This window comes from uncultured Lacinutrix sp. (genome assembly GCF_947500325.1).
Classification (GTDB): domain Bacteria; phylum Bacteroidota; class Bacteroidia; order Flavobacteriales; family Flavobacteriaceae; genus Lacinutrix.
Genome location: NZ_CANMRQ010000008.1, coordinates 57,672 through 173,014, shown reverse-complemented (window position 1 = coordinate 173,014; position 115,343 = coordinate 57,672). Strand labels below are relative to the sequence as shown.

80 protein-coding genes, 2 tRNA genes and 1 riboswitch (2 of these 83 cut by a window edge) are annotated in these 115,343 nt (G+C 31.9%); of the genes, 55 read left to right on the top strand and 27 right to left on the bottom strand.

Translation table 11 applies throughout. The features are described 5' to 3' along the window. Positions 1-153, bottom strand: partial view of a Co2+/Mg2+ efflux protein ApaG gene (gene apaG / locus Q0997_RS11850; RefSeq protein WP_299889123.1) — the 5' portion only. It extends 234 nt beyond the left edge of the window; the window shows 153 of its 387 coding nt (coding positions 1-153); it begins with the start codon at positions 151-153; the stop codon falls past the left edge of the window. Between the two features lie 98 nt (positions 154-251). After that, a complete protein-coding gene (locus Q0997_RS11845; protein ID WP_299889121.1) occupies positions 252-1,502 on the bottom strand; it encodes a DUF5103 domain-containing protein in 1,251 nt (416 codons plus the stop codon). A 181-nt stretch (positions 1,503-1,683) separates the two neighbouring features. On the opposite strand from Q0997_RS11845, the gene Q0997_RS11840 reads away from it, so the two are divergent. The 10 genes from Q0997_RS11840 (at position 1,684) to Q0997_RS11795 (ending at position 21,903) form a co-directional block, all read left to right on the top strand. Then, positions 1,684-3,039: a Na(+)-translocating NADH-quinone reductase subunit A gene (locus Q0997_RS11840; protein ID WP_299889119.1), complete on the top strand. Its 1,356-nt coding sequence runs from the start codon at positions 1,684-1,686 to the stop codon at positions 3,037-3,039. A 38-nt stretch (positions 3,040-3,077) separates the two neighbouring features. Further along, on the top strand, positions 3,078-4,289 hold the full coding sequence (locus Q0997_RS11835) for an NADH:ubiquinone reductase (Na(+)-transporting) subunit B (RefSeq protein WP_299889117.1): 1,212 nt from the start codon (positions 3,078-3,080) through the stop codon (positions 4,287-4,289). A gap of 2 nt (positions 4,290-4,291) precedes the next feature. Next, positions 4,292-5,038: a Na(+)-translocating NADH-quinone reductase subunit C gene (locus Q0997_RS11830; protein ID WP_299889115.1), complete on the top strand. Its 747-nt coding sequence runs from the start codon at positions 4,292-4,294 to the stop codon at positions 5,036-5,038. Between the two features lies 1 nt (position 5,039). Next, positions 5,040-5,684 carry an NADH:ubiquinone reductase (Na(+)-transporting) subunit D gene (locus Q0997_RS11825; RefSeq protein WP_299889113.1) on the top strand — a complete coding sequence of 215 codons (645 nt, stop codon included), beginning with the start codon at positions 5,040-5,042 and terminating at the stop codon, positions 5,682-5,684. A 34-nt stretch (positions 5,685-5,718) separates the two neighbouring features. Next, positions 5,719-6,432, top strand: coding sequence for an NADH:ubiquinone reductase (Na(+)-transporting) subunit E (nqrE, locus tag Q0997_RS11820; RefSeq protein WP_299889111.1), 714 nt, complete (start codon positions 5,719-5,721; stop codon positions 6,430-6,432). A gap of 1 nt (position 6,433) precedes the next feature. Beyond that, positions 6,434-7,741, top strand: coding sequence for an NADH:ubiquinone reductase (Na(+)-transporting) subunit F (gene nqrF / locus Q0997_RS11815; RefSeq protein ID WP_299889109.1), 1,308 nt, complete (start codon positions 6,434-6,436; stop codon positions 7,739-7,741). A 349-nt stretch (positions 7,742-8,090) separates the two neighbouring features. Then, the gene (locus Q0997_RS11810; protein ID WP_299889107.1) at positions 8,091-12,305 is read left to right on the top strand and encodes a M36 family metallopeptidase; all 4,215 of its coding nucleotides are present in this window, start codon (positions 8,091-8,093) and stop codon (positions 12,303-12,305) included. 182 nt (positions 12,306-12,487) lie between these two features. After that, complete coding sequence (locus Q0997_RS11805) at positions 12,488-16,666, top strand: reprolysin-like metallopeptidase (RefSeq protein ID WP_299889105.1); 4,179 nt, start codon at positions 12,488-12,490, stop codon at positions 16,664-16,666. A 138-nt stretch (positions 16,667-16,804) separates the two neighbouring features. Continuing rightward, positions 16,805-20,995 carry a reprolysin-like metallopeptidase gene (locus Q0997_RS11800; RefSeq protein WP_299889103.1) on the top strand — a complete coding sequence of 1,397 codons (4,191 nt, stop codon included), beginning with the start codon at positions 16,805-16,807 and terminating at the stop codon, positions 20,993-20,995. Between the two features lie 131 nt (positions 20,996-21,126). Then, entirely contained in the window at positions 21,127-21,903 is a 777-nt protein-coding gene (locus tag Q0997_RS11795) for a T9SS type A sorting domain-containing protein (protein WP_299889101.1), read from the top strand. A gap of 71 nt (positions 21,904-21,974) precedes the next feature. Here the strand turns inward: Q0997_RS11795 and Q0997_RS11790 are convergent, their stop codons facing one another. Beyond that, a complete protein-coding gene (locus Q0997_RS11790; RefSeq protein WP_299889099.1) occupies positions 21,975-22,424 on the bottom strand; it encodes a Na(+)-translocating NADH-quinone reductase subunit F in 450 nt (149 codons plus the stop codon). Between the two features lie 111 nt (positions 22,425-22,535). Here Q0997_RS11790 and Q0997_RS11785 point away from each other — a divergent pair, with 111 nt between their 5' ends. The 10 genes from Q0997_RS11785 (at position 22,536) to Q0997_RS11740 (ending at position 36,391) form a co-directional block, all read left to right on the top strand. Continuing rightward, on the top strand, positions 22,536-23,399 hold the full coding sequence (locus tag Q0997_RS11785; RefSeq protein WP_299889097.1) for a DUF4846 domain-containing protein: 864 nt from the start codon (positions 22,536-22,538) through the stop codon (positions 23,397-23,399). A 68-nt stretch (positions 23,400-23,467) separates the two neighbouring features. Continuing rightward, positions 23,468-23,845 carry a Na(+)-translocating NADH-quinone reductase subunit F gene (locus Q0997_RS11780; RefSeq protein ID WP_299889095.1) on the top strand — a complete coding sequence of 126 codons (378 nt, stop codon included), beginning with the start codon at positions 23,468-23,470 and terminating at the stop codon, positions 23,843-23,845. Next, positions 23,846-24,829: an FAD:protein FMN transferase gene (locus Q0997_RS11775; RefSeq protein ID WP_299889093.1), complete on the top strand. Its 984-nt coding sequence runs from the start codon at positions 23,846-23,848 to the stop codon at positions 24,827-24,829. It abuts the gene before it with no gap. A 148-nt stretch (positions 24,830-24,977) separates the two neighbouring features. Then, the gene (locus Q0997_RS11770) at positions 24,978-27,827 is read left to right on the top strand and encodes a histidine kinase (protein ID WP_299889090.1); all 2,850 of its coding nucleotides are present in this window, start codon (positions 24,978-24,980) and stop codon (positions 27,825-27,827) included. A 2-nt stretch (positions 27,828-27,829) separates the two neighbouring features. Continuing rightward, positions 27,830-28,582 (top strand): LytTR family DNA-binding domain-containing protein, encoded by a 753-nt coding sequence (locus Q0997_RS11765; RefSeq protein ID WP_299889088.1) that lies wholly within the window; start codon positions 27,830-27,832, stop codon positions 28,580-28,582. A 91-nt stretch (positions 28,583-28,673) separates the two neighbouring features. Beyond that, complete coding sequence (locus Q0997_RS11760; protein WP_299889086.1) at positions 28,674-32,525, top strand: fibronectin type III domain-containing protein; 3,852 nt, start codon at positions 28,674-28,676, stop codon at positions 32,523-32,525. Between the two features lie 28 nt (positions 32,526-32,553). Next, positions 32,554-33,327: a T9SS type A sorting domain-containing protein gene (locus Q0997_RS11755; RefSeq protein ID WP_299889084.1), complete on the top strand. Its 774-nt coding sequence runs from the start codon at positions 32,554-32,556 to the stop codon at positions 33,325-33,327. A gap of 7 nt (positions 33,328-33,334) precedes the next feature. Next, positions 33,335-35,359, top strand: a complete 2,025-nt coding sequence (locus tag Q0997_RS11750; RefSeq protein WP_299889082.1) for a T9SS type A sorting domain-containing protein — start codon at positions 33,335-33,337, stop codon at positions 35,357-35,359. Between the two features lie 162 nt (positions 35,360-35,521). Continuing rightward, positions 35,522-35,842, top strand: a complete 321-nt coding sequence (locus Q0997_RS11745; RefSeq protein ID WP_299889080.1) for a hypothetical protein — start codon at positions 35,522-35,524, stop codon at positions 35,840-35,842. 21 nt (positions 35,843-35,863) lie between these two features. Further along, entirely contained in the window at positions 35,864-36,391 is a 528-nt protein-coding gene (locus Q0997_RS11740; RefSeq protein ID WP_299889079.1) for a hypothetical protein, read from the top strand. 71 nt (positions 36,392-36,462) lie between these two features. Here the strand turns inward: Q0997_RS11740 and Q0997_RS11735 are convergent, their stop codons facing one another. From Q0997_RS11735 to gpmI, 4 genes are read right to left on the bottom strand one after another with little or no spacing between them, the layout of a single operon-like run. Continuing rightward, positions 36,463-37,227, bottom strand: coding sequence for a class I SAM-dependent methyltransferase (locus tag Q0997_RS11735; RefSeq protein ID WP_299889077.1), 765 nt, complete (start codon positions 37,225-37,227; stop codon positions 36,463-36,465). 3 nt (positions 37,228-37,230) lie between these two features. Beyond that, a complete protein-coding gene (map, locus tag Q0997_RS11730; protein ID WP_299889075.1) occupies positions 37,231-38,049 on the bottom strand; it encodes a type I methionyl aminopeptidase in 819 nt (272 codons plus the stop codon). 6 nt (positions 38,050-38,055) lie between these two features. After that, entirely contained in the window at positions 38,056-38,457 is a 402-nt protein-coding gene (locus Q0997_RS11725; RefSeq protein ID WP_299889073.1) for a BT0820 family HAD-type phosphatase, read from the bottom strand. A gap of 39 nt (positions 38,458-38,496) precedes the next feature. Further along, a complete protein-coding gene (gene gpmI / locus Q0997_RS11720; protein ID WP_299889071.1) occupies positions 38,497-40,017 on the bottom strand; it encodes a 2,3-bisphosphoglycerate-independent phosphoglycerate mutase in 1,521 nt (506 codons plus the stop codon). 347 nt (positions 40,018-40,364) lie between these two features. Between gpmI and Q0997_RS11715 the strand changes: the two genes are divergently transcribed. After that, complete coding sequence (locus tag Q0997_RS11715; RefSeq protein ID WP_299889069.1) at positions 40,365-40,754, top strand: ankyrin repeat domain-containing protein; 390 nt, start codon at positions 40,365-40,367, stop codon at positions 40,752-40,754. Positions 40,755-40,831: 77 nt separating this feature from the next. On the opposite strand, the gene Q0997_RS11710 is transcribed toward Q0997_RS11715, so the two are convergent. The 3 genes from Q0997_RS11710 to Q0997_RS11700 all read right to left on the bottom strand — a co-directional run bounded on the left by Q0997_RS11710 (position 40,832) and on the right by Q0997_RS11700 (position 43,109). After that, positions 40,832-41,599, bottom strand: a complete 768-nt coding sequence (locus tag Q0997_RS11710) for a M48 family metalloprotease (RefSeq protein WP_299889066.1) — start codon at positions 41,597-41,599, stop codon at positions 40,832-40,834. A 30-nt stretch (positions 41,600-41,629) separates the two neighbouring features. Next, positions 41,630-42,358 carry a M15 family metallopeptidase gene (locus Q0997_RS11705; protein ID WP_299889064.1) on the bottom strand — a complete coding sequence of 243 codons (729 nt, stop codon included), beginning with the start codon at positions 42,356-42,358 and terminating at the stop codon, positions 41,630-41,632. Positions 42,359-42,572: 214 nt separating this feature from the next. Further along, positions 42,573-43,109, bottom strand: coding sequence for a GNAT family N-acetyltransferase (locus tag Q0997_RS11700; RefSeq protein WP_299889062.1), 537 nt, complete (start codon positions 43,107-43,109; stop codon positions 42,573-42,575). Between the two features lie 44 nt (positions 43,110-43,153). Between Q0997_RS11700 and Q0997_RS11695 the strand changes: the two genes are divergently transcribed. Then, the gene (locus Q0997_RS11695; protein ID WP_299889060.1) at positions 43,154-43,579 is read left to right on the top strand and encodes a GNAT family N-acetyltransferase; all 426 of its coding nucleotides are present in this window, start codon (positions 43,154-43,156) and stop codon (positions 43,577-43,579) included. Here the strand turns inward: Q0997_RS11695 and Q0997_RS11690 are convergent, their stop codons facing one another. Further along, complete coding sequence (locus tag Q0997_RS11690) at positions 43,580-44,716, bottom strand: gliding motility-associated C-terminal domain-containing protein (protein ID WP_299889058.1); 1,137 nt, start codon at positions 44,714-44,716, stop codon at positions 43,580-43,582. A 9-nt stretch (positions 44,717-44,725) separates the two neighbouring features. Next, a complete protein-coding gene (locus tag Q0997_RS11685; RefSeq protein WP_299889056.1) occupies positions 44,726-50,329 on the bottom strand; it encodes a hypothetical protein in 5,604 nt (1,867 codons plus the stop codon). A gap of 172 nt (positions 50,330-50,501) precedes the next feature. Between Q0997_RS11685 and Q0997_RS11680 the strand changes: the two genes are divergently transcribed. Then, positions 50,502-50,574: transfer RNA gene (locus Q0997_RS11680), tRNA-Gly, on the top strand. A 32-nt stretch (positions 50,575-50,606) separates the two neighbouring features. On the opposite strand, the gene pepE is transcribed toward Q0997_RS11680, so the two are convergent. After that, positions 50,607-51,314, bottom strand: a complete 708-nt coding sequence (gene pepE / locus Q0997_RS11675) for a dipeptidase PepE (protein ID WP_299889054.1) — start codon at positions 51,312-51,314, stop codon at positions 50,607-50,609. A gap of 118 nt (positions 51,315-51,432) precedes the next feature. On the opposite strand from pepE, the gene Q0997_RS11670 reads away from it, so the two are divergent. The 6 genes from Q0997_RS11670 to Q0997_RS11645 all read left to right on the top strand — a co-directional run bounded on the left by Q0997_RS11670 (position 51,433) and on the right by Q0997_RS11645 (position 59,710). Continuing rightward, complete coding sequence (locus Q0997_RS11670) at positions 51,433-52,260, top strand: carboxypeptidase-like regulatory domain-containing protein (protein WP_299889052.1); 828 nt, start codon at positions 51,433-51,435, stop codon at positions 52,258-52,260. Continuing rightward, positions 52,247-53,047 (top strand): hypothetical protein, encoded by an 801-nt coding sequence (locus tag Q0997_RS11665; protein ID WP_299889050.1) that lies wholly within the window; start codon positions 52,247-52,249, stop codon positions 53,045-53,047. The genes Q0997_RS11670 and Q0997_RS11665 overlap by 14 nt, the downstream gene beginning before the upstream one ends. A 62-nt stretch (positions 53,048-53,109) precedes the next feature. Continuing rightward, on the top strand, positions 53,110-53,610 hold the full coding sequence (locus Q0997_RS11660) for a DUF6702 family protein (protein ID WP_299889048.1): 501 nt from the start codon (positions 53,110-53,112) through the stop codon (positions 53,608-53,610). A gap of 66 nt (positions 53,611-53,676) precedes the next feature. Beyond that, the gene (locus tag Q0997_RS11655; RefSeq protein ID WP_299889046.1) at positions 53,677-55,971 is read left to right on the top strand and encodes a M1 family metallopeptidase; all 2,295 of its coding nucleotides are present in this window, start codon (positions 53,677-53,679) and stop codon (positions 55,969-55,971) included. A 258-nt stretch (positions 55,972-56,229) separates the two neighbouring features. Continuing rightward, on the top strand, positions 56,230-58,626 hold the full coding sequence (locus Q0997_RS11650) for a sodium-translocating pyrophosphatase (protein WP_299889044.1): 2,397 nt from the start codon (positions 56,230-56,232) through the stop codon (positions 58,624-58,626). Between the two features lie 82 nt (positions 58,627-58,708). Next, a complete protein-coding gene (locus Q0997_RS11645; RefSeq protein ID WP_299889170.1) occupies positions 58,709-59,710 on the top strand; it encodes an App1 family protein in 1,002 nt (333 codons plus the stop codon). Here Q0997_RS11645 and Q0997_RS11640 read toward each other — a convergent pair. The 5 genes from Q0997_RS11640 to Q0997_RS11620 are packed head-to-tail and all read right to left on the bottom strand — an operon-like array spanning position 59,707 to position 65,853. Continuing rightward, the gene (locus tag Q0997_RS11640) at positions 59,707-62,193 is read right to left on the bottom strand and encodes a hypothetical protein (protein ID WP_299889042.1); all 2,487 of its coding nucleotides are present in this window, start codon (positions 62,191-62,193) and stop codon (positions 59,707-59,709) included. The two genes, Q0997_RS11645 and Q0997_RS11640, sit on opposite strands and share 4 nt — an antisense overlap. Positions 62,194-62,239: 46 nt before the next feature. After that, entirely contained in the window at positions 62,240-62,854 is a 615-nt protein-coding gene (locus Q0997_RS11635) for a deoxynucleoside kinase (protein ID WP_299889040.1), read from the bottom strand. 1 nt (position 62,855) lies between these two features. Then, positions 62,856-63,635: a hypothetical protein gene (locus tag Q0997_RS11630; RefSeq protein WP_299889038.1), complete on the bottom strand. Its 780-nt coding sequence runs from the start codon at positions 63,633-63,635 to the stop codon at positions 62,856-62,858. A gap of 33 nt (positions 63,636-63,668) precedes the next feature. Further along, the gene (locus Q0997_RS11625) at positions 63,669-64,352 is read right to left on the bottom strand and encodes a response regulator transcription factor (protein WP_299889036.1); all 684 of its coding nucleotides are present in this window, start codon (positions 64,350-64,352) and stop codon (positions 63,669-63,671) included. Continuing rightward, the gene (locus Q0997_RS11620; RefSeq protein WP_299889034.1) at positions 64,342-65,853 is read right to left on the bottom strand and encodes an ATP-binding protein; all 1,512 of its coding nucleotides are present in this window, start codon (positions 65,851-65,853) and stop codon (positions 64,342-64,344) included. Before Q0997_RS11620 ends, Q0997_RS11625 begins: the two co-directional genes overlap by 11 nt. A gap of 119 nt (positions 65,854-65,972) precedes the next feature. Here Q0997_RS11620 and Q0997_RS11615 point away from each other — a divergent pair, with 119 nt between their 5' ends. From Q0997_RS11615 to Q0997_RS11590, 6 genes are all read left to right on the top strand, one after another. Further along, a complete protein-coding gene (locus tag Q0997_RS11615; RefSeq protein ID WP_299889032.1) occupies positions 65,973-66,434 on the top strand; it encodes a hypothetical protein in 462 nt (153 codons plus the stop codon). Between the two features lie 22 nt (positions 66,435-66,456). Then, positions 66,457-67,269: a GLPGLI family protein gene (locus Q0997_RS11610; protein ID WP_299889031.1), complete on the top strand. Its 813-nt coding sequence runs from the start codon at positions 66,457-66,459 to the stop codon at positions 67,267-67,269. Positions 67,270-67,291: 22 nt separating this feature from the next. Next, complete coding sequence (locus Q0997_RS11605) at positions 67,292-68,464, top strand: aspartyl protease family protein (protein ID WP_299889029.1); 1,173 nt, start codon at positions 67,292-67,294, stop codon at positions 68,462-68,464. 152 nt (positions 68,465-68,616) lie between these two features. Continuing rightward, positions 68,617-69,597: a GLPGLI family protein gene (locus tag Q0997_RS11600; protein ID WP_299889027.1), complete on the top strand. Its 981-nt coding sequence runs from the start codon at positions 68,617-68,619 to the stop codon at positions 69,595-69,597. A gap of 50 nt (positions 69,598-69,647) precedes the next feature. Further along, entirely contained in the window at positions 69,648-72,401 is a 2,754-nt protein-coding gene (locus Q0997_RS11595) for a TonB-dependent receptor (protein ID WP_299889026.1), read from the top strand. A 105-nt stretch (positions 72,402-72,506) separates the two neighbouring features. Continuing rightward, a tRNA-Tyr gene (locus Q0997_RS11590) sits at positions 72,507-72,588 on the top strand. Between the two features lie 65 nt (positions 72,589-72,653). Here the strand turns inward: Q0997_RS11590 and Q0997_RS11585 are convergent. Beyond that, a complete protein-coding gene (locus tag Q0997_RS11585; RefSeq protein ID WP_299889024.1) occupies positions 72,654-73,496 on the bottom strand; it encodes a hypothetical protein in 843 nt (280 codons plus the stop codon). 151 nt (positions 73,497-73,647) lie between these two features. Continuing rightward, positions 73,648-74,904, bottom strand: coding sequence for a methionine adenosyltransferase (metK, locus tag Q0997_RS11580; RefSeq protein WP_299889022.1), 1,257 nt, complete (start codon positions 74,902-74,904; stop codon positions 73,648-73,650). A 343-nt stretch (positions 74,905-75,247) separates the two neighbouring features. Between metK and Q0997_RS11575 the strand changes: the two genes are divergently transcribed. Continuing rightward, entirely contained in the window at positions 75,248-77,827 is a 2,580-nt protein-coding gene (locus Q0997_RS11575) for a phosphoenolpyruvate carboxylase (protein WP_299889020.1), read from the top strand. A 118-nt stretch (positions 77,828-77,945) separates the two neighbouring features. On the opposite strand, the gene Q0997_RS11570 is transcribed toward Q0997_RS11575, so the two are convergent. From Q0997_RS11570 to Q0997_RS11560, 3 genes are all read right to left on the bottom strand, one after another. Next, entirely contained in the window at positions 77,946-79,169 is a 1,224-nt protein-coding gene (locus tag Q0997_RS11570) for an ammonium transporter (protein ID WP_299889019.1), read from the bottom strand. Positions 79,170-79,195: 26 nt separating this feature from the next. Beyond that, complete coding sequence (locus Q0997_RS11565; RefSeq protein WP_299889017.1) at positions 79,196-79,534, bottom strand: P-II family nitrogen regulator; 339 nt, start codon at positions 79,532-79,534, stop codon at positions 79,196-79,198. Positions 79,535-79,606: 72 nt separating this feature from the next. Beyond that, positions 79,607-80,605: an outer membrane beta-barrel protein gene (locus Q0997_RS11560; RefSeq protein ID WP_299889015.1), complete on the bottom strand. Its 999-nt coding sequence runs from the start codon at positions 80,603-80,605 to the stop codon at positions 79,607-79,609. Between the two features lie 439 nt (positions 80,606-81,044). Here Q0997_RS11560 and gltB point away from each other — a divergent pair, with 439 nt between their 5' ends. The 17 genes from gltB (at position 81,045) to argH (ending at position 107,601) form a co-directional block, all read left to right on the top strand. Next, positions 81,045-85,550 (top strand): glutamate synthase large subunit, encoded by a 4,506-nt coding sequence (gltB, locus tag Q0997_RS11555; RefSeq protein WP_299889013.1) that lies wholly within the window; start codon positions 81,045-81,047, stop codon positions 85,548-85,550. A 2-nt stretch (positions 85,551-85,552) separates the two neighbouring features. After that, positions 85,553-87,019, top strand: coding sequence for a glutamate synthase subunit beta (locus tag Q0997_RS11550; protein WP_299889012.1), 1,467 nt, complete (start codon positions 85,553-85,555; stop codon positions 87,017-87,019). A 206-nt stretch (positions 87,020-87,225) separates the two neighbouring features. Further along, positions 87,226-91,044, top strand: coding sequence for a GEVED domain-containing protein (locus tag Q0997_RS11545; RefSeq protein WP_299889010.1), 3,819 nt, complete (start codon positions 87,226-87,228; stop codon positions 91,042-91,044). 494 nt (positions 91,045-91,538) lie between these two features. Then, positions 91,539-93,215 (top strand): dihydroxy-acid dehydratase, encoded by a 1,677-nt coding sequence (ilvD, locus tag Q0997_RS11540; protein WP_299889008.1) that lies wholly within the window; start codon positions 91,539-91,541, stop codon positions 93,213-93,215. 30 nt (positions 93,216-93,245) lie between these two features. Then, complete coding sequence (gene ilvB / locus Q0997_RS11535; protein WP_299889006.1) at positions 93,246-94,979, top strand: biosynthetic-type acetolactate synthase large subunit; 1,734 nt, start codon at positions 93,246-93,248, stop codon at positions 94,977-94,979. A gap of 2 nt (positions 94,980-94,981) precedes the next feature. Then, complete coding sequence (gene ilvN, locus Q0997_RS11530) at positions 94,982-95,509, top strand: acetolactate synthase small subunit (protein ID WP_299889005.1); 528 nt, start codon at positions 94,982-94,984, stop codon at positions 95,507-95,509. 12 nt (positions 95,510-95,521) lie between these two features. Further along, positions 95,522-97,024 carry a ketol-acid reductoisomerase gene (gene ilvC, locus Q0997_RS11525; RefSeq protein ID WP_299889003.1) on the top strand — a complete coding sequence of 501 codons (1,503 nt, stop codon included), beginning with the start codon at positions 95,522-95,524 and terminating at the stop codon, positions 97,022-97,024. A gap of 2 nt (positions 97,025-97,026) precedes the next feature. Then, positions 97,027-98,289, top strand: coding sequence for a threonine ammonia-lyase IlvA (ilvA, locus tag Q0997_RS11520; protein WP_299889001.1), 1,263 nt, complete (start codon positions 97,027-97,029; stop codon positions 98,287-98,289). A gap of 514 nt (positions 98,290-98,803) precedes the next feature. After that, positions 98,804-99,418: a GNAT family N-acetyltransferase gene (locus Q0997_RS11515; RefSeq protein ID WP_299888999.1), complete on the top strand. Its 615-nt coding sequence runs from the start codon at positions 98,804-98,806 to the stop codon at positions 99,416-99,418. After that, positions 99,415-100,593 carry an argininosuccinate synthase domain-containing protein gene (locus Q0997_RS11510; RefSeq protein ID WP_299888997.1) on the top strand — a complete coding sequence of 393 codons (1,179 nt, stop codon included), beginning with the start codon at positions 99,415-99,417 and terminating at the stop codon, positions 100,591-100,593. Before Q0997_RS11515 ends, Q0997_RS11510 begins: the two co-directional genes overlap by 4 nt. Before the next feature lie 2 nt (positions 100,594-100,595). Continuing rightward, on the top strand, positions 100,596-101,573 hold the full coding sequence (gene argC / locus Q0997_RS11505) for an N-acetyl-gamma-glutamyl-phosphate reductase (protein ID WP_299888995.1): 978 nt from the start codon (positions 100,596-100,598) through the stop codon (positions 101,571-101,573). A 36-nt stretch (positions 101,574-101,609) separates the two neighbouring features. Beyond that, complete coding sequence (gene proC, locus Q0997_RS11500) at positions 101,610-102,410, top strand: pyrroline-5-carboxylate reductase (protein WP_299888993.1); 801 nt, start codon at positions 101,610-101,612, stop codon at positions 102,408-102,410. Continuing rightward, complete coding sequence (locus tag Q0997_RS11495) at positions 102,407-103,531, top strand: aminotransferase class III-fold pyridoxal phosphate-dependent enzyme (protein ID WP_299888991.1); 1,125 nt, start codon at positions 102,407-102,409, stop codon at positions 103,529-103,531. Before proC ends, Q0997_RS11495 begins: the two co-directional genes overlap by 4 nt. Then, positions 103,528-104,463: an acetylornithine carbamoyltransferase gene (locus tag Q0997_RS11490; protein WP_299888989.1), complete on the top strand. Its 936-nt coding sequence runs from the start codon at positions 103,528-103,530 to the stop codon at positions 104,461-104,463. Before Q0997_RS11495 ends, Q0997_RS11490 begins: the two co-directional genes overlap by 4 nt. Positions 104,464-104,465: 2 nt before the next feature. Beyond that, positions 104,466-105,242, top strand: a complete 777-nt coding sequence (gene argB, locus Q0997_RS11485) for an acetylglutamate kinase (protein ID WP_299888987.1) — start codon at positions 104,466-104,468, stop codon at positions 105,240-105,242. Then, positions 105,239-106,303, top strand: a complete 1,065-nt coding sequence (locus Q0997_RS11480; protein ID WP_299888985.1) for a M20 family metallo-hydrolase — start codon at positions 105,239-105,241, stop codon at positions 106,301-106,303. Before argB ends, Q0997_RS11480 begins: the two co-directional genes overlap by 4 nt. An 11-nt stretch (positions 106,304-106,314) precedes the next feature. After that, complete coding sequence (gene argH / locus Q0997_RS11475) at positions 106,315-107,601, top strand: argininosuccinate lyase (protein WP_299888983.1); 1,287 nt, start codon at positions 106,315-106,317, stop codon at positions 107,599-107,601. Positions 107,602-107,637: 36 nt separating this feature from the next. Here argH and leuB read toward each other — a convergent pair whose 3' ends face one another. The 4 genes from leuB to Q0997_RS11455 are packed head-to-tail and all read right to left on the bottom strand — an operon-like array spanning position 107,638 to position 111,954. Continuing rightward, positions 107,638-108,756 carry a 3-isopropylmalate dehydrogenase gene (gene leuB, locus Q0997_RS11470; RefSeq protein ID WP_299888982.1) on the bottom strand — a complete coding sequence of 373 codons (1,119 nt, stop codon included), beginning with the start codon at positions 108,754-108,756 and terminating at the stop codon, positions 107,638-107,640. 40 nt (positions 108,757-108,796) lie between these two features. Beyond that, positions 108,797-109,390 carry a 3-isopropylmalate dehydratase small subunit gene (gene leuD, locus Q0997_RS11465; RefSeq protein WP_299888980.1) on the bottom strand — a complete coding sequence of 198 codons (594 nt, stop codon included), beginning with the start codon at positions 109,388-109,390 and terminating at the stop codon, positions 108,797-108,799. A 1-nt stretch (position 109,391) separates the two neighbouring features. Beyond that, positions 109,392-110,774: a 3-isopropylmalate dehydratase large subunit gene (gene leuC / locus Q0997_RS11460; protein WP_299888979.1), complete on the bottom strand. Its 1,383-nt coding sequence runs from the start codon at positions 110,772-110,774 to the stop codon at positions 109,392-109,394. A 4-nt stretch (positions 110,775-110,778) separates the two neighbouring features. Further along, positions 110,779-111,954 (bottom strand): 2-isopropylmalate synthase, encoded by a 1,176-nt coding sequence (locus Q0997_RS11455; RefSeq protein ID WP_299888977.1) that lies wholly within the window; start codon positions 111,952-111,954, stop codon positions 110,779-110,781. A gap of 148 nt (positions 111,955-112,102) precedes the next feature. Between Q0997_RS11455 and Q0997_RS11450 the strand changes: the two genes are divergently transcribed. Further along, the gene (locus tag Q0997_RS11450) at positions 112,103-113,653 is read left to right on the top strand and encodes a hypothetical protein (RefSeq protein WP_299888975.1); all 1,551 of its coding nucleotides are present in this window, start codon (positions 112,103-112,105) and stop codon (positions 113,651-113,653) included. A 189-nt stretch (positions 113,654-113,842) separates the two neighbouring features. Further along, positions 113,843-113,967, top strand: a riboswitch (SAM riboswitch). A gap of 140 nt (positions 113,968-114,107) precedes the next feature. Next, positions 114,108-115,343, top strand: the 5' portion of a protein-coding gene (locus tag Q0997_RS11445; RefSeq protein ID WP_299888973.1) for an O-acetylhomoserine aminocarboxypropyltransferase/cysteine synthase family protein. Its footprint extends 57 nt past the window's final position; only the first 1,236 of its 1,293 coding nucleotides appear in the window; its start codon is at positions 114,108-114,110; its stop codon lies beyond the right edge, outside the window.

The following is a 115,343-nucleotide window of genomic DNA, read 5'->3' as shown; positions in this document are numbered from 1 at the left end:
ATGTCTTGCATTGAGCTGCACAGAGTCTTTACTCTGGTTTTCAATAGTAACTTGATATCCAAAAGCATAATGTATTTTATAGTTTTTATAAAATGTGCCTTCAAAATTAGTTTCTACCGAAATTTTTATGCCTCTTGTTACTTGTTGAACCATGGGTTAAATAAAAATATCTAATGCAAAAATACTAAATATTCTTTTGTATTTAGCAAGTTTGCAGTGTATTATAGCTAAAATTAATGTTTTAGTCGTCGTTAATTTGTAATGTTTACAGAATTTCCTTCACCAATACCAATTATTCTATCGTAGCGTGTTCCTAAGCCTCTATAGTATACTAATACTTTATAATTATTCTCAGTTTGATGAAAATTACCAGAAATTGCATTTTCGTCAATAACTCCATTTTTATCTTTTACAATATATTTATAGCTATAAAAACCTTGTTTCAAGATTAATGGTAATTCATAAATTTGAGCTTCTTCATTATAAGTCATTTGGGTACTTTCATCTACAATATAATTATTAAAATTACCATAAACATGGATACTCTCTCCATCTAATAACTCATTTGTTTGCAAACTAAAATGAACTTTAGCATAATCTGCATGTGTTTCAGGTGTCTCTGTGTCTAATGCAGTAATTAAAAAATTACCATTAATATCTGGATTATAAGTATATGGTTGATTGTTTCTAGGAACATCAAAATACAAATAACTATTATAAAGGTCTTTCAGTCTTATAAATTGGACGCCTGTATTTGCGCCTCTTAAATCTTTGTTTTCAAAATAATTATATTCATTGCCAGCAAAAAAACTAGATGCTTTAGTATAGCGGTACTGTAGTTCATTGCCTAAAATATATTGCGGTTTTAAATTTGTAATGGCTGTGTTTAAATTGTTGTTTTGAACAATAACAGTTTTAATGGTTTGTTTAGGGTTGGTAAATTGTATTTTATTAGAGTTTATAACAAAATCTACAGATTGTCTACTGTTAATTTCTGAAACATCTCTAGAGCGTTTAATAGATACGCCTACATCTACGAGATCTTCATAAATCATGAATTTTCGTGTAAACTCAATTTCATCATCTTCATTATATATAGTAATAAGATAATTACCAGATTTAGTTAATGCTCTAGTCTGTTCGTTAGGGATAGTTAAAGTGTAATGAGAATATATTTGATAAGTATTAAATGAATTGTCCCATTTTCTAATACGCTGTTCGTTAAAACCTTTTAAATACTCAGATTGCATTAAAACAGAAGGTGTCCAATCAAAATTATAGTGTTTTATTTCATAATAGTAATCGTCTTCATAGCCATTCAACACATCGAATTCTAAAATAAGGTATTCGCCAAGTTTTAAAACAGGTAATTGACTTTCAGGTGTATCTCCTTTAAAAGTAATAGTTTTAATTTCTTCTGAAGGGTTTATTTCTTCAACTTGAGAAAACAATGATGATGAAACTAAAAAAAAGAGTAAAAAATGTTTAACGCTAATTCGCATTTATGTGGTTTTTTGTCGCGTAAAGATAAACAAAATCCATGCCTATTTTTTCGCATTAAATATTCAAACTAAAAATCTCTTAAATTATTGTGAAAACTTTATTATTAATTCGTATTTTTGCACCGATTTTTTACCCTCATTAAATCAGTTCACTAAACTATTAACAAATAGATTTATACACATGTCAAACGACATTAAGATTAAAAAAGGTCTTGATATAAAACTTAAAGGAGCTGCAGAAATGGCAACAGAGAATGCTATTGTAAGTAACTTTTATACAGTAAGACCAGAAGATTTTCACAGTGTAACTCCTAAATTATCGGTAAAAGTTGGAGATAAAGTTAAAGCTGGACAAGCTTTATTTTTTGATAAATCCAATGAAGAATTAAAGTTCGCCTCTCCAGTTTCTGGAGAAGTTATCGAAATTGCACGTGGTGAAAAACGTAAAATCCTTTCAGTAAAACTACAAGCAGATAAAGAGCAATCTCATCAAGATTTTGGTTCTTTAAATGTGGATTCGGCAAAAGCAGAAGATATTAAAGCTAAGTTATTAGCTTCTGGATGTTGGGCATTTGTAAAACAACGTCCTTATGATGTTATTGCAAATCCTAATAATGCACCTAAAGCTATTTTTATTTCGGCTTATGCTAGTGCGCCTTTAGCTGCAGATTTAGATTATGTTTTACAAGGAAAAGAAGCAGAATTACAGGCAGCAGTTTCGGCTTTAGCTAAATTAACTGAAGGTCAAGTACACGTTAGTGTAGGTAAAAAAGGTAACTCACCACTTTCTGGTTTATCTAACATTACTTTACATAAAGTATCTGGGCCACATCCTTCAGGAAATGTCGGGACTCAAATTAATAAAATTGACCCTGTCAATAAAGGAGAAGTTGTTTGGACAGTAAATGCTCAAGATCTTGTTATTATTGGTGAGTTATTATTAACTGGTAAGTTTAATGCGCAACGTATTGTAGCATTAGTAGGCTCTTCAGTTAAAAAACCTAGGTATTTTAAAACCATTATTGGTAGTGAAATAGCGACTATGGTTTACGATAATGGCGTTGATAAAGATGGTAACGATCGTATAATTTCTGGAAACGTTTTAAGCGGAAAACAAGTAAAGCCAGATGGTAACTTAGACTATTACAGTAATGTGATTTCTGTTATTCCTGAAGGTGATGATTACGAGTTTTTTGGTTGGAATAAGCCAATATTTAATAAAGTATCTACATCTAGAGCTTTAACTTTTTCTTGGTTAACTCCAAAAAAACAGTTCGCTTTAAATACAAATACTAATGGAGAGCATCGTGCCTTTGTTACTACAGGAACTTATGAAGAAGTATTTCCTTTAGATATTTTTCCTTTACAAATTTTAAAGGCTTGCATGTATCAAGATTTAGATGAAATGGAAGCTTTAGGAATGTATGAAGTAGCACCTGAAGACTTTGCCTTAACAGAATTTGTATGTGTGTCTAAGCAACCACATCAAGATATTATTAGAAAAGGTTTAGACTTAATGCTTAAAGAAATTGGATAATTATTCATTGAACGAAGAGAAATGAAAAATACTACAAGATGGGTTTAAAAAGTAATTTACATAATTTAAAAGAAAAGTATAAAGGAACTAAAATGGCTCCAGCATTTAATGCAATCCATACCTTTTTATACTTACCTAATGAGACTACACATAATGGTACTCATATAAAAGCAGCTGACGATTTAAAGCGTACAATGAACACTGTTATAATGGCATTGGTTCCTTGTTTAATCTTTGGAATATTCAATGCAGGATATCAACATTATTCAGCAATAGATGCAGCTGCAGGAGTAACTCGCGAAGTATCTTTATTTGGGAACTTTTTAACGTGGGATAATTTTGTTATTGGAGCGTGGACAGTTATACCATTAGTATTAGTGTCTTATGGAGTAGGATTATTAATCGAATTTATCTTCGCTGTAATAAAAGGACACGAGGTAGAAGAAGGCTATTTAGTAACAGGGATGTTAGTGCCATTAATAGTACCTATAGATACACCATTATGGATGTTAGCAATAGCAGTTATTTTTGGAGTTGTAATAGGAAAAGAAGTGTTTGGAGGAACAGGAATGAACATTCTTAATCCAGCATTAACTATTCGTGCGTTCTTATTTTTTGCATATCCTACTTGGATGTCTGGAGATAAAGTTTGGGTACATCAAGCGGTTGAAAAAGCAGGAACACCAGATGCTATTTCTGGAGAAACAATTTTAGGTAGTTTAGCACAAAACAATACTGTTGGTTACGATTGGATGGATATGTTTTTTGGATTTATACCAGGTTCAGTTGGAGAAACGTCGACACTATTAATATTATTAGGAGGTTTGTTTTTGATTTTTGCTAAAATTGGAAGTTGGAGAATTATGGTATCATCTGTATTAGGTGCTATTATAATGGGATTAATATTTAATGGAGTAGTTGCTCAAGAATGGATTTCATCTTCTAGTAAATTCTATGCATTAATGAATACAGATTTCTGGATGCATTTATTACTTGGAGGATTTGCTTTTGGTACAGTATATATGGCAACAGATCCTGTAACAGCATCACAAACTAATAAAGGAAAATGGATATATGGTTTCTTAATTGGTTTCATTTCAATAATGATTCGCGTATTTAATCCAGCATATCCAGAAGGAGTAATGTTAGCGATTTTATTAATGAACGTATTTGCGCCAACTATTGATCACTATGTGGTACAAGGTAATGTTAAGCGTAGAATGAAGCGTTTAAAAGTTAAAACAGCATAATTATGGCAATTAATACAGATAAAAATTCATATACAATACTGTTTGCTATTGCAATGGTATTAGTAGTAGGTTCTTTATTAGCGTTTACAGCGTCTTCTTTAAAACCTACAATTACAGAAAATCAACGTATGGAAAAGCAGCAGAATATCCTGTATGCTATGGGTGTAAATGAAAATGAAGGTACTAGTAGAGAATTTGTTTCTACAGATAAAGTAGCAGGGGAGTTTTCAAAATACATAAAAAAACAATTAATAGTTGATGCTAATGGTGGTTCTTCTGAAGATACCGAAGCTTATTTAATTGATGTTAAAAAAGAACAAGCAAAAGCAAAAAATGGAGGAATAAGACGTTTGCCTTTATTTGTTGGAGAAAAAGATGGTGAAAAATATTACATAGCACCAATAAGAGGGAAAGGACTTTGGGATGCTGTATGGGCTTATATTGCTTTAGATAAGGATATGGTTGTACAAGGTGCATTTTTTGATCACGCAGGTGAGACACCTGGACTTGGAGCAAATATTAACCAACGTTTCTTTATGGACGATTTTACTGGTGAGCGTTTACTTGATGGTGCTGGTAATTTTAAAGGTATTGCTGTTGCAAAAGGAAACAACGATCCTAAAAACTTAATAAAAGATGATCACGAAGTAGATGCTCTAGCAGGAGCAACTATTACTGGTGATGGTATCTCGGCTATGATTAAAGCTGATTTAAAATTATATATACCTTACTTTAAAACTTTAAATTAATATGGGACTACTTTCAAAAAAAGACGCAAAGTTAATTACAGACCCGTTAGCAGATAATAACCCAATTACCATTCAGGTATTAGGTATTTGTTCAGCTTTAGCAATTACAGCAGAACTTAAAGCTTCTTTAGTAATGGGTATTGCAGTACTGTTTGTATTAGGAGTTGGTAATGTTGTAATCTCTTTAATGAGAAACATTATTCCTTCAAAAATTAGAATCATCGTACAACTTATTGTTGTTGCCGCTTTAGTAATTATAGTTGATCAAGTCTTAAAGGCTTTTGCTTATGAATTAAGTAAAACATTAGCTGTATTTGTCGGGTTGATTATTACTAATTGTATTATTATGGGGCGTTTTGAAGCTTTTGCTTTAGGTAATGGACCATGGAAGTCATTTTTAGATGGTATTGGTAATGCTTTAGGTTATGCAGTAATCCTTTTAATTGTAGGATTCTTTAGAGAACTTTTAGGTTCAGGTACTTTATTTGGTGTTCCTGTACTTGGAGATCCAATTGAAAAAACAGGAGTGTACTCTATAGGTTACGAAAATAATGGATTTATGTTAATGCCACCAATGGCTTTAATAGTTGTAGGGTTAATAATCTGGGTACAACGTAGTAGAAACAAAGATTTAATTGAAGACTAATATTCTTTATTAAGAATTAAAAAATAAAACAATAATGGAACACATAGAATTATTTTTCAAGTCAATTTTTATTGATAATATGGTGTTTTCGGTATTCTTAGGTATGTGTTCATACTTAGCAGTATCTAAAAAAGTAGCAACAGCAGTAGGTCTTGGTGCTGCAGTAATATTTGTATTAGCGATTACTGTACCATTAAACTGGTTATTAGATCAATATTTATTACAACCAGGTGCTTTAAAATGGTTAGGAGCAGAATATGCAGATTACGATTTAAGCTTCCTTTCATTTATTATGTTTATTGCTACCATAGCAACAATGGTACAATTAGTAGAGATAGTAGTGGAGAAATTTTCACCGTCTTTATATAACTCACTTGGTATTTTCTTACCGTTAATAGCAGTTAACTGTGCTATTTTAGGAGGATCATTATTTATGCAGTCTCGTGAGATTGAAACTTTAGGTTTAGCACTTAACTATGGTATATCTTCTGGAATAGGATGGTTTTTAGCAATTTTAGCAATTGCAGCTATTCGTGAGAAAATTAGATATTCTAATGTACCAGCGCCTTTAAGAGGATTAGGGATTACATTCATTATCACAGGTCTAATGGGTATAGGTTTCTTAAGTTTTGGAGGAATGTTAACAGGTGGAGATGAAGAAGCAAAAGAAGAAAAAACAGTTGAGGTTATAAAAACTGAAACTGAAGAGAAAAAAGAATTAGCTAATAACACTAAAATAGTAGAGTAGTATGATTTTAGCAGCAGGAACAACAGGAACAGTAATAGCAACTGTAGTAGCGTTTTTATTAATTACGTTAGTATTGGTAAGTTTATTATTATTCGTTAAACAAAAATTATCACCATCGGGTCCAGTAAAGATCTTAATTAATGGTGAGCGAGAAATAGAAGTGGCTTCTGGAGACACATTATTATCGACGTTAGGAGGAAATAAAATTTTCTTACCATCTGCATGTGGTGGTGGTGGAACATGTATTCAATGTGAATGTCATGTATTATCTGGAGGAGGCGAAGCACTTCCAACTGAAACACCTCATTTCTCTAGAAAAGAATTAGCACATGGAGCGCGTTTATCTTGTCAAGTAAAAGTAAAGCAGGATATGGAAATTACCATTCCTGAAGAAGTTTTTGGTATTAAAAAATGGGAAGCAACAGTAGTACGTAACTACAATGTAGCATCATTTATTAAGGAGTTTGTAGTAGAAATTCCTGAAGATATGGGGTATAAAGCAGGTGGTTATATTCAAATTGAAATTCCTGAATGTACAGTTAAGTTCGAAGATATGGACATAACAGCACATCCAGAAGAACATGAAACACCAGACAAATTCCAAGCAGAATGGGATAAGTTTAAATTATGGCCTTTAGTAATGAAAAACACAGAGACAGTTGAAAGAGCTTATTCTATGGCTTCTTACCCAGCTGAAGGACGTGAGATTATGTTAAATGTGCGTATTGCAACACCTCCTTTTGATCGTGCTAAAGGCGGTTGGATGGATGTAAACCCAGGAGTAGCATCGTCTTATATATTTAATCAAAAACCTGGAGATAAAGTAACTATTTCTGGACCTTATGGTGAATTCTTTATTAATGAATCTGAGTCAGAAATGCTTTATGTTGGTGGTGGTGCAGGTATGGCGCCAATGCGTTCTCACTTATACCACTTATTCAAGACCTTAAAAACTGGTAGAAAAGTTACTTACTGGTATGGAGGTCGTTCTAAGCGTGAATTATTTTATCTAGATCACTTTTACGATTTAGAGAAAAACTTCCCTAACTTCAAGTTCTATTTAGCACTTTCTGAGCCTTTAGAAGAAGATAACTGGAAAGTAAAAGAAAATATCGATGCACCTGGAGATGGTTTTGTAGGTTTTGTACATAATTGTGTAATTGATAATTATTTAAACCATCATGAGTCGCCAGAAGATATAGAATTATATTTTTGTGGACCACCATTAATGAATCAAGCTGTTCAGAAAATGGGTGAAGATTTTGGTATTCCAGATGAACATATAAGATTCGATGATTTTGGAGGATAGAAAATAATCTCTTATTAATAAAGTAAAATTTATTAGTTTTAAACAAAAAAGCCAACACTATGTGTTGGCTTTTTTGTTTGTTAATATGTCAATTGCTTGTTTTTTTAAGAGATATAGGTGTTCGTCTATTTTTAAATTTATGCATTCAAAGACATAAAACTCTAAATAATTAAAACACTTAACATCTTGATATATAGGTTTTTATGCGTTTTCCGTATGTTTTTCGTCGAAAACATCGTTAAAAACACATTTAAATCCGATAAAAGGTTATTTTTGTATCGTTTTTTAAATAAAAATCAAAATTTTAACAATTAAACCTATAAATCCTAACCCAAATCACTTTATAGTTATGAAAAAAAAATACTTTTTGTACGAAAGCAAGTTAAAGACAATATTTGCTTTTGCTTTTATATTGGTATATATCAATCAAATTTCTGCTCAAAATAAAAAAATAGAGCTTAAACCATCAGCTAGTACAGTAGTCTCAAAAAAAGCAGCAAAAACTGTTAAAAAGAAAGTTGAGGCTAATAAGGAAGCTATTACAAGAATTAATGCACCAGGCTTTCTTGAAGATTTATTGAAGAGTAGTGACAAATCTAAATATGTTATTACATCAGAGCATGTAAGCTCCATAAGTGGAATTCATCACTCATACATTCGTCAAGCTATTAATGGTGTTGAAGTAATGGGTACAGAATCTAGTTTGCATATCGATAGACATGGAAAAACATTAGTTACACATAATAAATTCATTAAAGATATAAATAACACTGTTCAATCGAGTTCTAGAAATATATCTGCAGAACAAGCTATTAAAAGTGTTTCGCAAATTATGGGTTATGGTGAAGTTGTAGGTTTAAAAGAAATAACGAGTAGAAATGATATAGAACAGACTGAATATCAAAACAGAGTAACTCTTTATAATAAAGGAGGTATTTCCAATACAGATATCCCTGTCAAAGAAATATATTACTATGAAGAAAGTATTGGTACTAAATTGGTTTGGGAATTGTCAATAGAAGACAAAAACTCATCAGATTGGTATAATTTCATTGTTGATGCATCTACAGGAGAAATTCTTACTAAACACAACTTTACGGTATCATGTAATGTTAATGGAGACCACTCAAATCATAATCATAATAAAACAATAAATAATAAAGAGCATAAAAGTAATAAGACTACTTTTAATTTAAGTAAAACTTCAGCTGCATTTGTTGGAGGAGGAAGTTATAATGTATATGCTTTACCTGTAGAATCACCAGGACACGGAAATAGAAGTATTGTTACAGACCCAGCAGACGCAACCGCTTCCCCATATGGATGGCATGATACAGATGGAGCTGCTGGAGCAGAATCTAATTATACTATTGGTAATAATTGTGATGCATATGATGATAGCTCAAGTACAGTAACAGGAACAGGAGATGGTACAAATGCAGAGCGCGCAAATGGAGGAGCTACTTTAAATTTTGATTTTACTATTGATACTAATGTAAATAATAATTCAGGTAGTATTGACGCAGCAGTTACAAATTTGTTCTATTGGACCAACGTTATTCATGATGTTTGGTATTTATATGGTTTTGATGAAGCTTCTGGTAATTTTCAAGTAAATAATTATGGTAATGGAGGTGTAGCTGGAGATAGTGTTAGAGCTGAAGCTCAAGATGGTTCAGGTACATGTAATGCTAATTTTGCGACACCTGCAGATGGAGGTAGAGGTAGAATGCAAATGTATGTTTGTGGAACAAGAGATGGTGATTTAGATAATGTTGTAGTTGCTCATGAATATGGTCATGGTATTTCAACACGTTTAACTGGTGGTGCTGGAAATTCGGGATGTCTTAATAACGATGAGCAAATGGGAGAAGGTTGGAGTGACTTTATTGGATTAGTAATGACTATAGAACCAGGAGATCTAGCTTCAGATCAAAGAGGAGTAGGAACTTGGTTGGTCGGTCAAGGTCCAAATGGAGCAGGTATTAGACCACAACCTTATAGCGTAACAAATACACAAAGTTATGCAGATCTAGGAGGAGAAGCAATACCGCATGGTGTAGGTTCTATTTGGTCTTCTATTTTATGGAAATTGAATTGGGCATTAATAGATGTTTATGGTTGGGACTCTGATGTTTATTATGGAACAGGAGGTAATAATATTTGTATGAGACTAGTAATTGAAGGGATGAAGTTACAACCTTGTAGTCCAGGGTTTGTAGATGGACGTGACGCTATTTTAGCTGCAGATGCAGCTATATATGGCGGAGCAAACACAGATACTATTTGGCAGGTTTTTGCTGGAGCTGGTGTTGGAGAAGGAGCAGCTCAAGGTACTAATAATAATAATAATACAACTTCAACTACAGCACCTGCTCCTAGTGTTCCTACTGTTGCTTTTTCTACTACAACAGGAACTCAGGTTGAAGGTTCAGATTGTACTTATACAGATGTTACAGTGCCATTAATAATTGGTGTTGGAGCTTCTGCAACTGCTACAGCAACATTCTCTGTTACAGGTACTACAGGAACAGATGGTGTAGATTTTCAGCTAATGACAACAGATGCAACCTTTGCTGCTGGAGTAACTGGTTCTCAAGATGTAACTATAAGGGTTTATAACGATGATTTTATAGAAGGAGATGAAACTATGACTATTGGTTTTACTCTTAATGCAAATGGAGGAGATGCTATAGCTGGAGCTAGTTCATATACATTAACTATTACAGATGATGACTTTGATCCTTTAGTTTCTGGCCCTTCAATAACTGTCTTTTCAGATGATTTTGAATCAGGATTAGGGCAATGGACAGTAACAGGGAATGGAACATCAAACTTTGCAATTACAAATAACGCAGGGTTTCCAGATGCAGGATTCTTTAATTCTGATCAATCTAATACAACAAACTATGCTTTTATTAATGATGATGATTGTAACTGTACAATGGATGCAGAACGTATTGCATCAAATGGTGTGGCTTTAATAGGAGGCGTAGAGTATACTATTTCATTCGATTATGCTTTTGATAATCAATACGCAACTGATACGGCTAGAATAGAATTATCATCAGATGGAGGTGCAACATGGCCAATTGGAGCTGATCTTGCAAAAACAGCTACAGCTACAGGACAAGCTGCTGCTAGTGCTGTACCATTTACGACTATTAATTTTACTTATACACCTGTAGCAGATGAGACAACAATTTTCTCATTTCTTTATGGAGATGCTGGTGGATGGGGACAAGGAATTATATTAGATAACTTTAATGTATCTGAACCAGGACCAATAGCAATTCAAACTGCTTTAAACACTACTACAACTAATAATGTTAGTTTACCAAGTGCAGGATTAGTTTATGCTTATGATGACACAACAGGAAACCTAATTACAAATTATAACAATGTTAATGGTTTTGATTATGGTTGTGTAGATACTTCTATATCAAGAGAAGGAGTTAGTACTCAGTCTTATAATGGAAGTGTTTCTCCAGCATTTGTATCAGATAAAGTGTTTACAATAAAACCAACAAACACTACTACAAATACAGCAACAGATGTAACATTCTATTTTACAGCTGCTGAAATTGCGGGACTAGAAAGTTTAGCAGGTGTATCTAGATCTAATTTATTTGCCTATAGAACAGGAAGTAATGAAATAATAGCATTAACAGATGGTGTTTACGGAACAGATATAGGATTAACAGGAACATTTACTGGCTTAGACGGTACATACTATTTTGGGCCAGAAGATGCCTTTAGAGTAAGAGTGTCTCCAAAAGTAGTATTGCAAGGTGCAGCCTTAAATCCAAATACAGGAGAAGAGAGCTTAATGAGAGATGATTTGCGTACAGCATTTCCACTAGCTTTAACATCTAGTCCTTATAGTGATGGATTAACATGTGATGCCTCAGTATTTAATGTAACCGGATCAGATGCAATTGTAGATTGGGTTTTTGTAGAATTACGAGATGCTACAACCAATACAACAGTTGTTGCTTCACAATCAGCATTATTACAACGCGATGGCGATGTTGTTGGAGCAGATGGAACATCAGCTTTAACATTCAATATACCATCTAATAACTATTATGTTGTTATAAAGCATCGAAATCATTTAGGTATAATGAGTGCTAGTACAATCTTGTTAGATGCAACGACAAGAACAGTAGACTTTACTAATGGAACAACAACAACATTTGGAACCGATGCGCAGACCACGTTTGGAATGCAGCCAGGAATCTCAGCAATGTGGGCAGGAGATACTAATGGAGATGGACAATTAAATTATTCAGGAGCGTTATCAGATGTACCAGGAATAAGAAGCCAAGTGTTTAACGATCCTAATAACTCTGTATTTGGAGGGCCACCAGTGGCTAGTTATCAATCACAAGGTTATTACGGAACCGATGTAGATATGGATGGTTTGACCGTTTATTCGGGTGGAACAAGTGATGTTTCACATATAAGAAACAATATTTTTAACAACCCATCAAATTCAGTATTTGGAGGGCCACCAACATCAACATATTTATTTGTACAGCAACTACCAGAAGGCGCTAATTAAGAATAAATAAAAACTGATGAAACAATAACAAAAAAACCAATACTTTAAGTATTGGTTTTTTTGTTAATTCTCTTTCGATTTTTATTAAAACCCATGTATTTTGTCGATTAAATGTATTTTTTTTAAGATTAAGTGTATTTAATTGTTATTTTGTTACCCTAAAACATAAATACCTACTTATTATGAAAAAAATTACCCTAAGAGGTCTTTTTAACAAAATTTTACTATTGAGTTTGTTATTTTCAGTTTCTCAAAGTTTTTCTCAAATAACGAGGGATTCTAAAAGAATATGGACTAAAACAAACAACAATGAATTACAAAGAGATGCCAAAGTGCATCGAAGTTCTCAACCTACAGAATTTCAACTATACTCATTAAACCTGCAAGCTTTAAAAAGTAGACTTGTAAATGCTCCTATGAGAGGAGATGTGGTTGCTAGTAAATCACCAGTTAAAATTACATTTCCTAATGCTGTTGGAGAGTTTGAAACATTCTCAATTATTGAAACACCAGCAATGGAAGATGAATTGGCAAGAAAAATGCCAATGATAAAAGCATATGCAGGACAAGGTGTTGAAGACCCAAGTGCAACAATACGCTTTACAGTAACTCAGTTAGGACTTCATACAATGACATTGTCAGGTACAAAACGAGCGTGGTATATAGATCCATATACAGAGGATAGAGTTAACTATATCGTTTATTCTAAAGGCGCATTAGGTATCGATAAACAAGGTTTCGAATGTTTAACAGATGAAGAAATAGATTTACCATCACTTAATGGAGCGCCGACAAACAGAGCAACTAACGATGATAAACTTAGAACATTTAGATTAGCGCAATCTTGTACAGGAGAATATGGAGCTATATTTGGATTAGGAACAGGAACTATTGCAGAACAAAAAGCAAGAGTTCAAGCTCAGATGACTATTACCATGACAAGAGTAAATGGTATTTATGAAAGAGATTTGGCGACAACAATGATATTTGTAGCTAATAACGATGCTGTTATATATCTTGATGGAGGATCGGATCCTTGGGGTAACGAATGGAATACCCAGACAGCTGTAACATTAGATAATGTAATAGGTGTGAATAATTATGATATTGGCCATAATTTTAATACAACAGGAGGAGGTAATGCAGGATGCTTATTTTGTGTTTGTACTAGTGCTTCTCAATCTGGAACGCATAAAGGCCGTGGATACACAGGAAGAGCCGATCCTACAGGAGATCCTTTTGATGTGGATTATGTAGCACATGAAATGGGACATCAATTTGGTGGTTACCATACAATGAATTCTTGTTCAAGATCAGGTGGAGCATATGTTGATGGAATTGGATCTGAAGTAGAACCAGCATCCGGAAGTACAATTATGGGATATGCAGGAATTTGTTCAACAAATGTTCAAAATAATAGTGATGCATATTTTCATTTTGTAAATATTGCAGATATTTCTGAAAACCTTCAAAACGGAGCTAGTAATGGTTGTGCAGTAGAGACAGCTATAGGTAATGCTGCTCCAACAGCAGATGCAGGACCAGATTTAATAATACCAATTTCTACACCATATGCATTAACAGGAATTTCTACAGATGCAGATGGTACAGCTTCACATACCTTTACATGGGAACAAATAGATAATGAACAAAGAACGCAAGAAGCACCACAATCAACTTATAATGATGGCCCTTTAACAAGGTCTTTTGATGGGACGACTAACCCAACACGTTACATTCCAAGATTAGAAGACTTAAGAACGTCTAATGGATCTACAACATGGGAAGTGTTATCTAGTGTTTCTAGGGATATTAATTTTGCTTTAACAGTAAAAGATAATAATGCTGCGGGAGGACAAACAGCAGATGCCTTAAAGAAATTAACAACAACAACAGCAGCGGGGCCATTTTTAGTAACATCTCAAAATGCAGCTACAACATGGTTACAAGGAGATACGCAAACAATTACATGGAATGTAGCTGGTACAACAGCAAATGGTATAAATACGGCTAATGTGGATATTTTATTTTCTACAGATGGTGGGTTAACTTATCCTACTGTTTTAGCTTCAGCTGTGCCAAATAATGGGTCAGCAAATATTATTGTGCCAGTTGGAGAATCTCCAAATTGTAGAGTAATGGTAAAAGGAACTAATCATGTGTTCTTTAATATTAATACTGCAGTAATTGAAGTTGCTGGAGCTGTTTTTCCTTCTGTTTCGTATTCAACAACAGCGATGACTATTGTTGAAGGGTCAGATTGTACTTATACAGATGTTACTGTGCCTTTAACAATAGGATTGCCGCCTTCAGCTAATGCTACAGCGAATTTTTCTGTTGCTAGTGGTACTGCAACAAATGGTGTTGATTTTGATATTATGACGCCTATAGTATCGTTTGCAGCTGGAGCCACTGCATCTCAAGATTTAATAATTAGAGTATACCACGATAGCTTTGTAGAAAGTGACGAGACTGTAACTGTAGATTTTAACTTGACAACAACAGGAGATGCTGTTGCGAGTACAAATTCTATGACCTTAACCATAACAAATGACGATTTCGCATCTGTAGCAACGCAAGATGTTGTTATATTAAATTCAGATTTTGAAGCTACAGATAATACGGCATGGACTGCATTTGGTAATGATGGAGATACTCGTGAATGGTTATGCTGTTATTCAGGCTTAACTTATACAGGAATAACTGGTTTTTTTGCGGCTTCAGAATCTACAGGAGGATTGTTACCTAATACATCTGGTAATAATATAAAACCAGATAATTTTTATCATAATACAAATGCAATAACTATCCCAGTAACAGCAACAAATGTTAATTTTTCTTTTGGAGTTGGTGGCTATCAAGATGCAGAACCATATGAGGCATATTGGACAACAAATGTTTCTAGTGTTGCAAATATTACAAGTGGAGTGTCATTGGGAAGTGGAACAACACCTAATGGAGGTGGAGTTGTTGTTTCTTTAGATGTTACAAGTATTGCTGGGCAATCTGGTTACGTTGTGTTTAGACATAAAAGTACAGGAAATGGCCCAGCAGGAACATCAGGATTACTATTATTAGATAATGTAAATGTTACAGCAACAATACCTACTTTTATTCAAACTGTGGTTAACAGTGGTTCTACAAACGATCAACTTAATTTATCAGGATCTGGTACGGTTTATACTAGAGATGATTCAGGGAATATAATGTTAGATATTACTAATAACGATACTTTTGATTATGGTTGTCTTGATGTTTCTGTCTCTAGAGCAGGAACAAGTACACAATCGTACAACGGTAGTGTAGCTCCTAACTTTGTAATGGATAAAACATTTACTATTTCGTCAACTAATACAACAACTACTGGAAATGTAGATGTTTCTTTCTATTTTGAAGTAGGAGAATTTACTTCAACAAGTTCTTTGCATGCACTTAGAGAAGGTTCTGGAGAAATAGTTCCAATTTCTGTATCTTCTTTTGGAAGTGATACTGTTTTAACAGGAACGTTTACAGGCCTAAATGGCACATACTATTTTGGGCCAGAAGATGCCTTTAGAGTAAGAGTGTCTCCAAAAGTAGTATTGCAAGGCGCAGCCTTAAATCCAAATACAGGAGAAGAGAGCTTAATGAGAGATGATTTACGTACAGCATTTCCACTAGCTTTAACATCTAGTCCTTATAGTGATGGATTAACATGTGATGCCTCAGTGTTTAATACAACTGGAGCAGATGCAATTGTAGATTGGGTTTTTGTAGAATTACGAGATGCTACAACCAATACAACAGTTGTTGCTTCACAATCAGCATTATTACAACGCGATGGTGATGTTGTTGGAGCAGATGGAACATCAGCTTTAACATTCAATATACCATCTAATAACTATTATGTTGTTATAAAGCATAGGAATCATTTAGGTATAATGAGTGCTAGTACGATCTTGTTAGATGCAACAACAAGAACAGTAGACTTTACTAATGGAACAACAACAACATTTGGAACCGATGCGCAGACCACGTTTGGAATGCAACCAGGAATCTTAGCAATGTGGGCAGGAGATACTAATGGAGATGGACAGTTAAATTATTCAGGAGCGTTATCAGATGTACCAGGGATAAGAAGCCAAGTGTTTAACGATCCTAATAATTCTGTATTTGGAGGGCCACCAGTGGCTAGTTATCAATCGCAAGGTTATTTTGGGACAGATGTAGATATGGATGGTTTAACCGTTTATTCGGGCGGAACAAGTGATGTTTCACATATAAGAAACAATATTTTTAACAACCCATCAAATTCAGTATTTGGAGGGCCACCAACATCAACATATCTATTTGTACAACAATTGCCAGAAGGTGCTAATTAATATATAAAAGATAAAAACACCTAAGCATAATATTCTTGTTTAGGTGTTTAAATTGAACAAAAAAACACGATAAAGTGTTGTTAAATACCGATTAAATACTATATTTAGCATATTATAAATTTATTTCCCCAAATAATCATGAAGAAAATTACTTTTTTAATTTTTGGTTTACTATTTAGTATGTCTTCTAGTTTTGCTCAGAGTAGAACTGTAGATTCAAAAAATATGTGGACTAAAACAAATGAATCAAACCTACAAAAAGAATCTAAAGTGCATCGAAGTTCTCAACCTACAGAATTTCAACTATACGCATTAGATATAGAAAAACTAAAAAGTACATTAAAAAACGCTCCAATGCGAGGAGAAATAGTAGCAAGAAAGTCTCCTGTTAAAGTAGTATTTCCTAACGCATCAGGAGAATTCGAAACATTCTCAATTGTAGAAACACCAGTAATGGAAGATGAATTGGCAAGAAAAATGCCAATGATTAAGGCCTATGCAGGACAAGGTGTTGAAGATCCAAGTGCAACAATACGTTTTACAGTTACACAGTTTGGTTTGCATACAATGACTTTGTCTGGAACAAAAAATTCTTGGTATATAGATCCTTTTACAGAGGATAGACTTAGTTATATTGTTTACTCTAAAGGAAGTTTAGGTAAAGATATGCAAGGTTTTGAATGTCTTACAGATGACGACGTAGATTTACCATCTCTAAGTGGTCAAAGTTCGCAAAGACCTACAAATGATGATACATTAAGAACGTTTAGATTAGCGCAATCATGTACAGGTGAGTACGGAGCTATATTTGCAGGTTCTGGTAGTACAGCAGCTCAGAAAGCTAATGTTCAAGCTCAGATGGCTATTACCATGACTAGAGTTAATGGTATATATGAAAGAGATTTAGCAGTAACTATGATTTTTGTTGCTAATAATGATGATATAATATTTTTAAATGCTGCTACAGATGATTGGACTAATGAATGGAATAGTCAAACAGCAGTAACTATAGATGGTGCTATTGGAATCGCTAACTATGATATAGGACATAATTTTAATACAACAGGAGGAGGAAATGCAGGATGTTTATTCTGTGTTTGTACAGGATCAGCGACAACTAATTCTCAAAATGGATCTCAAGGAACTCATAAAGGTCGTGGTTATACAGGTAGAGCAGATCCAACAGGAGACCCTTTTGATGTAGATTATGTTGCTCATGAAATGGGGCATCAATTTGGAGGGTATCATACTATGAATTCTTGTTCAAGATCGGGAGGTACTTATAATGATGGTATTGGTTCAGAAGTAGAGCCAGCATCAGGAAGTACAATTATGGGATATGCAGGAATTTGTTCAACAAATGTTCAAAATAATAGTGATGCTTATTTTCACTTTGTAAATATTGCTGATATTTCAGATAATCTTCAAAATGGAGCAAGTAGCACATGTGCAGTAGAAACTAATATCGGTAATGCAGCACCAACGGCAGATGCAGGAATAGATTTAACAATACCAATTTCTACGCCTTATGCATTAACAGGAATATCTACCGATGCAGATGGTACAGCTTCTCATACATTTACATGGGAACAAATAGATAATGAACAGAGAGCTCAAGAAGCGCCTCAGGCAACTTATAATAATGGCCCTTTAACAAAATCATTTGAAGGGACAACTAATCCAACACGATATATTCCAAGATTAGAAGATTTAAGGACTTCTAACGGTTCTACTACATGGGAAGTGTTATCTAGTGTGTCAAGAAATATAAATTTTGCTTTAACAGTAAAAGATAATAATGCGGCAGGTGGGCAAACAGCTGATGATTTAAAGTTGCTTACAACAACAACAGCGGCTGGGCCATTTATAGTGACGTCTCAAAATACAGCTACAACATGGGCTCAAGGTAGTTCACAAACGATTACATGGAATGTAGCTGGAACTACAGCTAATGGTGTAAATACAGCAAATGTGGATATCTTTTTATCTAAAGATGGAGGTTTGTCTTACCCAACTGTCTTAGCTACTGCTGTTCCTAATAATGGATCAGCTAATATAATAGTGCCAAATGGAGAAGCTACAAATTGTAGAGTAATGGTGAAGGGAGCAAATCATGTTTTTTTTAATATAAACACTACAGATTTTGTAATTGCAGGATCTGTTGCACCTACAATATCTTATGCAACAACTATAGGTAGTATTATTGAAGGTTCAGATTGTAACTTTACAGATATTACTGTCCCTTTAACAATTGGTCAAGGTCCTTCTCAGAGTGCAACAGCTACTTTTACTGTAGCTGGTGGTGATGCAACAAATGGTGTTGATTTTGATATAATGACTCCTAGTGTTACTTTTGCGCAAGGAGCAACAGCTTCTCAAGATTTAGTTCTTAGAATTTATAACGATTCTTTTGTTGAAGTTGATGAGACAATAACGATTGATTTTGGAATTACTACTACAGGTGATGCTGTTTTAGGTAATAATTCATTCGTATTTACAATAAATAATGATGATTCTGGTGCTCCAACAAGTTCTAGTTCTCAAACGCTTTTTGATGATGATTTTTCTGATGGAGATGCTAGTGATTGGACTATTAGAGATAATAATGGAGTAGCTGCAGATGATTGGGCGTTAGCACAAGAATCAGATTGGACTACACCATTTGGTATTTATACAGATTATTTTTTAAGATCTTATTCATGGAATGGTCAAAATTATAGTCCAGATAATTTTGTAACATCTCCAGTAATTAATATCCCAGATGGAGCATCAAATATAAACTTGAGATATTTTGCCGGTTCTGGTAATGATGGAAACTTTTTTAGTGAAAACTATGAAGTTTATATTTCTACAACGGCTGGTTCTGTTGCTAATATTTTAGCAGGTACACGCTTAGTTGATGCTGTAATTCCTGCAGCAGCTGGAGCTTATTATGACGTAGTAATTCCTAATTCTTTTGCAAATCAACCTGTATATATATCATTTAGACATCATGATACCACAGGGGAATGGGTTTTAGGTGTTGATGAAGTATCTATAACTGCAGATATTGGTGTAGATATAAGAACAGCAGTAAATACTGGAACAACAAATGATTCATTAAATTTATCAGCAGCAGGAACTGTATATACAGCAGACGACTCTGGAGAATTAATGTTGGATGTTGTAAACAATAATGCAGACGACTATGGTTGTACAGACGTATCAGTTTCTAGATCAGGAGTAAATGCTCAAGCTTATAATGGAAGTGTTTCTCCTGCATTTGTAACAGATAAAACATTTACAATTACCCCAGCTAATACAATTGCTTCTGGTAGTGTAGATATAACTTTCTATTTTACTGATGCAGAAATTCAAGGTATAGAAGCCTTGGGAGCTTCTAGGGCTAATTTATATGCTCATAGAGAAGGTAGTAATGATATTGTGACTTTAACAAATGCTACGTTTGGCACAGATGTAACCTTAACAGGAACATTTACTGGCTTAGACGGTACATACTATTTTGGGCCAGAAGATGCCTTTAGAGTAAGAGTGTCTCCAAAAGTAGTATTACAAGGCGCTGCTTTAAATCCAAATACAGGAGAAGAGAGCTTAATGAGAGATGATTTACGTACAGCATTTCCACTATCTTTAACATCTAGCCCTTATAGTGATGGATTAACATGTGATGCCTCAGTGTTTAATACAACTGGAGTAGATGCAATTGTAGATTGGGTTTTTGTAGAATTACGTGATGCTACAACTAATACAACAGTTGTTGCTTCACAATCAGCATTATTACAACGCGATGGTGATGTTGTTGGAGCAGATGGAACATCAGCTTTAACTTTTAATATACCATCTAATAACTATTATGTTGTTATAAAGCATAGGAATCATTTAGGTATAATGAGTGCTAGTACAATCTTGTTAGATGCAACGACAAGAACAGTAGATTTTACTAATGGAACAACAACAACATTTGGAACCGATGCGCAAACCACGTTTGGAATGCAACCAGGGATTTCAGCAATGTGGGCAGGAGATACCAATGGAGATGGACAGTTAAATTATTCAGGAGCGTTATCAGATGTACCAGGGATAAGAAGCCAAGTGTTTAACGATCCTAATAACTCTGTATTTGGAGGGCCACCAGTGGCTAGTTATCAATCACAAGGCTATTATGGAACCGATGTAGATATGGATGGTTTAACCGTTTACTCAGGAGGAACAAGTGATGTTTCACATATAAGAAACAATATTTTTAACAACCCATCAAATTCAGTATTTGGAGGGCCACCAACATCAACGTATCTATTTGTACAGCAACTACCTGAAGGTGCTAATTAACTGGTAAACTTACTATTACCTAAACAAATGATGTTATTTAAGTTATTTGTTTAGGTAATTAATAAAAAGAAGATAAAAAATTATTAAATTAGAATAAAATGATATATTTGTATACCCTAAAACATAAAACAATGAAAACAAAATTACTATTATTACTTGCTTTAACGTTTGGACTAGCATTACAGGCTCAAACATACCAATTAACACTTGTCCAGAATAGTGGCTATAACTATTCTGTAGCTGCAGTTCCAGATTTTAATTCTACTGCACCACATCCATATATTAATGATCAAAATTTTACGATAATAATACCAGACGGTGTTACTCTTTCTAATGTAACAGGAGGTTATTCTGTACCAGTATTTACAACTTTACCAGCGCCTTATACTGCAGATGATGCTATACCATTTAATCTAGTACAAGATGTTGTGTTGCCAGCTCATACAGCAGGTACACCAATTGTTTTAACAACATTTGATGTTGATGGTTCACCAACTTCTGGATCTATAACTTTATTGGATAATTCATCATCGTTAGCGATGGCAGCACCAAGTATTTTTAATTCATTCTTTATAGGTACATTATCAGGGAATCTTGTAGATACAGCAACAGATAACTATGCAGGTCAAACAGGAACAACAACATATAATTTTGCAACATTAGGTACTGTTGAAAACGAATTAACAGGGTATTCAATATTTCCAAATCCAGCAAAAGACGTTGTAACAATTAAAGGTTTAGAAAACAACTTGAAAAGTGTTGAGATTTATAGTATTTCAGGACAAAAAGTAATGACGGCAGTAAATAACTTAGAGACTGTTAATATAAGTACATTACAATCTGGAGTTTACTTTGTAAAGTTAAGTACAGAAGAAGCAAGTACAACAATAAAGCTTATTAAAGAGTAATTTAAATTACTCTTTATAAAATAAAAAAGCCAATTGAAATTTCAATTGGCTTTTTTATTTTATAAAGTATGTTACTCAAAAACTAATAGTGGTACTTTATTTTCGTATTCAAATAATCGTTTGTAGTCCATAATATTATCTATTTGATCTAATTCACATAAATAACTAACAACAGCACAAAGACCATTAAAAAGTATTGCTTTGTCTTTTGGATTATTGGGTTTTTTGTTTTTTCCATCAATAGGTAACTCATAACCACAACCAGCTAAGAAATAAGCTTCAATTTGAAGAAGTTCTAATGGTGAGTAACCATGAAATTTTCTATTGAAGTTTTGATTTACTAAACCAACATAGTTTAATACTACCGAACCGTGAAAATCAGTAAGATATTGCCATGAATCATTATTATCACATATATTACCTACGGCACACTTAGTACAAAATTCTGGGTCTAATTCATCATTATGAAACGCTTTGTATAATTTAGTTAAAGCCGATTCTAATCGTTGAGGGATTTTCATATAGCATTACATTTACTTGATTAAATTACAAATAATAGTTTTTAACTAAATAATAATTTCTTTAAAAGGATGTTTTATTAGTTAAACTTCTCATTTTGTAAAGCACTATATATGAAAAAGATATTACTTATAATTTTATTTGTGGCTCTTATAATTACGTTATCATATCAGTTTAAACCTGTTAAACATGTTGTTAATGCATATGTAGAAAAAACATCTTTAATAAATGTAGATAGCCTTACAATTAAATCTAGAGTTAGTATCCCTGAAGGATATAAAAGGGTTGAATATTCTAAAGATTCTTTTGAAGAGTATTTACGTAACTATAAATTAAAACCTTTTGGAAGTAAGATTATAAACTATGATAATTCTGAATACTTTTGGCAAAAGGGACATATTGGGATTCTAGATATTCCAGTTCCTAAAAATGGTTTACAGCAATGTGCAGATGCTTTAATAAGAATAAGAAGCGAATACCTATGGAATCATAACAGGAAAGAAGAAATAGGTTTTAATTTTACTTCTGGAGACTATTGTTCATGGAAAAAATATGCTGAAGGTTATAGACCTATAATAAATGGTAATAAAGTAACTTTTAATAAAACTAAAAAAGCAGATTATACAAAGACGAACTTTTATAAGTACTTAAATTTAATTTACATGTATTCAGGAACTTTATCATTATATAATGAGCTTGAGTTAATTCATGATGTTAAAGAGTTAAAGATTGGAGATATGTTAATAAAAGGGGGTAGTCCAGGTCATATTGTAATGCTTGCAGATGAAGTTATTAATGAAAACGGTGAAAAGTTGTTTTTACTCTTTCAAGGTAATACACCAGCTCAAAGCGTACATTTAGTAAAAAACCTTGAAGATAATTTAATTTCCCCTTGGTATAATTTAAAAATGAATGCAGTAATACCAGTATCTAACTATACTTTTTCAAATTCAAAATTCGTTAGGTTTAAAGATTAACTTTTGTCTATTTAAACTGAAACACCAGAGCTCTTTTCATTACCAAAGCTTTATTGTATTTTTGTGCTATGAATAAAGCTTTAACATTACAAGAACTGCACAACTTAGCAATGAATCATGTTGGTAAAGATTTGGAGAAACGCGGTTTTGAATTTATAGCTATTAATAGCAAACTAAAAAAACATCCTCAATTTGTATGCATGGATGCTAATAAACAATACTTTTTTGTTATTGTAAAAGCTGTAATACTACCAGATAATGCAAATAATTATGATGTAGTATGGATGGAATCTTTTAAAGAGCACGCTAGATCAAATAATGCTAAAGTATTATATGCTGGTGTTGGTTTAGGCAACCCAAAAGGAGAAGATTTACCTATATATTTAAATGAAGAATATCTTATTGAATATAATGGTATACAAGTGTTAGAAACGAATTTAAACTAAATGCGATATTACTATTTATTACTTAGTATAGTTTTTTTGTTCTCTTGTAAATCTGAACCCAGAAATACTTCGGTTTCGGGTCCTATATTTGGTACATTTTACGAGGTTACATATACTTCTAAAAATAGTCGAAATTATCAAAAGTCATTTGATAGTATCTTCTATATAATTAATAAGTCTATGTCAAACTATCAAGCTAATTCAGATATTTCAAAAGTAAATAAGCATGAACTAAATGTCGTTGATTCTCATTTTGTAAAAGTATTTAATACATCAAAGAAAATATATAAAGAAACAGATGGTGTTTTTGATCCTACAATTGGGAAGTTAGTTAATGCATGGAATTTTGGTTCAGAAAAGAATAAGACAAAACTAGATAGTATTAAAGTAGATAGCTTAATGCGATTTGTAGGTTTCGATAGAATATTGTTAAATAATAATACATTAGAAAAAAAAGAGCCTAAACCATATATAGATTTTAATGCCATTGCTAAAGGATACGCAGTAGATGTAATAGGCGAGTTTTTAGAAGATAAAAACATAAAAAACTATATGGTTAATATTGGAGGAGAATTACGATCTAAAGGTAAGAATATTGAAAAACAAAGTGGCTGGACTATAGGTATCGAAAACCCCAATTTTGATGGGTCTCAAAGCTATGACCAAGTTTTTGTTTTAAAAAACAAAGCAATGGCTACATCAGGAACATATAGGAAGTTTAAACTTGATGATAACGGTAATCGTTATGCTCATATAATAAATACTAAAACTGGGTATCCTACAAGAACTAATATTTTAAGTGTTTCTGTTATTGCAGATAATTGTACGCTAGCAGATGGTTATGCTACAGCATTTCAAGCTATGGGAATTGAAAATGTAAAACAATTTTTAATTAAGCATAATGAGTTAAGTGCTTATCTCATCTTTGAGAACGAACTTAAAGAATTACAAACTTTAGTTTTAAATAATTTTCCTATAAACTAAATACGCGTTTTTAGCAATTGTAATGGGCGTTTTAGCAGTTTTATATGTAATAGTAGTATGCAAAATTGTATTTTAGAATTTTAATACCTTCATACTATTGAATAATAAATTTTTCTTTTTTTATTTATTATGTTTTGCTTCATTTTTAATGAAAGCTCAGCAGTCTGTATATATACATTTTTCTGAAAATGAAGGCTTACCAGATAAGGAAGTCTATAGATTGTTAGAAGATGAAAATGGTTTATTATGGTTAGCTACAAATTCTGGTGTATATAGTTATGATGGAGAAGTTTTTGTGAGTTATACTCATCCTGAGCAAAAAGGGGCATCAGCTTTTGGAATTCAGTTTGATAACAAAGGAAGGTTATGGTATACTACAATGAATTCAGATTATTACTACATTGAAGATGGTAAAGTTCATTTTTATACAGATTTAAGAGATAGAGTAGGTAATAGAGTGACCGAATTTGATATAATAAACGATACTATTCATGTTAACACATTTACAGGTTTTTATAAAATTAATAAAAAGACTATATATAAAGTTGATATTCCAAATTTAGTACACCATCATTCAAATTTACATGAATTTAAAGGAAGGAAATATATTTTTAATGAAGATGTATTATATGAAGTAAAAAAAGACTTATTAACTCCATTGTATAGACAGGAAAAGGAAACGCCTAGAGCAAGATATTCTAATTTGTTTAATGATGGTAGAGATTTATATATTAGGTTTTTAGTAGACAATAAAAATTCATTTTATAAAGTAGATTCGTTAGGAATTAAATCAACTTCAGTTTTTAATGCGATTAATAATCGTATTGCAATAAATCATTTAAAAAAAAATAAAAACTCATTCTGGTTTTTTACAGCAGATGGAGCTTATCAATATAATACGGTTAAAGGTAAATTAGTATTAGAAAATCATTTTTTAAAAGGTAAAAACGTTACAGATGTAATTATTGATCGTAATGGGAACTATATTTTTTCTACCGTTAATAATGGTTTATATATTCTGCCAGATCCAAGTGTGGAGCGTATTAAAAATGAATCGTTTAATCATGGTGTAATATCTTCTTTTACTGTTATTAATGATGATTTAATTAACTATGTTTCAAATCATGATGAATTAAATGTTGTAGATTTAAAAGGAGGCAAGCATATTTCTAGAAAAATAGATCGTTTTTTAAATCAAAAATTATACTATGATGCCTTTAAAGATAGAGGCTTGTTATTTAATAATTCAGAATTAGAACTATTCGATCCAGTTAATCTAAAAATATTTAAACAGGTTTTTGATGAAGCGCCAAAAAATGTAGAAAGATTAAATGATAACGCTTACATTGTTACTACGCCAGGTAGAACAAGAATTGTTGATAATGATTTTAAAACCCTTAAAAGTTTCTCTGGTAGATCGAGAGAAGTCGTTACTACTAAATCTGGACATTTTTATATATGGGCTAAAGAAGGATGTAAATGGAGTAGTGATATAAATAATGATTTAGAAATAGTTAAGAATAACAATAAAGGGTTTTTAATAAACGGGGTTGCAAACCACAATAATACAGATAAAGTATGGTTGAGTAGACCTAATTGGGGATTATACCTTGTTGAAAAAGGAAAAATAATTAGAGCACTATATGATTCTAATGGTCTCTTAGATAAAAACATAACGGCATTAGACGCTAATGAAGACAACTTATGGATTGCGACTAGAAAAGGAATTCAAAGTTATAATTATAAAACGGAGGAATTTATAAATTTTGGATATAGAGATGGTATTATTCAGCCACGTATTTTAAAACTTCAGGTTACAGATAAGTATGTTTGGTACCAAACAATGACAGGGATTTTTAGATTTCCTATAGATAAAAAGAAGAAATCAATTTTTATTCCCGAGTTATATTTTTCAAAAATTAAAATTGAAAATCAACTTCAGAAAGTTAAGGATGAATATGAAATAGATTATTCTAAAAATGTATTAGATGTAAGTTTCATGATTAATGGATTTAAATCTTTAAAAGAATACCAATTTGAATATAATTTAGAAGGGTCAGATGCAGGATGGGTTTCATTAGATTTAGGAAAACATAACGTAAACTTTAACAGTTTACCTAGTGGAAAGCATGTTTTTAAAGTAAGAGCAAAAAACGTTTTTGAAGATTTCTATACTAATCCAATACAGTTTCGTATCAATGTTAAGTTACCATATTGGAAACGTTGGTGGTTTAGTTCCTTAATTGCTTTGTTAACTATAATTGGAGTTGTAGTATTCTTTAGGGTAAAGGCAAAACGTAAAGAGAAATTACGTTTAAAAGAACTTAAACAAGTTGAAGTAGAGGGACAATTGGTAGCTTTAAAATTAGAAAATTTACGTTCTCAAATGAATCCTCATTTTATATTTAATGCACTTAATTCTATTCAGGAATATATTGTTTTAAATCAGAAAAAATTGGCTAGTGATTATTTAGGGAAATTCGCAGATTTAATTCGTACTTACCTTAATCATAGTACAAAAGGAAATATTACTTTACAAGAAGAAATAGATTGTTTAGAAATGTATTTAGAATTAGAAAAATTGCGTTTTGAAGATAAATTATATTATTCAACAACAGTTTCGGGAACTTTAAATGCTAATAATGTTTTAATACCTACAATGCTCGTGCAACCATATGTAGAAAATGCTTTAAAGCATGGATTACTGCATAGAAAAGATAATCGAAATTTAGAAATAAATTTCATTATAAATAAAGAAGCTAAATTAATAAAATGTATTATTCTAGATAATGGCGTTGGAAGAGATAAAGCTAAGAGAATGAAAGCTAGAAGTTACAAAAACCATAAGCCTTTTGCAACAAAGGCAACAGAAGATAGATTAGATTTGTTAAACTATGGAAAAGAAAAAGAAGTAGGAGTAATAATTACTGATTTATTTGAAAATGAAAGCGCTATAGGAACCAAAGTGGAGATTAGTATTCCATATACAATTGATTAGTTATGAATGTATTAATAATAGACGACGAACCAAAGGCAAGAAAATTGCTACAGACATTAATAGAAGAGAACTGCTCAAATATAAATTCCATTTTTACAGCTGAAGATTTGCTTTCAGGAGTGAATATTATAAAAAAAAGTGCGCCAGAAATTGTTTTTTTAGATATTGAAATGCCGCAACATTCTGGTTTAGAGATTTTTGATTTTATAGACAAAAAAGATCATACTTTTGAAATTATCTTTACAACAGCTTACAGTGAATATGCAATTCAAGCTTTTGAGTTATCTGCAATAGATTATTTACTAAAGCCTTTACGAGTAGATAAATTGCAAGAAGCAGTAGAAAAGGTTATAAATAATATAGGAAAATCTCAAATAAACATAAAATTAGAAGAGCTTAAAAAAAGTTTAAGTAATGCTAATTTTAATAAAATAGCGTTACCTATAGCTGATGGTATTAAGTTCGTGAATTTAGATGATATAATTATGTTAAAAGCTGATGGGATGTATACTAACATTTCATTACAGGATAATAGAGAAATCTTAATAAGTAAGCCATTAAAACACTTTGTTAAGTTATTAGAAAGTAAAACAACTTTTTATAAGCCTCATAGATCTTATTTAATTAACTTAAAATATATTCAAGAGTATTCAAAAAAAGATGGCGGTTATATTGTTATGGATAATAGTGAAACAGTGTCTATTTCTAAAGATAAAAAAGAAGAGTTTTTAACCATTGTACAAAATATAGGTTAGTATGCTTTTAGAAACCCAAAAGAGACTTTCAGAAATTGACTTAAATTTTTAATAGTTCTAGCTAGTAATTTTGTTTCATAAACTATATACTATGAAATCAAAACTACTTTTATTATTACTATTTGTAAGCTTGACTACTTACGCAAAGACTTCAAATTCAAATCCAAATTTAGATAGAGAATATAGGTTAACATGTTTACCAGATAATGTTTCTATATATAACATTGCTCCAAATGCAGCAGAGGTATCTTGGACATCTTCTTCAACAAATACAACATTGCGATATGTGCAATTTGGATTTCCTTTTTCCTTTGGAACAGATATAATTAACATTTCAGGAAATACACAAACGATAACAGGATTAAATCCTAATACATCTTATGATGTGTATCTACAAGGGAATTGTAACGGTACTCCATCAGCTTGGACGTTAGCAACAAATTTCACAACATTAAGTGGAAGTATTATTTATGTTAATCATGCTGCTCTAGGAGCAGATAATGGAACAACCTGGAATGATGCTTTTTTAAAACTGGAAGATGCCTTAGCAATTGCTACAGGAAATGATCAAGTTTGGGTTGCCCAAGGAACTTATGTTCCAACTACAACAAACGTAAATTCGAGAAAAGCAACTTTTAATGTATTAACAGGAACAAAAGTTTATGGAGGATTTAATGCAACTGAAACTACTATTTCTGAAAGAGATGTTGAAGCATATCTTACAATATTAAGTGGAGATTTAAATGGAGATGATAATAGTGTTATTACCGATACGGAAGCTACTCGACAAGACAATGCTTATCATGTTGTGAGTATGAGAAGAAATATTAGCGATGTGTTAATTGATGGATTTACAATTTCAGGAGGAAATGCTAACGGAAGCACAGTAACTTGGGGATCTGTTCTTACGCAATTTTCAGATTCAAAAGGAGCTGCCATTTATTTAAACCCAGTTGTAACAGGAGAAAATACAACAGCAACGATTCAAAATTGTATTTTAGAAAAAAACTCAGCAACAAACAACAGTGTTTTTGCAGGTTTTGGTCCCATAAACGCAGCAACTCACAATAGAGACTTTACAGGTAACTTTACAAGCTGTATAATTAAAAATAATTATTCTTTAAATTCTTCAGCGTTTCAATATCATGGATCTACAGGTCAAGGCTATAATGCTTATGGAACAATAACGAATAGCTTGTTTTATGATAATACATCTGTAAATGGTTCATCTTGTTTGTCATTAGTTGCAAGTACAACGAATAACGGAAATACTTCTGGGATGAATGTTAGTGTCATTAATTCAACTTTTGCTAATAATACAGGCGTTGCTGGAAATGTTGTTGAAATGGCTCAAGCATCAAACAGTAGAATAAGAAATTCTATTATTTATGATAATGGAAGTACAACACCATTTACAATTACAACTTCTGGTTCTGTAGTATCTAATAGTATTGTAGAAGGAGGGCAACAAGGAGCAATAGATGTAGATCCTTTGTTTATAAATAGTAGCGCCGATTTGTTTCAATTAAATACAGGTTCTCCAGCAATTGATGCTGGTGATAATAGTTATATCTCAAATACAATCTTAAATGATATCAGTGGAGGAGATCGTTTTGTGAATACTATAGTAGATATGGGAGCATACGAATATGGGAATTTAGAATGTTCAGGTATACCAACCAATATAAATAGTAATAACGAAACATTCACAACTGTTGATGTATCATGGACTCCAGGAGGATCAGAAACTGTTTGGGATATTCAATACAATCCTATAGGTACATTAAATGTCGTTTTAGTGTCAAATGTAAGTAATCCATATACAATAACAGGATTAGATCCTAATACCACCTATAATATTGTTGTGAGAGCTTCATGTGTGTCTTCTTCAGGAACCTATTCATCTAATGGTACTTTTACAACTGTTAATCCTGTATTGTTTGTTGATGATACAGCAACGGGGTTGAATAATGGTTCTTCGTGGACTGATGCTTTTAATAATCTTGAAGATGCTTTAGCTATTGCTACGAATGAAACTCCTGTTTGGGTTGCCAAAGGAACATATAAACCAAGTACTTTAGATGTTGATACTAGAAAAGCAACGTATGTAATACCTAGTGAAGTTAGTGTGTATGGAGGTTTTAATGGAACAGAAACTAATGTGTCTCAAAGAGAACCTAAAATAAATACGACCATATTATCAGGAGATTTAAATGGAGATGATAATGCTAATATTCTTGATACAGAGGCAACACGACAAGATAATTCATATCATGTAGTCTCAATTAGAGGAAATGCTCAAAATGTTTTAGTAGATGGTTTTACAATAACTAGTGGGAATGCAAATGGTACTGCAAATAATAGTTGTTCAACTCCAGCAATAGATCAATCTTATGATTTAAGAGGAGGAGCAATTTATGTTAACCCATATGTTTCGGGTAGTAGTTTAACAGCTCAATTCAAAAACTGTATACTTGAAAACAACTCAGGTGTTAGTGTTGCTGTATATTCGCCTTTTACGCCTTGTGGAGTATCAAACTTAACTCATGATGTAGATTTTGAATCGTGTATTATTAGAGATAATTATTCTCAAGATTTAACAGCAATGCTATTTTCTGGAGCTCAACAGTTCAATCTTTATGCAAAAGGATCTATTGTAAATAGTTTGTTTTACAATAATACTTCTGCTAACAATTCATCTTGTTTATATTTAGGTGCTAGCACAGGAGGAAATAATACGGCCTTAGAATTTGAAATGATCAACTCAACATTATCTAATAATATAGGTGTTAATGATAATGTTATTACAATGGTTCAAGCTTCAAATAGTACCATTGAAAATAGTATTATTTATGGAAATGGATCTGGTACAGGTTTCCCTATTGCAATTACAACATCTTTTTCTGTGGTAAACAATAGTATTGTTGAACTTGGCATGATAGGAGGAGCAAGTAGTGATCCATTATTTAGGGATACTATAAATAATGATTATACATTACAAGCAAGTTCTCCAGCTATAAACGCAGGAAGTAATGCCTCTTTATCAGTTACTGTAGTTGAAGATTTAAACGGAAACACTCGTATAGTAGATGCTACAGTTGATATGGGGGCGTTTGAATATGATGTAAACTTAAATTTAGTTGTTAATCCAAAAATATTTTTACAAGGAGCAGCTTTAAATCCTAATACAGGAGAAGAGACTTTAATGAGAGATGGTTTACGTGTAGCTAATTTAATTCCTACAACAAGTCCTTATACAGATGCTTTAATATGCAATGCAAATGTGTTCACCGTAACAGGTAATGATGCTATTGTTGATTGGGTATGGGTTGAATTAAGAGATGCAACTACAAATACAGCTGTTATAGCGTCTCAATCGGCTTTATTACAAAGGGATGGCAATATTGTTGGAATAGATGGAGTCTCTTCTTTAGTATTTAATGTTATTGCGGGTAATTATTTTGTAGCCATTAAACATAGAAATCATTTAGGGATTATGACATTAGGTACTGTTGCGCTTAATCAAACTCTAACTACTATTGATTTTACAGATGCAAATAACCAAATCACTTATGGAACAGATGCGCAAAGCACTTTTGGAATGCCAACAGGAATAGTAGCAATGTGGGCTGGAGATACAAATGGAGATGGCCGTTTAAATTATTCAGGAGCATTATCAGATGTGCCAGGGATAAGAGGCCAAGTGTTTAATGATCCTAATAATTCTGTGTTTGGAGGACCACCAGTAGCTAGTTATCAATCGCAAGGCTATTACGGAACCGATGTAGATATGGATGGTTTAACTGTGTATTCAGGAGGTACAAGTGATGTGTTACATGTTAGAAATAATATTTTTAATAACCCATCTAACTCAGTGTTTGGAGGACCACCAACATCAACATATTTATTTACACAGCAATTACCGGAAGGTGCAAATAATTAAAAAAAACGTATTAAAAAATCATAAAACAATGAAAACTAAAGTATCATTATTATTAGCACTAATGTTTTGTTTAGCAATGCAGGCTCAAACATACCAATTGACACTTATTCAAAATAGTGGCTATAACTATTCTGTAGCAGCAGTTCCAGATTTTAATTCTACTGCACCACATCCATACATTAATGATCAAAACTTTACAGTATTAGTGCCAGATGGAGTTACTATTTCTAATGTAACAGGAGGCTATTCTGTACCAGTATTTACATCTTTACCAGCACCAAACACGTCTGAAGATGCTATAGCATTCAATTTAGTACAAGATATAGTCTTACCTCTACATACGGCAGGTACACCAATTGTTTTAACAACATTTGATGTTGATGGTTCGCCAACTTCTGGATCTATAACTTTATTAGATAATGCATCATCGTTAGCTATGGCAGCCCCAAGTATTTTTAATTCATTCTTTATAGGAACATTATCAGGAAATCTTGTAGATACAGCGACAGATAATTATGTAGGTCAAATGGGGACAACAACATATAATTTCGCAACATTAGGTACTGTTGAAAACGAATTAATGGGCTATTCAATATTTCCAAATCCAGCAAAAGATGTTATCACTATTAAAGGGCTAGAAAATAATTTAAATAGGGTTGAGGTTTATAGTGTTTCAGGGCAAAAAATTATAACAAAAACATCAAATAGGATAGATGTTTCCAAATTTAATTCAGGGATTTATATTCTAAAAATAGAGACACAAAAAGGAAATCGAATAATAAAGCGTTTTATTAAAGAATAAATTATAAATGAAGAAATTAATATTTATACAACTGTTTTTTATTATAACTTTTATTAGTTCAGGACAAACACCTTACGATCAAATTTTAGGATTAAACGCAGATGATAAAGACCGTGTTATAGCCATGAATGATACAGCGACTATAATGGCAATTGGGAGTCCAAATTATTCTAATAATAGAGGTAGAGTTCGTGTTTTAGAAAAGGTAAATGGTTCTTGGGTTCCAAAAGGAAGCATCCTATTAGGGTCTGGTGCAAGTGGAAATAATGCAACAATTTTTGGTTTAGCAATTGCCATTAGCAATGATGGTAATCACTTAGTGGTTGGGGCATCTGCATTTAAACAAGTGACAAGTAATAGAGGTAAACTATATATATATGAATTTGTTAATAATGATTGGGTTTTAAGATATACAGATTTAGGATCTTCAAATGGAAGATTAGGAATAAGTGTTGATATTAGTGATAATGGAGATGTAGTTATTGCTGGCGCACCTACTTCTGTTCAAGGATTAGGTCCAATTGCAAAGTTTTACACACGATCTGGAAGTACTTGGACATTAAGAGGTTTACGTAATTTAGGTAATAATACAGCTTTTGGTTATACTGTTGCTAGTAATGGAGCAGGTGATTTATTTGCTGTAGGCGCACCAAGTTATGCTTCAAATACTGGGTTAGTACGCACATTTAGTTTTAATAAGTCGACAGGAGCTTCTGCAATACTGCAAACTATTAATGGTTCTATTTCTAATGGAAGTTTTGGTCGTTCTGTAACTTTAAGTGGTGATGGTAATACTTTAGTTGTAGGAACAGAAATTGAAAGTGCTAATGGATTAAATAACTCAGGAGCAGCATATCTTTATCAAGATACAGGTACAGGTTTTACATTATTACATACTATTAAAGGAGAAAATGAAGACGATAGATTGGGGTATAATACAACAACTAATAATGATGGTACATATGTAGTAATTAGTGCTCATGGTCGAGATGTAGGATGTGGCTTAAATTATGGTAGCTTTTATAGTTTAATAAAAACACCTACGGGTTATGAGCAAGTAGGTTTACCAACTATTGGTGATTCTCCAGATAACTTATGTGGGTTAGGTATGGCGATGGATGCCTCTGGAAGTATTTTAGCTGTAAGTGAGTTTAACGACGATACTAATGGTAGTAATGCTGGTAAGGTTAAGCTTTATACATTTGTAGGTAACTCTCCAGAGATAACTTATTCTTCTCCGGCAGTGAAAAGCCAATTGTTAAGTCAGTCTTTACTTAATGTAAATGGAGATAGTATTATAGAAGAAAATGAAGCGAGTAATTATACAGGAGCATTAAATTTAAGTAATCTAGGTTTAATAGATTTAACAGACCTTAATAATTTTCCTTTAGTAACAAACTTGGAGGCTAGTAATAATAGTTTTACAAATCTTGATTTAAGTTTAAAGAACGAGTTGTCTACCGTACGTATTGAAAATACTCCTTCATTAACAAACATACAATTTTCAACGGCGTGTATTGAAAATATATATTTAAGCGGAAATAATTTTCAAAACTTAGATTTATCAAGTTATACTAATTTGGTAGATATAGATTTAAGTGATAATGATTTAACTACATTAGATTTAAGAAATGGAAATAACACTCAAATAGAAACTAGTATTTTTAACTTAACAAACAATTCAAACTTAACTTGTGTGTTTGTTGATAATGATACCTATTCTACTCAGAACTGGCTTAATAAAGACGGGCAAACTTTTTATGTTACTACTCAACAACAATGTAATACTTTGAGTACAGTAACATATAATATAGATGAGGTTAAAATATATCCAAACCCAACAACTAATAGTTTAAATATAGAAACGTCTTCAGTTTTAAAACAGATAACAATTTATTCAGTTTTAGGAACAAAAGTGTTGGAATCAACATCGAAAACTATCGATGTTTCTAATTTAAAAGAAGGTATGTATTTAATTAAAATAGAAAATGAAGTAGGAAGTATAGATACTAAACGTTTTATTAAACAGTAATCTTTATATAGTTTTAATTATTTTTTTAAACCTCGTAAGTATTATACTTACGAGGTTTTTTTGTTTTAGCAATTCGAAACAACCTTTCAGAAATTGTTCATGTTTTAAATCTTATTTTCAAAGTATTTTTAAATAAAAATAATAGTAATACAAAATTTAATTATGAAATTAACTCTAATCACTTTAAGCTTATTTAGCCTACTTTCTTTTTCTATAGTAGAGAATAATTTAGAAAAAAAACAACTCAAAACTGAAATTATAGTTGGTAGTAACTTAACATTAATAAATGATACAAAAGAAAAAATAAGTATCTATACCGGAACAGGTTTTGTGTCCTTAAATAAAGGATCAAGAACAAGTATATCTTGTAAAGTAGGTAAAGAAGTACGATGGGCAAACAAAGGAAAAAAAGGCGATGTAATTTTTAAAATAAAAAATGATATGTGTGGAAAAACCATTAAGCTATCAAAATTAATAGACTAAATAATTAATAAAATTTTAAAAATGAAAAAATTAAAAGTCTTAATATTTGTTGCATTATTATTTGTAAGCTGTAGTAACGATGATGATACAATCCAAACTCAAATCAAAAAAAATGAAGTAACAGTAGCTTTAAACCGTTTTGAAGTAGGTCAGGCTAAACTATTTAATGATGGAACTTTTAATGGAGTTACAGAATTTGAGTTTTACCTAACAGAAACTGGTCTCAACATTGATAATAATCAAAATTTTAGTGGCAATGGAAGTTTTTTATCACTTAGGTTATTCTCTGGAAATACATCTAGTTTAGAAACTGGGAATTATCTATATAATGATCAAGATTCAAATGCATTTATACTTAATCGGGGATACCATTTTCTTGAGTATAACGCATCCCTTGGCGATAATCAATCTGGAGACATAGATATAGAGTCAGGAAGTATTTCTGTAACTCTTGAAAATGAAGTATATACTATTACTATTAATTTAATAGATGAAGATGGTAATATGGTTAATGGATATTATAAAGGAGCAGTTGAAGAAATATTATAAAGCTAAATATCATTACTAATGATTAATTGGTAGTTTTTAATTAATCCCGTGAGTGTATGCTTACGGGCTTTTTATTTATAAACTACAGGAATAATTTCTCCCTTAGCTAAGCAATATTTTTCAATAAGTTCTTTAGAAAGTGTAGTAGTGTAATCTACTTCCTCTACTTTAAACCCAATAGATCTTAACTTGTCAAAATAATCTCGACCATATACACGAACATGATCGTATTGTCCAAATATTTTTGCGCGTTCTTTTTTATCAGTAATTGAATTGTCTTCAAAAGTAATTTCTCGATTTAAATCTTGAGGAATTTGTAGTATTCCAGTTCCGCCAGGTTTTAGTACGCGATATAATTCTGCCATTGCTTTTGTGTCATCTGGAATATGTTCTAAAACATGATTACATAAAATAAAATCATAGCTATTGTCTTTAAATGGAAGATTACAAATATCTGCTTTAACATCTGCCAATGGAGAAAGCAAATCTGTAGTCGTATAATCTAGATTATTTAATGTTTTAAAACGTTTGTAAAACGCCTGCTCAGGAGCAAAATGTAGCACTTTTTTTTTAGCCAAAAAGAAATCGGTTTCATTTTGTAAATAGAGCCATAGTAACCTATGGCGTTCTAAAGATAAAGTAGAAGGAGATAATACATTATTGCGTTGTGTGCCATAACCATATGGTAGAAATGTCTTAAAACTTTTACCATCTATTGGGTCTGTGAATTTTTTTCCTTTTAATAAAAAAGCTAAAAACGGACGAATAATATAGCTAAACCTTATTAATAAAGGTCTTGGAATAATATTAAGTATGAGTTTAAAGAGATGCTTCATTTTTTAAAGCACTAATGCTTTCTGTCTAAACTCATCTTCTTCTGTAGAAGTAATACCTAAAGCGTCATAAATGTAGGCAAACGTAGATAATATCTCTGGCTTGCCATCTAAGATAGCTACGTCATGTTCAAAATGAGCGCTTGGTTTACCGTCTTGAGTTGTAATGGTCCAGCCATCTCTATGTTGTTTTATACGTTGTGTTCCTAGATTTATCATAGGCTCAATAGCTACTACCATACCTTCAATAAATTTTTTACCACGACCGCGTTTTCCATAGTTTGGCATCTCTGGGTCTTCATGCATAACACGACCTAAGCCATGTCCAACTAATTCACGAACCACACCATAACCATGATCTTCACAATATTTTTGAATAGCATAACCAACATCTCCTACACGATTTCCTATTCTTAGTTCTTTAATACCTACATACAAAGACTCCTTTGTGACTTGTAATAATTTTTCTGTGTCTTTATCTATTTCTCCTACGGGAAAAGTATAAGCATGATCGCCATAAAATCCATGTTTTATAGCACCACAATCAATAGAAATAATGTCGCCTTCTACTAAAGGTGTGTTATTAGGAATACCATGAACCACTTGAGAATTTGGACTCATGCATAACGTATTAGGGAAATCATATAACCCTAAAAAACCAGGGATAGCGCCTTGATCGCGAATACATTGTTCAGCAATTTTATCTAATTCAAGTGTTGTTACTCCAGGTTTTACAGCTTTAGCAACTTCTCCCAAAGTTTTAGAAACGACCAATGCAGCTTCTCGCATTAATTCTATTTCTTCTTTTGTTTTTACTATAATCATAATGTCTTAAAATCGAAAAAATCCTTTTTTCTTCTTCTGCTTTAATTTGGGTGTTTCATTTGTAAGCATCTGATATATTTCTCCCCAACCAAGAATACCGCCAATGTTTCTATCATCTATAAATAAATCGGCATGAATTTTACGGCTTACATCTTCAATGGAATCTTCTTCAGGAAAACTTCTATTAATAGCATAAAATTCAATGCCATTAGTTTTACAAAATTGAACAGCTTCATTTAATTTTTTGCCATGACGATAAGTCCATAGTATTAAACGATGTCCATCTGCTTGAAGGCGTTTAAGGGTTTCAAAAGCAAATAATCTTTCTTCTCCTATACCTGGATATGCATCTTCCACAATGGTGCCATCGAAATCTACAGCAATAATTAAGCCTTTAGAAATATTCATTTAAATAATAATAGAGAGCAAAAATACAATAATAAAAATTTAAACTAAAGACTCTTGAGTCATCACTTCTGGTTTCTCAATTCCAATTAGGTTTAAAATAGTAGGAGCGATATCTCCTAAAACACCGTTTTTTATAGTTTGTAATTCTTTATCTATTAAAATAATAGGAACAGGATTGGTTGTGTGAGCAGTATGAGGCGAACCATCAGGATTAATCATAGTTTCACAATTACCGTGATCTGCAATTAATAGTGTGGTATAATCTTTTTCTAAAGCATTTGTAATTACTTTTTCTACACATTTATCAACAGCTTCACAGGCTTTTATTGCGGCAGACATAGAGCCAGTATGTCCAACCATATCTCCGTTAGCAAAGTTTAAGCATACAAAATCAACATCTCCTTTTTGTAGTTCGGGTAATAAGGCCTCTGTAAGTTCGTAAGCACTCATTTCTGGTTTTAAATCATAGGTTGCTACTTTAGGTGAGTTTTTTAAGATTCGAGATTCGCCTTTAAAGGGTTCTTCTCTTCCTCCTGAAAAGAAAAAAGTAACATGTGGATATTTTTCGGTTTCGGCAATTCTTATTTGTGTTTTATTATTTCTCTCTAATACTTCGCCTAAAGTTTCTGTGATATTATCTTTATTAAAAATAACATGTAGATCTTTAAAGTTTTCATCATAATTAGTCATTGTTACATAATGTACATTATCTAACTTTTTCATTTCATATTCTGGAAAATCTTGCTGAGTTAGAGCATTCGTTAATTGACGTCCGCGATCTGTTCTAAAATTAAAAAAGATAACAACATCTTCTTCTTGAATGGTTCCTATAGGGTTGTCTTTAGCATCTACTTTAATAATTGGTTTTATAAATTCATCGGTAATATTTGCATCGTAATTTTTTTGAATACTTTTAGAAAGATTATTAGATAAATCACCAGTGCCATTTACAAGAGCGTTATAAGCTAATTGGATACGTTCCCAACGATTGTCGCGGTCCATGGCATAATAACGACCAGTAATAGATGCTATTTTGGCATGCTTATCTTTAATGAAATGCTCCATATTTTCAATAAAACCTTTTCCAGAATATGGATCAACATCACGTCCGTCTGTAAATGCATGTATAAGGGTTTTTTCTAACCCATAATTTTCGGCAGCTTCAATTAGACCTTTTAAGTGGTTAATATGCGAATGCACGCCACCATCACTTAGTAATCCTAAAAAATGAACAGTTTTATTCTTCTTCTTTGCATATTGAAAAGCATTTTCTAATACGATTTCTTGAGCCAGAGATTTATTTTCTAAAGCCAGATTAATCTTAGCTAAATCTTGATATACAATACGTCCTGCTCCTAAGTTCATATGTCCAACCTCACTATTTCCCATTTGACCTTCTGGAAGACCTACATGTAAACCATCAGTTCTTAATTGAGCATGAGCATATTTTTGGTATAAACTATCAATAAAAGAAGTGTTGGCATTATCTATAGCGGAAACTTTAGGGTCTGGACTTTTTCCCCAACCATCAAGTATCATTAGAATAACTTTTTTGTTCATTGTTCTATGTTTAGTGAGCAAATATAAAAACTAAAGTTTCTAAACGATAGTATAATACCATATAAAATAACGAAATCGTTTTAGTTGTTTTATTAGTGTAAAAGGCTAAATAACAAAAAGATAAAGTAAAAATAGTAGTCTGAAAAATATAAAATATTAAACAATTGTTATCTGTTATTCGAGATGGTGTTATGAGTTTTTCTATAATTAGCAAAACGTTAACATATTTGTTTCCAAATAGTTAAAAAAATGTTATAATCTGTTTTTATGTGTAACAATTAATTAAACAAGTCGTCTCTTTATTATAATCAAAAAAACAAATCATATAATCAATTAAAACATTCATCATGAAAAAAACAATCATTATTTCAGCAATTGCATTAAGTTTCTCAGTAGCAAACGTAAATGCAGACACGAGTATTTCTGATTACAATAATTACGGAATTGAATCTGTTTATGAGGTAAATTCTTTTTGTACAGCTATAGCTAAAGGAGATATAGAAACAGTAAAAAAACTAATTAAATTAGGGGAAAATTTGGAAAGAAGATCTAAAGGGATGACTCCAATTATGTATGCAGCAAAGTATAATCGTGTAGAAATTCTAAAACTTTTAATAGATAAAGGAGCAGATATAAAAGCTAAGTCTAGTAAAGGGAAAACGGCATTGTCTTATGCAAAGGCATCTAATGCGAATGAAGCGTACAACATTATCAAAAAAAAATTGAAAAAAAAGTAAAATAGAATCTATTGATTTTAAACAAAAAAGCCTTGTTATTATAACAAGGCTTTTTTATGTTACATTTTAAAAGAGATTTATTGACGTCTGTATTTTTCTATGGCTTCTCTAATATTTTCTATTCTATTTTCTGGATCTGGATGTGAGCTTTGAAATTCAGGAACTCTATTTGGGCCAGCGGCATCTTTTAAAATCTGCATAACGCCTATCATTTCCTCAGGATCATAACCAGCACGCATCATAAATCGCACACCTAGTTCATCACTTTCTAATTCATCACCACGGCCATTTTTTAATAATGTTCCATTTCCTATTTGACTAACTAATCCACCCATATCTGCACCAACAGATCCAGCAGTACTTAAACCTTGCCACATCTTGCTATTTGCAATACGCTCAGCAGAATGCTTACCTAAAACATGACCAATTTCATGACCTAAAACTCCTGCTAATTGGTCTTCATTTTTTAATTTTGAAAATAGCGCATAAGTAATGCATATTTGTCCTCCAGGTAAAGCAAAGGCATTAATTGTTCTTTCGTCCGCTAATAGATGAAAATCATATTGATATGGAGTGTCTTTAGCAATACTATTATTTACTAATTTCATGCCTACTTGGTCTATCAAAGCTTGGTATTGTTCATTTGGATATAAACCACCATGTTGATTTGCCATTTGATTAATACTGGCTAATCCCATTTGAATTTCTTCATCTGGAGTCATAGAAATTGCTTGTACTTTACCAGTATAAGGATTTGTTTCTCTACTCATATAATGTTTAATTACAAAAAAGCCAGCAATTGCTAAACCTATTAATAATCGCCCTTTAAGTCCACCTCTTCTCATCGTTAGTTAATTTTAATTAATGTTTTAAAGTTACAAAAGTTCGGGATTAATATCTAAAATATTTTCTTTTGTATACTGATTTATAAAGTCTTCAGAGAAATTTTTACTACCTAGTAAGTTGTCTTTTTGTAGTATTTCTGAAATATTTAGTTTTTTATATGCTTTTAGGTAATCTTGAGAAAGTGGTTTGTAACTATAATGCCATGGTTCGTATTTAAATCCTTTTCTATTAGGTAAATCTGTATATACTAAATAGAAACCATAAGTATTTGCATGTGTATCCATCCATTCTTTTAGTTTGCAAAATGCACCATTATTATGAAAATTATTGGCTATCAATACTCCTCGAGGCTGTTTTACATTTGTCTGGTAGATGTCAATGTCTGTTCCCCAATGGTGTCTTGATGTTCCTGGTATAGTAGAGTATTCTATGATTTTTTTAATGTTTTCTTGAGTTGAAAGTCCGTTATTTTTATTTTTTTTGAATTTTCGCTCCCAAATACGTTTTTGATGAGCATAACTTCTATAGCTAGATACTGCCCCAATTTTGATATTGCTTTTAAAGGCTTCTGCTTGCATTTTTTTAAAAGCAATATGAGCTTCTTCTCTTAGTTTATAACCTTCTCCATAAAGTACTGGATTTCCTTTTCCTATTAATTCTTCTGAAGAAATTAAAGTGTTGGAAATAATTGTTTGAGGTAGTAAAGAGATTAGAATACCTGCTAAGCTTGATTGTTTTATAAAATGCCTTCTATTCATATTAGTTTATATATTACATAATGTGTGCCAATTTTTGAGATGCGAAAGCATCTCCATTAGTTGTAAAGTGATTACAATTGTACAAGTTTAAATCTATAATACTAACATTATGTGATTAGCATTTTATATTCTTTTCTTTTATAAGTAGAGCTCTGAAAATTAGATGATTACTTTTTAAAATGATTTTTTTTGAAACTCATATATAACATTAATTTTAGGCTATCTCTACCCTTGTTCTTATTCTTAGGTATGGGTTTTCTATTTTATATAAGTTTGCAGGCATACCGTCATAGATATTTTGGGTCACATATTGTAATTTACATTTTTCAATGACTTTAAGTGATGCCAAATTATTAATATGAGCATGAGCGTATATGGTTTTTAATTTTAAAGTTTCAAATCCATACTTTATAGATGCTTTTGTGCTTTCTGTAGCATAACCATTATTCCAGTATTTTTTATAAAAGCGATAACCAACTTCTACAATATCTTCTTTTGGATGATATTTGAGTCCGCACCACCCTAAAAAATCATTGGTTTGTTTATCACAAACTGCCCATCGTCCCATCTTATATAGTTCATATTGTTTGTATTTTGAAAGAAAATCTTTAGCTTCTACTTCAGAATTAAAAGGAACATCTCCTGTATATTTTATAACATCTTCATCTAAATTCATTTGGTAAAAATGAATCGCATCATCATTAGTGAATTCTCTTAAATATAACCTCTCAGTTTTAATTATAACTTTCATCTTTCAAACTTAATGATTTTAATTATTTTTACTAAAAATAAAAAATGCCTTTTACCTTTAAAATTATTGAGCCTTCTAATATTAATTCTATTATTCCATTAGTTCAAAAACTTAGCAATAATAAAAACTCTGATGCTGTTTTAAAAGAACGTTTTGCTGAAATGATAAAACAAAATTATGAATGCGCTGGCATTTTTGATGATGGTAAATTAATTGGTATAAGTGGTTTGTGGTTTCAAACTAGGCATTATTGTGGGATGTCTATGGAAGTCGATCATGTATATATTGAAACTGAATATCAAGGAAAAGGTCTTGGGAAACAATTTTTTAAATGGTTGTATAATTATGCTAAAGAAAAAGGTTGTACTACTTCAGAATTAAATACTTATGTTCAAAATTATCCGTCACATAAGTTTTATTATAATGAAGGCTATGAAATTTATGGCTATCATTTTTATAAAACATTATAATTAATAGTTTATATAAATCCAGCCAGAATAATTCTTATTTTCTTCTGTTAATTGTAGCACATAAAAATAGGTTCCAACTGGGAGTTTGCTTCCGGAGCTGCCAACAATTTCTTTGTTTGAGACCCCATTGAACGTGTTTTTATAATTTGTAGCATCATAAACGGTTCTTCCCCATCTATTAAATATTTTTAAAGTATTTTTAAATAATTCAACACCTTCAATTACAAAGAAATCATTTAGATCGTCACCATTAGGACTGATTCCATTATATACCACAAGGCCGTCACTTCCTATTAAGGCTCCAAATGTTATTATTTCATAATCATTTGGTGTAAATTCAAAAGAACTTATTGTGCCATTATTTAAGTCTCCAGTTATAGCTGTATTACCTAAGTCTAACCATTTGTTTTCTGCTATACTCCATCCAACAACTCTTAAGTTCATTAAATCATTAACTAAAGAAGGTATTTGACTTTCTTGATTCCAAGTTAATGTAACTAATGTTTTTTCTGTACCGTTAAAATCCCAAAACTCTTCTTTGCTAACTGCATTAATTATTGTTTCAGAAATGTTAGTGTCAAATGATTGAGAAAAAGTAGATGAGAAATTAGGGTCTTCGTTAAAATAAGCAGCTTTAAATTTAGGTCTGTTGGATTGAAATGGAGTTATTAATGGCCTTAACTTATTATCTTGTCCAATAGGGAATCTAAAAGAATCATCACCTGTATATGATGCATAACCATCAGTTAGTCTTAGATCATTTTCTAAAGCATAAATAGAATTGTTTAAATAGTCTAATGATATAATAGAATTGTTTCTTGGTGTAATAACGTCTCCTGTTATATAACTCAAAGTATTAGAAACTTCTGTATTTATATCAAGATACAAATCATTATCTACAGCAACTTCCATATCGAAGAATCGTGGTATTTGAGAACCAGAGACAGACAAAGAGTTGTCTTCATTATAAAAACCAGCTAACCCTAAATTTTCGTTAAATGTTCCATCATTAATTAAATCTATATGGAAACCCATTTCACCTTGATTGTGTATTTGTACATTTCCAAAATTATGAAACGCCTGTTGAGCAATACTTACTTGGAATAATAACAATACTATATATTTTATAACTTTCATATCGTCGATTTATTTATATGCAGTAAACATTACTAGTAAAGCTTCATTGTTAACATCCTCAGGCTGTACATCTACTAAAGCATTACCATTATTAACTGTAATCACGCCATCTGTATAATTAACATTAATAGTAAAACCATCTGCAGTAAAGCTATTAAATGCGCCTTCAATTTTACCTAAGCTACTTCCGTTTTGATCTCCATATCTTATACCAATACAGTTTGTGCTGCTTGCATATCTTGAAATATCATTAATAGAATTTCCATGACCTCCAACAAACATTGCTTGTTGAGTTAACGTACCTCCAATGTTTCTAACAAAGCCATTCATTGTTCCATATGAGTTATCTATGCCTCTATCATTATTGCCAGTACCATTATCACTATCAATATTTAGGCTTTCTACATTTGCATTTGCAGTAAATGTTACTTGAGATGGTTGAAACGGAATCCCAGTTACGGTTGTTACTCCTTCACTAGAGATAATAAAATAGCCAGTATATACTGTAGGACCTAAATATGCACCTCCGTTAGCACCAACTTCTATTTGATTGTCTGTTTCTGCTCCAATTACTTGAGCTGTAACTGGAATTCCAGCTTCATTGTTATATGTTATTTCTCCAGTTGGACTTGAGTCATTTTGAGATAACGTAGTATTACTTTCAATTATGTCTGTAGAAGTACCACTTGCACTTTCGTGGGTAGCAATAGTGTTACCAGTTGTTACAGTTTGAGTAACTTCCGAATCAATATCTGTTAGCGGTACATTTAATGTACTTCCTGCATCAGTTATAGCTAAGTTATTACCAGAAACTTCAAAAGTTGTATTGTATTCATTAGTACTATCATTATCATTATTAGTAGGAATTGTAATCGAAAGGTCATAATCATTTCCATTTGGAGTTACAGTTACAGAGCCGTCTGTAGATTCTACAGTTTGAATTTCGTTAGTCGCATCAGCATCAGCATCATTTACATTTAAGTTTAATGTTGAGCCGCTTGAAATTGTAATATTACCAGGAGAATTATTTGATGAAATATTTTGAATTTCGTTAGTAGAATCATTATCATTATTGGCAGGAATACTTACAGATAAATCATAATCGTTTCCATTTTGAGTTACAGTTACAGAACTATCAGTAGATGCTACTGTTTGAATTTCATTAGAAGCATCATTATCATTGTCTGCAACAGAAATAGTGCCTCCACCATTAGATAATGTTACATTAGTACCGGTTTGCGAAAGTGTTTGGATTTCATTAGTGCTATCATTATCGTTGTTAGCAGGGATAGTAACAGATAAATCATAATTATTTCCAGTTGGTGTTACTGTTACCGAAGCATCTGCAGATGCAATTGTTTGAATTTCATTAGTGCTATCATTATCGTTATCTGCAACTGAAAATGTTGTAGATAGATTATCTTCATTTATATAGGTAACAGTTAAGTTTCCATTATCTGTTATTGTAGTAGTCGTTTCTAAATTAGTAACATCTATAGTAACAGGTGTGCCATCATTATTATCGAAAGTGTAAGAGCCATCAGGATTAGCAGTTAAAGATGCTTTATTTACTGTGTCTACTGTTCCATCAGGTTTATTTAAGCTAAAAGTTCCATTATTGTTCTCTACTAATGACATGTTATCAACATAAGACTTTGGTGTAGCATCACTAGCACCAGTTGGAGTTCCTAAGCCAGTAACTGTATTATTACTCATGTCTAGATTTCCTACCATTGTGTCTCCAGTTACATTTACATATCTTGGATCATAAAGTGCTGCATTAAATGGATCGATTGGAATCCAAGTAGCAGTATCTCCATCATAAATGTAAGTTGCTCCTACTTGAGCAGGATCTGGAGCACTACTATTTACAACATAAATATCTCCTTCTTGCGGAGTACCTCCAACTTCAATTGGTCCAATGTCAGATGTTGATGTTGTTGGTCCAGTATAAACATTACCTATAGGAATAGTAACATTTCCACTAGGGTCTGGAGTAATATTATTAACCGTAGCGACTCTTGTTCCATAAACCCACTGAGTGCCGTTCCAATATATCTCATCATTAGTATTAGCTCCATTAGCAAACATAGGTAGTGTAATTTGTCCAGTTAAATCTACAAGGTTACCTGGAGTTGCAGGATTAGATAAGGATAACTCTGTTCCGTTTAATGAAATATCTTGTAATTCATTTGTAGCATCCGTATCTAAATCTGAAGCAATATGACTTGCAATATCTGCGGCATTAGTAGTTATGCCCGTAGCATTAGTTGCTATATCTGCTGTGTTTGTTGTAATATTTGTTGTATTAGTAGCTACAGCTGCACTTTCATCAAGCGAAGATAAATCTGTGATAATAGTACCTCCAGCATCTGTAGTTTCTAAATTAGTTCCATTTAAAATAATAGTTTCGTTAAGTTCATTACTACTATCACTATCATTGTCAGCCACAGAAATCATTCCGCCACCATTAGATAAGGTAATGTTATTACCAGTCTGCGTTAATGTTTGGATTTCGTTAGTCGCATCTGCATCTGCATCATCTACATTTAAGTTTAATGTTGAACCACTTGAAATTGTAATATTACCAGGAGAATTATTAGATGAAATGTTTTGAATTTCATTAGTTGCATCATTATCATTGTTAGTGGGAATAGTAATAGATAAATCGTAATCATTACCATTTTGAGTAACCGATACAGAGCCATCAGAAGATTCTACAGTTTGAATTTCGTTAGTTGCATCTATATCTAAATCGTTAGCAATATGATTATTTATAGCAGTTGTATTTGCAGTAATATTAGTAGTATTTGTAGAAATGTTGGTTGTATTAGTAGAGATATTAGTTGCATTAGTTGCAATGTCCGTTGTGTTAGTTGAGATACTAGTTGTATTAGCCGTAATATCAGTTGCGTTTTGAGTTATTTGCGTTTGTAAAGCAGTATCATCAAAAGGAGTGACACTTAAATCATAGTCATTTCCGTTTTGAGTTATAGTAACTGTATTGTCTGTAGATTCTACGGTTTGAATTTCGTTAGTAGCATTTGTATCTAAATCGTTAGCTATATGATTAGCAATATCTGAAGCATTTGTTGCAATGCCAGCTGCATTAGTTGCAATATTAGTAGTGTTGGTTGCTATTAAAGCTATGTTAGTTGCAACTTGAGCACTTTGATTTAATGAGGATAAATCTGTAGTAATAGTACCACCAGCATCAGTCGTTTCAAGATTGGTGCCATTAAGAATCACAGTTTGGTTAAGCTCATTAGTAGAGTCATTATCGTTATTGGCTGGAATTGTAATAGATAAATCGTAATTATCATTACCATCGTTAGTAACGTTTACCGAACCATCAGTAGATTCCACCGTTTGAATTTCGTTAGTGGCATCAATATCTAAATCTGCAGCAATATGGTCTGTAATATTAGTTGCGTTTGTTGCGATATCAGTTGTGTTTGTAGCGATATTGGTAGTATTAGTTGCAATGTTAGCCACATTTGTAGTGACTTCGGTAGATTGATCTAAAGAAGAAAGATCAGTAGTAATAGTACCACCAGCATCAGTCGTTTCAAGATTGGTGCCATTAAGAACCACAGTTTGGTTAAGCTCATTAGTAGAGTCGTTATCGTTATTAGCTGGAATGGTAATAGATAAATCGTAATTATCATTACCATCGTTAGTAACATTTACCGAACCATCAGTAGATTCTACAGTTTGAATTTCGTTAGTAGCATCAATATCTAAATCTGCAGCAATATGGTCTGCAATACTTGTAGCGTTTGTAGCAATATCAGTTGTGTTTGTTGCGATATTGGTAGTGTTAGTAGCAATGTTAGTAGTATTTGTAGTGACTTCGGTAGATTGATCTAAAGAAGAAAGATCAGTAGTAATAGTGCCACCAGCATCAGTTGTTTCAAGATTGGTACCATTAAGAACAACAGTTTGGTTAAGCTCATTAGTAGAGTCGTTATCATTGTTAGCTGGAATAGTTATAGATAAATCATAATTATCATTACCATCGTTAGTAACGTTTACCGAACCATCAGAAGATTCAACAGTTTGAATTTCGTTAGTAGCATCAATATCTAAATCTGCAGCAATATGGTCTGCAATACTTGTAGCGTTTGTAGCAATATTGGTAGTATTTGTAGCAATGTTAGTAGCATTTGTAGTGACTTCAGTAGATTGATCTAAAGAAGAAAGATCAGTAGTAATAGTACCACCAGCATCAGTCGTTTCAAGATTGGTACCATTAAGAACAACAGTTTGGTTAAGCTCATTAGTAGAATCGTTATCGTTATTAGCTGGAATGGTTATAGATAAATCATAATTATCATTACCATCGTTAGTAACGCTTACCGAACCATCAGAAGATTCAACAGTTTGAATTTCGTTAGTAGCATCAATATCTAAATCTGCAGCAATATGGTCTGCAATATTAGTTGTGTTTGTTGCGATATTAGTAGCATTTGTAGTGACTTCATTAGACTGATCTAAAGAAGAAAGATCTGTAGTAATAGTACCACCAGCATCAGTTGTTTCAAGATTGGTACCATTAAGAACAACAGTTTGGTTAAGCTCATTAGTAGGATCGTTATCGTTATTAGCAGGAATAGTAATAGATAAATCATAATTATCATTGCCATCGTTAGTAACGTTTACTGAACCATCAGAAGATTCAACAGTTTGAATTTCGTTAGTAGCATCAATATCTAAATCTGCAGCAATATGGTCTGCAATACTTGTAGCGTTTGTAGCAATATTAGTTGTGTTAGATGCAATGTTAGTCGCATTTGTAGTGACTTCAGTAGATTGATCTAAAGAAGAAAGATCTGTAGTAATAGTACCACCAGCATCAGTTGTTTCAAGATTGGTACCATTAAGAACAACAGTTTGGTTAAGCTCATTAGTAGAATCGTTATCGTTATTAGCTGGAATGGTAATAGATAAATCGTAATTATCACTACCATCGTTAGTAACGTTTACCGAACCATCAGAAGATTCAACAGTTTGAATTTCGTTAGTAGCATCTATATCTAAATCTGCAGCAATATGGTCTGCAATACTTGTAGCGTTTGTAGCAATATTAGTTGTGTTAGTTGCAATGTTAGTCGCATTTGTAGTGACTTCAGTAGATTGGTCTAAAGAAGAAAGGTCAGTAGTAATAGTACCACCAGCATCAGTTGTTTCAAGATTGGTACCATTAAGAACAACAGTTTGGTTAAGCTCATTAGTAGGATTACTATCTTGATCATTTATGGAAATAATAGTATCATTTCCATTTTCATCAGTATAAGTAAAAGTACCATCAGTATTTTGAGTTATTGATGTGACAGTTTCATTAGACATAACGTCAACACATAAGCTATTCCATGTGTTATTATTATATTGAAATAAACATTCTTCATCGGTATTGTATATTATTGCTCCATTTAGTGGAGTTATAGCATTCATTTCAATATTAGAAACTCTAGTAACAACTAATACTTTTTCCGTACTTTCTAGTTCAAGTATTGAAGTAGTATTTATGGTATTTGGGTTGTCTCCTATTTTTACTTGTGCAAATAGGTTGGCCGAAAATGCTAATGCTATTATTAATACTAATTTTTTCATTATAATGAGGCTTTTTTATTAAAATTATAATGTTACGTAGTATTAAGGGCATATAGCTCGATGCATAAAACATGTTATCGATAAAAGGTTGAAATAGTCGATGAAATGCAATAAAAATAAATGTGATAATAGTTGGTATTTAAGTTTTATTGTTAAATTTGCATCCGGAAATGCGAGAGTAGCTCAGTTGGTAGAGCGTCAGCCTTCCAAGCTGAATGTCGCCAGTTCGAACCTGGTCTCTCGCTCTTTAAAGCTTCATCATATAGATGAAGCTTTTTTATTTTAAATCATTAAGAGACGTGTTTGTTTCTATTTCATAGGGTTGCGTTTTATATTCAAAAATTCTAGCTTGTAGTTGCCCTTTTAATTGAATATCAGTCCCTTTAACTCTAAGCCAACTACCTTCACGTAAACCAATCACTGGTTGTGTATTGTATTGATGAAATTCTTTTATACGAGTTTCTCTTGTTTCTCCCATGTGTTTATTTCCAGGAATCGGGTCTAAGTAATGAGGATTAATATTAAATGGAACAAACCCTAATGTTTTAAAACTTGGAGGATAGACTACAGGCATATCGTTGGTTGTACTCATAGTTAAGCCACAGATATTACTCCCAGCGCTTGTTCCTAAATATGGAATTCCTTTATTTATTGAATCTTTAAGGCTATTTAAGCAATCGTTTTTATATAATTGACTAACTAATACAAAAGTATTGCCTCCTCCAACATAAATACCTTTAGCTTGTTTGATAGCTTCAGATGCTGTATCAAACTTATGTATACCAACAACTGTTTTATTTATAGCACTAAAAACATTAGCTATTTTGTTAGTGTACTCATCATGAGAAATACCACTAGGTCTTGCATATGGGATAAAAAGAATTTCTGAAGTATCCTTAAATAACTCTTCAAGCTCAGTTAACAAATAGTCTAATGGTTTACCTCCAAAAACGGTTGAAGTACTTGCTATAATAATGTTTTTCATTCTCTAAATTATTTGTTGTAAATTTATATAAACTATGTTTTTAACAAAAGTTTAAAGGAGTTTTTAATTTTCCTTAAGAATTGAAAGCCGTTCTTTACTATACTAAAAACGAACCAAAATGAAACAGCTCTTATTTTTCACAATGCTTTTTGTATCAGTGTTTTGTGTTAATTCTCAAAATGTTGAAAGTATTGAAGTCTCTGGAGAAATTATTGTTAGTGCTGATGATTTAGATAATGTTACAATTTATAATGAGTCGTCTAATAAAGGAGCAGTTACAGATTCTATTGGAAGATTTAAAATAAAAGTAGCGCTTAATGATGAATTACAAATATCTGCAATTCAATTTAAATCTTTTAAGACAAAAGTTACGCAAAATGTAATAGACTCTAAATTTTTAAGAATATACTTGAAGGAGCAAGTTAATACTCTAGATGAGGTTGTTTTATTGCAATATGATTTAACAGGAAATCTCGAAGTAGATGTCGCTAATGCAAAGGTTAATAAACCAGTATTAATGCCGAATCTAGGCGATGTTAGTGCAATAGAATTACCAGATGATCATCATTCAGGAGTAGATAATATTGCAATAGGCTCTCAAAATGATAGAATAAGATATCAAGCAAATGGAATGGCTATTATAGGATTATTGGTTGATGCTATTTTTAAAACAAAAAATAAAAAGAATAAGAAAAGACAAAATAAAAAAAATAAAATAGGGGTTAAATTTGAAGTGCCAATTTCTAGACTTGCAACTGTTTTTAAAAACGAATATTATATAGAGAATTATAATATTCCAGAACAAAAAGTTAACGAGTTTATTGTTTATTTAGAAGAGTCTAATTTTGATTATGCACTTTTAGAACCAAGTAAAGAAATTGAGTTAATAGAATATCTACACAATAAAAGTCAGGTTTTTTTAAATGAAAAAAGTGAGAAGAATTAAAGAGTATTACGTTTTAATCTTTTTCTTTTTTTGTACTGTTTTAAGTGCTCAAAATACAAAGCTCTTAGGAAGAGTAGAGGCAGAAGATAATCTAGAAAGTATCCATGTTATAAATAAAAGTAAAAACCTTTTTGCAACTTCAAATAAACTAGGTGTTTTTAAAATTGAAGCAGAAAAAAATGACACTTTAGTTTTTTCATCTATTCAATACAGACCTAAAACAATTATAATTACTCAAAAACATATAACTACAAAAACGGTAAAAGTAAAATTAGAACAATATGTCAATGAGTTGCAAGAGGTAATAGTTGGAAATACTTTAACTGGCGATTTGACAAAAGATATTGCTAATGCTGGAACAAAACGAGATATTAATTTTTATGATTTAGGTATTCCTGGGTATACAGGAAAACCAAAAACCCAAAGTGAAAGACGTTTACAAGAAGCTTCAGATCTTACGCCAAAAGCTGGTGGGTCACTTGGTGGGTTTGGGGGTTCTGTATCTTTGATAGCAGTTATCAATGCGATTTCAGGTCGAACTAAAATGCTTAAAAAACGAGTAGCCCTAGAAGCTAATACGGCTTTAATGTATAAGGTAAAATCAAGACTTTCTGAATCTTTTTTTAATGATAATCCTTTAGATGAAGACAAAAGAATGGATTTTTTCTATTTCTGTGCAGAAGATAAAGATTTTACAAAAAAATGCTCGGGTAGCGATTTGATTACTTTAGAGTTTATGAAAGAAAAATATATTAAGTATAAAGAAAATTTAAATTCTAAAGAATAAATATTAGTATTGGAATACTTTTTGACTCATTTAAGTAATTTTGTAATTGAAATTTTAATTCTATGAAATATATTAAAAGGTTGATTCTTTTATTGGCATTGTCATTTATAGCATATACTAGTATACATAAATATTATGTTAGCATTACCAAAATTGAGTATGTTAAAGAGAAGCAATCTGTTCAAATAATTACTCGCATTTTTATAGATGACCTTGAAAGGCTTTTAAAAGAACGTTATGATGAAAAAATCACTTTAGCTTCTAATGGAGATGAAAAAGAGATAGATAATTATATTAAAAAATATTTACTTTCAAAACTAAAAATCACTATAGACGAAAAAGAAACAGAGGTTGTTTTTATAGGCAAAGAATACGATGAAGATGTGGTGCAATGTTATTTAGAAATTGAAAATGTAGAGCGTATAAATTCATTTAGTATAACAAATAAGATACTATTCGATATATTTAACGATCAAAAGAATATTGTAAGAACGTCTATTAATAAAAGAAATAAATCTTTTATTCTAATTCCCGAAAACGATAAAGGAATGTTAAACTTCTAATAAAAGGATTTGAGAGACGTTAAAATTTGTTAATTTCAGCCCTTATTCTGAAAATATCAAATTAAAATGAACAAATTAAAGTACTATTTTCTTTCTTTTTTATTCGTTACTGTTGGTGTATTTGCGCAACAAGAAAAAAAAGAAAGACAGCAAGGTCACCAAAATAACAACAAATTCAAGCAGCTATACGACGAGTTCTCAAGTCCTAACATGTATCGTGCTGCATCTGGTGCTCCTGGATCTGCATATTACCAGCAGCAAGCTGATTATAAAATGGATTTAGAATTAGATGATGTTAACGCTAAATTATCTGGCTTTGAAACTATTACTTACACAAATAACTCTCCAGACGTTTTAAAGTATTTATGGGTTCAATTAGATCAAAATGTACGTGCTAGAGATTCAAAATCCCCTTTAATTAGAGGTAGTGGTATTTCACCAGCACAATCACCTTCAAGTTTTACAAGTGCCTATATGGCAGAACGTTTTGATGGCGGTTTTAATATTGAGGCAGTTAAAGATGAAAACGGTAAAGCATTATCTCACATGATAAATCGTACTATGATGCGAATAGATATGCCTCAAGCTTTAAACCCTGGTGGTAAATTTACGTTCTCAATTAAATGGTGGTATAATATTAACGATCATACAAAACAAGGAGGACGTTCAGGCTATGAGTATTTTAAAGAAGACGATAATAGAGCTTATGTTATAGCGCAGTTTTATCCAAGAATGGCTGTATATAGTGATGTAGAAGGATGGCAAAACTCTCAATTCTGGGGACGTGATGAATTTGCATTGCCGTTTGGAAACTTTGAAGTAAATATTACTGTCCCTGCAGATCATATTCTGGATGGTACAGGTGTATTAACGAATAGAAAAGAGGTATATACAAAGGAGATGATGAAGCGTTACAATAAAGCTAAAAAATCTTACGATGAGCCAGTTGTAATTGTTACTCAAGCCGAAGCTGAAGCAGCAGAAAAAAAGAAGTCTACTAAAAAGAAAACTTGGAAATTATATGCAGAAAATGTACGTGATTTTGGTTTTGCAACATCAAGACGTTTCATTTGGGATATGATGGCTGTTAAAATTGGGAATAGAGATGTAATGGCTGTATCAATGTATCCTAAAGAAGGAAATCCATTATGGGAAGATTGGTCTACAAAAGCCGTAGCAAGTACTTTAAAATCATACTCTCGTATGACGTTCGATTATCCATATCATAAAGCAATTTCTGTACATGCAAAGCAACAAGGTATGGAGTATCCTATGATTTGTTGGAATTATGGTCGTCCAGATAAAAATGGAAAATTTGGAGACAGAACTAAATTTGGGATGATGTCTGTAATTATACATGAAGTTGGACATAATTTCTTCCCAATGATTGTAAATAGTGACGAGCGTCAATGGACATGGATGGATGAAGGATTAAACACTTTTATGCAATATGTAGCTGAACAAGATTTTGCTAAATGGTATCCTGCAGCGTTATCACCTGGACAAACAGCATATCCATCACGTCGTGGACCTGCAAAAAATATTACGTATTACATGGGTGGAGATCAAAATTATATAGCTCCAATTATGACTAAAGGTTTAAATACATACCAATTTGGAAATAATGCCTATGGGAAACCTGCAACAGCATTAAATATTCTGCGTGAAACTGTTATGGGGCCAGAATTATTCGATTATGCATTTAAAGAATATGCTCAGCGTTGGATGTTTAAACACCCTACTCCAGAAGATTTTTTCCGTACAATGGAAGATGCTTCTGCATTCGATTTAGATTGGTTTTGGAGAGGTTGGTTTTATACTACTGATTATGTAGATATTGGAATTAGTGAGGTGAAAAAATACTATATCACAGCTAAGCCAAATCAAAAAGGATTAGACATGGCAAAAAGATCACGTCGTTTAGATGAAAATAACCTAGTATTCTTTGTTGAAGAAGGCAGTCCAGATTTTCAGGAATCTATGAAGAGTGAGTCAGCAGAAAGTATTACTCCACTTAAAACATATTTGATGGATAACTTTACGCCACAAGAAAGAGCAAATATGAAGCAACCTAAATTCTTTTATAGTGTGAAATTTGAAAAACCAGGAGGTTTAGTTATGCCAATTATTGTTGAGTATAAATATGCAGATGGAACTTCTAAAAGAGAAACATATCCTGCTCAAATATGGAGATTGAATGAAAATACAGCTAGAAAAGCTGTAGCATCAGATAAGGAAATTGTTAGCATTACTGTTGATCCAGATTTAGAAACGGCAGATGTAGACACATCTAATAATTCTTGGCCAAAAGAAGTTAAGCAAGGTGAGTTTGATAAATTTAAGAATAAAGTAAAAAACTAATATTTTAAATATTATAAAGTAAAGCCTACTCTATAGAGTAGGCTTTTTTTATGCTCTAATAATTGTTAATCAGTCGTTTATATCCTTGGGTTCGAATCTTTGCTAGCTATTGTGTTCATTATCAGTTGTAAGTTAAATTAGTGTTATTAAATTGATAAAAAAATTATTAAAAAAATGTCAGTTTCAAAATATTTTTTACTTCACACTGATTTTATTACATTAGCGTTCATTAAAAACTAATCAAACTAAAAATTTAATATGGAAGCAATGATGATTTATGTGCCAATTGCATTGGCGATATTAGGCTTAATTTACATGTTTATTAAGCAAAAATGGGTGATGAAACAAGATGCGGGAGATGGTAAAATGAAAGAGATTTCAGATCATATATATGAAGGCGCATTAGCTTTTCTAAGTGCAGAGTATAAATTATTAACCATTTTTGTAGTTGTAGTAAGTATACTTTTAGCTATTGTTTCATTTGTAGTGCCAACAACACATTGGCTTATTGTAATAGCTTTTATTTTTGGAGCAGTATTTTCGGCTTTTGCAGGTAATATAGGCATGAAAATAGCAACAAAAACTAATGTTAGAACTACTCAAGCAGCACGTACTAGTTTGCCAAAAGCATTAAATATTTCTTTTGGAGGAGGAACGGTAATGGGATTAGGAGTTGCCGGTTTAGCCGTTTTAGGATTAACAGCATTCTTTATATTTTTCTTTCACTTTTTTATGGATGGAGCTTGGACAAATACTGATGATATGACTATCGTTCTTGAAACATTAGCTGGTTTTTCATTAGGGGCAGAATCTATTGCGTTATTTGCACGTGTTGGTGGAGGAATCTACACGAAGGCTGCAGATGTTGGAGCAGATTTAGTAGGTAAGGTAGAAGCTGGTATTCCAGAAGATGATCCTCGTAACCCTGCAACTATCGCAGATAATGTTGGTGATAATGTAGGAGATGTAGCTGGTATGGGAGCCGATTTATTTGGGTCTTATGTAGCTACGGTATTAGCAGCAATGGTATTAGGAAACTATGTTATTAAAGACATGGGTGGAAATATTGGTGATGCTTTTAGTGGTATTGGTCCAATTTTATTGCCAATGGCAATTGCAGGAGTAGGAATAATTATTTCTATCATTGGAACAATGCTAGTAAAAATTAAAAATAACGAAGCAAAAGAATCTCAAGTAATGGGCGCTTTAAATGTAGGTAATTGGACATCAATTGTATTAGTGGCTGTTGCGTGTTTTGGTTTATGTTATTGGATGTTACCAGAAACAATGCAAATGAATTTCTTTGGTGAAGGTTTACAAGAGATTTCTTCAATGCGTGTGTTCTATGCAACATTAGTAGGTTTATTTGTAGGCGCCGTGATTTCTTCAGTTACTGAATATTACACAGGATTAGGTAAAAAACCAATTTTAAATATAGTACAACAATCATCTACTGGAGCAGGAACAAACATTATTGCTGGTTTAGCAACCGGTATGATCTCTACATTCCCTTCTGTATTATTATTTGCTGGAGCTATTTGGGCATCATATGCATTTGCTGGGTTCTATGGTGTAGCATTAGCGGCTTCAGCAATGATGGCTACAACAGCTATGCAATTAGCAATTGATGCTTTTGGACCAATATCTGATAATGCAGGTGGTATTGCTGAAATGAGTGAACAAGAGCCTATAGTAAGAGAACGTACAGATATTTTAGATTCAGTAGGAAATACAACTGCTGCAACAGGTAAAGGATTTGCTATTGCTTCTGCAGCATTAACGTCTTTAGCATTATTTGCTGCTTATGTAACGTTCACAGGAATTGACGGAATTAACATCTTTAAAGCTCCAGTATTAGCCATGTTATTTGTTGGAGGAATGGTACCAGTAGTATTTTCTGCGTTAGCAATGAATGCTGTAGGTAAGGCCGCTATGGAAATGGTAGAAGAAGTACGTCGTCAGTTTAGAGATATTCCAGGAATTATGGAAGGTACTGGGAAGCCAGAATATGATAAATGTGTAGCTATTTCTACTAAAGCCTCTTTAAAAGAAATGATGTTACCAGGTTTATTAACTATTGGATTCCCTTTAGTAATTGCTTTTGTTCCTATGATTTTTGGGATGGATAATTTAGCGATTGCTGAAATGTTAGGTGGTTATATGGCTGGAGTTACAGTTTCTGGTGTACTTTGGGCAATCTTCCAAAACAATGCTGGTGGAGCTTGGGATAATGCTAAAAAATCTTTCGAAGCTGGTGTAGAGATTAATGGAGAGATGACTTATAAAGGTAGTGACGCTCATAAAGCAGCTGTTACAGGAGATACTGTTGGAGATCCATTTAAAGATACATCTGGGCCATCTATGAATATTTTAATTAAGTTAACATGTTTAATAGGTTTAGTTGTGGCTCCTATTTTAGGAGGTCATACTGAGGAAGGAATGGCTATGGTTCAGGATAAGACAGAGGTTAGGCAAGAAATTAAAGTTGAAGTTAATGCTACAGACGATAAAAATGCAAAAGGTGTAGTAACTTATGCTGTAACTAAAGATGGAAAAACTGAAACGACTGAAGAAGTAGTAGAAGGAACTCTTCAAGAAGTAGAGTCTAAAGTAGAAGCATTAAAGGAAGATATAGAGGTTGAGGTAAAAAACTAATCTATCTATTTTTATAATTATAAAACCACGCTTTATGCGTGGTTTTTTGTTACTTTATGATATTAAATACGACCACTTATATATGTCAATATTTAAAAGAGATCCGCTGCAAATAATAGCATTTCAAAGCTATGGCACTAATACACATTTTTATATACGAGGAAGAGCTTTAGAGGATGAATCTATAGATTTAGAAAGTAAAGGCTGGTTTAGTTTATTAATCAATACATGGAAGCGTTTTGAGACAGATGAAATAAAACAAGCTTCATTAAATATTAAATTACCTAATGGAGTTGTATTGGAAACTAAAACCAATAATAAAGGTTATTTTAAAATAGAAGCGCAATTAGAAGGTTTAAAAAAATTAACTAATAATGAAGGTTGGCTATCTTGTGAAATTGCTTATAGTAATCTTAATCTCAATAGAAAAATTCAGAGAGAAAATTGTTTTGCAGCAGAAATTTTAATTCCGTCATCTAAAGCGCAATTTGGTATAGCTAGTGATATTGATGATACAATATTACATACAGGTGTGGTTTCTAAATTAAAATGGAGAGTATTATTTAATACCTTTTTTAAAGCTGCTAAAAGTAGATTGCCCTTAGAAGGAGCTGCAGAACTTTATCATTTATTACATAAAGGAAAAGATGGTAATAATGCAAATCCTATTTTCTACGTAAGTCATAGTCCTTGGAATTTATATCGCTATCTAGAATTGTTTTTAAAACAAAACAATTTTCCTAAAGGTCCTATTTTACTTCGTAGCTTTAGTAATATATTAAAGCGGAAATCTGAAAATGATAAGCCACAAAAGCAAAAAGAAATTATCAATTTATTAAAGACGTATCCAAGTTTGCCATTTATTTTAATTGGAGATAGTGGAGAACATGATCCTGATATTTATATTGAAATAGCAGAACAGTTTCCAAATAGGATTATAGCTATTTATTTAAGAAGTGTAAAACACAAAAAGAAAATGCTTAGGGTTGAAAATTTGCTAGAAAATTTTAAGTTAGTTCCTGCTTTACTAGTAGAAACAAGTGAACAAGCTATTATGCATGCTAAAAACAATGGTTTTATTTAATTAACTTTTAGTTTGTTTTTTAAAAGCTCATAAGTGTCAGAGAGATAAAAAGCACAAAGGTTTTTTATTCTTATAATAGTTTCTTGATAGTAGAACTCATCATTTTCATTAGTGCGTTCTAATAATTTAGATAGATTATATCTTTCAATATTTATGACCTCTTCTTCAAATAATTTAGAACTAGATATTATGCTTTTTATAGCAGCATTTAGATCATTACAAAATAATAAAGCAACTTTGTCTGCTATTATTTCCATTAACCTTGAAGTAATTAATAAATCTTGAGAGTTATTTGTTGTATTACTCTTGTTTAATGAGTTAATATTTAGTTTTTCTCCAATATCAATTATGTTTTGGCCTTTTTCTATAACATTAGAAGCTTTTTCTACTTTGTTAAATATTTTTGAGTACTTTTCAATATTGACAAAATTACCTAACATACCACCAATACTTCCTGCAAAAGGCAGTACTGTGAGTAAAACATTAATAACAGAAAAACCTTTTTCGGCAGCTCCACGCCAAACATCTGTTGATGTGATTTTTGAATGTTCAAAATAAATGTGAGCTAATTCTATAGCTATCAGAAATTTTAATTCATTAAAATTTAATTGTCTATCGCTGTTACTGTCTATAAAATCATTACCAATTATTAAATAATTAGGTTTTCCTTCTACTCCTATAATTACATTACTATAATTGGCTCTACCAATATAGCACTCAGGAGTGTTTATTTTTAAAGCATAACAAATGTTAGTAATGTCTTTATGTATATATGGGTAATTTGCCTTTGTTAGTTTATCAGAGAAAGCTATAACAGCATCATAATTTGGTTGCTTAATAGTCGCTATGTAAGTGTTTAAAGTATCAAAAAAGCCGTTAGCATTTTTAAAACATTCTGGGACAACATTTTTTAGAACTTGTGTTTTGTTTAGTTTATTATAATATTCTTCTTCATAATCAATATTATTATACTGCATATCTTTTAAATGCATAACATTGATTATAGTGTTAGCTTTGTTTTTGTAATTGTCAACTGTTTTTAAAGCTTCAATTCTTGATTGTAATAATGGTTGTAATTGAGCAAGTTTAATTAATGTTTTAGAGGTGTCTAGTTTGGCTTTCTTTTCAGACTCTAATATAGATTCTAAAATAGAAATTTTTAGTAATCGATCACTTTCTCCTTTTAAAAGATTTGTTTTATTTCCGGGTAATAGATCTGTAATACTGTCATCTGGTAATGTATCGTATATAGTGTTGTAAACTAAAATAGCTTTAGAGAAAAATGAGGCTTTAGTTAATGCTTTAGCATATTTTAAATTAAACTCAAATATGTGTTCTTCATTCTTTTCCTTTTCTAAGAATAATGTTCTAAAATAGGTTTGGTAATAGATACTGTTTTTTATAGCTGTAATGTCTTGAGTTTTGAAAAGCAGTTTAGATAAATCAAATTTTGTTTTGTAGCTTAATTCCCAAGAAATAACTATTTCTACTAGGTTGTTTCCAAATAAAGTTGAATCTATACTATGTTTCTTTAAAACATCGATTATAGGTTTTTCTTGTTTATCGTTTATTTTAAAAGACTCTAAATATTTGATGAGATCACTTTTTAGTTCATGGGTTTTTAAACTAGATTGTTTGTATTGAAAGTAATAAGCACGTGAGGCTAATTCTAAATATTCTGTTTTGTTATTGTAAGATTTAAGTAAGCAGTCTGTAAAGATGTCTAATCTGTTATTTGTAGCTTTAATTGCTGGAAGTATACTTGTGTAGTAATTATCGTTCATCAATTCAGTCAAGAATGTAAAAGAATCTCCAGAAACAGTATCTCTACCTATTGCTTCTTTGATTTTTATTTTTTCACTTGATATATTTATAGAGCTAAAACTGTCTTTAGTTGTCCCAATTAATAGTTTTTTAGTAGAAGTGAGTACAAAGTACCATTTAGTGTCTTTGGGGGTTTTAAGATCTTTTTTAAATGTGATACTACTAATGTTTAAAATAGCTAAAACATAATCATCATTATTAAGTTGATGAAATATATAGTTCTTTGTAAAAGGATTTGTTTCTTGAACAAAGTCAATGCCTTCTTTATTTCTTAACGCATATAAGCCGTCGTTTTGAGCTTCTAAAATATGGTTTTGAATGGCTTTAAAAACTTCAAGTTTTGATACCTCTGTTTTTAAAGGAATAATTGTTTCACTATAGTTGTCAAGTCTTATTGAAACCAATTCAGCAAAAACGGAAATAATATTTTCTTTTTGAAGAAAACGAAGTCTTGATGAAGTTAAGATATCTTTTTTTTCTTCGATATTAAAATCAATAATTAAACTATTTTCTTTAGATTTTAATTTATATGTTTCAATTTTAAAAGTTTCAAAAGAAGCTTTAATTATAGAGTTTAATGCTTTAAACGCGAAGAATGAGTTAACGAAAAGATAGGTTGTATTTTCTTTTTCATTAGTTGTTTTAAAAAAATTAAGCATAATTTGTGAAACTAGATTCGTTTATGCTACAAATTATAAGAAATATTTAAAAAAGACCATTAATTTCAGCGTCAATTTTATTCAGTATTAATCCTAAATCTTCCGGCTTATCTACAAAATCTAAATTGTCTACATCTATAATTAATAGTTTTCCTTTATTATAGCCATGTATCCATGCTTCATAACGTTCATTCAACCTACTTAAATAATCAATACTAATTGAGTTTTCATAATCGCGTCCACGTTTATGAATTTGAGCAACTAAATTAGAGATAGAACTACGTAAATAAATAAGTAAATCTGGGCCTTGAACAAATCCTTCCATAAGTTCAAATAGAGAAGAATAATTTTCAAAATCACGATTTGTCATTAATCCCATAGCGTGCAAGTTAGGAGCAAAGATATGTGCGTCTTCATAAATAGTACGATCTTGAATAATATCTTTACCGCTTTCGCGAATTTGCGCTACTTGTCGAAAACGACTATTTAAGAAGTAAACCTGTAAGTTAAAACTCCAACGTTCCATTTGATTGTAGAAATCATCTAAATATGGATTGTCTACTACGTCTTCTAATTGTGCTTCCCACTTGTAATGTTTAGCAAGTAATTTTGTGAGCGTAGTTTTTCCAGCTCCAATGTTTCCGGCAATGGCAACGTGCATATTATTTTAATTTAAGTTGGTATTGATAGAGTAATCCATCGGTGTAAATATAAAGGATTTCATTGGTTACCAAAAACTGATTTATTAACAAATTTTTAATGTCAATTGGTTTTATTACCTCTGTCTTTTTTGGGATATAAAACAAAGCATTATTCTTTTTTAAAAGTAGGTTTTCATCACTTTCTTTTATAGATGTATAACCAGTATTTTTAATTTTTGAAACTAAGCTTCCAAAATAATTATAATGATAGATATAATCATTAGTTAGTAACCAACAGGAATTATAATTGCTTGCTATGTCTATAACTTTAGTGGTAATAGGTAGTGTTTTGGCTCTAACAGTATTGTTCTTATAATCGTATAATTCTAATTGCATTAAATCTTGATTAAATATCCAAATAGTATTATCGCTTCCAGTAGAAACATGAGACACGTTTTTGTATGTGTCTATTTGGCTAAAATCTATTCTATAAATTTCTGCTAATCTATTATCTAGCAATATCACGGTGTTAAATGCTTTATAAAATATGTTTATTTTAAGAGGGTTAAAGCTGTTAGCCGATGTGATAGAGCCTAACTGTACATTGCTGTATTTTAGAAAGATGTTTTCTTTAGCCTTAATAAGAGTGTTGTTTTGCGTGTAAAATACTGTTTTAAAATTGTCTATACCAATAATAGAATCTGCATCAAAAGATGATTTGTTTAATAACTCCGTTTTAATAGCGTCTTGAGAGAATGCTAAATGGCCAAATAAAAACAGAATGTAATAGAGATACTTCATTATAGTTTGTAAAGTACAAAAATCAATCCACTTTTAGCAAACCAATTTATAACCAAAACCACGAACGTTAATAATTTGTATGGTTTCGTCTTGTTTAAGCTTTTTACGCAATTTTGTTATGAATACGTCCATGCTTCTTCCGCTAAAAAAATCGTCGTTACCCCAAAGTTTATTAAGAATTAATGAGCGGTTTAATACTTGGTTTTTATTTTTAGTTAAATGAAATAATAGATGTGCTTCTCTGTGCGTAAGTTGTTTCGGGGCTTCGTTTTTATATTGTAGTAATTGTTTTGGGAAATCGAATGTAAAGTCAGAAATAATTATTGTTTCAGCAGATTTTTGTGTTATACTGCGTTGCAATAAGTTTTGAATACGTACAATAAGCTCTTCAATGCTAAAAGGTTTTTTTAAGTAATCGTTACCACCAATATGAAAGCCTTCAACGACATCTTGAGTTTGAGATTTGGCAGTTAAAAAAATAATAGGAATTTCATTATCTATTTCTCTAATTTCTTTGGCTAGTGTAAAGCCATCTTTCTTGGGCATCATAACGTCCAATACTAATATTTTAGGTGTCTTAGTATGATATGTGTCTAGTGCTATTTCACCATTTTCACATAGTAATACATCAAAGTTTCTAGTTTCTAAACTTTCTTTAATTATCTGGCCTAATGCTGGTTCGTCTTCAGCTAAAAGAATAGTAGTCTTAGTATTCATTTGGAATAGTGATATTAAAAATTGTATTGTTAGATAGATCTACAGAGATGGTGCCACCATGTTTTTCTATAATTTTTTTAGTATAATATAGACCAATGCCAAAACCTTTTATATCGTGTGTATTGCCTTTAGGTACGCGATAAAATTTCTCGAAAATTTGGTTTGATTGTTCTTGAGTTAAAGAGTTTCCAGTGTCCGATATTGCTATTTCTACAATGTTTTCCTTTTTAGAGATATTCACTTTAATAGAATCACCTCCATATTTTACTGCATTATCTATAATATTATTGATTGCGTTTTCAAAGTGGAATCCATCAATTTTTGCAATGATGTCGTCAGGAGAAGTACTAAAACTTAATTCCTTTTCCTGTGTTTGCATTTGGTGTTTTTCTACTTGCAGATTTAGTAATTGTGAAATATTTATATTTTCTTTATTTAGCTCTAAATTATCACTGTCTAAAGTTGCAGTTTCTAAAAGTTTTTCTACCATAACATTTAACTTAGAGAGTTGGTTGGTTGATAGGTTTAAATATTTTTTTGTTTTCTCTTTATCGTCAATAACATTAAAATCTTTAATACTTTCTAATGCAACTCCAATCGTAGCAATAGGTGTTTTAAATTCATGGGTGATATTACTAATAAGGTCATTTTTAACTTCTGCTAGTTGCTTTTGCTTGTTTATAATGTTTAATAGATAAAATAAACAAGAGATAACGGCTAATACTAAAAGCGTAGATAATAAAATGCCAGATAAAATGCGTTTAAGAATAAGTTTTGTTTCATTTTTAAAATGAACATTTAAAATGCTGTTTTCAGGTAAAAACAAAGATTTTGATGAAGTAGATAAACCTTTGTTTTCTTCAGGTAAAGCATTAAATATTTGGATGTCTTTATTAGGATGATTAAAAGTAAGACTGTAATCTAAATTTAATGCTTTTCGGTTTAATTCTAATTGTAAAAGCGAATCTATGTCTTTTAGTTTTAAGGTGTCATTGGTGATTGAAAGTACCACTTTGGAAGTTAAAAATTCAAAATCAGGTTTTTGAGTATTATTACTTTTGAATTTAGAGGACTCAATTTGATTTTTTATGCTGTCTAATTTAAAAAAATGATTATTGTTATGTATTTCTTTGTTTAAAGAATCGGCTTCAAATCCGCGAATAATAGTAATGCCCTTAGGTAAGTTTCTAGAGATTGAATCAACCTTTTCTAATCCGTTTTCATCTATTTTTAATCCATTTATTATAGAGCTAAATTCGCCGCCTTCCTCAAAAAAATTGGCTTGGCTATTTCCATTTATAACAAAACCCATAGTGTTTTGTTTTGCTAAATTCTCATAATAGGTGTCTATAGAATTATCTAAACTAACCTGAACGTCATTAATAAGTTGCTGTTTATTTATTTGGTAATTTTTATAATTCCAATAGACTTGAATTGTTATTGTACTTATAATAACAAGTATTATAAAGTATAAAACCCACCTAAATTTAGTTGTATTCATAGGTCAAAAGTAAAGGTTAAATATATAGAAAACCAATCGCTTAACACTCGTTAACAGTAGTTAACTATAATAATTAAAATTCGTATTGATATTTGTAAGGAATTTAAACACAATCAAAAATGGAAATTTTAAAACAAAAACAAAATCACCGCATTAATAAAAGTAATGTGAGTAAAAAAATAGTAGCACTTTGCTTTGCTTTATTTGCTCTAAACGGTTTTAGTCAAACTAAACATTTGGATGCTCATAATAAACATTTAAGTATTCATAAGCAACATCTAAATAAGGGAAATGCTTATTCTAATGGAGAGGTTACCGATTTAAAAATTGAATTAAAAGTAGAGTCGCTTAAAGAACTTGAGAAATCTTTTAAAATTGATGATTTAGATGAGATTTTTACAGAAATAGATTCTAAAGGTGGTTTAGAATTTAAAATTACATGCCTAAAGAAAGAAGATGTCGAGTCTGGAATTACAAAACAATTGTCTTATAAGGTTACAGGTGGTGTTGAAGATAGAGAACAATTTTTTAAAAATGCAGAGAAAATTTATGAGGCAGCAAGGAAATACTATATAAATTAATAACTATTAAATATAATTAAAGATGAAACGAATAATATTATTATTAATAACATTTATTATTACAGGTTCTGTTTTTGCACAAGATTTTCAGGGTGTAGCAACTTATAAGTCTCATAGAAAATTAGATTTCAAAATGGATGATGCAAATATCGATTCTGAAATGCAAAAGCAGATTGCTGCTCAATTGGTTAAGCAATTTCAACAAGAATATACACTTGTATTTACAAAAGAAGAATCTATCTACAAGCAAAATAAAAGTTTAGCTGCGCCATCACCAAAACCATCTAGTGGTATTTCTATTACAGTATCAGGTAATTCAGATGTAACTTATAAAAATATAAAGGAGAATAGGTATACTAGAGATTCAGAAGTTTATGGTAAACGATTTTTAATAAAAGATTCTATAGAACCAAGAAAATGGGAGTTAGTAAAAGAGACTAAAAGTATAGGAGAGTATATATGTAACAAAGCTATTTTTAAAGAAAAATATGAAACTAAGACAATGACAACTGATGGTAATATTGAAACAGTTGAAAAAGATAGAGTAACTACAGCTTGGTATACAATGCAAATACCTGTAAATAATGGTCCTGGAGACTTTCAAGGTTTGCCAGGTCTAATTTTAGAAATTAATGATGGAGAATTGACATTAGTGTGTTCGAAATTAGTATTAAATCCTAAAGAAAAAGTTGATATTGTTGAGCCTAAAAAAGGAAAAGTAGTTACTCAAGAAAAGTTTGAAGCTATCATGGACAAGAAATCTCAAGAAATGATGGAGCAGTTTCATGGTAGAGGTAATGACGGTTCTAGATCTGTAATCCGTATTGGAGGGTAATTGTAAATAGCTAAATATATTTATGAAATTGATTTATAAAACAATATCGTTATTTCTGTTTGCTACTATAATTCAAGTACAAGCCCAAGTTGCTACTATCCCTTTTGAGTTAGATGGTTTAATGTATGTTAAGGTAAAAGTGAATGATAGTGATGAGGTGTTAAATTTTATTTTTGATACAGGTGCATCCGCAATAGTGTTAGATGAAACTAAAGCAAAAGAACTTGGGATAAAAGCAGATTATCAACAACCAGCAACTGGAGCAGGAGGAAGCGAAATGTATAATATAGCATTGTCACAAAAATTAATAGTAAATGATGTGGTGTTAAATGGGAAGCATATGGTTTTGGTAGATTTAAATAAAATATCTAAAAAGGCCAGTCAGAAAATAGATGGAATTGTTGGTGCAGATATTTTAAATGAATATGTAACTAGACTTGATTTTGATAAAGAAGAAATTGCACTATATAATAATGTTAAAGACGTAAAAAAATATAAAGAATATGTGTCAACAGATGTTGTACTTGGTTATGGTTTAATACCAGAAGTTGAACTTGAGTTTTTAATTGGGAATGATAAAAAATTTAAAGGGAATTTTCTTTTTGATTCTGGTGCTAATACAACTTTTTTATTGAACACTCCTTTTGCAAAAAAAAATAAAATAGAAACATTAATAGGGAAGACAATAGAATCTAAAGCAGAAGGATTGACTACCACTACAGTGTTTAAGATTGGTGCTGCTAAAAAAGTAAAATTTAAAAAATTTGAATTTGGAGAGATGCCAATAGATATAACAAACAGTGAATCTGGTGTAACAGCATCTCCAAATTACACTGGGATTTTGGGAATAAAAATTATAAAGAGGCTTAATACAATCTTAGATTATAGAAATAAGAAACTATATTTTAAAGCTAATAGCCAATATGTAAATGAATTTGAATTCCCATTAAGCGGATTCTCTTTAGTTAAAGAAGAAGGGAAAATAATGATTGAAAATGTGGTGAAAAATAGCGAGGCATATAAGAAAGGAGTAAGGGATGGAGATGAAGTCCTTTCTTTAAATGCAGAAATATCAAAAAACATAAAGAACTATAGGTGTCTTTTAAAAGAGGAAGGAAAAAGTGTAGTTGTAAAGGTGAAAAGCTTAGAAGGGAAAACGAAAGAAATTATTATTTTCTTAAAAAGATTGATTTAAGAAAACGAGAAGTTAGTTGAACAGAAAGAAGAGTTTGTTTAAAATCAAATTTTAAGAATAATTTAACGTATTTAAGCTAAACTTTTTTGGTCGTCAGTCGTCTTACAGTTATTATAACTGTAATTTTGAATAAATATCTAAGACACAAGACAATGAGATCAATAACGATTAAGACCATTTTAGCCTCTTTGGCTATTTTTACATCTGTATTTACGTTTGCTCAGGCAGATTTTCAAGGTGTAGCAACTTATGAATCTAAAACTACTATGGATATGGATGGGTTTGGAGGAAGACAAATGAGTCCAGAGCGAAAAAAAATGATAATGGAGCGTATGAAGAGTTTTTTAGAGAAAACATATACATTAACATTTAATAGATCTGAATCAACTTATGCCGAAGAGCAAAAATTAGCAGCACCAGGAGCGGGAATGGGTAGATTTGGAGGATTTGCAAGTAGTTTTACAGATGGTGCTAAGTATAAAAATGTTAAAGAAGCAAAAATTATTGAGGATAAAGAGTTTTTTGGAAAGCAGTTTTTAATTACAGACGATCTCACTGCTTTAGAATGGAAAATGACCGGCGAGACAAAAAAAATTGGTCAATACATGTGTATGAAAGCCGTTGCTATGAAACCTGTAGATGAAATGGATTGGTCAAATATGCGAAGAAGAAGAGGTAACCGAGATGGTAAAAAAGAAGAAAATAAAGGGAGTAGAAGTATTGCTGCAAAAGATGGTACAGCAAAAAAGATAAATGAAAAAGTAGAAGTTGAAGAAAAAACGGAAGATACAACTAAAGTCGATACTGTAGATTTAACCAAAAATCCTTTAGATTTAATTGAGACACCTAAGGAAGTAGAGGTAGTTGCATGGTATACAATGCAAATTCCAGTAAATCAAGGCCCAGGAGAGTATTGGGGTTTACCAGGTTTAATTCTTGAAGTGAATTCTGGTAAAACAACTATTTTATGTTCAAAAATTGTAATGAATCCTGATGAAAAAGAAGAGATAAAAAGACCTGCAAAGGGTAAAGAAGTAACTAGGAAAGAATATAACGAGATTATTAAAAAGAAAATGGAAGAAATGCGTGAAATGTACGGTGGTAGAAATCGTGGCGGTAGACGTGGTTTTTAATAAAAGTCTAATCTCATTTCTTTTAATTAATAAAATAACCAAACCAAATAATGAAAAACATTTTTACACTGTTACTTTTATTAGTGACAAGCACAACTATTGCCCAAATTAAATTTGAAGGCGTCGTAAAAGATAGTATTGGTTCTCCTTTAGAGCTTGCTAATGTTGTGGCAATTAATCAAGAAACTAAAGTCATGGATTCTTATGGTATTACTAATGATCAAGGGAAATTTAGATTGTCATTAGAAAAAAATAGCACCTATAATATACAGGTGAGTTATATAGGTTTTAAGACCTCGGAAGAGGTTTTAGAGACTAAAGAAAGCTCAATTTCTAAAGATTTTAATCTTAAAATTGATAATGCTTTGGAAGAAGTGGAGTTAGTGTACGAAATGCCTGTTACTATTAGTGGCGATACTTTAATTTATAATGCAGATTCCTTTAAAAGTGGTACAGAGCGTAAGCTGGAAGATGTGCTTAAAAAATTACCAGGGGTCGAAATTAATGATGAAGGCCAGATTGAAGTAGAAGGTAAACAGGTTAGTAAAGTAATGGTTGAAGGAAAAGAGTTTTTTGATGGAGATTCTAAATTAGCAACAAAAAATATCCCTGCAGATGCTGTAGATAAAGTTCAAGTGCTTAAAAATTATTCAGATGTAGGGCAATTAGGAGGTGTGACTAATAATCAAGATAATATTGCTATTAATATAAAGTTAAAAGAAGGTAAAAAGAATTTTTGGTTTGGTACTGTTACTGGAGGTGCTGGAGTAGCAGATAATAATGAATTATATATAGCGCAGCCTAAATTATTCTATTATAGTCCAGAGAAAAGTATAAATCTTATTGGTGATTTAAATAATATTGGAGAGGTAGCTTTTACTAGACGAGATTATTTTAATTTCTCTGGAGGTTTTCAATTGCCAAGTACTCAAAGTGGCACTAATTTAAATCTAGGAAATAATGGATTAGGTTTTTTGCAGCTTCAAAATAATAGAGCAAAAGATATCAATACAAAGTTTGGAGCAGCTAACTTTAGTATTTCACCAAATAAAGCATTAACACTTGGTGGTTTTGCTATTTTTTCTGGGAGTAAAATACAATTACAAGAAAATAGGAGTGTAGAATATATTAGTAATGATAATGACGTTATTACAAGGCCAGATGAAGACACTGCTAGTAACACAGAGCAAAAAAGTAACTTAGGGATGTTAAAATTGAATGCTAAATACAAGCCTAACACAAATAATCAATTAGACTATAATGTTTTAGGGCGTTTATCTAAGGAGACACAAGATCAAAATTTTGTATCCTCTTTAATAGGAGATATAGGTCAGGTAGAGGAGACTCAACCTTATAGTATTAGGCAGTCTTTAAATTATTATTATACTTTAAATGATAAGAATATTTTTGCATTCGAAGGGCAACATTTGCTACAAGACGAAGATCCATTTTATAATGCTGTTTTAGAAAATGACCCTACAAATAATAATTTGCCACCAGATATGCAAGATCCTTATGATATTACTGCTTTTGGCTTAGGGTTAAATGGCTTACAATCTAATTATGATGTCGCTCAAGAAAAAAGAGTAAAATCCAATCAGTTGGATGCTAAGGTTGATTATTGGAGAGTGTTAAATGCAAAAAGTAACATAAATTTTACTTTGGGTACAATTTATAGTAAACAAGACTTTAATAGTAATATTTTTCAAAATTTAGATGACGGTAGTGTATTTGATCCTACGCCGTTACCAGTTGTAAATGACGGTTTAGATACAAATGATACAGCTTATACCTTTAATGATGTCTATTTAGGGTTGCATTATCGATTTATAACTGGGATATTTACATTTACACCTGGAGTTTCTGCTCATGCATACACTTCTAAAAACACACAATTTAATGTAGAATATAAAGATGACTTTTTTAGGTTGTTGCCAGATTTCACAATGCGCATGCAGCTTAAAAAGAGTGAGAATATTATTTTCAATTATAGAATGCAAACGCAATTTACTGATGTGACTAATTTAGCAAAAGGCTTGGTGTTAAATAGTTATAATTCTATTTATAGCGGTAACCCTGAATTAGAAAGTGCAACGGCTCATAATTTAAATTTGGGGTACTTTAGTTTTAATATGTTTAACTATACTAATGTAAGCGCAAATATTAATTATACAAAAAATATAAATGGTATTAGAAATACCTCAAGATTTCCAGAAGGAAGTGTAATTACTCAGAGTTCATCGTTTAATTCAGATTTTGCAGATGAGAGTATAAATGTTTTTGGTAGGTTTCAAAGAAGATTTGGGAAGTTTAGAACAACTTTAAGAGGTAATTTTAACTATTCAAAATTTAATCAGTTATTTAATAATAGAGCAACGGTCAATGAAAGTTATATTCAGACTTATAATGTAGGGTTTAGTTCTAATTTTAGAAAAGCTCCAAATTTTGATATTGGTTACCGTTATTCTATTAATGATCAGCCTTCTGCTAATTCTAAATTCTTTTCACATGCGCCATCAGTAGAATTTGATGCCTTAATAGGAGATAGTTTTACTTTTAAAACAGATTATAGTTATAACGACTATAGAGATGAGGAGAGATCAATTAATACATATCAGTTTTGGAATGCATCCTTGTCATATAGAAAAAATGAAGATAGTAAGTTTGAATATGAGCTTAAAGCAACCAATTTATTAGATGCAAAATCACAGAGCACTACAAATTCTAATAATTTTTCAGTAAGTGCTACAGAGTATTTTATACAACCTAGATTCTTAACTTTTAGGGTTATATATAGTTTGTAATAGTAAATGTATTATTAAAAATGAAAGTGAATTTTTTTAAGACTCATTTTTTAATGAAATTGTTTTGTACAATAGCAAAACTGTAATATATTTGCGCTCGGTTTTGGGGAGATACTCAAGCGGCCAACGAGGGCAGACTGTAAATCTGCTGACTACGTCTTCGCAGGTTCGAATCCTGCTCTCCCCACAAAAAAGCTCAAACTTAGGTTTGGGCTTTTTTTTGTTTTAGATGTTGTTTTTTGGATTAGTATACTAGTAATAGTTATATGTTAGTGTGTTAATAAGGCTATTGTCTGTACTGTTATTTTTTATTGCATTTATTGGGTAATTGTCTGTATTGTACTCGTATATAAACGATTCTTGAGTTTTACTATTACTAACAATATTATTTGGAGATAATCTTATAAGGTCATTTGGTGAGTATCCTTTAATTAATGTGTATACTAATTTATTTGAATCCATAGATTCGGCAATTGGGTTTTTCTTGTCGTCGTAAGTAAAAGTATAAATGGTATTAGTTGTGTTACCATTAATAATAACTTCTTCGGCTCCTGTTAAGTTATTGTTATTGTCATATGTATAGCTTATGTTAGTTTTTGTAATGCTATTTTCTATGTAGGTGTAGTTTGTTATTTTTTTTAAATTATTAGATGCGTATGTGTATTTAAAAACACTTTCATTTAAAGACCTAGTAATAATATTGTTTTCAATGGTTATAGAATAAGGATTGTTGTATATGAAGCCAAAAGAAGTATAGGAATCTATGGTGTCATTATTGTATGTAATTACAATATGTGCTTCTTCAGAAACTATGGCAGTAACTTCTCTATTTAGCTTATTGTCATCTGTGTATTCGTATCTATAAGCAAAGTCATAACAGCAAGTGGTTGGTACTCTGTTTATTCTTTCTAATTTGCCATCAGCGTCAAAAATATAATCATAACTTCCATCATTTATTTCTTTAATAATAAGTATGTTTTCTGGTATTTCTATAATTTCATCTTGATCAGAATTTGTTAGGCCAGTATCAAGAGGTTCGTTATTGCAAGAAATGTAAAATATTGATAGAATTAAGAGTGTGATGCTTTTTTTCATAACAAGAGTTTCGTTTTTAGATTTATATAGCGATTATATAGATATAACACTAATACTGTTGAAAATCCTACCTTGATATAAAATATATTTCTTTTGGTAAACAAAAAAACCTTCAATTTTGAAGGTTTTTTATTGTGTATGTGGTTATAGATTATAGTCCAAATTCAGCTTTTACTTTTTCTATATAATCTAGCTTCTCCCATGTAAATAGTTCAACGTCTATAGTTAAATCGTCACCGTAAGGTTGGGAAAAAGTTTTGGTAACTGTTTCATTTTGTCTACCCATATGTCCATATGCAGCAGTTTCACTGTACATTGGGTTTCTTAATTTTAAACGCTCTTCAATCGCAGCTGGTCGCATGTCAAATACTTTTGATATTTTCTCAGCAATTTCACCATCAGTCATGTTAAAAGGGCATGTTCCATATGTGTCTACAAAGATTCCCATAGGTTCAACAACTCCAATAGCATAACTTACTTGTACTAGGATTTCTTCACAAACACCAGCAGCGACTAGATTTTTTGCAATGTGTCTAGTAGCATATGCTGCACTTCTATCTACTTTGCTAGGATCTTTCCCTGAGAAGGCGCCACCACCATGAGCTCCTTTTCCTCCATAGGTGTCTACTATGATTTTACGGCCAGTTAATCCTGTGTCTCCGTGTGGACCACCAATAACAAATTTACCTGTTGGGTTGATGTGGTATTTAATATCGTTATTAAATAGAGCTTTAATTTCTTCTGGCAATTGAGCGATAACTCTTGGAATAAGAATCTCTACGATGTCTTTTCTAATTTTTGCAAGCATTGTTTCGTCGCTGCTATCAAAATCATCATGTTGAGTTGAAACAACAATAGCATCTATACGTTGTGGTATATTGTCGTCGCTATATTCAATAGTTACTTGACTTTTGGAATCTGGTCTTAAATAGGTGATGTCTTTATTTTCTCGACGTAATTCAGCTAATTCTATTAGTATTTTATGAGACAAGTCTAATGCTAAAGGCATGTAGTTATCTGTCTCGTTTGTCGCGTAGCCAAACATCATGCCTTGATCTCCAGCGCCTTGCTCTTCTTTAGTGTCTCTATCTACACCTCTGTTAATGTCGTCACTTTGTTCATGAATAGCACTAAAAACACCACATGAATTGCCGTCGAACATGTATTCGCTCTTGGTGTATCCAATTTTATTAATTGTGTCTCTAGCTATTTTTTGTACGTCTAAATAGGTTTTAGATTTTACTTCTCCTGCTAAGACCACTTGACCTGTTGTTACTAATGTTTCACAGGCAACCTTGGAGTCTTTATCAAAAGCTAAAAAGTTATCAATTAAAGCATCACTAATTTGATCTGCTACTTTATCTGGGTGTCCTTCAGACACACTTTCTGATGTAAATAAATACGCCATATTTTCTTTTATGTTTTCTTATGATTTGACGAAAGCGTCCAAGGAAGTTTACACTGCCTTTAGCATTTTTTTATGAGGTTGCAATCAGTCAAATCCGTCCTCTTAATAGTTTAAGACTGCGAAAATACAAAAAATAAAGAATTTCAATTGCTAAAGTGTCTTAAAAATGATTAGCATGTTTTTGTGTAATTCATTCCGTTTCGAAAAAAGTAAAAAAGGACGTTTTAATTATTGTTTTCATAATTGAAATCAGTATAAATGCGTATATCGTAAAACTAAGCTATGTTGTTATCTAGCAAGGTATTGTTTAGTAACTTTATCTTTCTATTAAATTAAATTTATTATGCCACTACAACCAAAATTAACGCGTTTCAATCAAAATGTTTTGTCAAAATATCAAATTTATAATGGTATTTTTATGACGCTACCTTTTGATACAATTACTAAAACTGGTGTGTTGCTGCCTCTATTTCATGAAACATGTGAAAAAGGATTTAGAAATGGAGATAATCCAACAGTTATTGTTGAGACTTTTTTTAAAAAGTACCAAGCTAGACGAAGTGATAAAAGTCAAATTAATTTGCTCTTTCGTTTTATACAATATATTGAAAGACAGGTGGTTTTGTTTGATGCAATAGAAGATGCTGCTTTTCCTGTAGTTAATAATATGGATGGTATAGGGACTTTACGTAGTTTAAAAGAAAACGCTACAGCAGAAAACAAACTAGATAAGTTGCGAAAATATTTAGAGGAATTTAAAGTGAGAATCGTGTTAACAGCTCATCCAACTCAGTTTTATCCTGGTGCTGTTTTAGGAATTATTACAGATTTAACAGAGGCGATAAAGGAAAATGACTTGTTGAGAATAAATGATTTATTAGCTCAGTTAGGTAAGACTCCATTTTTTAAACATAAAAAACCAACGCCATATGATGAAGCAGTGAGTTTAATTTGGTATTTAGAAAATGTATTTTATCATTCTTTCGGAACTATTTACGATTATATTCAACGAAATATTTTTGATGGAAAACAGATAGATAATAATATTGTTAATGTCGGTTTTTGGCCAGGTGGTGATAGGGATGGGAATCCATTTGTGACACCAGATATTACCTTAAAAGTTGCTATGCGATTAAAGGATACTGTTATTAAAAATTATTACAGAGATGTTAGGAAGCTGAGAAGAAAATTGACTTTTGTAGATGTTGAAGATAAAATTATAGCTTTAGAAAAAGAGTTGTATAATATTGTTGTTCATGAGGCTTCAAACTTAACGTTAGATAGTTTTATTTTAGAATTAGAAACTATAAAAAATATTTTAGTAGAGAAGCATCAATCACTTTACTTAAGGGAGGTAAAGAGCTTAATAAATAAAGTGCATCTTTTTGGTTTTCATTTTTCGGCTTTAGATATTAGACAGGATAGTCGCGAACATGATAAAGTTTTTAATATTTTAGTTGATGCTCTTGAGGAAGGTGGAAGTGATATTTTTCCAAAAAAATATCGTGAATTATCTGAAAAAGAACAAGTTAAAGTGCTTTCAAAAATAAAAGGAAAGGTTGATTTGTCTATAATAAAAGATGAAGTTGCATATAAGGCTCTAAGTACTATGAAAGTTATAAAAACTATTCAGGAAAAAAATGGTGAACGAGCTGCGAATAGATATATCATTAGTAATAATCAAACAGCTTTAAACGTAATGCAGTTATTTGCAATGTTAAAGTTAGTGGCGTTTGAAGATGATTTAACTGTAGATATTGGGCCGCTTTTTGAAACTATTACAGATTTAGAAGTGTCGCATAAAGTTATGGAGGAATTGTATACTAATCCTGAATATGCTACGCATTTAAAGACTAGAGGTAATAAGCAAACAATTATGCTTGGTTTTAGTGATGGGACGAAAGATGGTGGTTATTTGATGGCTAATTGGGCGATATATAAAGCCAAAGAACGCTTAACTACTGTTTCTAGGAAGTACGGTGTTACCGTTATTTTCTTTGATGGTCGTGGAGGTCCGCCAGCTCGTGGAGGTGGTAAAACACATAATTTTTACGCTTCTTTAGGACCAACAATTGAAGATAAAGAGGTGCAATTAACTATACAGGGGCAGACTATTAGCTCTAATTTTGGAACTTTAGATTCTTCGCAATATAATATAGAGCAGCTTATTAGTTCTGGAATATATAATAGTTTGAGTGATGCAGATTTAAGAATGGTTCCAGAAAATAGAGTAGTTATGGATGATCTAGCAAAACTTAGTTATGAAACTTATGTGAGTTTTAAGCAGCATCCTAAATTTATTTCTTACTTAGAGCATATGAGTACTTTAAAGTATTATGCAAAAACAAATATAGGAAGTCGCCCGTCTAAACGTGGTAAAGCAGAAGGTTTAGTTTTTGAAGATTTAAGGGCAATACCATTTGTTGGTTCTTGGAGTCAATTAAAACAAAACGTTCCAGGTTTTTTTGGAGTAGGTACGGCTTTGAAATCTTATGAGGATGCAGGTGAGTTTGAAAAAGTGCAAAAGCTATTTAAAACGTCTAGTTTCTTTAAAACTTTAATAGAAAATAGTATGATGTCTTTATCTAAATCGTTTTTCGATTTAACAAAATACATGAGCGAAGATGAGGTTTATGGTGAGTTTTGGAATATTATTTATACAGAGTATGAAACAACGAAACGCCTTATATTAAAATTAACGGGTTACACTCAGTTAATGCAGGAAGAGCCAGCAGGAAAGGCTTCTATTAGTATGCGAGAATCAATAGTATTGCCGTTATTAACGATACAGCAATATGCGTTAAAGCAAATTCAAGAATTACATAAAGCGGAAGTTAAGGATGTAGAACAAATTGCTGTTTTTGAAAAATTAGTAACAAGATCTCTATTTGGAAATATTAATGCAAGTCGTAATTCGGCTTAATTTAAGAAGTTATCAATTAGTAAAATGCTTTTCTTTTAAATCAAAAATTGAAAAGGTTAAATAAAAAGCCTCAAAACTTTAAAAGTTTTGAGGCTTTTACTAGCTAAATAATCAAACCTTAATGCTCATTCATTCTAAAATCTGAGTAAGCATTCATGCCGTGTTCGTGACCATCAAGTCCTTCTAGTTCTTCTCTTTCCGAAACACGTATGCCAATAGTTTTTTTCAAGGTGAATAATATTATAAACGATGTAAATAGGCAAAATACTGCATAAGCACCAACGCCAGTTAGTTGGTATAAAAATTGTGTTCCGCTGGCTAGTTTTCCAAAAATCCCAACTGCTAGTGTTCCCCATATTCCACAAATTAAATGTACTGCTATTGCTCCAACAGGGTCATCCAGACGTAATTTATCTATTAATGCAACAGCAGCAACAATTAATCCGCCAGCGATAACACCAATTAAAATAGCATCAGTTGGAGACATTTGGTCTGCGCCAGCTGTGATGCCTACTAATCCACCTAAAATACCATTTAAAAACATGGTTAAATCATAGTTTTTATATGCTAAAGTGGAAATGATAAATGAGCCAACGCCACCAGCTGCAGCTGCTAAAGAAGTGGTAACTAGTGTTAAAGAAGTTAATTCTGGATTTGCAGATAATACAGAGCCGCCATTAAATCCAAACCATCCTAACCATAAAATTAAAACACCAGCTGTTGCTAGTGGAATATTGTGACCTAAAATCACTAACACTTTTCCGTTTTTAAATTTCCCAATGCGAGCACCTAATAACCAAACAGCTATTAATGCAGCCCAGCCACCTACAGAATGTACTAATGTAGAGCCTGCAAAATCATAGAATCCTAATTTATCCAACCAGCCAGCTCCCCATTTCCAAGAACCAGCTATAGGGTAAACAATTCCAACATATACAATAACAAAAATCATAAATGGACCTAGTTTAATGCGCTCAGCTACAGCGCCAGAGACAATAGTGGCTGCAGTGGCAGCAAACATACCCTGAAATAAGAAATCTGTCCAATAAGTGTAGCCTGTGTTGTATGTTAAATCTAAAGCGCCTTCAGTGTTTAGAGGAGCATCTAGGCCAAATCCTGCAAATCCTAAAAAACCATTAAAATCTCCTGGATACATTAAGTTGAAGCCTACTAAACAGTATAGCAGAAGTCCAACGCAAATAATAAAGATATTTTTAAATAAAATATTGATTGTGTTTTTTTGTCTTGTTAGTCCAATCTCCAAAAATGAAAATCCTAAATGCATAAAAAAAACAAGTGCTGTACAGATCATCATCCATACATTATTAGTTAATAATTCCATAATAATTATATAATAGGTAGTTAGTTTTATTTTAGAGTGTCTCCTCCTTTTTCGCTTGTTCTAATTCTGTAAACTTCGTTGATATCTGAAATAAATACCTTGCCATCTCCAACTTCACCAGTTTTGGCGGCTTCAATAATGGTTTTTACGGTGATATCTTCAAAATCATCATTAACGACGATTGATAAATAGCGACGTTGTATGTCGCTTGTGCTATATGAAACACCTCTGTAGACATGGCCTACTTTTTCATTTCCAAGACCAGTAACATCCCAGTACGAGAGAAAGTTTACGCCTACTTCATGTAGTGCTTTTTTTACTGCAGAAAACTTAGATTTTCTAATAATTGCTTCTATTTTTTTCATAAAAAACATGTTTTTTATTTCCATGATTCCAATGGCTGTTAGGTGGAAATTTTATTAATATTTAGTTGATAGTTAAAATTTATAAATCGCTGCTACAACAAAAGATGCTAGACTTTCTGTTGGTTTTAAATCGGTGTCAATGAAGATATCATCTGAACCGTTATCTAGTCTAAATTCTGGTTTAATAATTAGGTCTTCAATAGTATAACTTCCAGTTAGTGTTACAGTAATAATATTAGGATCGTCTGTAGTTAAGTTGCTTTGAGTTGCGAAATATTCGCTTCTTAATCCTAGCTTTAAAGAATTGTTAATGCTGTATTGTGGGTAAAGTGCTGTGCCGTAAAATCCTTCACCATCATTATCTGTATAAGCAGCATTAATACCAATAAAGAATTTTTTTGAAACATCAAAACCGCCAGTATAGTCTATTTCGAAACCTAAACCTTCTTTATCGTATAATAGATTTAGAAATTGACCATCATATCCAAATTGTGCGCCAACTGCATAACTTCCATCGGGATTAAATTCGGTGACATCGGTTTGGTTAAATATGCCTAGCATTAAGCTAAAATCATCAGATATAGCAATGTCTGCTTTTATTCCAGTATGTGAAAAAGGGCCATTTGAAAAGAGATAAGAAGTACTATAATTAAAATTTCCTGTTGGAGCAATAACTTCGTAGCCTAAATAAGTGTTGAATTTACCAAAAGTCAATTTAGTATTCTCGCTTATATTCCAAAAAGCATATAATTGATTCAATATTGTGGCGCTAGCAGCTTCACCACGTGGTCCAAATACTAAATCTGCTACAGCTCCTACTTTTCTTTTTTCATAAGAAGCAATAATATTAGCCATTCCTAAAGAGAAGCCAGATTTGTCTGCAAAAGAAGTTGCTGGTGCAATTTGAGTAGTGTCGTTAGGAGCGGTTAAATTAGCTCTATAATAAGCATCAATACTACCTTCAAAACTGAATACTTTTTTTATAGGTTTTTCTTCAGGGTTTTCAGAAGTTTCTTGTGCAAATAATGCTGAGGTTGATAATAGCATGGAAATGTAAATAAATGATTTCATAAAAGTTCGTTTTTTGATTGATTGATGCTCAAAACTATTTAAAAAATATTATACCCCATAATAATTAGGGTTTAAAATAGTATTTTTATTATATTTTTAATTTTAACCCTATAAAAATTAGGGTTATATTTTTTTGATGATATTTTTTTAAAAATTCAATAATTAAAAATTTAATTATTCTTATTGATTTTTTATTTTTAATAAATATTATTCACTTAATTTTTGTTTTGTATGTGTTTAATTCATTAAAATATTTTTATTGGGCAAAAATTTTATTTGAAAATTTGATAAAATTGTACTTGTTAAAATGTAAAATTGTTGTTTTTGAAGACTTATATTTTCAATTTCGGAATAATGATTGTTGAATTTTTCTATTCAATTTCTTCATTATACATTAGTGATTGTCAGATAGAAAATAACTGTTAAAAACGGAACAATTATGCTAATGAAACAAGGCTTGTATTTACCAGAATTCGAACACGATAATTGTGGTGCAGGATTTATTTGTAGTTTAAAAGGAAATAAATCCAATGAAATTATTCATAAAGCTCTCGAAATTTTAGAGAAATTAGAACATCGTGGTGCTGTGAGTAGTGATGGAAAGACTGGTGATGGTGCTGGTATTTTAATAGATATACCTCATGATTTCTTTGTGAAGCATTGTAATTTTAATTTACCTGAGTTTGGCCAGTATGCGGTAAGCAATGTATTCTTGCCACAAAAAGAAAATCAACGTCAATATTGTATTGAAACTTTTGAAGGTTATTTAGAGGCACAAGGTCTCGAAGTCTTAGGGTGGAGAAATGTGCCAGTAGATTCTTCAGTTATTGGTAGGATAGCTTCGGAATCTGAACCTTTTGTAAGGCAAATATTCATTGGTAAATCTGAAAAAAAATTGGATAATTTTCAATTCAATTTAAAATTGTTTACAGCAAGAAAACAAGCAGAGCATAAAATATATAATTCAAAATTATCGGAGAGTAGTCGTTTTTATTTACCAAGTCTATCAGCAAAAACGATAATATTTAAAGGGCTTTTAATTCCAGAAGACATCAAATTATATTATACAGATTTGCAAGATCCTTCATTGGTTACGCGATTAGCATTAGTGCACCAACGATTTTCTACAAATACATTTCCAACATGGGATTTGGCGCAGCCATTTCGTTATATGTGTCATAATGGTGAGATTAATACATTAAGAGGAAACGTATCACGTACATTATCTCGTCAAGAACTAATGGAAAGTGATTGGTTTGGGGATGATATTAAAAGTATTTTTCCAATTATTTTAAAAGGAAAATCAGATTCAGCATCAATGGATATGGTTGTAGAATTGTTGTTAATGACTGGTCGTTCGTTACCAGAAGTTATGATGATGTTAGTGCCAGAGGCTTGGGAGAAAAATCCGGAAATGTCTGAAGCAAAAAAGGCATTCTACGAATATAATTCATGTATTATGGAGCCTTGGGATGGTCCTGCTTCTATACCTTTTACAGATGGTAATTATATTGGAGCAGTATTAGATAGAAATGGTTTGCGTCCATCACGATATTCTGTAACTAAAGATGGATTTGTAGTTATGTCATCTGAAACTGGTGTTATTGAAATTGATCCTAAAAATATAGAATATCATGGAAGGTTAGAGCCAGGAAAAATGTTTTTAGTAGATATGAGTCAAGGTCGAATAGTAAATGATGAAGAAATAAAAAAAGATATTATTTCTAAACATCCTTATGAGAAATGGCTAAATAAAAACTTAGTCCATTTGCGAGATATCCCAGCTAAAAAAGGACCAATAAATCATAAAGAAGATGTTTTGGAAAAAAGACAAATAGTATTTGGTTACACACAAGAAGATATCGATGTCATTATAAAGCCTATGGCGCAATTAGGTAAAGAACCTATTGGGTCTATGGGAAACGATACGCCAATTGCTGTGCTCTCTCAAAGACCACAACTCATTTATAACTACTTTAAGCAGTTATTCGCTCAGGTTACCAATCCACCATTAGATGGTATTCGCGAAAAACTAATTACAGATATTAGTTTAACATTGGGTAGTGATACAAATATTTTTAAAATTAATGAAGATCAATGTAGAAAACTAAAAATTCAAAATCCTGTTATTTCAAAACATGATTTAGATAAAATAAAAAATTACGATACTAATCCTGATTTTTCAGTGACTACCATTTCAATTCTTTATGAAGTTGATAAAGGATTAAACGAATTAGAACGAGCGCTTGAAAGAATAGTGAAGCAGGCGTCTAAAGCAATTGATGTAGGTGGTAATATTATTATTTTATCAGATAGAGGTGTGAATGAGAAATTTGCGCCAATTCCAGCTTTAGTGGCGTGTTCATATGTTAATCATGAGTTGTATAAAATAGGGAAGCGTGCAAAAGTAAGCTTGATTATTGAATCTGCAGAACCCAGAGAAGTTCATCATTTTGCTTTGCTTTTTGGTTATGGAGCTAGTGCTATTAATCCATACATAGTAAATGAAATTGTATACAATCAAGTGGAAGCTCAAGATGTGGAGAACTTAGAGTATTTAACGGCAATTAGAAACTATAATAAGGCAATTGGAACTGGTATTTTAAAGGTTATGAATAAGATTGGTATTTCAACTTTAAACTCATATAGAGGCTCGCAATTATTTGAATGCGTTGGGTTAAATGCTAAAGTTGTTAATGATTACTTTCCTAATACGGTAACAAGAATTCAAGGTGTTGGTTTAAGGGAAATTGAAATAGAAATTTCAAAACGTCATAATATGGCGTATAAAAATGAAGCTGTTGAAGCGGATTTAGATTTAGAATTTGGGGGGCAATATAAATGGAGAAGAGATGGAGAAAAACATTTATTTAATCCTTTAACTATTGCAAAATTGCAAGAATCAGTTCGTAGTAATAAACACAGTTCTTATAAAGAATATTCAGATTTAATTAATGAGCAATCTAAACAGTTAATGACAATTCGAGGATTGTTTGAGTTTACAAACTTCGATCCTATTCCTTTGGAAGAAGTAGAGCCTTGGACAAAAATTGTTAAGCGTTTTAAAACAGGAGCCATGTCTTATGGTTCTATTAGTAAAGAAGCGCATGAAAATTTAGCTATAGCTATGAATCGCATTGGAGGAAAAAGTAATTCTGGTGAAGGCGGTGAAGATGAAGTGCGTTTCTATAAAGATTCTAATGGAGATTGGAAGAACTCAGCAATCAAGCAAGTTGCATCTGGTCGTTTTGGAGTAACTTCAAATTATTTAACTAACGCTTCAGAGATTCAGATAAAAATGGCGCAAGGCGCAAAGCCTGGAGAAGGAGGACAGTTGCCGGGGCCAAAAGTAAACCCAGATATTGCTAAAACAAGAAATTCTACACCTTATGTAGGTTTAATTTCTCCGCCACCACATCATGATATTTACTCTATTGAAGATTTATCACAATTAATTTATGATTTAAAATCGGCAAATCGTGAAGCACGAATTAATGTGAAACTAGTATCTGAGGTAGGAATTGGTACTGTAGCTGCTGGTGTTGCCAAAGCAAAAGGCGATGTTATTTTAATTTCTGGTCACGATGGTGGAACAGGAGCATCTCCATTAACCTCATTAAAACATGCAGGCTTACCTTGGGAATTAGGATTGGCAGAAGCGCAACAAACGTTAGTGATGAACAATCTTAGGAATCGTGTGGTTTTAGAATGCGACGGACAATTAAAAACAGGGCGAGATGTGGCAATTGCTTGTCTTTTAGGAGCTGAAGAATTTGGTTTTGCAACGGCACCTTTAGTGGCTTCTGGTTGTGTTATGATGCGTGTGTGTCATTTAAATACTTGCCCAGTCGGTATAGCAACACAAAACCCAGACTTGCGAAAAAAGTTTAAAGGCAAGCCAGAACATGTTGTTAATTTTATGTATTTCATAGCGCAAGAACTACGTGAAATTATGGCTCAACTTGGGTTTAGAACAGTTGATGAAATGGTAGGGCAAGTTCAGAAGTTAGACAGAAATAAAACCATTGATTTCTATAAGGCTAACGGTTTAGATTTATCGCCAATTTTGCATAAAGTAGAAGTGCCGGAAGGTGTAGACTTGTTTAATACAGAGTTGCAGGATCACGATTTAGAAAAAGCATTGGATTTTAAAATTATTAAACAAGCACATCCAGCCTTATTCCGAAAAGAAAAAACGGTTATAGAATCTAAAATAAATAATATGGATCGCGCATTTGGTGCGATTTTAAGTAACGAGATTTCTAAAATTTATGGAACTCAAGGTTTACCTGAAAATACCTTGAAAATTAACTTTACCGGTTCTGCAGGTCAAAGTTTTGCAGCTTTCGCGACTAGAGGACTAACGCTTATTATAAATGGAAATTCAAATGATTATCTGGGTAAAGGTTTGTCTGGAGCTAAGGTGGTTGTAAAGGTGCCAGAGGAAGCTACTATTGTGCCTCATGATAATATAATAATTGGTAATGTGGCATTGTATGGTGCAACATCAGGTGAAGCTTATATTAATGGAAAAGCGGGTGAGCGTTTTTGTGTTAGAAACTCAGGAGCATTAGCTATTGTAGAAGGTATTGGTGATCATGGTTGTGAGTATATGACAGGAGGTAGAGCTGTTATTTTAGGTGAAGTTGGACGTAATTTTGGAGCAGGAATGAGTGGTGGTATAGCATATATTTACAATCCAAATAACACGTTTGAAAAGCAATGCAATAAGGAAGGTTTAAATCTAGATCCTTTAGTTGAAACTGAAGATATTTCAGAATTAAAAGCACTTATTGAAAAGCATTATAATGCAACATTAAGTCCATTAGGGCAAAGTATTCTAGAGAATTGGGAAAAAGAATTGCCAAAATTTATAAAAGTATTGCCAGAAGAATACAAACAAGCTTTAATTAGATTAGAAGAAGAACAAACAATAAACGCGTAGGTATGGGAAAGACAACAGGATTTTTAGAAATTGAAAGACAAGTCGAAACTTACGATAAGGTTGAAAACCGACTTAAAAATTATAAAGAGTTTACGGTTCCAATGAAAGAGAAGGAACTAAAAGATCAAGGTGCCCGTTGTATGGATTGTGGTGTTCCATTTTGTCATAGTGGCTGCCCTTTAGGGAATTTAATTCCAGATTTTAATGATAATGTGTATAAAGGGCGCTGGAAAAAAGCTGCAGAAATTTTGCATTCAACGAATAATTTTCCAGAATTCACAGGGCGTTTATGTCCTGCTCCATGTGAGGAATCATGTGTGTTAGGAATTAATGAAGATCCAGTAGCTATAGAGAATATTGAGAAAAATATTATAGAAAAAGCCTTTTCCGAAGGTTGGATTGTAGCTCGACCTCCAAAAGAACGTTCAGGAAAAAAGGTTGCGATTGTTGGTTCTGGGCCATCGGGTTTAGCTGCTGCACAGCAATTAAATCGTGTAGGGCATTTAGTAACAGTTTTTGAGCGTGATGAAAAAATCGGTGGATTACTACGTTATGGTATTCCAGATTTTAAATTACAAAAAGATGTTATCGATAGGCGACTAGAGGTGTTAAAGGAAGAAGGTATTGTGTTTGAAACTAATGCTTATGTAGGGAAAAATGTAAGTGTAGAGCGATTAAAAAATGAGTACGATGCAATTATATTGTGTGGCGGTTCAACAATAAGAAGAGGTATGCCAATAAAAGGAGCACATTTAAAAGGGGTTGTTCAGGCTATGGATTTTTTAAAACAAAATAACCAACGTGTTGACGGTATTGCAGGTTTTAAAGAAGAATTGATTGCAAAAAACAAGAATGTTATTGTTATTGGTGGCGGAGACACTGGTTCAGATTGTATTGGGACATCTAATCGTCAAGGAGCAAAATCAATAGCAAATTTTGAGATTTTAAATAAGCCTTCAAAAGGACGTCCAGTAAATCAGCCTTGGCCATATTGGCCTATGAGGTTACGTACAAGTTCATCACATCAAGAAGGCGTAAAACGTTGTTTTAGTGTGTCTACTAAAGAGTTTTTGGGGGATGAAAACGGCAATTTAAAAGGTTTAATAACTGTTCAGGTAGAATGGGTGTTTAAAGAAGGTGAGCGACCAGAATTAAAAGAGATTGCTGGAACAGAAAAAGAATGGGAATGTGATCTTGCATTATTAGCTTTAGGTTTCACAGGGGCTGAAAAAACATTACCAGAACAATTTGGTTTGGAACTGGATTTTAGAACTAATGTAAAAGCAACAATAAAAGATTATGCTACAAATATTCCTGGAATTTTTAGTGCGGGAGATATGCGTCGTGGACAATCTTTAATTGTATGGGCAATTTCAGAAGGTCGTCAAGCTGCGCATCATGTTGATAAATATTTAATGGGTAAATCCAATTTACCATTAAAATCTGAAGGTGATTTGCCAAGGATATAGCTTTATGTGTTTAAAAAGGTGTTTTGTGTAATTTTTTAACATTTAAATTATGGATATCTTAGTTTAATGTATATTTTTTTAATAATTCTTAAGTATTGAGTTATATAGTATAATGATTGGATAATATAGAGTAACTTATGGAGATGCATAAGTAATAGTTTTGTGGATAATTAATAATTATTTAACGATAATCATCCATTTAAATTATGAAAAATCAAATTATTTTATTCGCATGCTTATTTGTTCTCTCTTGTGGATTTTCACAAACAAATAACTACTGGAAAGAAAGTGTTTCTTCTGAAGAGAAGAATACTAAAATTTTAAACCAAGTCACTTACACTCTAAGTGTTGAAAAACTAAAAAAAGTACTAGCTAATTGTCCAAAAAGATTCAATTCATTTGGTAAATCAAACGTTATTGTCGCTCTTCCTGCTGAAGGCGGAAAATTCAAAGAATACCGTATAAAGGAAACCAATGTTTTACATCCAGATTTAGCCAAAAAGTTCCCAGATATTAAATCTTATGTTGGTACATCTGTTAGTGGAGAAAATGAAGTAGTACATTTTAGTTTGAGTAATAATAACTTTAGGGCTATGATTATGAAGCCTGATGCTACAATAGCTAATATCAAACCTTCTACTAGTAATAGTAAAACGTATATAGTTACTTCAAAAACGGATGGATTACAAAAACCAATTGACTGTCAAACAGTTGATGATACAACCAAAATTTTTTCAGAAAAAAATAAAAAGCAAACTGAAAAATCTAACCAAGTAAAAAAAAGCGCTAATGATGGTCTTGTTAGAGTTTACCGAATGGCTATAGCAGTAACGGGAGAATTGTCTAAAATTTATACTGATGCGGCAAACGTTACAAATGGATCAACCCAACAAAGGAAAGCTGCAGTACTTGCCGAGTTAAATGAACTCATGACAAGAGTGAATGCAGTTTATGAGCGAGATCTTGGAACGACGTTTGAATTAGTACCTAATATTGAGAATTCTATTTTTCTTGACCCAGCAACTGACGGTATTACGCATGGTAATACTGGAATATCTATAAATGAGTCTCAAGGTGTTCTTGATGCTGCAATTGGTAACGCTAACTATGATATTGGTCATGTTTTAGATTCAGATGGGACTGGACGTGGAGCTTTAAATTCTGTATGTGTTGATAGTAAAAAAGCTGAAGGATCCACAGGTGCACATCCTTTCACATCTGTCGCAGATTATTTCTTTCGCACATTCGTTCACGAAATAGGTCATCAATTCGGTGCTAACCATTCATTTAATAACTCATGTGGTGGTAATCGTCTAGACGAAGGAGCTGTTGAACCAGGAGGAGGTAATAGTATCATGGCGTATACAGGTTGTGCTCCTAATACAGAAAATACGCAATATGTTTTTTTTCATGCTAAACAAATAGATGAAATGTGGAATCATATTGTAAACACAGCAGGTTGTGGTACCACAAAATCAGTAGGTAATAGTGCGCCAACAGCTAGTATAGGAGGTAACTATACGATTCCAAGATCTACTCCATTTATATTAGAAGGGTCAGCTACTGATGTTAATACAGCTGCCGATCAACTAACGTATACTTGGAATCAAATGGATAAAGAAATAGCTCCAATGCCTCCTCGGGCTACGTCAACTGGCGGTCCTTTATTCCGTTATAAACCTCCTTCAGCATCTTCAAATCGATATATGCCTAACCTTACTACGATAAAAGCAGGAAATGCTTCTTCTGAATGGGAGGTAGTACCTTCAGTTGCCAGAACGATGAATTTTAGATTTACTGTAAGGGATAATCATCCAGGAGGAGGTAATACAGATACTAAGGATGCTGTTATTACAGTAAGTGGAACTGCTGGTCCTTTTGTAGTAACTTCTCAAAATACTAGATTTGACGCGCCAGTAGGCTCTACGCAAACGGTAACCTGGAACGTTGCAGGAACCACAGGAAATGGGGTGAATGCGGCTACTGTAGATATTTTATTATCTACAGATGGTGGAAATACATACCCAATATCGTTAGCTTCTGCGGTACCTAATGATGGTTCTCATCAAATTACTATACCAGACAATCAAGGAGGTGTAAATAGAATTATGGTAAGAGGAACGAATAATATCTTTTTCGATATTACAAATGCTAATTTTAGTATAACAGATGGAAACTCTGCTCCTATGCCTACAGATTATTGTGACGCAGGTTTTCAAGGTTCAAATTATATAGACGAAGTTATTTTTGGTGATATCAATAATAAAAGTGGAAATAGTGGGTATTCCGATTTTACTAACCTAGGAACCAACCTTGTTAAAGGAGAGTCTGTTGCTTTAACAGTAAATCCGGGAATCGATTTCCATGATCCTAATTATTTTGGAGCTTGGATTGATTGGAATAAAGATGGAGACTTCACGGATGCAGGTGAAGAAGTTTTATTGAAAACTAATGGTCCTGGTGGTGTTACAACAACAGTTGTAGTTCCTAATACCGCACAAAATGGTGCAACCAGATTAAGAGTGCGTTATAAAATACATACTAGCCCTGAGCCTTGTGGAACAACATCAGCTACGGGTAATGAAGTAGAAGATTATTTTGTGTTTATTATAGGCGAAAGTTCTAGTCCAACCTGTAATGATGGTACCCAGAATGGAGATGAAACAGGTGTTGATTGTGGAGGTTCATGTGCGCCATGTGATACAATACCTCCTAATGTAACCTATTGTGATATAACAAGTAGCAATAATACAGATGATTATATTACAAATGTAAATTTTGCAGGTATAAATAATACTTCAGTTAGAGCTACAACAAATGGCTATGATGATTATACTTCTGGAACAGTAGCTAGTGTTTCTAGTGGAAGTTCTTATAATTTAAAAGTCACTTTTGTAGGTTATCAAGGTGGAGCAAGCAATGAAGTGTATGCTTGGTTTGATTGGAATGCAGATGGCGACTTTACAGATACAGGTGAGAAATTCAATGTCACTACCGCGCCTAGTAATGCTGTTCGTGAATTATCAATAGCAGTGCCATCTACAGCAACAACAGGAACAACAAGAATGCGTATTGCATTAGGTTATAATGCAGCAGATGGAAATAATTCTTGTGGAATTGGGGCGATTGCTTATGGAGAAATTGAAGATTATAACATAAGTATTTCAGGTGGAGGTACACCAACGCCAACATGTTCAGATGGTATACAGAATGGTACAGAAACAGGAGTTGATTGTGGTGGTTCATGTCCGCCTTGCCAGTCTAATGTTGTGTATTGTTCTGCAACAGGAAATGATGGGCCAGAAGGAGTGTCCAATGTTGAGTTTGCTGGAATAAATAATGCGTCAACTCGAAACGCTACTGGTTATGACGATTTTACGTCTATATCTACAAGCGTAAATGTAGGAGCAAGTTATAACTTGAAAGTGAATATTATTGGTTATCAAGGTGGAGCAAATGATGAAATATACGCTTGGTTTGATTGGAATAGTGATGGCGATTTTACTGACGCAGGCGAGTTTTATACATTGACAAAAACTAATAACCTTTTAGGGAGTGTTTCTGTAACTGTTCCACAAGCAGCTATAAACGGATTGACAAGAATGCGTGTGTTAGTGTCTTATTACGATACAGAAAATAATTCATGTAATACAGGTGCAAATGATGTGCGTTATGGAGAATATGAAGATTATACTTTAAATATATTTGGTAGTTCTTTAGTTAAATTGGTATATAAAGAAAAAATTGAAGGCATTAAAACTAATACCAATATTATTAATGTACATCCAAATCCAGTAACAGATGGTAAAATAAATATCAACTTTAATTCTTCAGAAATAGGCGAAGTGCAAATGGAACTTTATGATGTTGCAGGTATGAAAATTTTTGAAAAAAGAGAGCAGAAAGGTTCAGAAAGAGTAAAAACAATTGAACTTAATAGAAGTCTATTGGCAGGAGTTTACTTTTTGAAAGTAAGATTAAGTAGTGAGGCTGAAGCTGTAATTACTAAAATAATGATAAAGTAATTAGATTGTTTTTAAATAAAAAAAACAAAAAATAGTCGTTTATTAAAATAAGTTTTATAATTTTATCATTCAAATGAAAAAACAAATAGTAAATATCATTTCAATTATTGTCATTGTGATTATTTCACAAGGCTAAGGAATGGTGTATAAAAATAAATTTAATATTTAAAAGCCTTCCGAAACGGAAGGCTTTTTTTATTCAGTTACAATATGAAATTAGTAAACAGCATTATTATAATTATTGTCATTATTAACTCGACCTGAGTTGATACAGAAAGCTGTTTTGTAAAATAAAGCCTGTATCAATTTTGATGCAGGCTTTTTTTTATGAAAAAAAACATAGTTGGATGTAACAGTAAATTGAATTTAAGTAATTGATAATTAAGTTTTTAGGTGTGTAAAGAATGCTTTGAATTTAAGAAGTATTAAAGGAATAGAAAAATGAAGAAAAGTAAAACATATAATTTCGAAATATAAAAGAAGATATAATTAAAATGATATTAAATAAATACAGTAAAACAGTCACTCAGGATCCAACGCAACCAGCAGCTCAAGCTATGTTACATGCTATTGGGTTAACAAAAGAGGATTTTTATAAACCTATTATTGGTATCGCAAGTACTGGTTATGAAGGGAATCCTTGTAACATGCATTTAAATGATTTAGCAAAGTTATCCAAGCAAGGAACTAAAAATGAAGATGTAGTTGGTTTAATCTTTAATACAATAGGAGTTAGTGATGGTATTTCTATGGGAACTCCAGGTATGCGTTATTCGTTGCCATCACGAGATATTATTGCAGATTCAATGGAAACTGTAGTGCAAGCGATGAGTTACGATGGATTAATTACCGTTGTTGGCTGTGATAAAAATATGCCAGGTGCTTTAATGGCAATGATTCGATTAAATAGACCTAGTATTTTAGTATATGGAGGTACCATAGATTCTGGATGTCATAATGGAAAGAAGTTAGATGTCGTTTCTGCTTTTGAAGCTTGGGGAAGTAAAGTAGCTGGTACTATGACCGAGAATGAATATCAAAATATTGTTGAAAAAGCATGTCCAGGAGCTGGAGCGTGTGGAGGTATGTACACGGCAAATACTATGGCATCTGCTATAGAGGCTTTAGGCATGACGCTTCCTTTTAATTCCTCAAACCCTGCGCTTAGTGATGCAAAAAAGAAAGAAGCTATTAAAGCTGGAGAAGCTATTAAGGTTTTATTAGAAAAAGACATAAAACCAAGCGATATTATAACACGAAAATCTCTTGAAAATGCAGTGAGATTAGTAACGATTTTAGGAGGTTCTACAAATGCAGTATTGCATTTTTTAGCAATTGCAAGGGCAGCAGATATTGATTTTACTCTAAAAGATTTTCAAGAGATTAGTGATACTACTCCTTTCTTAGCAGATTTAAAACCTAGTGGAAAATACTTAATGGAAGATGTACATGCAGTTGGAGGTATACCTGCAGTATTAAAATATCTTTTGAAAAAAGGCTTAATTCACGGTGATTGTTTAACTGTTACAGGAAGAACTATTGCTGAGAATTTATTAGATGTTAATGATTTGTCTGAAGGGCAAGAGGTTATAAAACCAATAGAAAAACCAATTAAAATTTCAGGGCATTTAAGAATGTTATATGGGAACCTTGCTAAAGAAGGAAGTGTTGCAAAAATAACAGGAAAAGAAGGTTTGCGTTTCCGAGGCAAAGCGAAGGTTTTTGAAGGGGAATACGATGCTAATGATGGTATTAGAGACGGGAAAGTAGAAAAAGGAGATGTTGTTGTTATTCGTTATGAAGGGCCAAAAGGTGGACCAGGAATGCCAGAAATGTTAAAACCAACAGCAGCGATTATGGGTGCTGGTTTAGGAAAAGATGTTGCCTTAATTACCGATGGCCGTTTCTCTGGAGGAACGCATGGTTTTGTAGTTGGTCATATAACACCTGAAGCACAAGAAGGAGGGACAATTGCTCTTGTTAAAGATGGAGACTATATCACTATCGATGCAGAAACAAATAGTATTGTCTTAGAAGTTCCTGAAGAAGAATTAAAGCAGAGAAAACAATATTGGAAAGAGCCTGCTCTTAAATTTAAACGCGGCGTACTTTATAAATATGCAAAAACAGTTTCATCAGCATCAAAAGGATGTGTAACAGATGAGTTTTAGAGAAAAAAATAATCCTAATAAGGTTCAATTATGAATACAGAAACAATAACAGCTAAAGTAAAAGAAACAATAACAACAACTCGTATTTCTGGTAGTGAAGCAGTCGTACGTTCTTTAATTGCTGAAGGTGTAGATATTCTATATGGCTACCCTGGTGGCGCTATTATGCCTGTCTATGACGAATTGTATAAGTTTCAAGACGAGATTCAACATGTTTTAACACGTCACGAACAAGGAGCTACACATTCTGCACAAGGCTATGCTCGTATTTCTGGAAAAGTTGGTGTAGCAATAGCTACGTCTGGTCCAGGGGCTACCAATTTAATTACCGGTATAGCAGATGCTCAAATAGATTCTACTCCTATGGTGTGTATTACAGGGCAAGTAGGATCTCATTTATTAGGAACAGATGCTTTTCAAGAAACTGATGTTATTAGTATCTCAACTCCAGTAACTAAGTGGAACCATCAAATAACAAAAGCATCTGAAATTCCAGAAGTTTTAGCAAAGGCATTTTATATCGCTAAAAGTGGAAGGCCAGGACCAGTATTAATAGATATTACTAAAGATGCTCAATTTGAGGAATTAGATTTTACTTATAAAAAATGTGAATCTATTAGGAGTTATAAGCCAGTTCCAGAAACATCTAATGAGAGTTTATACGCTGCAGCTAAGTTAATTAATGAAGCTAAGAAACCATTAGTGGTTTGGGGACAAGGTGTGATATTAGGAGCAGCAGAAACAGAATTTAAAGCTGTTATTGAAAAGGCCGGCTTGCCATCAGCTTGGACAATCTTAGGCGCTTCAGCAATAGAGACTAATCATCCGCTAAATGTTGGTATGGTTGGTATGCATGGTAATTATGCACCTAATGTGTTAACAAATGAATGCGATTTATTAATTGCGATTGGTATGCGTTTCGATGATCGAGTAACTGGAAATTTAGAGACCTATGCTAAACAAGCAAAAGTAGTTCATTTTGAAATCGACCCAGCTGAGGTAGATAAAAATGTAAAAACTGATGTGGCAGTTTTAGGTAATTCTAAAGAAACATTGAAAGCTTTATTGCCATTGTTAAATAAAAATAGACATGAAGAATGGCATCAAAAATTTAAAGACTTATATAAAATAGAACTAGAGAAAGTTATAAATAACGATTTATACCCTGTTAAAGAAGGTTTAACTATGGGCGAAGTTGTTAAAGAAATAAACAAACAAAGTGGCGGTAAAGCAGCTATTGTTAGCGATGTTGGTCAACATCAAATGATTGCCTGTCGTTATGCAGAGTTTAATGAAACTAAAAGTAATATTACTTCTGGTGGTTTGGGTACAATGGGATTTGCATTACCAGCAGCTATTGGTGCAAAAATGGCTGCGCCAAATCGAGAGGTTGTAGCCATAATTGGTGATGGTGGTTATCAAATGACTATTCAAGAATTAGGAACTATTTTTCAAACTAAAGTCCCTGTTAAAATAGTGGTTTTAAATAATGATTTTTTAGGGATGGTGCGTCAATGGCAGCAACTGTTTTTTGATAAGCGTTATGCGTCAACAGAAATTCAAAACCCTGATTTTGTAGCTATAGCTAAAGGCTATTCAATTAATGCTAAAAAAGTCACTAAACGTGAAGAATTAGCAGCAGCTGTAGAAGAAATGATGCAGTGTAAAGAAGCTTATTTTTTAGAGGTTTCAGTAGAAAAAGAAGCGAATGTATTTCCTATGATACCTACAGGCGCAAGTGTTTCAGATATAAGATTAAGTTAGTTATGGAAAAAGAAAAACAATTATACACAGTAACAGTATATACAGAAAACAACATCGGATTGCTTAACCGTGTTTCAGCAATTTTTCAGCGTAGACATATAAATATTGAAAGTATCAATATTTCAGTTTCAGAAATAGATGGTGTATCAAGATTTACAATATTGATTAATGTTTCAGAAGAGCAGATGAAAAAAATCATTGGTCAAATTGAAAAGCAAGTAGAAGTTATTAAAGCATATTACCATACAGATGATGATACAATTTATCAAGAATCTTGTTTGTTTAAAGTAAAATCAGACTTACTGTTCGAAGAACGTCAAATTCAAAATATAATTAAAGAAAGTAATTCTAGAATTGTTACAGTGAATAAAGAATTTTTCGTGATTGAAAAATCGGGAAGAAAAAACGAAATCGAATTATTATATAGAGAATTAAAACCTTTTGGAATTATGCAATTTGTTCGTGCTGGACGTATTGCAGTTACTAAAGAACCTATGGAAATTTCAAAAATGCTAGAAGCATTCAATTAAAAAAATAAAAAAATGACAAATTATTTTAACACATTACCGTTAAGAACTCAATTAGAACAATTAGGAAAATGTCGCTTTATGGGTGCTTCAGAATTTGAAGACGGAGTAAGCTCATTAAAAAATAAAAGAATTGTAATTGTTGGTTGTGGAGCACAAGGTCTAAATCAAGGATTGAATATGAGAGATTCTGGATTAAATATTTCTTATGCATTACGGCAACAAGCTATAGATGAAAAAAGAGCTTCATTTGTTAATGCAAGCACTAATGAATTTAATGTAGGAACATACGAAGATTTAATTCCTACGGCAGATTTAGTATTAAATCTAACGCCAGATAAGCAACATACAAATGTTGTTAAAGCAGTGATGCCTTTAATGAAAAAAGGAGCAACATTATCTTATTCTCATGGCTTTAATATTGTAGAAGAAGGAACGCAAATTCGTAAAGATATTACTGTAATTATGGTTGCTCCAAAGTGTCCAGGTACAGAAGTGCGTGAGGAGTATAAACGTGGTTTTGGTGTGCCTACATTAATTGCTGTACATCCTGAAAATGATCCTGAAAATAAAGGTTGGGAACAGGCAAAAGCATATGCAGTGGCAACAGGTGGTCATAAAGCAGGTGTCTTACAATCGTCTTTTGTGGCTGAGGTTAAGAGTGATTTAATGGGAGAACAAACGATTTTATGTGGTTTGTTACAAACGGGTGCTATTTTAAGTTTTGATAAAATGGTAAATGAAGGTATTGAAGCTGGTTATGCAGCAAAATTAATTCAATTTGGATGGGAAACGATTACTGAGGCATTAAAGCATGGAGGTATTACAAATATGATGGACCGCTTATCTAATCCAGCGAAAATAAAAGCTTACAAATTATCTGAAGAATTAAAAGCTATTATGCGGCCTTTATTTGAAAAGCATATGGATGATATAATCTCTGGTCATTTTTCAAAAACGATGATGGAGGATTGGGCGAATAACGATACTAATTTATTAAAATGGAGAGCAGAAACTGGAGAAACTGCTTTTGAAAAAACAGCATTAACTACAGAACATATTTCAGAACAAGAATACTTTGATAATGGAGTGTTGTTAGTTGCTTTTGTTAAGTCTGGAGTAGAATTAGCGTTCGAAACAATGGTAAGTGCTGGTATTATTGAAGATTCTGCTTATTATGAATCGCTTCATGAATTACCATTAATCGCTAACACAATTGCCAGAAAGAAGTTGTTTGAAATGAATAGAGTGATTTCTGATACAGCAGAATATGGTTGTTATTTATTTGATCATGCTTGTAAGCCTTTATTGACTGAGTTTATGAAAACGGTAACTACAGATATTATAGGCAAACCATTTAATACATCAAATGGAGTAGATAATATAGAGCTTATTGCTGTAAATGATGCTATTAGAAATCATCCAATTGAAAGTATTGGTAAAGAATTGCGAAGTGCAATGACCGCAATGAAAATTATAAAATCTGATGTTAAATCTCAAGAGGCTGCTCTAGTATAATCATGGAAGTTCAGACGACTTATTTTCCAACGATAGAAGCAGTAGAAGTCGCAGCTAAAAAACTTAAAGGCGTAGCATCAATTACGCCTTTAAGCACAAATGCAAATTATTCAAAACAATTTAATTGTAATGTACTCTTTAAAAGGGAAGATTTACAAGTAGTACGTTCGTATAAAATTCGTGGTGCTTATAATAAAATGTCTTCACTTACTAATACTGAGATCGAAAACGGAATTGTTTGTGCAAGTGCTGGTAATCATGCGCAAGGTGTAGCTTTATCATGTAAAATATTAAAAATAAAAGGAACTATTTATATGCCTTCACCAACACCTAATCAAAAGGTGGAACAAGTAAAAATGTTTGGGGAAGAGTATATTGAAATAGTTTTAGAAGGAGATACTTTCGACGATTCTTATTATGCAGCAAAATTAGAATGTGAACGATTAAATAAAACGTTTATTCATCCATTTAATGATGAAAAAGTTATAGAAGGACAAGCTACAGTTGCATTAGAAATTTTAAAGCAAACTGAAACACCTGTTGATTATATTTTTGTTCCTGTTGGTGGTGGTGGATTGTCTTCTGGGTTATCTACTGTTTTTAAATACTTGTCACCAAAAACAAAGATTATAGGTGTAGAGCCTGAAGGCGCACCATCAATGTCTACATCTTTTAGGAATAATAGAAACACAGAATTAAAATATATAGAGAAGTTTGTAGATGGTGCAGCTGTGCAACGTGTGGGTGATTTAAATTATACTATATGTAAGCAGAACCTATCAGACATGATTACAGTTCCAGAAGGCAAAGTGTGTGAAACTATTTTAGATTTGTACAATAAAGATGCTATTGTGGTCGAGCCTGCTGGAGCGCTTAGTATTTCTGCTTTAGATTTTTACAAAGAAGAAATAAAGGGAAAGAATGTGGTGTGCGTTGTTAGCGGAAGTAATAATGATATTACAAGAACAGCAGAAATTAAAGAGAGAGCTTTATTGTATGCTAATTTAAAACACTATTTTATTATTAAGTTCCCACAAAGAGCAGGTGCTTTAAGAGAGTTTGTAGTCGATATTTTAAGTCCTACAGATGATATCACGCATTTTGAATATACTAAAAAAACCAATCGTGAAAATGGTGCTGCTGTTGTTGGGTTACAACTAAAATCTTCAAAAGATTTAGAGCCTTTAATTACTAAAATGAAGTTGCATAATTTTTATGGAGATTATTTGAATGATAAACCAGATTTGTTTCAGTTTTTAGTATGAAACTTCTAAATCATTACTAGTGTAAATTGTATTTAATGCTATTTTTTTATCATAAAAATGAGATATTACAAAATATATAAGCTATAAAATAATAAAACAACAATTCTTTAAATAAAGAATTGTTGTTTAGTGTTTTATAAAAATAAATAAATACATTTGTAGTAATGAAATTTACATTAAAAAATAAAAATAGAGTCGAAAGGCCCACAAGTTTGTCACTACGCAAGCGACGTAACTAATGCTTATATCTTAGAGCTAATAGTTTACAATACATTTTTATTTTTATTTCATTTTTTTGACACCAATTACATACATACAGTTTCTTTTAAATTTAGTTATTATCTCTAATAACACTATAACTGTACGCCGCTTTTTCCCGCGTCGCCCGTAAGGGTATACTTCTATTTTATGAACTTAGGTGAGTCCGGTTCTTCTTTCAAAAATCAAATCATTCAATTAAAAACCAAGATAATAAGCCTTCAAGGTTTCTATTATCTGTAAAATATAGTAACTAATGAAGATTAGTATTACTGACAAATCACATAGCATATATGCTAATACAATCTGTGAAACTATTTCTAATGCTGCACAAATAAGAGGCACAGGAATAGCTAAAAGAAAGCCGGAATATATCATTTCTAAAATTGAAAGAGGTCATGCTGTTATAGCTCTAGATCAGGGCATTTTTGTTGGCTTTTGTTATATCGAATCATGGAATCATGGAAAATTTGTAGCTAACTCTGGATTAATTGTGCACCCAAATTATAGAGGGAAAGGCATAGCGAAGCAAATAAAGAAAAAGGTATTTGAGCATTCCCGGACTACATTTCCAAAAGCTAAAATATTTAGTATTACTACAGGTTTAGCAGTAATGAAATTAAATAGCAACCTAGGTTATAAACCAGTCACTTTTTCAGAATTAACCAGTGATCAAACATTTTGGAAAGGTTGTCAAACCTGTAAAAACTATGATGTTTTACAACGTACTAATCAAACAATGTGTTTGTGTACAGGTATGTTATATGATCCTGAATCTAAAGATAATAAAGTAAAAAAAGTAAAAGACAGCACTTTTAACCGATTAAAAAATATAAAACAAACTCTGTTTTTAAAAAAAGAAAAAAAATGAAAAAATTAGTATTAGCGTATAGTGGCGGATTAGATACCTCTTACTGTGCAGTAAGCTTAAGTAAAGCAGGTTATGATATACATGCAGTTTCTGTAAATACTGGCGGATTCACTTTTCAAGAAATAAAAGGTGTCGAGAAAAATGCCTATAAAATGGGCGTTTCTGCCTATAAAAATATTGATGCAATTTCTACCTTCTATAATAAAGTAGTCAAGTATTTAATTTTTGGAAATGTATTAAAAAATAATACGTATCCACTTTCTGTAAGTGCAGAACGAATTGTTCAAGCTATTGAAATTATAAAATATGCAAAAAGTATAAATGCAGAATATGTAGCGCATGGAAGTACAGGAGCTGGCAATGACCAAGTTCGTTTTGATATGGTTTTTCAAACCTTAGCTCCAGAAATTAAAATTATAACACCTATAAGAGATCAAAAATTAACCAGACAGCAGGAAATAGAATTTCTTAAGAAAAATGAAATTGATTTGTCTTGGGAAAAAGCAAAGTATTCAATAAATAAAGGGCTTTGGGGAACAAGTATAGGTGGCGAAGAAACATTAACATCAAGTACGCCTTTGCCAGAAGTAGCGTATCCGTCTCAATTAGTAAAACAACAGGAAGAAAAAGTAATATTGACTTTCAGTAAAGGAGAACTAACGGCAGTAAATAGAATTAAAAATACTTCAGAAAAAAATATAGAAATAGTAAATAAAATAGCTTCTGCTTATGCTATAGGAAGAGATATTCATGTTGGAGATACTATAGTTGGAATAAAAGGACGTGTTGGTTTTGAAGCCGGAGCGGCTTTAATTATTATAAAAGCACATCATTTATTAGAGAAGCACACACTTACTAAATGGCAATTGCAGCATAAAGACTATTTGTCCAGTTTTTATGGTATGCATTTACACGAAGGACAATATTTAGATCCAGTGATGAGAAATATGGAAGCTTTTTTTCAAAGTACTCAAAACAATGTTTCTGGAGATGTGATTGTAAGTTTGAAACCTTATCATTTTAGTTTGGATGGCATAGTTTCTAAGCACGATTTAATGAATATTAAGTATGGGAGTTATGGAGAGGAAAACAAAACTTGGACTGCAGATGAAGTAAAAGGCTTTATTAAAATTGTTGGAAATCAGAACAAAATATATCAACAGGTAAATTCTTAATTATGATACAAGTCGGAATTATAGGTGGTGCAGGTTATACTGCTGGAGAATTAATTAGAGTGTTACTTAACCATCCAAAGGCAAAGTTGAATTTCATATTTAGTACTTCTAATGCTGGTAATAAAGTGCATAATGTGCATCGAGATTTATTTGGTTCAACAGATTTAAAATTTACTAGTAAAATTAATACAGAAGTAGATGTGTTATTTCTATGTCTAGGACATGGTAATTCTAAAGTTTTTCTAGACAAAAATAATTTTTCATCTACTACAAAAATTATTGATCTAAGTCATGATTTTAGGTTAGAAGGTAGTAGTGTTGTTAATACTAAAAACTTTGTTTATGGTTTGCCAGAATTTCAAAAAGAAGCTATAAAAAAAGCATCGTACATAGCAAATCCAGGGTGTTTTGCTACGACTATTCAATTAGCTTTACTACCATTAGCTAATAAGCAGAAACTCATTAGTGATGTTTGTGTTAATGCAGTTACTGGTGCAACTGGAGCAGGAACATCTCTTTCCGAAACGACTCATTTCACATGGAGAGATAATAACTTTTCATATTATAAACCTTTTTCGCATCAGCATTTGGGTGAGATTAATCAAACAATTGGCCAATTGCAAAAAGGTTTTGCATCAGAAATTAATTTTTTGCCTAATCGAGGTAATTTCTCAAGAGGCATATTTGCAACAGCTTACACAAAACTTGAAGACGATTTAGAGCATGTAAAAGCAATCTATCAAGACTACTATAAAGATGAAGCCTTTGTTTTTATTTCAGACGAAAATATTCATTTAAAACAAGTTGTAAACACTAATAAATGCATACTTCATTTGTATAAGCATGGTAACAAATTATTGATAACAAGTATTATAGATAATCTGTTAAAAGGAGCTTCTGGGCAAGCAATTCAAAACATGAATTTAATGTTTGGTTTTGATGAAACAGAAGGCTTAGAATTAAAAGCAAATTATTTTTAGAAAGGACATAAAGACTAATAACTAAAATATTAAAAAATGAAAATAGCCATTATAGGAGCAGGAAACTTAGGGAGTTCAATAGCAAAAGGATTAATAACAACTAACGCTATTACTTCTTTGCATTTAACAAAAAGGAATTTAGAAGAGATTCAAGAATTTGAAGGTTATAAAAATGTAACGCTAACTTCAGATAATATTCTAGCAGTACAGAAATCAGATATTTTAATTTTTGCAATTCAACCAAGGCATTTTGAAACTATTTTAAAACAGATAAAACCTTTTTTAAACGAAAACCATGTTGTTATTTCTACAATAACTGGATACTCGATTTCTAAGATAGAAACGGTATTAGGAGCGCATCAATTTATAATTAGAGCCATGCCAAATACAGCAATAGCCGTTGGTAAATCTATGACGTGTTTATGTAGTAATGATAAAGGAATACAACGCATAAAAGTAGCAGAAGCCATTTTTAATCGATTAGGAAATAGTATAAGTATACCAGAAACTCAAATGCAAGCAGCTACTGTTGTTTGCGCTAGTGGTATTGCCTTTTGGATGCGATTAATTCGTGCTACAACGCAAGCGGCTATTCAATTAGGTTTTGATGCAAAAGAAGCACAAGAATTAGCAATGTATACAAGTGAAGGAGCTGCTAGCTTGTTAATTACTAATGGCAATCACCCAGAAGAAGAAATTGATCGTGTAACAACGCCAAAAGGTTGTACAATTGAAGGTTTAAATGAAATGGAGCACAAAGGATTAAGTTCTTCGCTTATTCAAGGTATGGTAGCATCGTTTAATAAGATAAATAACATTAAAAAGAATCAAATATGAGTTTATTTAATGTTTATCCATTGTTTGATATAACACCTGTAATTGCAAATAATGTTTATGTATATGATAAAAAGGGAATACAGTATTTGGATCTTTATGGAGGACATGCAGTAATTTCTATCGGGCATTCGCATCCAAAATATGTCTTTGCGATTTCAAATCAAATTAAACAGATAGGGTTTTATAGTAATGCCGTTCATAATTCGTTACAAGTTGAATTGGCTAATAAATTAGAGGACATTTCAAATTGTAAAGACTACCAATTATTTCTTTGTAATTCTGGAGCAGAAGCAAATGAAAATGCATTAAAATTAGCATCGTTTCATACAGGTAAAAAGAAAGTTGTTGCATTTAAAAATGCATTTCATGGTAGAACTTCAGCTGCAGTCGCAGCTACAGATAATCCTAAAATTGTAGCTCCAATTAATAGCCAGCAAGAAGTTGATTTTGTTGGCTTAGGCGATATAAAAGCTGTAGATGCTATTTTAAAGAAAAAAGAAACATGTGCAGTTATTTTAGAATGTATTCAAGGTGTTGGTGGTTTAGATGAAAGTACAACTAAATTCTATCAAGAATTAAGTTTGCTTTGTAAAAAGTACAATACGCTTTTAATTGTAGATGAAGTACAATCTGGATTTGGTAGAACAGGAGATTTTTTTGCATTTCAAAAACACAATATTCAACCAGATATTATAACAATGGCTAAAGGTATGGGTAATGGTTTTCCTGTAGGTGGTATTTTAATTCATCCAAATATTAAACCTTCTTTTTGTTTATTGGGAAGCACTTTTGGAGGAAATCATTTGGCATGTGCAGCTACGTTATCTGTCTTAAATGTTATAAATGAAGAGCGTTTGATGCAAAATGTAAAAGAAGTTTCAGATTATTTTCTAGAAAAAGCGAGTGCATTACCTCAATTAAAAAAAGTAAAAGGAAGAGGATTAATGTTAGGTCTAGAATTTGATTTTCCTATAACATCATTAAGAAAAGCATTGCTCTATAAACACAAAATATTTACTGGAAGTGCTAAAAATGCTAATATTTTAAGGATTCTTCCGCCATTAACTATTCAAAAAATGCATATCGATAAGTTTTTTGAAGCATTACATAAAGAACTATGAAGCATTTTACAAATATATATGACATAGTTAATCTTTCCGAGACTATAAAAAACGGAATAGAATTAAAAAAAGAACCTTATACATTTTCAGAACTCGGGAAGCATAAAACATTAGTGATGTTATTCTTTAATGCGAGTTTAAGAACACGTTTAAGTACAGAAAAAGCGGCAAAAAATCTAGGTATGGAAGTCATGGTTTTAAATGTAAATGATACTTGGAAATTAGAATTTGAAGATGGAACTGTAATGGATATGGAGAAGTCTGAACATATTAAAGAAGCAGCTAATGTTATATCTCAATATGCAGACATAATTGCGGTTAGAGCATTCCCTAGTTTAAAAGATAAAGAGAAAGATGAGTCAGAATATGTTTTAAATAGTTTTATAAAATATGCGACTGTTCCTATTATAAATATGGAAAGTGCAACTAGTCATCCATTACAAGCTTTAAGTGATGTAATAACTATTGAAGAATTAAAGACAACAAATAGACCAAAAGTTGTTTTGTCTTGGGCGCCGCATCCTAAAGCTTTACCTCAGGCCGTAGCTAATTCGTTTGTAAATATTATGAAAGCGTTACCAGTAGATTTAACCATTGTACAGCCTAAAGGATATGAATTAAATACTAAAATTACTGGAGATACCATTATTTCTTATAATCAAAAAGAGGCGTTTGCAAACGCAGATTTCGTTTGTGCTAAAAACTGGAGTAGTTATAATGACTATGGGGAAGTTTTGAATAGTGATCCAAGTTGGATGATAACTCAAGACAAGATAGGGCAAGCAAAATTTATGCATTGTTTACCAGTAAGGCGAAATGTTGTTGTAGAAGATACGGTTTTAGATAGTAATAATTCTATAGTAATGGCACAGGCCAATAATAGAACTTATGCTGCTCAAATAGTGCTAAAAAGTATTCTTGAAAATTTATAGTTATGGCAGTCTTGAAAGTTGTAAAAATAGGAGGGAATATTATAGATAACGAGATAATGTTACAAAACTTTTTACTCGAGTTTTCTAAAATAAAAGGACCTAGAATTTTAATTCATGGAGGCGGAAAATTAGCAACGCAATTAGCAAATAAAATGCAGGTTGAGGTTAATATGGTTGATGGAAGGCGAGTTACAGATGCTATTACACTTGATATTGCAACAATGGTGTATGCTGGTAAAATAAATAAAAATATTGTTGCTAAACTACAAGCTAATAATTGTAATGCTATAGGCCTTTCTGGTGCAGATGGTAATTGTGTTATATCTAAAAAACGACCAGTAAAAACTATAGATTATGGATTGGTTGGTGATGTTGTAAAAGTAAATATTGAAATTTTAGAGTTGCTATTACATAGTAATATAACGCCAGTTTTTTGTGCTATTACGCACGATAAACAAGGACAATTACTTAATACTAATGCAGATACCGTGGCTTCAGAAATAGCCATTGGGTTGGCTAATGTATTTGAAACAGAACTGTATTATTGTTTTGGAAAAAATGGTGTTCTAGAAGATGTAAATAATGAAGATTCTGTAATTGAAACTATTACTACAGAGCGTTATAAAGGACTTAAAGAAAAAGGAATCATAGCAAATGGAATGTTACCTAAACTAAATAATTGTTTTCGTGCCATTCAAAATAATATTAAGACAGTATGTATTGGGAAACCAGAAATAGTATTCAACAAAACGCTAAAGTATACAACCATTCAAAAATGAAATATCAAGAATTAAATAGGGAAGCCATTAGTTTGTTAAAGAAGCTTATAAAAACACCTTCATTTTCTACTGAAGAAAATGATACGGCAAATCATATTGAGCAATGGTTTGAAACGAACAATATTCCTTTTAAAAGAACTAATAATAATGTTTGGGCTACTAATAAATATTTTGACGAGGCCAAACCAACGCTATTATTGAACTCTCATCATGATACAGTAAAACCTAATAATGGTTATACTAAAGATCCATTCAATGCTCTAATTCAGGATGGAAAATTATATGGCTTAGGAAGTAATGATGCTGGTGGTTGTTTAGTGTCTTTATTGGCTACATTTAATCATTTTTATAATCAAGATCATTTAAATTATAACTTGGTAATAGTTGCTTCTGCCGAAGAAGAAAATAGTGGCGCTAATGGATTGAATAGTATGTTGTCTATTATTCCAAAAATAGATGTAGCTATTGTTGGAGAACCAACTTTAATGCATTTAGCTATTGCCGAAAAAGGGCTTGTTGTTTTTGATGCAGAAATAAATGGCACGCCAAGTCATGCCGCACATCCTAACAATGATAATGCAATTTATAATACAATAGAGGCTCTAAAATGGTTTAGAGATTTTAAATTTTCTAAAGTCTCTAATGTTTTAGGAGAAGTTAAAATGACAGTAACACAAATTAATGCAGGTAAACAGCATAATGCAGTACCGGCTAATGTGAATTTGGTAATAGATGTACGTGTAAACGATAAGTATTCAAATACAGAAGTTATAGAATTATTAACTAATAATTCACCTTGTAAAAAGTTGGTGCCTAGAAGTCTTAAATTAAATTCGTCTTCTATACCAGTAAGCCATGATTTAGTAAAAGCAGGGATAGATATAGGTAGACAAACATACGGTTCTCCAACCTTATCAGATCAGGCAGTACTTAATTGTCCGTCGTTAAAATTAGGCCCGGGAGATAGTAAGCGTTCTCATACTGCAGATGAGTTTATTTATCTAAAAGAAATAGAAGAAGGTATCGCTATTTATATTGAATTATTAGAAAAAGTATTATAAAATATATAATTATGAAATTGTGGGATAAAGGGATTGCAATAGATAAAAAGATAGATGAATTTACTGTTGGTAATGATAGAGAAATAGATTTACATATTGCTAAGTACGATATACAAGCATCGTTAGCACATGCTAAAATGTTACATAAAATTGAAATACTATCTAACGAAGAATTAAAGCAATTAGAAAAAGGTTTACAAGTAATAGAAAAGCAAATAAAAGCAGGAACTTTTAAAATAGGATTAGAATTTGAAGATGTACATTCTAAAATAGAATTTGAATTAACAAAACAGTTAGGAGATGTAGGAAAGAAAATGCATACGGCGCGTTCTAGAAATGATCAAGTATTAGTAGCGCTTCAATTGTATTATAAAGTAGAGCTAAATACTATTAAAGAAAAAACTAAAATATTTTTTGATACACTTATTGGTTTAGCTGAAAAACATAAAAATGTATGTATTCCTGGATATACACATTTACAAGTAGCTATGTCATCTTCTTTTGGGTTATGGTTTTCGGCTTATGCAGAACTACTTATTGATGATATTTATGTGTTGGATGCAGCTTTAAAAACAGTGGATCAAAACCCTTTAGGATCTGCAGCAGGTTATGGTAGTTCATTTCCAATAGATAGAGTGTTTACAACTCAAGAATTAGGTTTTTCAACATTAAAATATAATGTGGTAGCTGCACAAATGAGTCGTGGTAAGAGTGAGCGTGTAGTATCAACTGCTTTAGGTAGTATCGCAAATACTTTGTCTCGTTTTGCTATGGATATTTGTTTGTATATGAGTCAGAATTTTGGATTTGTTAGCTTTCCAGAAGAGTTGACTACTGGGAGTAGTATTATGCCTCATAAAAAAAATCCAGATGTATTTGAGTTAATTCGTGGTAAGAGTAATAAAATACAAGCATTACAAACAGAAATGTTGTTGTTAACTAATAATTTGCCAAGTGGTTATCATAGAGATTACCAATTATTAAAAGAGAATGTTATTAAAGCAATTGAAGAAACTAAAAATATATTAGACGTCTTTAATTATGCAATACAGAAGATTGTGGTTAATAGTATTGATTTAGATGATGAGAAGTATAAATACTTATATACAGTAGATAATATTAATAGTTTGGTAGAGAAAGGCATGTCATTTAGAGAAGCATATCAAAGTATAGGGAAACAAGTTCAAGATGATACTTATATTCCAGATATATCAAAGCAACATTCTCATATTGGAAGTATTGGTAATCTGTGTTTGGATGAGATTCGTAATAAATTCCCAAAGAAAAAAGCACCTTGATATCAAGGTGCTTTTTTAATATTTGACTAATAAATATTATATAATTGTAGATTGTCCTAAATGAATATTATTAAAGTTAATATTCGTATCATTTGGGTTACTAATAAAATCGGCAATAAAATCACCAACTTTAGATGTTGTTATATTATCGTAAACACTATTTAAATCTGGAGTTGTAATATTTAGTTTTAAAGATTTTTCTACACCAGTTTTAATAAGTTCAGCTTCATCAAATAATTCAAAATGCTCTAATAACATGGCTGCGCTTAAAATAGAAGCCACAGGATTAGCAATGCCTTTACCCGTTGCTTGAGGGTACGACCCATGAATAGGTTCGAACATAGCATAACGATCTCCAAGAGAAGCAGAGGCTAATAAGCCTATAGATCCACCAATAACGCTAGCTTCATCACTAATAACATCACCAAAAAGGTTTTCGGTTAAAATAACATCAAACTGTTTTGGGTTTAAAATCATTTGCATGGCTGCATTATCAACAAATAAAAAATCAAGTGTCACATCTGGATAATTAGGTGCCAGTTCTGTAACTACTTTACGCCACAAACGAGAGGTTTCTAGTACATTAGCTTTATCTACTAATGTTACTTTTTTACGTCGAGATTGTGCTGTTTTAAATGCCATTTGAGCGATACGTTCAATTTCGTAACGAGAATACTCGCATAAATCTGAAGCCGTATCTCCATCATCACTTAATTGCTTCTCTCCAAAATAAATACCGCCTGTTAATTCTCTATAAATACTAATATCTGTGCCAGAGACTATTTCACGTTTTAATGGTGATTTGTCTAAAAGTGTATCGTACGCTTTTACTGGTCTTACATTAGCATATAGACCTAATTCTTTTCTTAATTTTAATAAGCCTTGCTCTGGGCGTATTTTAGCACTTGGGTCATTATCATATTTAGGATGCCCAATGGCGCCAAATAAAATGGCATCACTCGATTTACACAAATCTAAAGTGCTATCTGGCAATGGGTTATTTTTCTCATCTATCGCAATAGCTCCAACAGGAGCTTCTTTAAATAAAAATGTATGATTAAATTCTAAAGCAATAGCTTTTAATACTTTTATAGCTTGCGATGTGACTTCGGGACCAATACCATCACCTGGTAATACTGCTATGTTTAATTTCATAGATAATATTTTTTATTCCTGCTAAAACAGGAATCTTGTTTTATTTAGTTAAGTTCTTAGCTTCAAAAGCTTCTATTTCTGTTTTTTTACTCAATAGGTAGTCAATATCATCATAACCATTTATTAAGCATGTTTTTTTATATGGATCAATTTCAAAAGCGTCTTTAAAAGAAGTGTCTACAACTGAAATCGTCTGATGTTCTAAATTCACTTCTAATTTAATTTCAGGTTTTTCAGTGATTTCAGCTAATAGCACTTTTAAAAATTCTGGCGAAACTTGAACAGGAAGTAGACCATTGTTTAAGGCGTTTCCTTTAAAAATATCTGCAAAGAAACTTGAAACAATAACCTTAAAACCATAATCGCTTAAAGCCCATGCGGCATGTTCTCTACTAGAACCGCAACCAAAATTATCGCCAGCAACTAAAATGCTGCCAGAATATTTTGGGTTGTTCAATGTGAAATCTTCATTTTTAGAATTATCCTCGTTAAAACGCCAATCTCTAAAAACATTATCACCAAAACCATTTCTGTCTGTTGCTTTTAAAAAGCGAGCAGGAATAATTTGATCTGTATCTATATTTTCAATCGCTAATGGAATAGCTTTCGACTGTAATGTTGTAAACTTTTCCATCTTAATTCAATTGTTTAGTTATGTCAATAATTTTGCCTTCAACAGCTGTGGCTGCAGCTACTAAAGGACTTGCTAAAATAGTTCGGGCACCTTGTCCTTGTCTACCTTCAAAATTCCTGTTACTTGTAGAGACACAGTATTCTCCTTGAGGAATTTTATCGTCGTTCATGGCTAAACAAGCACTACAGCCTGGTTGACGTAATTTAAAACCTGCTGCGTCAAAAATTGTTTTTAAACCTTCTTTAATAATTTGAGCTTCAACTTGCTTGCTTCCAGGAACAAGCCAAGCAGTTACATTATCTGCTTTTTGTTTGCCTTTTATGTAGTTTGCAGCAACTCTAAAATCTTCAATTCTTGAGTTGGTACAGCTTCCTATAAATACGAAGTTTATTGGTTTATTAACTAATGATTCTCCTTTTTTGAAATCCATATATTCTAAAGATTTTTCAAAAGAAGCATCGTTTAATTCTGGTATGTTTTCGGAAACTTTTATTCCCATTCCTGGATTTGTTCCATAAGTAACCATTGGTTCAATATCTTCGGCATCAAAAAAGTATTCTTTATCGAAGGTAGCGCCTTGATCTGTTGGTAATGTTTTCCAATAGTTAACTTTTTTATCAAAATCATTTCCAATTGGTGCAAATGTTTTTCCTTTTACATAATCAAAAGTGGTTTGGTCTGGAGCAATCATGCCTCCGCGTGCTCCCATTTCAATACTCATATTACAAACCGTCATTCTGCCTTCCATAGACATGTTTTCAAATACATCGCCTGCATATTCGCAAAAGTATCCTGTGCCAGCATTGGTGCCTAACTTAGCAATAATATATAAAATAACATCTTTAGGTAATACACCTTTTTTTAGTTTGCCATTTACAGAAACACGCAAGCTTTTTGGTTTTTTTAATAGTAAACATTGACTTGCGAAAACTTGAGCCACTTGACTAGTACCAATACCAAAAGCAATAGTACCAAAAGCGCCATGTGTTGAGGTATGGCTGTCTCCGCAAACAATAGTCATTCCAGGTTGAGTAATGCCCAATTCTGGAGCCATAACGTGAACAATACCATTATACTCGTGTCCTAATTCATAAAGTGTAATGTTATTTTTTTTACAATTATTAGAGAGTTGTTCTAGTTGTTTTCTAGAGTTCTCATCTTTAATTGGTAAGTGTTGGTTTTCTGTAGGTGTATTGTGGTCTGCAGTAGCCACAATTTGATTTGGACGAAAGATAGGAATCCTACGTTTTTCTAATTCATTAAAGGCTTGTGGACTAGTCACTTCATGAATTAAATGTTTATCTATATATAAAACTTGTGGGCCATTTTCTATAGAATCAACGACATGAGCATCCCAAACTTTATCAAATAATGTCTTCTTCATGATACTATGCACTTATTATTTGATTGTAAACTTTACTTGTTTCAATTATTTGATGAATGTCTCCATCATTAATCTCTTTCTTTTTGTCTGCAAAAGACAAGAAATTTGCGTAAACATCATCTAGTTGTAATTTAGTTAATTCATAACCAACATTCTTAGCTCTATAAGCTAAAGCTGCTCGTCCACTACGAGCCGTTAATACAATTGCAGATTCGGTGACTCCTACATCTTTCGGGTCTATAATTTCATACGTTTCTCTGTTTTTAATAACACCATCTTGATGTATCCCAGAGCTGTGAGCAAAGGCATTAGCACCAACTATAGCTTTATTGGGTTGAGTGTAAATGCCCATATTATCACTTACTAATTGGCTTAGGCCAAAAAGTTTTGTAGTGTCTATGTTTGTATCTAATTGTAAATCGGAATGTTGTTTTAAAACCATGACAACTTCTTCTAAAGCAGTGTTTCCTGCACGTTCTCCAATACCATTAATTGTACATTCAATTTGTCGTGCACCATTAATAACACCTTCAATAGAGTTGGCAGTTGCTAAACCTAAATCGTTATGACAATGACATGATAAGATAGCCTTTTCAATACCTTTTACATTCTCCATTAAATACTTCATTTTTTCGCCATATTCACTAGGAAGACAGTAACCTGTTGTATCTGGAATATTTAAAACAGTTGCTCCAGCTTTTATAGCGGCTTCACATACACGAGCTAAATACTCGTTATCTGTTCTACCAGCGTCTTCTGCGTAAAATTCAACATCTTCAACAAAAGATTTTGCATAACTAACAGCAGCAAAAGCACGTTTAATAATCTCTTCTCGATTAGAGTTGAATTTAAATTTTATATGAGAGTCGCTTGTACCAATACCTGTATGTATTCTAGGTTTTTTAGCATATTTTAAGGCATCAGCAGCTACTTTAATATCATTTTCTACTGCTCGAGTTAATCCGCAAACAGTTGCGTTTTTTACAGTTTTTGATATAGCAGTTACCGATTTAAAATCTCCAGGACTAGAAACGGGAAAACCAGCTTCAATAACATCGACTCCTAAATGATCTAATTGTTTCGCAATGACGACCTTTTGTTCGGTGTTTAATTTGCAACCCGGAACCTGCTCTCCGTCACGAAGGGTTGTATCGAATATTTGAATATGTTGTTTTGACATTTCTTAGAGATTTATTTTTCTATTGTACTACGAATTTATATTTTGGATAAATGCTAGACCGATAATAATAATATGGTTTTACGATGTTCAACACAAATAATTGAGTTTATTAATCTGATAATCAATTGTTTATATTTTATTTTAATTGATGACTAAAGATCAAAAAGACAACTTATTTTTATTGGTAAAATCCTTAACCAAATCTGAAAAAAGACAATTTAAGTTGTATGTTGGACGTTTGGGAGTGAACTCAGACTCAAAATTTTTAAGCGTTTTTAATGTTTTAGATAAAATGTCTGTTTATGATGAAAGAGTTATTCTGAAATCTACAGAGGTTAAAAAACAACAGTTAGCTAATGTAAAGGCCCATCTATATAAACAGATTTTAATTAGCTTAAAATTGAATCCTTCTCATCAAAATATAAGATCTCAAATTCGAGAGCAATTAGATTTTGCTTCTATTTTATACCATAAAGGTCTATACAAACAAAGTTTAAAAATATTAGATAAAGCAAAAGACCTAGCTATTGTAAATGAAGAGAAAAATTTAGCATACGAAATTGTTGAGTTAGAAAAGGTAATTGAATCGCAGTACATTACAAGAAGTATGAGTGGTCGAGCCGATGAGTTAACTATACAGGCCAAAGAGTTAAGTGCAGCTAATGTAATAGCTAGTAAGTTGTCAAATTTATCACTTCAATTGTATGGATTATTTTTAAAAACAGGTTACGTTAGAAACAAAGAAGAAAGTATATGGGTGCAAGATTATTTTGATAAACGTTTGCCAAAATATGATATTAAAAAATTAGGATTTCGAGAGAAATTATGGTTGTATAATGCGTATTTGTGGTATAGTTTTCTAATGCAAGATTTTTTGAATTGTTATAAATATGCTTCAAAATGGGTTGATTTATTTTATCAAAACTCTAATATGATTCATTTGAACCCTGTCTTCTTTTTGAAAGGAAATAACTACTTGTTAGAATCACTATTCTTTTTAAAAAATAGAGAAAAGTTTGAAAGTTCGCTTAACAAGTTGGAAGCGATAGTCGCTGAAAATAAGTTGCCTAATGATGAAAATGTAGAGGCTTTATCTTTTTTATATATCAATTTAAATAAAATTAATTTACATTTTATTGATGGCACTTTTGAAGATGGTCTAAGTCTAGTTCCAAAAATGGAACAAGATCTGGTTCGTTTTAAAAATAGAATAGATGAACATCATACTATGACTTTTTATTACAAGTTTGCTAGTTTGTATTTTGGAGCGGGAAAAAATAGAAAAGCAATTGAGTATTTAGGTAAAATAATTTCTAATAAAACATTAACAATGCGAGAAGATCTTTTATGTTTTTCTCGTGTTTTAAATTTAGTGGCGCATTATGAAGCTGGTTTAGATTACCATTTAGAAACACTATTAAGAAGTACTTATAAGTTTTTAATAAAAATGAATGACCTTCATGAAGTACAAAAAGAGATGATAAAGTTCATTCGTGGATTACAAGATATTTATCCGCATGACATAAAAAAAGCATTTAAAACATTACATAAAAAGCTGAAAATTTATGAAAATGATCCATTTGAAGGACGTGCATTTTTATACTTAGATATTATTTCTTGGCTGGAAAGTAAAATTGAAAACAAACCAGTCGATAAAATAATTAGAGAAAAGTATCTAGCTGAAATAAATAATAATTAAAATCTGATATAGAATAATTATCACATTAATTTGTATAGATAAATATTTTGTAAGATCATGTATTTGTAGATTTTAATTCACTTTAAAATGTTTTAAAATCATTTTTAATGAAAAAAAATCTTTTTTTATTTGGTAGAATAAAATCTTTTTCACAATATTTGTGCTCACAAAGTTCAAAGCTTTATTGAAATGTTATCAAGAAAGGTGGAGGGATTAGACCCTATGAAACCTTAGCAACCCTTAGATTTACTAAGAAGGTGCTAAATTCTACTTGAATGCGCAAGTCATTTTTTGCTATTTCGGATAGATAACCAAACGTAATCACCCATCTGTAGTTACGTATATTTCTTATAACATTTTTCTATTAAATATGCCTTTCGAGGCTGATTTGACTTTTGGTTTAATTGTGCTTTTTTATAAGCACTCATTTAATTAACTCAAAAAAATTAGAAAAATGAGTACACAAAAATTCGCAACGAAAGCGTTGCACGCAGGACACGATGTCGACAAAAATGGAGGTACAAGAGCTGTGCCTATTTATCAATCTACAGCATACGTATTCGATGACTCAGATGACGCAGCTGGAAGATTTAACCTATCTGTACCAGGGTTTATTTACACACGACTTAATAATCCAACAAATGATATTTTGGAGCAAAGATTGGCTGCATTAGAAGGTGGTGTTGGAGCTGTTGCTACAGCTTCAGGAACATCGGCTATAGCTACAACATTGCTAACACTTCTAAAGGCTGGAGATCATATTGTTGCTTCAAATAGTTTGTATGGTGGTACTTATAATTTATTGAGCGTGACTTTACCAAGACATGGTATTACAACAACATTTGTAGATCCGTCAAATCCTGAAAATTTTAAAGAGGCTGCGCAAGAAAATACTAGAGTATTTTTTATTGAATCATTAGGAAATCCAAAGTTAGATGTTTTAGATATCGAAGCTATTTCAAAAGAGGCAAAAGCATATAAGGTGCCTTTAATTGTAGATAATACAGTGGCAACGCCTTATTTATTAAACCCAATAAAATATGGAGCCAATATCGTCATTCATTCGTTAACAAAATATATTAACGGAAATGGAACCGCGCTTGGAGGTGCTATAATTGATGCTGGAACTTTTGATTGGTCTAGCGGAAAATTCCCAGAATTTACAGAGCCATCTGCTGGTTATCACGGGTTAGTTTATCATGAAGCAATTGGAGCGGCTGCATTCATTGCCAAAATAAGAATTGAAGGATTACGGGATTATGGTGGTGCTATAAGTCCATTTAATTCTTTTCAAATCATTCAAGGTTTAGAGACCTTAGAGTTACGTATAAAAAAACACAGTAGTAATGCACTTGCTTTAGCTAAGTGGTTGCAAGAACAACCTCAAGTAACATGGGTTAATTATCCAGGACTAGAGACTAGCAAATACAAAGATTTAGCAAGAAAGTACTTGCCAGAAGGGCAAAGTGGAATTGTAACTTTTGGTTTAGATGGTGGTTATGAATCTGCAAAAAAAGTAGTAGATAGTACAAAAGTATTCTCATTATTAGCCAATATTGGAGATACAAAATCATTAATTATTCACCCAGCAAGTACAACGCATCAACAGTTAAATGATACCGATCAAGAAAGTACAGGAGTAACAAAAGATTTAATTCGTTTGTCTGTTGGTATTGAAAATATTGAAGAT

Bases quoted from the DNA above. Each gene is read 5' to 3' on its own strand.
- Q0997_RS11800 (WP_299889103.1), top strand. From the start codon at position 16,805: ATGAAGAAAATTACTTTTTTAATTTTTGGTTTACTATTTAGTATGTCT.
- Q0997_RS11640 (WP_299889042.1), bottom strand. From the start codon at position 62,193: ATGCTTAATTTTTTTAAAACAACTAATGAAAAAGAAAATACAACCTAT.
- Q0997_RS11480 (WP_299888985.1), top strand. From the start codon at position 105,239: ATGAAATATCAAGAATTAAATAGGGAAGCCATTAGTTTGTTAAAGAAG.
- ilvB (WP_299889006.1), top strand. From the start codon at position 93,246: ATGAATACAGAAACAATAACAGCTAAAGTAAAAGAAACAATAACAACA.
- argB (WP_299888987.1), top strand. From the start codon at position 104,466: ATGGCAGTCTTGAAAGTTGTAAAAATAGGAGGGAATATTATAGATAAC.
- Q0997_RS11655 (WP_299889046.1), top strand. From the start codon at position 53,677: ATGAACAAATTAAAGTACTATTTTCTTTCTTTTTTATTCGTTACTGTT.
- Q0997_RS11495 (WP_299888991.1), top strand. From the start codon at position 102,407: ATGAGTTTATTTAATGTTTATCCATTGTTTGATATAACACCTGTAATT.
- Q0997_RS11490 (WP_299888989.1), top strand. From the start codon at position 103,528: ATGAAGCATTTTACAAATATATATGACATAGTTAATCTTTCCGAGACT.
- pepE (WP_299889054.1), bottom strand. From the start codon at position 51,314: ATGAAAAACATTATTATAGCAAGTACTTCAACCGTTTTTGGAGGTAAA.
- Q0997_RS11755 (WP_299889084.1), top strand. From the start codon at position 32,554: ATGAAAACTAAAGTATCATTATTATTAGCACTAATGTTTTGTTTAGCA.
- Q0997_RS11715 (WP_299889069.1), top strand. From the start codon at position 40,365: ATGAAAAAAACAATCATTATTTCAGCAATTGCATTAAGTTTCTCAGTA.
- proC (WP_299888993.1), top strand. From the start codon at position 101,610: ATGAAAATAGCCATTATAGGAGCAGGAAACTTAGGGAGTTCAATAGCA.
- Q0997_RS11795 (WP_299889101.1), top strand. From the start codon at position 21,127: ATGAAAACAAAATTACTATTATTACTTGCTTTAACGTTTGGACTAGCA.
- Q0997_RS11585 (WP_299889024.1), bottom strand. From the start codon at position 73,496: ATGAAAAAAAGCATCACACTCTTAATTCTATCAATATTTTACATTTCT.
- Q0997_RS11840 (WP_299889119.1), top strand. From the start codon at position 1,684: ATGTCAAACGACATTAAGATTAAAAAAGGTCTTGATATAAAACTTAAA.
- Q0997_RS11835 (WP_299889117.1), top strand. From the start codon at position 3,078: ATGGGTTTAAAAAGTAATTTACATAATTTAAAAGAAAAGTATAAAGGA.
- Q0997_RS11745 (WP_299889080.1), top strand. From the start codon at position 35,522: ATGAAATTAACTCTAATCACTTTAAGCTTATTTAGCCTACTTTCTTTT.
- Q0997_RS11450 (WP_299888975.1), top strand. From the start codon at position 112,103: ATGACTAAAGATCAAAAAGACAACTTATTTTTATTGGTAAAATCCTTA.
- Q0997_RS11510 (WP_299888997.1), top strand. From the start codon at position 99,415: ATGAAAAAATTAGTATTAGCGTATAGTGGCGGATTAGATACCTCTTAC.
- Q0997_RS11660 (WP_299889048.1), top strand. From the start codon at position 53,110: ATGAAATATATTAAAAGGTTGATTCTTTTATTGGCATTGTCATTTATA.
- Q0997_RS11560 (WP_299889015.1), bottom strand. From the start codon at position 80,605: ATGAAATCATTTATTTACATTTCCATGCTATTATCAACCTCAGCATTA.
- Q0997_RS11515 (WP_299888999.1), top strand. From the start codon at position 98,804: ATGAAGATTAGTATTACTGACAAATCACATAGCATATATGCTAATACA.
- Q0997_RS11455 (WP_299888977.1), bottom strand. From the start codon at position 111,954: ATGTCAAAACAACATATTCAAATATTCGATACAACCCTTCGTGACGGA.
- Q0997_RS11695 (WP_299889060.1), top strand. From the start codon at position 43,154: ATGCCTTTTACCTTTAAAATTATTGAGCCTTCTAATATTAATTCTATT.
- Q0997_RS11625 (WP_299889036.1), bottom strand. From the start codon at position 64,352: ATGAATACTAAGACTACTATTCTTTTAGCTGAAGACGAACCAGCATTA.
- Q0997_RS11740 (WP_299889079.1), top strand. From the start codon at position 35,864: ATGAAAAAATTAAAAGTCTTAATATTTGTTGCATTATTATTTGTAAGC.
- Q0997_RS11630 (WP_299889038.1), bottom strand. From the start codon at position 63,635: ATGAAGTATCTCTATTACATTCTGTTTTTATTTGGCCATTTAGCATTC.
- Q0997_RS11760 (WP_299889086.1), top strand. From the start codon at position 28,674: ATGAAATCAAAACTACTTTTATTATTACTATTTGTAAGCTTGACTACT.
- ilvC (WP_299889003.1), top strand. From the start codon at position 95,522: ATGACAAATTATTTTAACACATTACCGTTAAGAACTCAATTAGAACAA.
- Q0997_RS11650 (WP_299889044.1), top strand. From the start codon at position 56,230: ATGGAAGCAATGATGATTTATGTGCCAATTGCATTGGCGATATTAGGC.
- Q0997_RS11770 (WP_299889090.1), top strand. From the start codon at position 24,978: ATGAAAGCTCAGCAGTCTGTATATATACATTTTTCTGAAAATGAAGGC.
- Q0997_RS11570 (WP_299889019.1), bottom strand. From the start codon at position 79,169: ATGGAATTATTAACTAATAATGTATGGATGATGATCTGTACAGCACTT.
- Q0997_RS11635 (WP_299889040.1), bottom strand. From the start codon at position 62,854: ATGCACGTTGCCATTGCCGGAAACATTGGAGCTGGAAAAACTACGCTC.
- Q0997_RS11595 (WP_299889026.1), top strand. From the start codon at position 69,648: ATGAAAAACATTTTTACACTGTTACTTTTATTAGTGACAAGCACAACT.
- argH (WP_299888983.1), top strand. From the start codon at position 106,315: ATGAAATTGTGGGATAAAGGGATTGCAATAGATAAAAAGATAGATGAA.
- nqrE (WP_299889111.1), top strand. From the start codon at position 5,719: ATGGAACACATAGAATTATTTTTCAAGTCAATTTTTATTGATAATATG.
- Q0997_RS11645 (WP_299889170.1), top strand. From the start codon at position 58,709: ATGTCAATATTTAAAAGAGATCCGCTGCAAATAATAGCATTTCAAAGC.
- ilvD (WP_299889008.1), top strand. From the start codon at position 91,539: ATGATATTAAATAAATACAGTAAAACAGTCACTCAGGATCCAACGCAA.
- Q0997_RS11805 (WP_299889105.1), top strand. From the start codon at position 12,488: ATGAAAAAAATTACCCTAAGAGGTCTTTTTAACAAAATTTTACTATTG.
- Q0997_RS11565 (WP_299889017.1), bottom strand. From the start codon at position 79,534: ATGAAAAAAATAGAAGCAATTATTAGAAAATCTAAGTTTTCTGCAGTA.
- Q0997_RS11575 (WP_299889020.1), top strand. From the start codon at position 75,248: ATGCCACTACAACCAAAATTAACGCGTTTCAATCAAAATGTTTTGTCA.
- Q0997_RS11545 (WP_299889010.1), top strand. From the start codon at position 87,226: ATGAAAAATCAAATTATTTTATTCGCATGCTTATTTGTTCTCTCTTGT.
- Q0997_RS11600 (WP_299889027.1), top strand. From the start codon at position 68,617: ATGAGATCAATAACGATTAAGACCATTTTAGCCTCTTTGGCTATTTTT.
- Q0997_RS11605 (WP_299889029.1), top strand. From the start codon at position 67,292: ATGAAATTGATTTATAAAACAATATCGTTATTTCTGTTTGCTACTATA.
- Q0997_RS11685 (WP_299889056.1), bottom strand. From the start codon at position 50,329: ATGAAAAAATTAGTATTAATAATAGCATTAGCATTTTCGGCCAACCTA.
- argC (WP_299888995.1), top strand. From the start codon at position 100,596: ATGATACAAGTCGGAATTATAGGTGGTGCAGGTTATACTGCTGGAGAA.
- Q0997_RS11725 (WP_299889073.1), bottom strand. From the start codon at position 38,457: ATGAATATTTCTAAAGGCTTAATTATTGCTGTAGATTTCGATGGCACC.
- Q0997_RS11615 (WP_299889032.1), top strand. From the start codon at position 65,973: ATGGAAATTTTAAAACAAAAACAAAATCACCGCATTAATAAAAGTAAT.
- gpmI (WP_299889071.1), bottom strand. From the start codon at position 40,017: ATGAACAAAAAAGTTATTCTAATGATACTTGATGGTTGGGGAAAAAGT.
- Q0997_RS11780 (WP_299889095.1), top strand. From the start codon at position 23,468: ATGAATAAAGCTTTAACATTACAAGAACTGCACAACTTAGCAATGAAT.
- Q0997_RS11670 (WP_299889052.1), top strand. From the start codon at position 51,433: ATGAAACAGCTCTTATTTTTCACAATGCTTTTTGTATCAGTGTTTTGT.
- Q0997_RS11750 (WP_299889082.1), top strand. From the start codon at position 33,335: ATGAAGAAATTAATATTTATACAACTGTTTTTTATTATAACTTTTATT.
- Q0997_RS11845 (WP_299889121.1), bottom strand. From the start codon at position 1,502: ATGCGAATTAGCGTTAAACATTTTTTACTCTTTTTTTTAGTTTCATCA.
- Q0997_RS11830 (WP_299889115.1), top strand. From the start codon at position 4,292: ATGGCAATTAATACAGATAAAAATTCATATACAATACTGTTTGCTATT.
- Q0997_RS11810 (WP_299889107.1), top strand. From the start codon at position 8,091: ATGAAAAAAAAATACTTTTTGTACGAAAGCAAGTTAAAGACAATATTT.
- metK (WP_299889022.1), bottom strand. From the start codon at position 74,904: ATGGCGTATTTATTTACATCAGAAAGTGTGTCTGAAGGACACCCAGAT.
- ilvA (WP_299889001.1), top strand. From the start codon at position 97,027: ATGGAAGTTCAGACGACTTATTTTCCAACGATAGAAGCAGTAGAAGTC.
- Q0997_RS11610 (WP_299889031.1), top strand. From the start codon at position 66,457: ATGAAACGAATAATATTATTATTAATAACATTTATTATTACAGGTTCT.
- Q0997_RS11775 (WP_299889093.1), top strand. From the start codon at position 23,846: ATGCGATATTACTATTTATTACTTAGTATAGTTTTTTTGTTCTCTTGT.
- Q0997_RS11825 (WP_299889113.1), top strand. From the start codon at position 5,040: ATGGGACTACTTTCAAAAAAAGACGCAAAGTTAATTACAGACCCGTTA.
- map (WP_299889075.1), bottom strand. From the start codon at position 38,049: ATGATTATAGTAAAAACAAAAGAAGAAATAGAATTAATGCGAGAAGCT.
- leuD (WP_299888980.1), bottom strand. From the start codon at position 109,390: ATGGAAAAGTTTACAACATTACAGTCGAAAGCTATTCCATTAGCGATT.
- gltB (WP_299889013.1), top strand. From the start codon at position 81,045: ATGCTAATGAAACAAGGCTTGTATTTACCAGAATTCGAACACGATAAT.
- Q0997_RS11710 (WP_299889066.1), bottom strand. From the start codon at position 41,599: ATGAGAAGAGGTGGACTTAAAGGGCGATTATTAATAGGTTTAGCAATT.
- nqrF (WP_299889109.1), top strand. From the start codon at position 6,434: ATGATTTTAGCAGCAGGAACAACAGGAACAGTAATAGCAACTGTAGTA.
- Q0997_RS11785 (WP_299889097.1), top strand. From the start codon at position 22,536: ATGAAAAAGATATTACTTATAATTTTATTTGTGGCTCTTATAATTACG.
- Q0997_RS11765 (WP_299889088.1), top strand. From the start codon at position 27,830: ATGAATGTATTAATAATAGACGACGAACCAAAGGCAAGAAAATTGCTA.
- Q0997_RS11790 (WP_299889099.1), bottom strand. From the start codon at position 22,424: ATGAAAATCCCTCAACGATTAGAATCGGCTTTAACTAAATTATACAAA.
- Q0997_RS11690 (WP_299889058.1), bottom strand. From the start codon at position 44,716: ATGAAAGTTATAAAATATATAGTATTGTTATTATTCCAAGTAAGTATT.
- Q0997_RS11550 (WP_299889012.1), top strand. From the start codon at position 85,553: ATGGGAAAGACAACAGGATTTTTAGAAATTGAAAGACAAGTCGAAACT.
- Q0997_RS11620 (WP_299889034.1), bottom strand. From the start codon at position 65,853: ATGAATACAACTAAATTTAGGTGGGTTTTATACTTTATAATACTTGTT.
- Q0997_RS11705 (WP_299889064.1), bottom strand. From the start codon at position 42,358: ATGAATAGAAGGCATTTTATAAAACAATCAAGCTTAGCAGGTATTCTA.
- leuB (WP_299888982.1), bottom strand. From the start codon at position 108,756: ATGAAATTAAACATAGCAGTATTACCAGGTGATGGTATTGGTCCCGAA.
- Q0997_RS11700 (WP_299889062.1), bottom strand. From the start codon at position 43,109: ATGAAAGTTATAATTAAAACTGAGAGGTTATATTTAAGAGAATTCACT.
- leuC (WP_299888979.1), bottom strand. From the start codon at position 110,774: ATGAAGAAGACATTATTTGATAAAGTTTGGGATGCTCATGTCGTTGAT.
- Q0997_RS11735 (WP_299889077.1), bottom strand. From the start codon at position 37,227: ATGAAGCATCTCTTTAAACTCATACTTAATATTATTCCAAGACCTTTA.
- ilvN (WP_299889005.1), top strand. From the start codon at position 94,982: ATGGAAAAAGAAAAACAATTATACACAGTAACAGTATATACAGAAAAC.